The organism is Salinibacterium sp. CAN_S4 (assembly GCF_015752305.1).
Taxonomy (GTDB): Bacteria; Actinomycetota; Actinomycetes; order Actinomycetales; family Microbacteriaceae; genus Rhodoglobus.
On record NZ_JADOVB010000003.1, the window covers coordinates 114,774 to 230,116 of the forward strand.

Here is a 115,343-nt window from a genome sequence, read left to right on the forward strand (position 1 = left end):
CCCACCGCTCACGGCACTTTCCGCTTCCGCGCGTATCGCGACAGGATGACCGGGGCCGACCACCTCGCTGTGATCAGCGATGTCGCCGGCGGTGGCACTCCCCCCGACGGCACGCTCATCCGCGTGCACTCGGAGTGCCTGACGGGTGAGGTCTTCCACTCGGGCAAATGCGAATGCGGACCCCAACTGGACGCGGCCCTCGACATGATCCACGACCAGGGCGGCATCGTCATCTACATGAGAGGCCACGAGGGGCGCGGAATCGGGCTCATCAACAAGTTGAAGGCCTACCGGCTGCAGGAAGACGGGCTCGACACCCTCGACGCGAACCTCGCCCTCGGCTTCCCCGCGGACGGTCGCGACTACAGCGCGGCCGTCGCCATCCTCGACGACCTCGGAATCTCGAGGGTCAGGGCAGTCACCAATAACCCCGAGAAGCTGCGCCAGCTCGAAGAGCGCGGCATCACCATCGTCGAGCGCGTGCCGCTCGTTGTCGGTGTCGGCGAGTTCAACGAGGCTTACCTCGAGGCCAAACGTGACCGCATGGGCCACGTCATCCCCACCAACGATGTGCTCGACTCGGTGCTCGCCACCGCGACAGCACGAAAGGCAGAACAATCATGAGCGGCGAAGGACATCCCGTACTCGACACCGACGGCACAGGGCTGAAGGTCACCATCGTCTCGGGCCTGTGGCATCACGGCATCGCCGATGGACTGCTCGCTGGTGCCCGCCGCGTGCTGCTCGCCTCCGGGGCCGAGGTCACCGAGATCCAGGTGCCCGGCAGTTTCGAGCTCCCGGTGGCCTCGAAAGTGGCGCTGGATGCCGGCGCGGATGCCGTCGTGGCACTCGGCGTCATCGTGCGCGGCGGGACCCCGCACTTCGAGTACGTGAGCGCCGCCGCGACGGATGGACTCACGCGGGTCGCCATCGACACGGGTAAGCCCGTGGGCTTCGGCGTGCTCACCCTGGACGACGAACAGCAGGGACTCGACAGGGCAGGACTCCCCGGCTCGAAGGAAGACAAGGGTGCTGAGGCCGCGGAGGCGGCTCTCGCCACCGCGATCATCCTGCGGGGCATCCGAAACTCGAAGTAATTCACTGCCGCCGCGTCGATGTGCTGACGGGCAGTAGACGGACTAGTACTCTGGCGCAGTGACCGTGCCCAAGCCAGTTTCGACGCCCGCAGCATTCGCCCCGTTCGCCGAACCGAAACGGAAGGTGACGGGCGGATGGATCGCGCTGTTCGCCACGGCCTGGCTCGGGATCTGGATGGCGCAGCTCACCCCGGTGCAGCTGCTGCTGCCCACCCAGATCGACGGACTCGTGGGCAGCGCGTCCGGCACGGACAGTGCATCCGGTATTGAGAGCGTCGTCGCGTTCGGCGTGATCTCCGGCATCGCCGGGGCATTCGCGCTCATCGTGTATCCGCTGACAGGCGCACTCTCTGACCGCACCACCTCGCGCTTCGGCCGGCGCCGACCGTGGATGCTCGCGGGCACGCTGGTCTTCGCCATCGCGCTGTTCCTGCTGGGCCTGCAGTCCACCCTCGTCGGCATCGGGATCTTCTGGTCGCTGACGATCATCGGATTCTGCATGGTGTCAGCCGGCATCACCGCCACCATCTCTGACCAGGTGCCCGTCGACCAGCGCGGCTACGTCTCAGGCTGGGTGTCTGCCCCCCAGGCGATGGGAACCGTGCTGGGGCTCGCGCTCGTGCTCGGCCTCACGCTCGGAGTGCTCGTCGGCTACACGCTCGTCGCCGTATTGCTCATCCTGCTCGTGGCACCGTTCCTGTTCTTCGTCCCCGACGAGGTGCTCCCCAGGGTGCTGCGGCCTCCGTTCAGCCTTCTCGCGCTGATCAAGGGATTCTGGATCAACCCCGTCGCGCACCCCGACTTCGGCTGGACACTGCTCGGGCGCATCCTCGTCAATATCGGTAATGCCCTCGGCACCACCCTGCTGCTCTACTTCCTGATCTACGGGCTCGACCGCCCGGAGACTGCTCAGGATGACCTGCTGCTGCTGACCGTCATCTACCTGGTCTTCTTCATCGCGGCCGCGTTGCTGCTCGGAAAACTCAGCGACAGGATCGGGCGTCGCAAGCCGTTCGTCTACCTCGCCGCGTACCTGCAGGCGCTGGCAGCGCTGCTGCTCGCATTCATCCCCGACTTCACGATCGCGCAGGTCGGCGCAGGCCTCCTCGGCCTCGGATACGGCTGCTACATGGCCGTCGACCAGGCGCTCGCCACCCAGGTGCTGCCGAACACCCACAGCCGCGGCAAAGACCTCGGGATCATGAACATCGCGACCACCGTGCCGCAGGCCGTGGCTCCGCTGCTCGGAGCGTTCGTCGTCGCCGCGCTCGGTGGCTACACCGGATTGTTCGTCTGCTCGGCGATCGCGGCCGTGCTCGGCGGACTCGCCGTCATCCCGATCAAGAGTGTGAAGTAGCGCCGGCCCACCTAATCCAGGAACAACGTTAGTCCAGGAACAGCGCACGCAGGCGCCTGGTGGTGAAGAACAGCCCGACGGCGATCATCACCACGAAGTACAGCAGGTGCAGCAGCATCACCGGAGCCAGGGCACCCGTCGTGAGGCCGCGCACCAGCTCGACGCCGTGCCACAGCGGCAGCAGCTGCACGACGAACTGGATGGGCTGCGGATAGACCGACAGCGGGTAGAACGTCGCCGACAGCAGGAACATCGGCAGCAGCACGAACGGGATCCAGTCCATCTGCTGGAAGGTCTTGAGGTAGCTCGTGACTCCCATCCCGAGACTCGCGAATCCGAACGCGATCACGACCAGCGCCGGCAGGGCAAGGATGGCCGACCACGACAGGTTCAGCCCGAGCACCTGCATCACCAGCAGGAACGCGAGCCCGTACGCCGCCCCGCGCAGCAGCGCGAGGGAGATCTCGCCGAGTGCGACATCGAGCGGCCCGAGCCGGGTGGCGAGCATTCCCTCGTAGAGCTTGCCGAAATTCATTTTGAAGAACACGTTCCAGGTGGAGTCGTAGATCGCACCGTTCATCGCCGACACGGCGAGCAGTGCCGGGGCGATATATGCCGCGTAGGGAATCTGGTTTCCGAGCGGGTCTGTCACGTTCTGGATGTAGCTGCCGAGCCCGAGCCCGAGCGCCAGCAGGTAGAAGATCGGCTCGAACACTCCCGTGAGCACGATGATCCAGTTCGTGCTGCGGGTCGCGAGCAGCCCACGACCGAGCACGGCTGTGGCGTTGCCGGAGTAGAGCGCGCGCACGCTGCCGGACCCGCGGACCTTCGCCGCGGCATCCGGTGCGCCGGTATTCTCCTTGAGGGTGCTCACTTGTTCAGCCTCTTCGTCGCCAGGCGCACGGTGAGAGCCCAGCCGCCGAGGGCGAAGGCCAGCAGGTACACGACGTGGACGATCGTGAGCCAGGCCGGTTCCGTCGGACCGTACGAGGCCTGCCTGCCGAGCTCGGAACCATGCCACAGCGGCGAGAGCCATCCGATCCACTGCAGATAGATCGGCAATTGGGTAAGAGGGAAGACCGTGCCGCTGAACAGCGTGAGCGGCAGGATCACGACGCGCTGCAGCACGGCGAACTGGCCTTTGTCTTCGTAGATCGTCGCCGAGAATGCCGCCAGCGGCGAGAAGGCGAGCCCGGTGAGGATGCCGATGGGGATCATCGCGAGACCCCAGGGCGAGGGCACGGCCCCGAACGCCAGCATCACGACGTAGTAGACGACCACGACGATCGCCATCCTGATCATGATGAAGATCGCCGTGCCGTCGATGATCTGCCGGGCGGTCAGCGGGGTCGAGTTCATGCCGGTGAAGATGGGGTTCCACTTGAATCCCATGAGGATGCCGAACAGGTACTCCTCGGTGCCGACCGTCACCGCCGCCGTGGCGAGCAGCGCCGGGGCCACGAACTGCAGGTAGCTCGAGCCACCGGGGCCGACGTTGCCGGTCACGAGGGTCGCGAGCCCGACGCCGAACGCGAAGAGGTACAGGATGGGGGTTCCCAGCGCGGTCGCCACGATGGTGCCGGCGTACGTGCGCATGGCGCGCAGCCTGTGTTCTGCCACGTACCAGGCACCCCAGCGACGGGCCCTGGTGGCAATAATCGCGGTCATTCGATCAGCGTCCGTCCCGTGAGGCGGAGGAAGACGTCTTCGAGGCTCGAGCGCCTCACGAGGCTCGTGATCGGGGTAAGGCCCCGTCGCACGACCTCGGAGAGTGCTCCGTCGCCGTCTTCCGAGTAGATGAGGATGCGGTCGGGCAGCACCTCGAGTCGACCGATGCCCTCGACCTTCTGTGCTGCCTCGGCATTCCGGTCGGAGCCAAACCGCACCTCGAGTACCTCGCGGCTCGAGTGCTCCCGGATCAGCGCCGCCGGGGCGCCCTCGGCCATGATCTGGCCCTTGTCCACGACGACGAGCCTGTCGCACAGCTGCTCGGCCTCATCCATGTAGTGGGTGGTCAGCACGAGCGTCGTCCCCTGTTCCTTGAGCCTGAACAGGCGGTCCCAGAGGATGTGACGGGCCTGAGGGTCGAGACCGGTGGTCGGTTCATCCAGCAACAGAATGCGCGGATCGTTGATCAGCGCCCTCGCGATGGTGAGGCGGCGCTTCATGCCGCCACTCAGGTCGTCGACCTTCGCCTTCGCGCGATCGGCGAGCTGGGCGAAGTCGAGAAGCTCGTCTGCACGCTTCGCGATGACGGCGCGGGACAGCCCGAAGTATCGGCCGTACACGAGCAGGTTGTCTCGCACCCGCAGTTCGGTGTCGAGATTGTCGGCCTGGGGAACGACGCCCAGCTGCGACCGGATCTCGGGGCCGAACTCGTCGGGATCGAATCCGAGAATGCTGAGGTCGCCACTCGTGCGCGTGGAGACAGCCCCGACCATACGCATGGTGGTGGATTTGCCTGCGCCGTTGGGGCCGAGGAGTCCGAACGATTCGCCGGGGGCGACCTCGAACGAGATGCCGTCCACGGCGGTGAACTCCTTGTACTTCTTGGTCAGGGAGGTGGCGGTGATCACGGGAGCCGGCATGAATTTCAGCCTAGCTGAGGCCCGCGACACCGGCACAGGATGCCGGGAGAGAAAATCGAGAAAGTATCAGTGGAGAGCGTGACCAGCCGGGACGAAGTACGCTCGTGGGAGGGCTGGCGCCCGCCACTGTGACGCCGCTCGGAGTATGCGCAGCCACGAGCCGCACGCAAGACTGAAGGAATCATGAGCAACTCCCCTGCACGCTCCCCACGATCACGATTCGGCGCCAAGGACGACGGCGGCCCCCGTGCCACCTTCCGACAGCTGCTGCCGTACCTGGCGGAGCACCGCAGGATCCTCAGCGTCGTCATCGGGCTCAGCATCGTCGGCGCCGGTGCCTCTCTCGCGCAACCGTTGCTCGTTAGCCAGGTCATCACGCGAGTGCAGGCCGGTGACACCCTCGGCACCCTCGTCTGGGTGCTCGTGGGTCTTGTCGTCGCCTCGGCCATCATCAGCGGATTCCAGCACTACCTCCTGCAGCGCACCGGCACCTCCGTCGTGCTCTCGGCGCGGCGCCAGCTCATCCGCCGGATGCTGCGGCTGCCGATCAGCGAATACGATTCCCGCCGCACCGGAGACCTGGTCTCGCGCGTCGGTTCGGACACGACCCTGCTGTACGCCGTCATCACCCAGGGGCTCGTGGATGCGGTCGGCGGGGCACTGGTTTTCGTCGGAGCCCTCATCGCCATGCTCATCATCGACCCACTGCTGCTGGGCCTGACCGTGCTGGTCATCGCCATCTCCGTCGTGACGGTCGTGCTGCTCTCCGGCCGCATCCGCGTCGCCAGCCGAAAGCAGCAGGAGAAGGTCGGCGACCTCGCCGCCGCCGTGGAACGGGCCCTCGGCGCGATCCGCACGGTGCGGGCATCCAACGCCACAGACCGCGAGATCGCCACCATCGAGAAGGATGCGAAGGGCGCCTGGGAGATGGGGATCGCGGTCGCGAAGATCTCCGCTCTCGTCGTGCCCGTGGCCGGGATCGCGCTGCAGGTCTCACTGCTCATGGTGCTCGGCGTCGGCGGGTTCAGGGTGGCCAGCGGAGCGATCACCATCGCGAGCCTCGTGTCGTTCATCCTGTTCCTGTTCATGATGATCATGCCGCTGACCACCGCCTTCGGCGCGATCAATTCGGTCAACCAGGCGCTCGGCGCTCTCGGCCGCATCCAGGAAATCATCGGCCTGCCGACCGAGACCGAGGACGATTCCCGCATCGCGGGCGACGCAGCCTCCACTATCGCGTCGTCGGATGCGATCTCGTTCCACGACGTCGACTTCGAATACGCCGTGCCGCCGGTCGCCCCCTCCGCTGACGGCACACCGCCGGCGGTCGAGGTCAGCGAGCCACGCGCCGTGCTGCGCGGGGTGTCGTTCTCGGCAGTCCGGGGCCAGCGCACGGCCCTGGTCGGCCCGTCCGGTGCCGGCAAGAGCACCATCCTCGCGCTGATCGAACGGTTCTACGACCCTCAGGCCGGCGTCGTCAGGCTCGGCGGGGTCGACATCCGCGCCCTCGACCGTACGGAACTCAGGGCGCAGATCGGATACGTCGAGCAGGACGCGCCCGTGCTCGCTGGAACTCTTGCGGAGAACCTTCGCATCGGAGCCCCGGATGCCACGGACCAGCAGTGTGTCGATGTGCTGCGCTCGGTGAACCTGACCGAAGTGCTCGAGCGCAACGAATTGGGTCTGCAAGCGCCAGTCGGAGAAGACGGGATCATGCTCTCGGGCGGCGAGCGTCAGCGACTCGCCATCGCTCGGGCGCTGCTCGCGGCCGCACCCATCCTGCTGCTCGACGAGTCGACATCGTCTCTCGACGGGCTGAACGAGCAACTGCTGCGTGAAGCCATCGACGCTGTCGCCGAGAATCGCACCCTCATCGTCATAGCGCACCGCCTGTCGACCGTCGTCGACTCAGACCAGATCGTGGTGCTCGATCACGGCAGGGTGGTCGGCATCGGAACTCACTCGGAACTCGTGGCGACGACCCCGCTCTACAAGCAGCTCGCCAAGCACCAGCTTCTCGTCTGATCGACGGGTGCGGCGGCGAAGCTGCAGGTGTACCGTTCAGGCATGAACGCTGGGACGAAGGACGACCCGTGGCAGCTGGTGACCGCGCCGGGGAGCTCGACCTACTCGATGTTCGTCGAGGGTGATGAGCTCGTGTGCCAGGTCGGATCCACGACTCTGAAGTATCACGCTCGGGCCATCGACGACCTTGCAGCCTGGCTCAGGGAGCAGGGCGACTGGGTGGCTCTCGGGGCAGCCGACGAGAGTAAGGCGGCCCCTGAGAGCTCTGTCGAGGCGTGGGGCAGGTCGGAGTCGAATCCGGTCGGCGGCTGGTACGGACTGCGCAAGGGGTATCGGGGTCGGTTCGGGATGTACCTTCCACCGCTGCTCGAGAGCCTCGGGCTGGTCGAACTGACGCACGACGCCCGCAACAACAGGGTGCGCGCGATCTAAGCGATGGGCCTATTGGGCGATCGCATACATCGCGACGGCAGCCGTCGCCGCGACGTTCAGGGAATCGATGCCGTGCGCCATCGGGATCCTCACCACCGTATCTGCGGCGTCCAGGGCCTCGGGCGTGAGCCCTTCCCCCTCCGCCCCGAGCACCAGTGCGACCCGCTCCGGCGCTGCCGCCGCGAACTCGCGCAGGGATACGGCATCCGGAGAAAGCGCGAGGGCGGCGATGTGGAAACCGGAAAGCTGCTGTCTCGCTTCGGCCCACGAGCCGATCCTCGACCATGGCACCTGCAGCACAGTGCCCATCGAGACCCTGATCGCACGCCGATAGAACGGATCCGAACAGCGGGCCGTGACCAGCACGGCGTCTGCGCCGATGCCGGCAACAGACCGGAAGATGGCACCGACATTGGTGGGATCGGCGACGTTCTCGAGGATGACCACCCGCCGCGCCGCGGCCAGCACCTCCTCGACCTCCCGAAGCGCCGGCCTGTGCATCGACGCGATGAGCCCGCGGTGCAGCAGATAGCCCGTGAGCTGCTCCAGCACGTGCGGTGGGCCGGAGAATACCGGCACGTCGGGGCCTACCAGGGCGACCGCTTCCTCGACGGTGTTACCGAGTGCGAGCACCGACCGCGGACGGTGCCCTGCCCGAAGGGCGCGCTCGAGCACGAGCGCAGACTCGGCGATATAGAGCCCGTGCTCCGTGCCCTGTGCCTTCTTCAACGCCACGTCGGTCTGGTGGGAGTAGTCGCTGAGCCTCGGGTCTGAGAGATCCGTGATCGGGATGACGGGCACTGTTCAGTCCACGGGGTGGGTGTCGAACAGGATGACCGTGCGCCCCTGCTGGTCGAAGCCCTGGGCGGCCGCGGCGATCGCGCCACCGGGTTGTTCGAACCTCAGCCAGTACCGCACTCCGGTGATGTCCGCGCCCTCGACAGCCGGCACCAGATCCGGCTGGTTGCCGTCGAGTTCCCCGTATTCGGTCGACAGGGTGAAGAGCGCACCGTCGGGAATGGTCACCTCTGCACGGAACTCGGGAGACTGCTCAGACTCGCGCGAGAATCCACTCACCACCTCGGCACCCTCGGGCAGGTCCACCCCGCTCAGGGCCGTCACGCTGCCGAGGGAGAGCTCGGTGCATGGCGCCCAGGTGATGCGGCACAGCCCGGCTTCGGTCTGGGCGAAACCACCGACAACGATCGTGCCCACAGCCACGATGGCGCCGAGAGCGAGCCCCGCCAGAACCAGCGACACACCCAGCCTCAGTCCCTGCCCCCGTTCACGGACGGGCTCGACGTCCCTGGCTTCCGCGAGCGGCTCGAATTCCGGCTCGTTGTCGTCCAGCTCATTGTCGTCAGCCATCGAGACTCGAGGTGGTGACCGTGGCACCAGCCGCGGCGAGTCGGTCGAGGGCAGCAACACTCGACTCCGGTGCCACCCCGGCCACGAGGTCCGTGAGCACCCTGACGGTGAATCCGGCTCCGAGCGCGTCTGTGGCCGATGCGAGAACGCAGTAGTCCGTGGCGATGCCGGCGACGTCGATCGTGGTCACCCCGAGTCGCGACAGCGCATCCTGAACTGACTCCCCCGAGCCGGTGGTGCCTTCGAAGATCGAATAGGCCGGGATTCCCTGGCCTTTGTGCACATGGATGACGCCGGGGCCGAGATCGAGCGCGGCGTGGTACTCAGCACCGGGAGTTCCCGCGATGCAGTGCACGGGCCACGAGTCGACGAAGTCGGGTGACCCACTGAAATGTCCGCCGTTGTCGTTATCGCCGTCGTGCCAGTCACGGGAGGCGAAGATGTGATCGTACGATCCAGGATGCTCCGCCAGCAGCCGCGAGATCCCCGCTGCCACGGCACCCCCGCCTGCCACGCCGAGTGCCCCACCCTCGGTGAAGTCGTTCTGCACATCGATGATGAAAAGTGCCGAGCTCACAGTTCGCACTCCAGGTCAGTTATTGCTCAGGTTGTTGCCGCAGGCGTACACCGCGGCGACGAGGGTGTCGAGTGATTCGCGGGTATCGAAGGTGATGGCGTCGCCGAGACCGTAGAAGGCGAAGGTGAGCACGGCAGCATCCGCAGCCGTCACCGATCCCGCCAGGGACCGCTCGTGAAAGATCCAGCCGGATTTCGCGTGCGTCGCCGATCCGGCAGCGGCGTTGTCTCCCGTGAAACGTTCAGCGAGGTCGCCTGAGGCGCCGCCGATCGGCAAGCCGTCGAACACCACGTCCAGGCCGTTGTCGCCGTTCCTGATCTTGGCCATCAACTGCGCCATGAAGACGGGGGGAACCGCGTTGTACGCACTCACGCCCGATCCGTCTGTGATGGTGAGCACCTCGGTTCCGGTCATCCCGAGCCCGGATAGCGCGGAGCGCATGAGTTCCTGGAGTGATGCGGACGAACCACCGAGGCCCTGCTTCACGGAGCTGGCTCGCGCCAGCATCTCGGCGAGAGCGTTGTCACTCGTCATCAGCATCTGGCTCACGAGGGTGGAGACGGGCTGCGAGGTCACTTCGGCGAGCACTGCGGACCCAGTGGCCTTGCCCGGGGCGAAGGTCACACCCGTGAGGCCAGCGGCCGCGGTGAAAGCCTGGCCCGCGCGCACGATCGGATCTTCGCCTCTGGGGCTGATGAGCTGTGTGGGGTCGGCCCGGTCGCCATCGACCATCAGTGCCGTGATGAACGGCTGGTAACCCGCGGTCCGCTCCGAGGTCGGCCATGACGGGTTCCAGTTATCCGTGGGGTCCCAGAGCATGGAATCCAGGATGATACTCGTGATGGGCACCCCCGGATGGGCCGCCGTGTACTTCTCCATCGCCGCTTTCGCCAGATCCGCGATGAGCGGCGCGCCCGTGTAGACGCTGTCGGGCGAGGTCGACAGCGTCGCATCCCCGCCCCCCACCAGCACGATGGTTCCCGGTGCCGTGCCGTCGACGACCTTCGTCGACAGGGTCGCATCCGGTCCCAGCGTCGCCACCGCGGTTGCCGCCGTCAGCAACTGCAACGCGCCAGCGGGGCTCTGGGGCGAGGCTCCCGATCGGTCGAACAGTGTCGCTCCCGTGGCGGCATCGACAACCGATGCTGCGAGGGTTCCGAGCAGCGGATCAGCCGCGGCAGCGCCCACCGAACACGTACGAAGACTCACCGCCGGCAGTGCGGAATCGGGCTGGACCCTGCCCGGTTTTTCCGTGGATGTGCTCGTCGGGACGGCCACGACAGCGTTACTCGCGGGTGCGGCGGACACCCCGAGGAATACTGCCCCTGTGCCGAGCAACACGAACACGAGCGCAAGCGCGGTAATCAACCAGGCCATCGGATGTTTGGCAATCACTGCCCGGATGCCGCCGCCCGACTTTCCCTGGGGTGTCCGCGCCTCACTCATCGGTCAATGATACCGAGAGCAGGGCTGTGACCCCGGCGGGCTCAGCAGGTTGTCCAGCGCGCCGCAGCCCTGACGAAGGAGACGGGCTCGTCGATGCCGCCGTGGCTCATCGCGAATGCGATGCACGCTCCAACGATGCTGGACCCCGGGCGGTACAGCGAAGCCCGGTGAGAGGTCGAGTTCCACCACTTCTGCGCCACCGTCGCGCCGGTGTTACCCGAGCCGCCTGCGAGGTTGCCGTCACACCCTGTACTCGGAACGCCGTCGATCCGTACAGAGCCGACGTGGCCCCACGCATCCATCGGGTCGGGACTGGGTGATTCGGCCATCCAGAACAGTCGCGCTTCCATGCACGAGTCGTAACGGAAGTTGCTGTAGGAGATCGGCTCGAGGCAGTTCGCCATCCTGATCGCGTTGTACTGGGAAGCGAATGACACCAGGTCGGCCGAGGTGGTTCCCTGGACACCGCCAGCGGACGTCACACCGGGGGCCGATCCGACGACGCCACCTGCGGAGGCAGGGCAGCCGGGAAGTTGTGGTGCTCCTGCACCTCCGGTGTTCACGGCCCCGCTCCCCGCGATCACCGGTACGGACTTCGGCACGGGTTTCTGAGCAAGTCGCTCCCAGCCCTGGCTGACAACGCCCATGGATGCCGCCGTGCTCTCGAGGACAGGTTCGGGGGCGACCCTGGTGGTCGTGGCGATCTCAATCCGAGGTGCAGCAGCGATCGAGGCCGCTACCGGGACGGGCACGGTCGCGAGCGGTGGGGCAGTCGTGCCGGCATCAGCGACCACCGATGTACTGAGCACCGGGCCCGCCCCGCCGCCGATGGTCAGCGCGAGAACCAGACCGGTCGTGAAGACCGTCGACAGGACAGCAGATCTTTTCATGGTGTGTACCCCCGTACCACAGCGGCACAATCCCCCAATAGCGTGTGCCCGCGGGTACAAGCTATTGGTACTACGGGGCCACCCGCAAGCAGTGAGGGACAGGATCAACCAGTCGACCCCACAACTGGGGGTGTTTCGTTGCGGAATGTCCCATGAATGGGGGACATACTCCGCTACCGGGTTGAGTTGCGGAGCCGCCTAAGAGAATCGAACTCTTGACCTTCTCATTACGAGTGAGATGCTCTACCGACTGAGCTAAGGCGGCGGGCCCGGGTTACCCGAGGCACAGCATGAAAGCCTAGCCGAGATTCGGTGCCATCATGACACTCAGCCCCGCGACGGGGAAAAGAGGGTCTTCAGCTCGCCGAACGACTCAGTCAGGCGCTCGGTCAGCTTCGACGGCGATTCGCCCAGCGCCCAGCTGGTCCAGGCGTGACGCATGGTGGCAAACGACACGAGAGTAATAAGCCTGGCCCGCTCGCCGAGTCGATGTGGATCAGCAGCGAGGTTTGGCTCGTCCACGGAAAGCCTGCGTGCGATCACCGCCGCAACCTCCTCCTCGAACACACGCATCGTGGCCATCCTCATGGCGAAAAGGTGGGGATACTGCTTCAGCAATGCGTGCCGGCGATGAAAGATCTCGACATCATTGCTCGAGGCCTCCCCCGCGCTGATGAGCAGGGTCGTGATGTCCTCGAGCAGGCTGCCCGCACTGCCACCCGTGACGAAACGCTCCACCTGCTCGCCGGACGGCAGCTCGGGGGGATTGCCCATGAGCGCCTCCTCTTTCGAGGCGAAATAGTTGAAGAAGGTGCGAGGAGAGATATCCGCGATCCGGCTGACCTCGTCGACCGTCACTCCCTCGAGCCCGCGCTCGGCCACAAGATCCAGCACGGCGAGCTGGATCGACCGCCTGGTCGCGAGCCGTTTGCGTTCGCGCAGGCCGGGTGCGGTGGGATCCATCGTCATGCTGTCATTCTTGCACATCGTGCAATTTTGCAGTGATCAAAGGCGGCCCGGACGGCTCACCACACACGGAATGTCAGCACAGAGGGTCGGCTGCTGGCACAGTTCCGTTGATCAGGTACTCGTCCACCGCGTCATTCACGCAATCGTTGGATTTGTTGTATGCCGTGTGACCCTCACCGTCGTACGTGACCAGGTGGCCGTTCTCGAGAGTCTCCGCGACAGTCTGTGCCCACGTGTACGGGGTTGCCGGGTCATTCGTGGTTCCCACGACAAGGATGTCCGCCGAACCTTCAGCGACGATCGGAGCGCGGCCACGTTTCGCCGGGACCGGCCAGTTCGGGCATCCTGTGCCACCCCACGACATCTGGGGGCCGAGGACCGGCGCGAGCTCCGTCAACTCCGCTGCCTCCGCTCGCATCTGCGCAACGTTCCCGTCACCTCGAGCGTCCAGGCAATTGATGCCGATGAACGCCTCCGTCTGGTTCTCGGCATAGTTGCCGTCGACATCGCGGCCGTTGTAGGTGTCCGCGAGCTGGAAGGCGTAATTCGCATCACCCTCGAAGACACTCGTGAACAGCTCGCGCAGCGAGACCCAGCTGTCGGGGTTGTACAGGGGCAGGATGATCGCGGTGAACATCGCGCTGCTGCCCAGTTCCCGGCCGTCGTCGCTGGCCAGCGGGCTCGCGTCGAGGCTGTCGAGCAGCGCGCGAATCGTGGTCATCGAGGCATCCACCGAACCGGGAAACGGGCAATCCTCGACCGAACCGCAGTCTTCGAGGAACGCTCTCAGCGCACTCTCGAAGCCCTGAGCCTGGGTGGCTGTGCCCTCGAAATCGTCGGACGCCGGATCGACTGCCCCATCCAGCACGAGCCTGCCCGTCTTATCCGGGTAGAGGTCGGCATAGACCTGCCCGAGCAGGGTGCCGTAGGAATACCCGAGGTAGTGGAGCGTGGTGTCGCCCAGGATCGCGCGCAGCATGTCGAGGTCGCGGGCGGCACTGATCGTATCCACGTTGCCGAGCAGCGGCCCCGTCAGTTCGAGGCACCGCTCGCCAAACTGTTTCGTCGATGCGTTGGCGGCAGCGATCCAGTCGTCCGAGCCCGGAGTGCCGGGCAGGATGTCGTACAGGTACGCGTCGAGTTCGGCGGGGTCCGTGTAGCAGGTGACGGGCGTGGAGCGGTTCACACCGCGGGGGTCGAAGCCGACGATGTCGAAACTCGACTGCAGCCGCTCGTCTGTCGCAAAGTCGACGCTGTCTTTGACGAAGTCGACTCCGGAGCCACCGGGCCCACCCGGGTTCACCAGCAGCGAGCCGATGCGGGCAGAGGATGTCGCGGGCTGGCGCACGAGTGCGAGTTCGATGGATTCGCCACCGGGGACTGCCCAGTCGAGCGGGGCCGTCGCCGTCGAACACTGCATTCCGCCGTCGCAGTTCGACCATTCCAGGATCTGGGAGTAGAACGGGGAAAGCTCCGCCGCAACGTCCTCACCCGTCGGCGCGGATGTCGTGTTCGCCTCGGGCGGCATGAACCACGAGACGCACCCGCTGAGGGGCACCAGCACCGCCATGGCAATCGCGACAGCGGCGACGCTGCGACGTTTCACCTCCGGCCTCCGCGGATAGCGGTGATCAGCATCGCCTCGAGAGCCAGCGCCGGGGGCACATTGCTCTCGATGCGTTCGCGGGCTGTGGCGATGGCATCCATGGTCGCCAGCGTATCGACGGCAGTGCAGCCCTCCCCCGCGACCCTGAGCCTGTCGAGGATTCTCAGGTTGATCGGCTCCCCCGGTACACCGAGCTGCAGCAGCAGGATGTCGCGGTACAGCGTCAGCAGGTCGACCATGATCCGGTCGATACCGTCCCTGAGGCTCCTGGTGGCGCGTCTCTTCTGGTCGTCGTCGAGATTTCTCAGCTGGCTTCGAAGCGCCGGGGGGATGGTGCCTCCCGGCTCGATCCCGAGGGATCGCATGGCCGAATTACGTTCTTCCGTATCGCGCTGCTCGGTGATCGCCACCGCATCGGACTTCGCCAACTCGAGCAGTGACGCGGCAGCCATCACGGCACCGGACACCGAGCGGATGCCCAGCGCGATGTCGAGGGTGCGTTCACGGCGCTCCCGCGCGTCGGCATTCGTCGCCAGACGGTGGGCCATGCCGATGTGCGACTGGGCTTCGCGGGCCGCGCGGGTGGCGGTCGCGGCATCCACACCATCACGGCGTTCGAGCAGCGCGGCGACTTCAGCGATGTCCGGCACCCGTAACCGCACCGTGCGCACCCGCGAACGGATCGTCGGGATGAGGTCGGCCTCGCTGGGAGCGCACAGGATCCACACCGTGCGCGGCGGAGGTTCTTCGAGCGCTTTGAGCAACACATTCGACGTGCGTTCCGCCATGCGATCGGCGTCCTCGATGACCATCACGCGGTATCGACCGACCGACGGCGAAAATTGCGAGGTCGCGACGAGCGCGCGTACCTCCTCGATGGCGATGATCACCCGCTCCGTGCTCAGCACGGCAAGATCAGGATGGGTGCGGGCGGCCACCTGCCGGGCTGCTGCCGCATCCCCGTCCGGGTCACCCGGGCTCAGGAGGGCGGTCGCGAACGCATACGCGAGGTTGGATCGGCCAGAACCCGGAGGGCCCGTGATAAGCCAGGAGTGGGTCATGGACGAGTCGCCGGATCCGCCGATCGCCGACGCCGCGGCAGCAGCCTCCACGATCGCGATCGCTTCGGGTTGACCTGTCAACTCGTCCCAGACTGCCATAGGCCCAGCCTAAGCGCTGCGCCCGACAGCACGCTGCGACCAACGCTGTGACCAATGCTGTGGCCGTGCTGTGGCTGCGCCGCGGGGCGGGTGACGGGTCACTATGCGAGCAGCGACTCGACCCTGGCGCGGATCGCGGCGGCGATCGATTCGACGCTGTCGCGGGCATCCAGCACCAGGAAGCGCCCGGGCTCTGCGGCGGCCAGCTGGAGATACCCGGCGCGTACCCGGCCGTGGAAGTCGATGGCTTCGGCCTCGAGGCGGTCGTAGCGCGTTCGCGAATCGGCGAGCCGGTCTTTGCCCGCGTCTTCGTGAAGGTCGAGCAGCACCGTGAGATTCGGAAGCAGGCCCTCGGCCGCCCACAGCGAGATGTCCCGCACGTCGTCACCGCCGAGCACTCGACCGGCGCCCTGGTAGGCGACGGACGAGTCGAGGTAGCGATCCTGCACAACGACGTCGCCACGCTCGAGGGCGGGGCGGACTTTCGTGGCGATGTTGTGGGCACGGTCGGCCGCGTAGATGAGCGCTTCGGCCCTGGGAGCGATCTCGCCTCGACGGTGGAGCACGATCTCTCTCAGCTCGAGACCGAGATCGGTTCCCCCGGGCTCGCGCGAGACGACGACAGTGCGACCCGAGCCTTCCAGCCATTCCACGAGGATGGCGGACTGGGTGGATTTACCCGACCCGTCGCCCCCCTCGAGGGTGATGAACAACCCCGCCACTAGTCGACGGAGACGGGTGCAGCAGCTGGCGTCGTGGCCGCTGCTGCGCTCGAGGCGGTCTTTCGCGCGGCGGGTTTACGCACGGCAGGTTTGCGCACAGCAGGCTTGCGCACCACGGGTGGCGTGGGTGCAGCATCAGCTGTCGTCGACGCCGCCGATGCTGCGGGCTTCTTCGCGGCGGGCTTTTTGGCAGCGGGCTTCCTGGCAGCGGGCTTCTTCACTGCCGGTTTCTTTGATGCTGGCTTCTTTGCTGCCGGCTTGCGCGCGGCGGGCTTCTTGGCCGGCCCCTTGGCGCGCTTATCCGCGAGCAGCTGCACGGCGCGATCGAAATCGATGTCGTCGATGTTCTCGCCGCGCGGGATTGTCGCGTTGGTCGTGCCGTCCGTGACGTAGGCCCCGAAACGGCCATCCTTGATCTTGATCGGCTTCTCGCTGACCGGGTCAGCCTCGAATTCCTTGAGGGCGCTGGATGCCGCCCGCCCGCCGTATTTCGGCTGGGCGAACAGTTCGAGCGCGCCGGCCAGGTCGATCTCGAAGATCTGGTCTTCACTCGTGAGTGACCGTGTGTCCGTGCCCTTCTTCAGGTAGGCACCGAAGCGACCATTCTGCGAGAGGATCTCGGCGCCGGTCTCGGGGTCGAGCCCGACAACCCGGGGCAGCGACAGCAGCGCGAGGGCCGTGTCGAGGTCGACTGTCGCGAGATCCATCGACTTAAAGATGGATGCCGTTCGCGGCTTGACGACGGCGACCTTCTTGGCCTTCTTCTCCTTGAGTTCGCCCGTCTTCTTATCGAGCACATATTCGGGTTCGACGGGAGCCGGCTCCGGCTCGAGTTCGGTCACGTACGGGCCGAAGCGACCGTCTTTGGCGACGATCTCTTTGCCGTTCTCCGGGTTCAGACCGATCACGCGGTCGCCGACGACGGGAGCGTCGATCAGTTCGCGCGCCTTCTCGGCGGTCAGCTCATCCGGAGCCAGTTCCTGCGGGATGTTGACGCGACGCGGCGTCTCGGGATCGTCACCGGGGGCTTCGAGGTACGGGCCGTACTTGCCGATGCGCAGGGTGACGTCATCCGCGATCCTGATCGAGTTGATCTCTCGCGCGTCGATCTCGCCCATGTTGTCGATCACGGTGCGGAGTCCGCGGTGCTTCTCGCTGCCGAAGTAGAAGCCCGTGAGCCACTCGACCCGATCGGCCTCGCCACCGGCGATGCGGTCGAGGTCGTCTTCCATGCCCGCAGTGAAGTCGTACTGGACCAGGTCGGAGAAGTACTCCTCGAGCAACCGCACGACAGAGAACGCGATCCAGTTCGGCACAAGGGCCTGGCCGCGAGGGGTGACGTACCCGCGGTCGATGATCGTCGAGATGATGGATGCGTACGTCGACGGGCGCCCGATACCGAGCTCTTCGAGCGTCTTGACGAGGCTCGCCTCCGTGTAGCGGGGCGGTGCTGACGTCTCGTGCCCTTTGGCCTCGACCTCGACCAGCGACAGCGACTGCCCCTCGGTCAGCGGTGGGAGCTTCGCCTCGGTCGGCTCGGCGGTTTCATTGCGGACCTCGTCACGGCTCTCCTCGTAGGCGTGCATGAAGCCGCGGAAGGTGATGATCGTGCCGGTCGCGACGAACTCGGCGATGGAACCTGCCGGCGTGGGGCCCGCACCGATGGTGATGGATGCGGTCGAGCCTTTCGCATCCGCCATCTGGGATGCGACGGTGCGCTTCCAGATCAGGTCGTACAGCTTGAAGTCGTTGCCTCGAAGGCTCGACGCTACCTCGCTCGGCGTGCGGAACGTGTCACCCGATGGGCGGATCGCCTCGTGAGCCTCCTGCGCGTTCTTGCTCTTGCCGGAGTAGAGGCGCGGCTTATCGGGCACCGTCTCGGCTCCGTAGAGGCTTCGTGCCTGGTTGCGGGCCGCGTCGATCGCCTGCTGCGAGAGCGTCGGCGAGTCGGTTCGCATGTAGGTGATGTAGCCGTTCTCGTAGAGCGACTGCGCCACACTCATCGTCTGGCGTGCCGAGAACCTGAGCTTGCGCCCGGCCTCCTGCTGCAGCGTCGACGTGGTGAACGGGGCCGCTGGCCGGCGCGTATACGGCTTCGACTCGACGGAGTTGACGGTGATGGTGGTGCTCGGGTCGCGTAGAGCTTTCGCGAGGGAGTGTGCCGACGCCTCATCGACGACGGTGGCGTCACCTTTGAGATTTCCCTTGTCGTCGAAATCCCGACCTGCCGCTATGCGCTTGCCATCCAGACGCACGAGCCGTGATTCGAACTGCTGCGTCGAGGTCGTCGGAGTGAACTGCGCGATGAGATCCCAGTAGCCAGCGGTGACGAACGCGAGGCGCTCGCGTTCGCGGTCGACGACGAGCCGGGTCGCTGCGGACTGCACCCGTCCCGCAGAGAGCCCGGGGCCGACCTTGCGCCAGAGCACCGGCGAGATCTCGAAACCATAGAGTCGGTCGAGGATGCGGCGGGTCTCCTGGGCATCGACGAGCGCCGTATCGAGCGCGCGTGGGTTGTCGATAGCGTGCTTGATCGCCTCCTTGGTGATCTCGTGGAAGACCATGCGATGCACGGGAACCTTCGGCTTGAGCTCCTGCAGCAGGTGCCATGCGATGGCTTCACCTTCGCGGTCCTCATCAGTCGCGAGGTAGAGCTCGTCGGCGCTCTTGAGCGCTCTCTTCAGGTCGGCGACGGTCTTCTTCTTCGCGTCGGACACGACGTAGTAGGGCTCGAAGCCGTTTTCGACGTCGACGGAGAACTTGCCGAGCGTGCCTTTCTTGAGTTCGGGCGGCAGGTTCTTCGGCTCGATCAGGTCGCGGATATGGCCAACCGAAGACTGCACCTCGTAGCCATCGCCGAGGTACTGGGCGATCGTCTTTGCCTTGGTGGGCGACTCGACGATGACGAGTTTCTTCGTGCCGGGCACGGTACTCCTTGGGTTGGGACGAACGGGATGGCGTGAATGCCCCCTGTCAGCGACACCATACACACACAAACCGCACTCTCACCTAATCCACAGGTGAGTCACCGGGGCCCGCCGTCGCCGCCGCAGTGACCGACACGCCCAGCATCATCCGAGCCGCGACGACCGTCACGATCAGCCCGTCAACGTCGCACGAGACGATGGATGCCCCATTCGCCGCGGCCACTCGCTCCGCCACTTCACACGGCATGCCTGGCACGATACCGACGGCGGTGTCAGCGCCAGCGAGGGCCGCCGCGTCTGCCGCGCCAGCGACGGACTGCCGGGTCGCGAGCCCCATGTAGAGAGGGAGAAGCATCACGAAGAGTGCGGTGATCGCCCCGAGGATCGCGACGGTGAGGATCGAGCCCGAACCGTTGTCACTCACTGTGCGCCACATGTCACAACCCGCCCGTCACGGTCCGCTTGTCAGAGTTCCACCGCCAAAGCCCGCCGGTCACAGTCCGCCCGTCACAGCCCGCCGCCAAGGGCACAGCTCGATGCGGAAAGAGTGAAGCCAGCAATAGTGCCCGTCGCCACCCTCGGCTGGTCCGACAGCGTCACACAGTCGATGTCGCCGTCCGAGCGCTCAGTGACTGTCGCTCCCGGCGCGAGTCGCGAGGCAGTGACGGCTGCTGAGTCGCCGCGGGCGAGTGACCGCGCTGCGGCGGCCGCGGCATCCTGCAATCGCACTTGCTGCCCGGCGACCTGCACTCCCGCCAGGCAGAAGGCGAGCACGAGGATGACCGCCGGCATCGTCACGGCAAACTCCGCCGTGATGCTGCCGTCGTCGTGCCCGGCCCCACCCCCGCCTGCAGCGCTGCCGATCATCCCGGGATCGACAGCGCCGTGCGGATGATGTCCGTCAGCAGCCCGCGCACCTCATCCGAGCGCATGATGACCACCAGCAGCCCGGCGAAGCCGACCGCCGCCATCGTGGCGATCGCATACTCGGCGGTCGCGGCACCCTCTTCTTTTCGCAGCAGCTTCCGAGCCGCGGCTACACTTCCTGACATCGTGCATCCTGTTCTGGCCGAGCACATCCAGTCTCATGGGATGCCGCGCGCTGCGGCATTCTCCGCGTCAATCGGTGCGGAAGAAGCGGAGGCAGAGCGTGGGGAAGACGAGTGACTATTTCGTGGCTGCGCCGTAGCTGACGTACTTCCACGAACGCGGCGTGATGCGGTTGAATACCCGGTCATCGACGGCGGCGAGCGCCAGTCGCTTCGACTCGCTCGTGCCGAACATCGCGAGGAACCCCGAAGACCGAACCTCAGCGGTCGAGAATCCGGCGAGCAACTCCGTCATGTGGGCGAAAGTCGGATAGCGCCAGGACGTTCCGCGAATCCGGTATGCGATGGAACGCGCCAGCCGGTGAAACACCGTGCCGCGGATATTCTCGGCGAAGAGGAGGGTTCCGCCGGGCTTGAGTGATTTGAGGATCTGGGTCATTGCCTGGGTCTGAAGGGACCCGACACCGCCGAGCACCGACTTGAAGATGACGACGTCGAAGTGGTTCTCGAAGGGAACATCTGTGACGTCGATATCGCGATACTCGATATTCTCCGACACCCCGTATTTCTGGTGCAGAGGCTCAGCCATAGCCTGCGTGTTGGTGAGGTTCGAGCAGACGACGTTGTGCCCTTTGAGCGCGAGCCAGAGAGACGGCCCACCCGGCCCTGCGCCGATCTCCAGGCAGGTGAGCGGTGAATCACCCTGCGGAAGGGACTCCTCCCACAGGTCGACCGCCACGGCCCAGGTACGCACATCCCAGACCAATACATCTTTCAACAGGGTGTCGTGTTCGCCGGGTGTCGCCTCCATGATCCAGCCAGAGTATCGTGCCGACCTGCCGTCAGAACGAACCGACTGTCGACGTGATGACGGCGACCAGGAGCGGCAACACCCCCAGCACCATGAATGCCGGCAGGATGCACAACCCGAGCGGCAGCATCAGGCGCACCCCGAGCGCCGCTGCACTCTCCTGCGCTCTCGCGGTGGCGACCCTGCGGAGTTCCTCGGCCTCACTCGTGAGGAGGTCGGCGGCCGGCACCCCCGCACTCCGTGACAACTCGAGCACCTCATCGACGCCGACGACGGCAGGAAGAGAGAACCGCACGACCGCCTCATCCACGATGGACCTGGCGTGATCGAGCGCGTTACCGCCGCTCACGGCAATCGCCATGAGATCACAGCTGATGCCGGGCGCTGGGTCTTTCGGGCGCGCTGCCACCACCATGGCTGCGTTCCATCTCCACGCGGTTGCCATCAGAGCCGCACCCACAGCAAGGCAGACCCAGCCGACCGGTGTGCCGAACAGCACAGCGAGAGTATTGAAACCCAGCGCCATCCCGAACAACACCCCCACGACGGGCAGGGCCAGCACCATCCTGGCCGTGGCGGCCGGCGCCGCGAGCGCCACCGAAGCGTCTCGCTGGGTCTGGGCGAGGTCACGCAAGGACTGGGCATACCGTCTCAGGCACGGAGCGAGCGGAGCTCCGGCCCGCGTCGCGACCGTCCAGGCGGCTGCCAATCCACGCCAGGCTGCACCCTCGACCGGGTCGAGCGCCTCGACCTCTGCCAGCACCGTGTCGGCCACTGGTGCTGACGGGGACGCCGCAACCCGCGCTGCCACGACCGACCCGGTGGATGTCGCCACATGCTGCCAGGCCGATCCAGGGGTCACCCCCGCAGCCAGCAGCACCGAGAGTCGTTGCGTCACCGCGGCGACCTCAGCGAGAGGCTCCGTGCGTGACGGGACCGTGCGGCCGCGGGCTCTCACGGCGACTCCACCACGAGAAGTCGACCCCGATCATCCAGCGCGAAACTGCCGACCCGCTCGAGTCGGCGCACGCCGTGCCGCCGCTCGAGATGCAGCACGGCGCCTATGGCGCTCACGGCCTGTCGCGCGATCGCCGTCGGACCGAGGCCGGCGAGAGCTCCGAGGGCCTCAAGCCTCGCCGGCACGTCGGCCAGGGAGTTCGCGTGAAGAGTTCCCCCTCCCCCATCGTGACCGGTGTTCAGCGCCCCGAGAAGTTCGCGGATCTCGGCGCCGCGACATTCGCCGAGCACGAGCCTGTCCGGGCGCATCCGCAATGCTTCCCGGAGCAACCTCGCCAGGCCCAGGCCGCCCGCACCCTCGAGATTCGCCTGTCGCGCTTCGAGGGACAGGAAATGAGGATGCTGCACCCGCAGTTCGCTGACATCTTCGATCGCGATGATCCGTTCGGTCGCGGCCGCCTCCCCCAGGATCGCTGACAACAGCGTCGTCTTGCCGCTGCCGCCCGCGCCGGTGATGAGGATATTCTGCCGAGTGGCCACGAGCTGGCGGACGACTGCTGACGCGACGTCGTCGAAGAATCCCGCGCTCTCGAGGTCGCCCAGCGAAAGCGGTTGCTGATGCGGGATACGAATGGAGAGCAGCGTCCCCTGGGGCGATATCGGCGGAAGAACGGCATGCACGCGGATTCCATCGTGGATGCGGGTGTCCACACACGGGTTCGACTCATCGATGTGTCTCCCGCCGAGGGCTACAAGCCTGACGGCGAACTCACGTAACTCCGCCTCGATGAAACCCATCGCCGGTTGCCGTTCGAGACCCGCACCCCGATCGACCCAGACCTCCCGGCCGCCGTTGACGAAGATGTCGGTGACGCCCGGGTCGGCGAACAGCGACCGAAGCGGCCCGAAATCCGCGCTGCCGACCCGACGGACAGCGGGAAGGGGTGTGCCGGGATCAGGCCCTCCGGGACGCCGGACGACAAAGGGCACAGGGTCCGGTTCGAACGACATGGCAGCACGGTAGCCCCCATCCCGACCCGAACCGACGTGCGGAATGAGAACTGTGGGCACGGCCTGCACAGTCACACTGTGGACAGGACGAGCGCCTCGGTCGCTCGAAACACCGTTAAAAAGAGGGGCGGCGCCTATTGGGGGGAACAGGCGCCGCCACGGCAGCGCGGGATTGGGGGGAATCACGTGCGCTGCCAGTCAAATGTGACTTTGACTGAGTCATTGTATCGCACGGGGGCGAAGGCGCAATGAGAGTTTGGGTAGTATCGGAGAGTTCGCTTTGTACACACACTTCGCGGTTCCTGGCAGGCCGCGTGATCGACGAGGATCTCATGTCCACAAATTCGATTGACAGCCTGCTGCACGAATCACGCCGGTTCCCGCCGACCGATGAATTCGCGGCATCAGCCATTGCCAGCCCGACCATCTACGACGACGCCAAGGGCGATCGGGTGGCGTTCTGGGCCGACCAGGCCCGCGACATCCTGCACTGGCATAAGCCTTTCACCGAGACTCTCGACTGGTCGAATGCGCCAGTCGCGCGGTGGTTCGGTGATGGGGAGCTCAACGTCGCCTACAACTGCCTCGACCGCCACGTGATCGCCGGAAACGGCGACAGGGTGGCCATCCACTGGGAAGGCGAGCCTGGCGACAGCCGGAGCTATACCTATTCCGAGTTGACGGCCGAGGTGAAGCGCGCGGCCAACGCCATCGCCGCTCTCGGCATCGGGCAGGGCGACAGGGTCGCCGTCTACATGCCGGTCATCCCCGAAGCGGTCATCGCAATGCTCGCCATTGCGAGGCTCGGAGCCGTGCATTCTGTCGTGTTCGGTGGATTCAGTTCGGAGAGCCTCCGCAGCCGCATCGACGACGCAAGCGCGAAACTGGTGATCACCGCCGACGGTGGCTGGCGCAAGGGGAAGGTGTTCCCCCTCAAGGCTGCGGTCGACGGAGCACTCGAGAACGGGACATCCACCGTCACCAATGTGCTGGTCGTCAAGCGTGGCGACAACGACGTCGAGTGGACAGAGGGTCGCGACCTCTGGTGGCACGACGAACTGGCCAAGGCAGACCCCGAGCACGAGGCGCAGGGGTTCGAGGCGGAGAATCCGCTGTTCGTGCTCTATACCTCCGGAACCACGGGCAAGCCGAAGGGCATCCTGCACACGAGCGGGGGCTACCTGACCCAGGTCGCCTTCACTCATAAGAATGTCTTCGATCTTCACCCCGAGACCGACGTCTACTGGTGCACCGCCGATGTGGGCTGGATCACCGGCCACAGCTATGTCGTCTACGGTCCGCTCGCTAACGGCGCGACCCAGGTCATGTACGAGGGAACGCCGGACACTCCCCACTCTGGCCGGTGGTGGGAGCTCATCGAAAAGTACAGGGTGTCGATCTTCTACACGGCACCGACGGCGATCCGCTCCTTCATGAAGATCGGGCGTCAGGTTCCGCAGGGCTTCGACCTCAGCTCGATCAGGGTGCTCGGCTCAGTGGGCGAACCCATCAACCCCGAGGCGTGGATCTGGTACCGGGATGTGATCGGCGCCGGCACCGCGCCCATCGTCGACACGTGGTGGCAGACGGAGACCGGCGGCATCATGATCTCCGCGTTGCCCGGACTCACGACGCTCAAGCCCGGATCGGCACAGGTACCGGTGCCCGGTGTGAAGATCGACATCCTCGGTGAAGACGGCACTCGAGTCGATCCGCCGCAGGGCGGTCTGCTCGTGGTGTCGGAACCCTGGCCGGCCATGCTGCGCGGCATCTGGGGCGATCCTGAGCGCTTCAAGGAGACCTACTGGTCGCGATTCTCGACGCCAGCCGCCGATGGCGTGGATGCCGAGTGGAAGTACTTCGCCGGTGACGGTGCGCACGTCGACTCCGATGGCGACATCGTGCTGCTCGGTCGCGTCGACGACGTGATGAACGTGTCGGGTCACCGTCTGTCCACACAGGAAATCGAGTCTGCGCTGGTCTCGCACCACATGGTCGCCGAGGCCGCTGTGGTCGGAGCCGCGGATGAGGCGACCGGACAGGCCGTCGTGGCCTTCGTCATTCTGAAGTCGAACCAGGCCGTCGCGATGACGGTGGATGAGGCATCCGCCCTGCTACGGACTCATGTGTCGCAGCAGATCGGGGCGATCGCCCGTCCCCGCCAGGTGTTCATCGTCTCTGAGCTGCCCAAGACGCGCTCAGGCAAGATCATGCGCAGGCTGCTTCAGGATGTCGCTGAGGGCCGCGAGATCGGCGATACGACGACGCTCGCAGACACCTCGGTGATGCAGATCATCTCCGACAGGCTGAAGTAAGGCACACCACCGCCGAGTGTTCCGCTTCTGCCGCCGTGAGCAGGTTGCTGGCAGCGGAAGCGGAACACTCGAGGGTTCGGCGAGCTACATTCTTTCGGCGAGCAGCCTCTCGGCCGTGTCGAGGTCGCTGAACGGCACTCGCTGGTCGCCGATGATCTGGTACGGCTCGTGGCCTTTGCCCTGGAGCAGCACGACGTCGTCTGGGCCCGCTGCATCGATCGCATAGGCGATCGCGGTCGCGCGGTCACGGATCTCGACAACGCGCTCGGGATGCTCGAAGCCCGCCCGGATGTCGTCGAGGATGTGGTCGCCGTCCTCGAAGTGCACGTCATCATCCGTGACGATGACGAGGTCGGAACCGGCCTCCACGATGCGCGCCATCTCGGGCCGCTTGCCGGGATCGCGGTCACCTGTCGCGCCGAAGACTGTGACCAGCCGGGAGTGACCGGAGTCCCGCAGCGCGGTGACGGCCTGCTGCACGGCATCCGGAGTGTGCCCAGCATCCACCACCACGAGCGGCAGCGACGGGGACGGCTGGATGCGCGTCATCCTGCCGACCACGGGGGTGAGTGGTCCGAGGAGTTCGGCGACGCGCGCGGCGGGGACACCCTGGGCGTGCAGCACGCCGGCCACCGTGAGCAGGTTGTCGACATTGAAGCGGCCGATGAGTGAGCTCGCGACTGCATGTCTCGTGCCGTCGATCCTGAGATCGAAGCGCAGGCCCTGCGTGGTGAGTTCGACGTTGTCGGCCGAGACCGTCGCGTCGGCGTGCCCGTGAGAGCTCAGGCCGATGCGGCGGATTCCTTCCCCGAGAGTGGTGAAGTGCTCGAGCCCGAACGCGTCGTCGAGGTTGACGACGGCAGCGGTGATCCCGGGCAGGGTGAAGATCTTCGCCTTCTGCCGCGCGTACTCCTCCATCGTGCCGTGGTAGTCCAGGTGGTCCCTGGTGAAGTTGGTGAAAGCGACGATGTCGAATTCGACGGCGTCCACCCTGCCCTGCTCGAGGGCGTGCGAACTGACCTCCATCGCGACATCCTTGACGCCTCTCGCGACGAAGTCCGCGAGGAACTGGTGCACGGTCGACACCTGGGGTGTGGTCATGCCCATGTTGATCCGCGGGTCGCCCGTGACGCCGGCACCGAGGGTCCCGATCGTCGCCGATGCTGTGCCGAGCGCGTTCCACGCCTGGGTGAGAAGGTGCGCGGTCGAGGTCTTTCCATTGGTTCCGGTGATTCCGACCATCGTCATCGCCCGGGATGGATGCCCCGCAAAGTCGTCGGCCATACGCCCGAGTACTGCCTTCAGCCCGGCCACGCCGTACACGTGCTCCGGCAGCTCGCCCGCGAGCTCCGTGCCGTCCAGGAGCTCCGTGCCGTCGAGAAGCTCCGTGGCATCCACGAGCACCGCCGCGGCACCGCGGTCGAGGGCATCCTGCACCCATGGAAGGGCGGGCGCCCCTGGTCGTCCCAGCGCGATGAAGACGTCACCCGGTTCAAGGGCTCTGCTGTCCTGCACGAGCCGACGCCCGCGGACCACGATGCCGGTGAGAGCGTCGTCATAGCGGCCGAGGTCGAGGTCGTGCGGTGTCGCACTGGCGCCGGCCTGGCCGTCTGACCAGACCTCCATCATGCGAACCCCATCATGCGAACTCGAACAGGAACTCGATCTCCACGGGAGCATCGAGCGGGAGCACGGCGACCCCGACAGCGCTGCGGGCATGGATCCCCGCGTCACCGAAGATCTCGCCGAGCAGTTCAGAAGCGCCGTTGATAACACCGGGTTGGCCCGTGAACGACGGGTCTGAGGCGACGAAACCGACGACTTTCACGACGCGGGTGATGCGGTCGAGAGAGCCGAGCACGTTCTTCGCGGCGGCGAGCCCATTGAGCACGCAGGTGCGGGCGAGATCCTTCGCGGTGTCTGCGTCCACGTCGGCGCCGACCTTGCCGGTGAATGCCAGCTTTCCCTCGACGGAAGGCAGCTGTCCCGAGGTGTAGACGAGGTTTCCGACGATCACGGCGGGAACATAGGCCGCAACGGGTTTCGCCACGGACGGGATCGAGATACCGAGTTCGGCGAGGCGGTCATCCAGTGCTGACATCAGGAATCTTCTTTCTGTCTCTTCAAATAGGCGACGAGTCCACCTTCGGGACCGGTCACCACCTGGACCAGTTCCCACCCCTCAGATCCCCAGTTATTGAGGATCGCGGAGGTGTTGTGGATGATGAGCGGCGTAGTGAGGTACTCCCACTTGGGCATTTGTCGGCTTCCGTTCAGCTTGGAATACGGGATCGTCCCGTACCCTGAGTCTATGTCTGCCCAAAAACCCCCCCGTAGAGGCGTCATCTCCGGCATTGCCGGACTCCTCGGTTTCAGCCTTCTTTCCGGAGTCCTGGTGACCGTCATGGTGGCCCCTGCGATCGCGGTTACCGGCGTGACAGCGTCGAGCACCATCGGCGTGTTCGACAGCCTGCCCGAGTACATCAACATCGGCCAGCAGGCCCAGCGCAACGAGATCTGGGCCACGTTCACCGGTGAGGGCAACGTCAACGGCCACGCACTGATCGCCACGATCTACGACCAGAACCGCGAGGAAGTCAACTACGACCAGATCTCGAAGTTCGCCCTGGACGCCACGGTCGACGGCGAGGACGCGCGCTTCTTCGAGCACGGCGGAGTGGATGTCTCGTCGGTGGTTCGTGCCGCGCTCGCCAACCTGCGTTCCGGCGAGGTGGAGAGTGGGGCATCCACCCTCTCTATGCAGCTGGTCAAGAACATCGCCACCCAGGAAGCCGAGAATCTTCCCACCCAGGAAGAGCGTGACGCCGCCTACGAAAAGGCCAAGCAGGAGTCTTTCGACCGCAAGTTGAAAGAGATGAAGCAGGCGATCGGCCTCGAGAAGAAGTACACGAAGAAGGAAATCCTCACCGCGTACCTCAACATCGCGAACTTCGGCAATGCGACCTACGGCATCCAGGCCGCAGCCCAGCGGTATTTCAGCGTCAATGCTAGCGACCTGAACCTCGCCCAGGCGGCGAGCCTCGTGGCAATCGTGCAGTACCCGAACCAGCGCAACCTCGGTGATCCCGCGAACTACGAATCCAACACCGAACGCCGCAACTACATCATCAATGCCATGTTCGGTGCCGGGAACATCACCGCCGCCGAGCGTGATGAAGCCATCGCGACCCCGGTGGACGACACCACCCTCAGGCTCCAGCCCGCCAAGAACGGATGCATCGCAGCAAACGACTACGCGAAGTTCTTCTGTGACTACGTCGTCAAGAGTGTCGGCGACTTCGCCTTCCTGGGCGGTAACGAAACGGAGCGCAGCGCAAACTGGAAGCGTGGCGGATACAAGCTCTATACGACCCTCGATATGGACGTGCAGATTCCCGCGCAGGTAGCGACCTGGACATACGCGCCCAACACCGAGACCGAGTTCGCCCTCGGAAGCGCGACCTCGACCGTGCAGCCCGGCACCGGTCGCGTGCTGGTCATGACCCAGAACAAACTCTTCGACGACACCGCAGAAGGCATCGGCTCTGTCGGCACAGCGGTCAACTTCAACACGAGCTACCAATACGGCGGATCGTCAGGATTCCAGCCGGGCTCGACCTATAAGGTCTTCACCCTCCTCGACTGGCTCAAGGCCGGCAAGGGAGTCGAAGAGCGAGTGAGCGGAAATCCGAACCGTCAGGAGCCGTTCAGCTCGTACACGGCCTGCGGATCCAAACTCAGCGGCGGCACGTTCTCGTTCAAGAACAACGCCGGTGAAGCCGGTTCGTACACCGTCCGCAGCGGAACGGTGAACTCGGTGAACGGCGCCTTCTTCTCCATGGCGAAGCAACTCGACCTGTGTGATATCCGCGATGTCGCCGCCAGTCTCGGCGTGGAGCGGGCCGACGGAGATCCTCTGGAAACCAACCCGACCTCGATCATCGGCACGAACACCGTCACACCCCTCAGCATGGCCGCGTCGTACGCCGCCATTGCCGCGAACGGCCTCTACTGCAAGCCGATCATTGTCGACAGCGTGACCATGCCTGATGGCTCGTCGGCCGCCGGGCAGAGCCCCGACTGCCGCCAGGCCATCGCACCGAACGTCGCCGATACCGCGATCGACGTGCTCAAGGGCGTCATGGTGACCGGCAACCAGGTGTACTCGAACCCGGATGACGGTATCCCGATCTTCGGCAAGACGGGCACCACCGACAGCGCGAACCACACCTGGATGGCGACCGGCACCTCGACGGCGGGAACCGTCGTCTGGGTCGGAAACATCATCGGGGACTACGACATCCTCGATTCCGGATACGCCGGGGTTGCCGGCATCCGGTTGAGGCACTACATCATGGAACCGACCGTAGCGTCGCTCAACGCCAAGTACGGCGGAGCGGACTGGCCAGCTCCCGATCCAGAGCTGATGACCGGCGGTGGCCAGAGCGTGCCAGACGTCACCGGACTCACTGCGGGTGCAGCTGAGACCATTCTCGAGGGCCTCGGATTCTCCTATGCCGACGGCGGAGCCGTCGACTCGTCCCTCGAAGCCGGTCGGGTAGTGAGCACGGATCCTCCCATTGGATCGATCTCCTCCAAGGGCACGACCATCACCGTGTACACGAGTAAGGGGAACCAGATCCCCTTCCCGGATGTGGTCGCCGACGGAAAGTCCAACGACTTCAACCAGGCGAGAACTCTCGTCCAGGCCGCGGGCTACCCGACTGTGGTGCAGACCTGTATCGTGCTCGCCCCGTCATCGGGACCGGGGCCCGTGCTTCCGACCGACCCGCGCGTAGGAAAAGTACAGGCCAGTAATCCTGCCCCCGGCGCTCCCACTGTGCCGGGTGCGACGGTGACGCTGGGCATCGGCAAGATCACCTGCTAGTGAGTTCATCCTCAGCACGGATCGTTGCCGCAGCGCTGGGTGCTGCGGCAACGGCGGGTGCCGCGGCGTTCGCGTGGGGTTCACTCGTCGAGCGCAATCGCTTCACCATCCGCCACGAGACTGTCGCCGTGCTCGAGCCCGGCGCCAGACCGCTCACGGTGCTGCATGTGGCCGACCTGCACATGGCGCCGTGGCAGTCGGCGAAGCAGGAGTGGGTGCGCTCGCTCGCGCTTCTCGAACCCGACCTCATCGTCAACACCGGTGACAATCTCGGTCACCCGGACGGAATCGACGGCGTGATCGAAGCACTGGCGCCTTTCGCCGGAGTTCCCGGGGTTTTCGTCAACGGATCCAACGACTACTTCGGCCCGCAGGCCAAGAACCCCTTTTCCTATTTCGGAGGACCGTCGTCCAGGCCGTCCCGCGCCGCCACGCTCGATACCGACCGCCTCGAAGCGTTCTTCGAGGACGACCTGGGATGGCTGTCACTCAACAACACCGCACGGGCGATCGAGATGCGCGGGTCGAGACTCGAATTCTTCGGCACCAACGACGCCCACCGCGGATGGGACAGGCTCGATAAACTGCCCGGCGTCATCGAGGAGATGCGCGAGAACGTGGGCTGGAACGACGACAGGTCAGGGCCAGAGGCGATCTCGATCGGTGTTACCCATGCCCCGTACCGGCGGGTGCTCGATTCTTTCGTCAACTACGGGGCCGAAATGATCTTCGCCGGGCACACCCACGGCGGCCAGGTCCGCATCCCCGGGCAACCCGCGCTCGTGACCAATTGCGACATTCCCCGTGACCAGGCGCAGGGCCTGAGCCTGTGGCATCACGCCCGCCACGCGGCCTATCTGAACGTGAGTGCCGGCATCGGGACATCCATCTACGCCCCCGTACGGTTCGCCTGCCCGCCCGAAGCGGTGGTTGTGACTTTGACGGCTCGAGATTTCAGCTATTCTTGAGGAGTTCGCGCTTCGGCGTGAATGATCGGGGTGTGGCGCAGCTTGGTAGCGCGCTTCGTTCGGGACGAAGAGGTCGTGGGTTCAAATCCCGCTACCCCGACACATTCCGGCCCACGGCCGGACAAAGAATCGCCCTCCTTTGGGAGGGCGATTCTTTGTTAAGTGCTGAAGATAGGCCCGCGCCTCAGGCGAAGTCAGGATCAGGTGCGCTTCCGTAGCTGAATTCGGCCCTGGGCCGCCAGCCGTTGTTGAGCACCCCGCCGCTCTCCTGGAGGTAGCAGGCCCCGCACAGCGACTCGTAGGTGACGTCGACACCGTCGATCGCCACCTGGTCGCCGTCGAAGATGTAGCGATCCCCCACCCGCCTGGCGTTGAAGACCGCCTTGCGACCACAACGGCAGATCGTCTTCAACTCTTCGAGGGAATGCGCGATCTCGAGCAGCCTGCGACTTCCGGGAAACGCGACGGTCTGGAAGTCGGTGCGGATGCCGTAGGCCAGCACAGGCACGCTCTCGAGGATCGCGATCCTCAGGAGGTCGTCGACCTGCCCCTCGGTGAGAAACTGTGCTTCATCGACGAGCAGGCAACTCACCGTCGACCCCGTGGAGGCGAGCACCTCGGCGCGCTGCGCGAGGAACTTCTCCAGTATGTCTTCGTCGGGAGCGATGGTGAAGTCGACCGGTCGAGTGACTCCGAGCCTCGACACGATCGCGGAGTCGCCCTTGGTATCGACCTGGGGTTTGGCGAGCAGCACATGGTGCCCGCGCTCTTCGTAATTGAATGCCGCCTGCAGTAACGCCGTGCTCTTACCGCTGTTCATCGCGCCGTAGCGGAAATATAGCTTGCTCATGATCCTTCTCTGCTCAGCGCAGGAAACCATCCTCGGCTGCCCGCCTGATGAGTTCGGTCTTCTTACTCGCCGGGCGATCCACCTTCGAATACTTTTCGCGTACACGTCGAAGATACGTCTTAGCCGTCTCATATTGCACATTCATGCGCTCGGCCACCTCGGGAGTGCTGAGCCCGGAGGCGTACAGCGTGAACGCCTGCGCCTCCCCCGCACTCAGCTTCGGGCGCACGCGCGCCGTGGCTCCCGTCGGCCGCGGACGCCAGTCGCGCTTGTCGGGGTCGGGCGCAACACCCATCACCGCGCGGGCGGTATCCATCACCTCACGCATCGGGAGTGTCTTCGAAAGGAAGGCGACAGCGCCTGCCGCGAGGGCCCGCTCACGCGCCTCAGGGGTATCGAGACTCGACAGCACTATGACTTTTGCTCCAGCGGCACGACACGTGCGCACTCGTGCTTCGATCGACACCGGTTCTTTGAGCTGGAAGTCGAGGAACACGAGGTCGGTCGGGAAGCTGCTGCTGTGCACGAGCTGGAGCCAGGTGCTGGCGCTCAGCACCAGGTCGAAGTCCGGAGCGTTCGCGCCGATCCAGCTCCCGAGACTGTCGAGGAGCAACTCGTGGTCATCGAGCACGGCGAGTCGTACTCGCGTCGGCGTGTGCTCGTCCGCGTCGCGCGCCGCAGAATCTGGGACTGTCATCGGGTGTTCCTCGGGGGTTCGGTGCATAGCGAGGCACGACGAATCCGCTGGGTGAAGGCGGCTCACCGTGCCCCACAACGGTGAATTACTCAATGATGGCACGGAGCGACCGGGCCCGACAGCCCACAATCGGGGTACACGGGCTGGGGGACGCGCTGGGGGACAGACGGTGACGGTATCGCGGTGTCAGAACTGTGCCCTGTGACGGAGCGTGTGTCAGAAGAGTGTTGCCTGCACCAGTGAGGGCGGTAGTTCCTCAGCGATCAGGGTACGTTCCCTGGAGGACCGCGGAAGCGAGGTCGCCGGGTCGATCGACCGTCGCTCCAGAGAATGCCTCCGGATGATCGGCCGGATCTTGTCGGCCAGCCACCGCCGATACTCCTTCGGTGCATACGCGCTTCTCGAGTACATGCTCGAATACGTCCCGACGAGCTCAGGATGATTCGACTCGAGCCACTGCATAAACCACTGCCTGGCCCCCTGCCTGAGGTGGAGCGCCGAATACATCACCGAGGTCGCCCCGGCCGCTGAGAGCTGCTCCAGGGCTCGTTCGAGGTGATCGCGGGAGTCGGTGAGGTACGGCAGGATCGGCATCATGAACACCGTGCAGTCGAGCCCGCTCTCCCGCACGGCGCGCACGGTGTCGAGCCGGCCTCGCGTTGCTGGCGCGCCGGGCTCCACAGACTTCTGAAGCTCGTCGTCGTGCACCGCGATCGTCATCGCGATATCGACGACGACATGCTTATTGGCCTCCGCCAGCAGCGGAAGGTCTCGACGCAACAGCGTGCCCTTCGTCAAAATACTGAACGGAGTGCCACTGTCGGCGAGCGTCGCGATGATGCCCGGCATCAGCCGGTAGCGACCCTCGGCCCGCTGGTAAGGATCTGTATTCGTCCCCAGCGCCACGGGCTCGTGCTTCCAGCTCGCCCGCGACAATTCCCTGGCGAGGATCTCGGCGACATTCGTCTTGACGATGATCTCCCGGTCGAAGTCGTTCCCCGCATCGAGATCCAGGTTGGTGTGTGTATTGCGGGCGAAGCAGAACGTACAGGCATGGGAACAGCCGCGGTACGGGTTGATCGTCCAGCTGAACGGCATCTCACTCGATGCCGGCACCTTGTTCAGGGCGGATTTCGCGAGCACCTCATGGAATCGCATGCCGGCGAACTCGGGGGTGGACACCGTGCGCACCAGGTTCGACAGCCTCGCCATCCCCGGCAGCGCGTCCGGCTGCTCGGAATCCAAGCCCTGCCCGCTCCACCTCATCCAGACATTCGAACATGTGTTCGAATATCTGTCAACCCTCAGGCCGTGATGTGGAGCACGCGAGCCGTGCGCGCGATGGTGTCGTGCGCGAGCTCCGGCTGGTCAGCAAGCGACTGGCCGTAGGTCGGGACCATGCGCTCGAGCTCGGGTCGCCAGGCATCCATGCGGTCGGGGAAGCACTTTTCGACGAGTCCGAGCATGATGGGGACGGCAGTGGATGCCCCGGGTGACGCTCCGAGGAGACCCGCGATGCTGCCATCGGAGGCCGCGACGACCTCGGTGCCGAACTGCAACACACCGATCTTCTTTTTGTCCTTCTTCATCACCTGCACGCGCTGGCCGGCCGTGATGGTGTACCAGTCTTCGGGCTTCGCGTCGGGGTAGAACTCCTGCAGTTCGCTGAACTTCGTGGACTTCGATGCGGCGAGCTGGCCGACGAGGTACTTCACGAGGCTGAGATTCTGCACTCCGGCAGCCACCATGGGAACGACGTTGTGCCAGCGCAGCGACGCGAACAGGTCCAGGATCGAGCCGGTCTTCAGGAACTTGGGGCTGGCACCGGCATACGGTCCGAACATCAGGCTGCCCGTGCCATCCACGACTCGCAGGTCGAGGTGGGGAACCGACATGGGCGGCGAGCCCGTGGCGGCCTTACCGTAGACCTTTGCTGTGTGCCTGGCGACCAGTTCCGGGTTGTCGGTGCGGAGGAACTCGCCGCTGACGGGGAACCCTCCGAATCCGCGGATCTCTTTGATGCCGGACTTCTGCAGGAGGTTCAGTGCGTAACCGCCGGCGCCCACGAACACGAAACGGGCGTTCAGCGGCTTGATCGGCGTTCCACCGATATCCCGGCGCATCCTGAGTTGCCAGAGGTTGTCCCTGGTGCGCTTGAGGCCGGTGACGACCACGCCGGTGTTGAGCTTGGCGCCGCCGTCGACGAGATTCTGCGTGAGCAGGTGGGTGAGAGAACCGAAGTCGACGTCGGTGCCTGAGGCGATGTGCGTCGCCGCGATCGGCTGCGACTTGCTGCGGCCCGGGATCATCAGGGGCGCCCAGGAGCGGATGACCTTCGCATCTTCGCTGTACTCCATGCCCTGGAAGAGCGGGTGGTCCTTGAGCGCGTCGTATCGAGCGCGCAGGTATTCGACGTTCTTCTCGCCCCACACGAAGCTCATGTGCGGGGTCGCGTTGATGAACTCTGTGGGCTCGGGCAGCGCGCCGCTCTCCACGAGGAACGACCAGAACTGGCGCGAGACCTGGAACTGTTCGTTGACCTTCACGGCACTGGCGATGTCGATGGAGCCGTCGGCGCGCTGCGGGGTGTAGTTGAGCTCACACAGCGCGGAGTGGCCGGTTCCCGCGTTGTTCCACGGGTTCGTGCTCTCGAGCGCGAGCTCGTCGAGCCGCTCGAAGATCTGGATCTCCCAGTCGGGCTCGAGCTGCTGGAGAAGGGCACCGAGGGTGGCACTCATGATGCCCCCGCCGATGAGGGCGACGTCGACGGGTTTGCTCACCCCTCCAGTTTAGCGCCGCTCAGAGGCCCAGCTTCGCGAGTTCGGCATTCATCCGCTCGGCAATTGCGGCGTAGCCGTCGTCGTTCGGATGAAGTCCGTCGTCGGCCATCCACTCTGGATGATTCTCGATCCAGCGGGACGCGCCCCGGATGTAGTCGGCCCCGATTGCCGCCGCGGCATCCTCCACCCATCCGTTGATGACCTCGACCGACCGCGGCCGCTCATCCGTATACCAGAAGGGCTCGACGACAATGAATCGCGCGTCGGGCAACGCATCGTTCAGCCTCGTCAGATCGTCGGTGATCTGCACTTCGATCTCGGCGGCTTTCGAGTCGAAACTGAAATTGTCGTTGAGTCCCATCGTGACGAAGACGATGTCCGGGTTGTCGTCGATGACCTGGCTCGGCTCGTCACCGTCTCCGAAGATAGATCGGTTGTTGATGAAGCCCAGTCCGTTCACGCTCGGGTTGAATTCGCTCCACCCGCGGTCGTCGCAGATGACGGTCGACCAGCGCAGGTCTGCATCACTCGCGCCGGTGCCGAGAGTGTACGAGTCCCCGTAGAACGCGACCCTCGTGGCGTTCGGATCACGCGGCTCCGACACCGGGTCAGGCAGCGACGGCGAACACGCGACCAGCGCCACCGCCGATCCGACAGCGAGCACGGCTGAGATGATCGCGACAAGCACGGTGTTTCGGTTACCCATACCTGCTATTCGACACCAACGGGCTTGGGGTTGGGAAGCGTCCTCAAACGCAGTGATGGGCGGAAGCCGCAGCCTCCGCCCATCACGTCTGTTCTGCCTGCTTCTAGGAGGCTGCGTCCTCTAGAAGATCACCCAAAGGAGCTTCGTCGAACTGGTCGAACCGGCCACGGCGGCGTCACCCGCATAAGCAACGGTCACCGTGTGGACGCCACGCGACAGCTTCGGCAGCGTGTAGCTGACTGTGCCATCTGCGGCGAGGGTGAGCGGCCTGGTCGTGGTGCGACCATCGATCGTGATCCTGACCGTGCCGCTGGCGGCTGCCGGGGCCGCGGACTTTACCGCGACCTTCGCGGTCGAGGTCTGCCAGGAGAAGTAGACCTGGCGGCTCAGCGACAGCGACGTGGTCGAGGTGTACCGCACGGTCACCGCCTCCGAGGTCGCCGTTCCCGGGGGGAGGCCTTCAGCAGTCGCAGTGACGACGACCGTCAGCTGCTTGCCCTGGTCTGCCGCCGTGACCGTGTACTTCGCTCTCGTGGCGCCAGCGATATCCACGCCGTTGGACTGCCACTGGTACGCAAAGGTCAGATCCTCGGTGTCCCACTCCCCGGAAGTCGCCGTGAGCTTCTTGCCCACGTCGGCCTTGCCGGAGATGACCGGTGCGACGAGGTTGAGCGGGGCATCCGGCGCCGGAGCCTCACCCGTCGTAACCGCCACCGCCGTGTAGCGACCGGTGTCTGCGTAGTTCACGAGCGCGAGATACTTCGACAGCGGCGCGAGGTCGGCCCATGACGCGGTGTACGTCACGGCAACTCCCTGCACGCCAGGCAGCACGGCCGGTGTCAGGGACAGAGGCGCTCCGCCGGGAACGACCGAGGTGACAGTCACATCCCAGGCCGTGCCGTCGGCTGCGGCGAACACATCCACCAGCACCTGGTAGGTCGCTGCCTCGGGAGCGACCAGGTCGACCCGCTCGTCGGCCGAGCCGGTCGCCGACTGCCAACCCGCTACAGGTTCGCCCGCGGCATCCAGCTGGTAGACCACGAGGTCGAGGTCGGTGGTGTCGTCAATCGCATCGAGGTCGAAACGCGCGAACTCCGCGCCCTCCGGCACATCGACGGTGTATTCGGCGCTGTCACCGGTTCCGCCGAATCCCGAGTGCTCGGTCTGGGTGCCGGTGGGATCAGGAAGCAGGGTTCCCAGCGAGAGACCGGAGGCCGTCAGCGGGATGTCCCCGTTGCCACCCGGGGTGACCGTGACGTCCACAGACCCCGTGACTCCGGTGCCCTCGGCCGAATCCGGCGCGACGATGGTGACCGGACGGACCGCGATGGGGCTACGAACGGTGGTGTCACCCGACGACCACGTCAGCGAACCCGTCGCGAACTCATCGAGTGCGGCATCCGTGCGCGACAGCGTGATCGTGTAGCTCGCGCTCTCGCCCGCCGCTCCGAAGGTGAGGGTCGACGGTTCGACCACGGCATCGACGCCGGCAAGGCCATCGACGCTCGCCGTGAAGGTGCCGGCCTGGGTCGCCGTCACCGTTCGCGTCACTGCCTCAGGAGCCGTCAGGGTGCCGACGGAGATCGAGGCGAGGTTCAGGTTGCTCGGATCCACCGGTTCGACCCCGGCGTCGTAGCCGAGCGCCTGGAGGTAGGCCAGCCAGTCTCCCGTGCCGTTCAGGTACAGCAGGCCGGGTTCGAAGAACCGGGTCGGATCCGCCTGTCCAGCGCCCTGCGTGAACGGATCGGTGACGGCAGCGCCCTCCGCGTCCACCGTGTCCCCCGCCGTCGTCATCATGGCGGACTTGATCTCTGCCGGGGTCGCGTTAGGACGCTCACCGAGGTACAGGGCGGCGAGCCCAGCGATGTGGGGCGCGGCCATCGAGGTTCCGCTGAGGAACTCGAAGGTCGGGTCCACCGACTCGGCATTGGGGCCGGCGGCGAGGATCGAGACGCCGGGAGCCGAGATATCCGGCTTCAGGAGGTCACTGCCATCGGCGAGCACCGGTCCACGCGACGAGAAGCCGGCGACCTGCGGAGCCGGAGGTGTCGACCCTGTCTGGTTTCCGGTCGTGAACGTGACGGTCGCGCCTTCGGTCGCCGCGTACGCGACCACCTGGTCGCGATAGAGGGAATCGAGATGCACTGTCGGCACACTGTGGAAGTCGGTGTCGATGGAGCCGGGCGTGCGGTTGACGAGCAGCATTCCGATGCCCCCCACGCGCGCGACCTCGGCAGACTTTGCCACCCGGTCGTAGACACCACGCTCACAGAGCACGATGGATCCCTCGGGAACAGCCGTCAGCGAGTCGGGGCCACAGAGATTTGCGTCAGTCACCCCGGGGGCGGCGAATGCCGTGGAGTTCACGAGGGCGCCGGTCAACGGCGTGGCCTCGGGGTCGAAATCGACGGTGATGGATGCCCCGGCAAATGCCGTGCCGTCGCCGAGGGTCGCCGTGGCTTCGTATGAGGGGATCGTCGATGCTGCGACCGTCGTGATCCACGGGCTCGCGTTGTCGAGGGTGGACGCGCCGGGGCCGTCGTTGCCGGCTGACGCCGCGACGAACACTCCTGCTGCGGCCGCGCCGAGGAACGCCTCATCCGTCGGGGAGAAGGTCGTCTGCGCGGCTCCGCCGCCGATGGAGTAGTTGATGACGTCGACGCCATCGACTACCGCCTGGTCGATCGCGGCGAGGAGGTCGGTCGTGGTGCAACCGTCGTCGGTCTGGACGGTGGGATCGGGTCCTGACCAGCACACCTTGTACACGGCGATCTTGGCGGCTGGTGCCACACCGGTGATGGTGCCGAAGTCGATGCCACCGACGCTGGCCGGTGTTGCGACATTGCCGGCAGCGGTGCTCGCCGTGTGCGAACCGTGACCATCGCCATCACGGGGCGAGACGAATTCCCCCGAGCCCGTCGTCGCGTCGCCGAGGCGATCCGCGCCGAATCCATCGAGGAAGTAGCGGGCGCCGATGACCTTCGTGCTGCAGTCGTCGGCAGTGAACTGCTCACCGGTCTGGCAGACTCCGCGGAACGTGCTTCCGTCGGCCTTCTCGAACACCGTGGCGTCGCCATCGAGGTACGGTGCAGGCGAGACCGATCCGGCGAGCGGGTCACCCGCGAACGCCGGGTTCTCCGCAGCGATACCGGTGTCGAGCACACCGACAACGACTCCGTCACCGGCCTGGTCGGCACCACCGATCGACTCCCACACGCCATCGGGGCCGTCGAGTCCGAGGAAAGTCGTCGACGGAACAGCGGTGATGCGCTTCATCTCGTCGGGCGTCACGGCGACGACGTTCTTGTCCGCGATCAACTGCGCCGCCTGTGCCGTGGTCAGGTCTGCCGAAAACCCGTTGAGCGCCGCCGTGTACGACGAATCGATGGTGACGCCGGCATCCGCCGCCACAGTCTCCTGCTTCTCGGTGAGGTAATCGGTGTAGCTCAGCGCCGGCGCACGTCGCGCGTTCAGCTGGTCGCCCTCGTCAGGCGAGGTCGCCGGATATCCGGGGATGCTTCCGTCATACGTCGCGACAGCACTGTCGGCGAGGGTGACGATGTAGCGTCCGGGTTCGAAACTCGTTTGACCGAGCCCGCCCGGTGCTGCGCTGGCAACGGCAGCAGTGCCGACGACGAGGCCAGCCGCGACCAGCGAGGCAGTGGCGAGCGCCGCTACCGCCGATCTGATGGAGGGACGAGCAGTAGCACGTTCGACACGAATTCTCACAGGAGTCCTTAAGGCGAAAAGGGTTGATACCGGAGGCGGTCGGGTCCGCTCTTGTCACCCTAGCCAAAAATCACCCCCGAAAAGGGGTAGAACGCAAGTTTTTTCGCTTCTTTTCGGGATTACCGTTTTCAGGGAAACTCACAGCCGATACGACATGCTTGTAGAAACAACTCATGACGACGAGGACAGACATGCGATCACTTCACGACCACAAGCCGACCATCGCCGTTCTTGCCGGCCTCACCCTCGTCGGGGCTCTGGCCGGGTGCAGCAGCACGACAACCGGATCCGAATCGAACGGATCGGATTCGAACAGCGACTCCGATGTCGCGGTGCCGAGCGGAGCGACCTACGCCGACGGAACGTACACCGAGAGCGGCAGCTACCAGTCCCCCAATGGCACCGAGACCGTGGATGTGACGATCACCCTCGGCGACGGAATCGTCACCGATGTCGAGGTGGTCGGCCAGGGCGAGAGCCGCGATTCCCAGCGCTACCAGGGCGAATTCATCGACGGGATCGCCGCAGAGGTCGTCGGAAAAGACATCGACACGCTCACGGTCAGTAAGGTAGCCGGATCGTCCCTGACGAGCGGCGGATTCAACTCCGCCGTCGACGCGATCAAGGCAGACGCAGCGTCCTGACGTGAGGTTCGACGCGATCGGCACGGGCTGGCAGATCGACACGGCGGAGCCGATCTCGCAGGGCCTCGCCACGCGCATCCACGCCCGCATCGACGAATTCGATCGCACATACTCCCGCTTCCGCGACGATTCGCTCGTGTCGACTATCGCGCGCTCGCCCGGCACCTTCGGGTTTCCGGATGATGCGGCCGCCCTCTTCGACACCTACCGCCGCCTGTACGCCGCCACCGACGGGCGCATGTCACCGCTCGTCGGGCGGGCCATGGACGATCTCGGCTACGACCGGACTTATTCGCTGAGGCCCACCGGACGGGTGCGGGCTGCCCCGAACTGGGACGAGGCGTTCGCGTGGGACGGGCGCGCCCTGACCACCCTGCGGCCGGTGTCGATCGATGTCGGCGCGGTCGGTAAGGGATACCTCGTCGACCTCGTGCTCGAGCTGCTGGCGGAGGCCGGCCACACCGAGGCGATCGTGGACGCGAGCGGCGACATCCGGCACCGTGGCGCCGAGCCGATCAGGGTGGCGCTCGAGCATCCGAGAGACCCTAGCAAAGCCATCGGGATCGCGAACATTGGCAACGGCTCGATCTGTGCCTCGGCGTCCAACAGGCGAGCCTGGGGCGACGGGCTGCATCATGTCGTCGACGCGACGACGGGGCTGCCGACCCGGGAGGTCATCGCGACCTGGGCGATCACGCCCCTCGCGCTGGAGGCCGACGGACTGGCCACTGCTCTGTTCTTCACGGATCCGGAGCGGCTCGAAGCCGAATTCTCCTTCGACTGGGTGAGGATGTTGACTGACGGACGGGTGGAACGATCAACGGGACTCGACGGGGAGATATTCACATGAGACGACTGCTCGACCGGGTCACCGGCGCTATCCCGATGTACAAGCTCGTCGTGATCGGCCTCGCAGCGATCACGGCGCTGGCTTTCGTGCTGTCTTTCGCCGGGCAGCTCTCCCGGAGCCCGCTGGAGCTGGTCGCCTCCCTGCTCGTCGCGATCGCGGCCACGAGCGGGTCGGGGTGGATCGCGGCACGGCTGGCGAAACGGCAACCGCACCCCGAGTCATCCATCATCACCGGTCTGTTGATCTTCATGATCATGGAGCCGACCATCGAGCCTGTCGCTCTCGGCGGAATAGCGCTCTCGGGAGTCGTCGCGAGCGCCTCCAAGTACCTCATCGCGGTGCGCGGTCGCCACGTCTTCAACCCCGCCGCCACCGGAACATTCATCATCGGCATCGCCGGGATAGCGTTCCCCGTGTGGTGGATCGGCACGCCCTACCTGCAGCCGGTGATCATCATCGGCGCGCTGCTCGTGCTCTACCGCACGCAGCGACTGGCGATGGGAGTGGTGTTCGCCGGGCTCGCCGGAGTCATCAGTGTCTCTGCATCGCTGCTCGGCGGCAGCAGCCTGGAGGCCGCACTCGGCTTCGCCTTCCTGTCGTCAGCGCTGTTCTTCTTCGCCGGGTTCATGCTGAGCGAGCCTCTTACACTGCCGCCGCGCCTGTGGCAGCAGCTCGTCGTCGCGGGAATCGCCGCGCTCGTGTTCGCGGTGCCGTTCAACTCCGGCCTGACGAATAAGTACCTGCTGGCGCTGCTGGCCGCGAACCTCGTCGCCTTCGCCTTCGGCCAGCGCCGCGGCATCCGGCTGAGTTTCGTCGGCAAGCAGCAGGTCGGACCGTCCACGTTCGAACTCGCCTTCCAGCCGGCTCGGCCAGTGCGTTTCTCCCCCGGCCAGTACATGGAGCTGACGATCCCGCACCGCAGGGCGGACTTCCGCGGCACCCGGCGCTACTTCAGCATCTCCTCGGCCCCGAGCGACGACGGGCCGATCACGTTCGCCATCACCGTGCCGTCGAAATCTTCGAGCTTCAAGCAGGCGCTGCTCGACCTGGAGCCCGGCGCGATCGTGCACGGCACCGGCGTCGGCGGTGATTTCTTCCTGCCGAAGGACGTCTCCCAGCCGCTGCTGCTCGTTGCGGGAGGCATCGGCATCACCCCGTTCGCCAGCCAGCTGGCCCATGCCACGGCGCGCGGGGAGAAGCGCGACGTGGTGGTGGCATACGCGACGAGTTCGACGGGGGATCTGCCGTACGCAGCAATGCTCGAGCGCTCCGGCGCGAGGGTCGTGCTGTACTCCCCCGAGGCGCCCGCCACGATGCCGCCAGGCTGGCAGTACGGGGGAAGCGGGCGCGTGACCGGGGAGCGCCTGGCCAACGCCATCCCGGATCTGGCCCTTCGTCGCGCTTACGTCTCTGGCCCGCCCGCGCTCGTCACCGACCTGCGTTCGGCGCTGCGCTCCCAGGGCGCGAAGAAAGTGCACTCCGACTACTTCTCGGGCTACTAGCTCGCCGGGGCCAACCTTCCCGCGAGTGTTCCGCCTCTGTGGCCTGACCGCGGGGCGAGGTGGCGGAAGCGGAACACTCGACCGCCGTCGGTAGCCGGTTCTACCATGGGCTGCATGGCCGCCATCGCTGATCGACCGCTGCTGCAGTTCGACGATCCCGCCGCGTGGGAATCCTGGCTTATCGACAACCGGGAGCACGGCGGCATTCGCCTCACCCTTCGCAAGAAGGGCACGACACTGCCGGGAATCACCTACGCCGAGGCCCTCGATGTCGCCCTGTGCCATGGCTGGATCGACGGCCAGGCCGGCTCCATCGGTGCCGACTTCTACTCGGTGGGCTTCTCGCAACGCCGCGCCCGCAGCCCCTGGTCGCAGATCAACCAGGCCCATGTTGAGAGACTGATCGCCGAAGGCAGGATGCGCCCGGCCGGTCACGCAGAGATCGATCGCGCGAAAGAGGATGGCCGGTGGGAGGCCGCATACCGGCAGAAGGGAGCCGGAGTGCCCGCAGACCTGCAGGCCGCGCTCGACGCCAGCCCCGCGGCATCCACGATGTTCGCCGCGCTGACCGCGCAGAACCGGTGGGCGATCCTGTTCCGGCTGGGCTCACTCAAGCGCGAATCGACCCGCCAGTCGAGGATCACCGGTTATGTGGAGATGCTGGCGCGGGGCGAAACGATCTACCCGCAAAAGCCGAAAGGCCCCCAGGCCGAAGCCTGAGGGCCGTTCATCGAGCAGTTACGCCAGGCGCGAGGCCAGGTTCTTGTCGAGCGTGTCGAGGAACTCCTCGGTCGTTTCCCACTTCTGGTCAGGTCCGACGAGAGCCGCGAGGTCCTTCGTCATGTGACCGGCCTCGACACTCTTGATGACGACGTCTTCGAGGGTGTCCGCGAACTCGGCGAGCGCCGGGTTTCCGTCGAGCTTGGCGCGGTGGGCGAGTCCACGGGTCCACGCGTAGATCGACGCGATCGGGTTCGTGGATGTCGGCTTTCCGGCCTGGTGCTGGCGGTAGTGACGGGTGACCGTGCCGTGCGCGGCCTCAGCCTCGACGACCGACCCATCCGGAACCGACAGCACAGAGGTCATGAGCCCGAGTGATCCGAAGCCCTGGGCCACGGTGTCTGACTGCACGTCACCGTCGTAGTTCTTGCAGGCCCAGACGTAACCGCCCTCCCACTTCATGGCAGAAGCGACCATGTCGTCGATCAGGCGGTGCTCGTAGGTGAGGTTTGCAGCGTCGAACTGCTCCTTGAACTCGGCGACGAAGATCTCTTCGAAGATGTCTTTGAAGCGACCGTCATAGGCCTTCAGGATGGTGTTCTTCGTGGAGAGGTACACCGGGTAGTTGCGGGTGAGACCGTAGTTGAGCGAGGCGCGCGCGAAGTCGCGGATCGACTCGTCGAGGTTGTACTGCACCTGTGCGACGCCGTCGCCCGGGGAGTGGTACACCTCGAACTTCTGGGCCTCTGAACCATCGTCGGGGGTGAACTCGACGGTGAGCTTGCCCTTGCCGGCGAAGCGGAAGTCGGTGGCCTTGTACTGGTCACCGAAGGCGTGGCGACCGATAATGATCGGCTTGTTCCAGCCGGGAACCAGTCGCGGGATGTTCGAGATGATGATCGGCTCGCGGAAGATGACGCCACCGAGGATGTTGCGGATGGTGCCGTTCGGGCTCTTCCACATCTTCTTGAGGCCGAATTCCTCGACGCGCGCCTCATCGGGCGTGATGGTCGCGCACTTGACGCCGACTCCGTGCTTCTGGATGGCGTGGGCTGCATCGATGGTGACCTGGTCGTCGGTCGCGTCGCGGTGCTCGATGCCGAGGTCGTAGTACTCGAGGTTGATGTCGAGGTACGGGTGGATGAGCGTGTCTTTGATCTTCTGCCAGATGATGCGAGTCATCTCATCGCCATCCAGCTCGACGACCGTGCCTTCTACCTTGATCTTTGACAAGCGAAACTCCTTAGTCTTTTGGGCCGTGTTCAGCATACTCGTTCGCAGAAGTATCTCGATATCGAGATACTTCTCGGGAGCGCTGTGGCACTGGACGGGCTCGGGGGATAGCCTGTGTGCATGGGTGAGCTGAGACTGGAAGAACTTTCTGCCAAGACCATCGTCGCGGCGAACAACCTGTCGTTGCGTCGCGGCCAGGAGCAGTTCGTCACTCCGCCGTCGTATGCGATAGCCGATGCGTATCTCAGCCCCGTGACATCGTGGCCCCGCGTCGTGCTCAATTCCGACGACGAGGTCGTCGGGTTCATTCGCGGAAATTTCGACCCTGAATCCACCCAGGAGGAGTTCCGCAGCTGCATCTGGCGCGTGACAGTAGCCGCGAGCGAGCAGGGCACCGGCGTGGGTCGTTTCGCCGTCGTCGCCCTGGCCGAAGAAGCGAAGAATCGCGGCTTCGATCGTGTGACCGCGGTCTGGGAGCCCGGGGACGACGGGCCAGAGCAGTTCTTCCTGCGCGTGGGCTTTACTATCAGCGGCGAGACCCAGTACGGCGAAAACATCGGCGTACTCGGCCTGTAGTGGCCACTCCCGCGGACGACTTCATCGGCCGTGCGCTCGACGTCGTCGAGTCGATTCCTCCCGGCTCGGTCATGACCTATGGCGACGTGGCTGCCGCGATCGGATCTCGAGCCGCGAGGGCCATCGGCCAAATCATGTCGCACTACGGATCGGATGTCCCGTGGTGGCGGGTGGTGCGCGCGAGCGGTCATCCGGCCATCCATCACGAACAGCGGGCACTCGAGCACTACCGCGCGGAGGCCACCCCGCTCAGGTGGTCGCGCGACGGAGTGTTCCGCGTGGATCTGGCTGCCGCGCGCTACACGCCGTAAGCGCAGCGCCTCCGCACCCTGCCGTTCCGCGGCCCCGCCCGTCCGCACTGCGTATTCTTCCGAAACGACGGAGTTCTGCCCGGCCAGTCCAGCTCGCTACTGGGGACAGAAGTCACGGCATCCACTCTTCTCCGTCATTTCGGAAGGGAAGACGGGATGTTCACAGATCGGTGCTCGCCGCTCGCGAGATGCGGGAGGGCAGCAAGGCTCGGCGCATGGGATCGATCTACCACGACGTGTGGCGGCGCGGCGGTATCGCTCGCACCTGGGAACTGCTGCGGGACGGACACACCTCGCACCACTTGACGGCGGCGGTGCGTCGTGGCGAGGTCGTGCGCGCACGCCAGGGGCACTACGCCTGCCCCGAGCTGGACGCGCAAGAGCTCCACGCGGTCAGAGTCGGGGGTCGGCTCACCGGCCTGGCAGGTGCCCGCCGCCACGGGATCTGGACGCCCACCCGGATCCCGCTCGACGTGACGGTCGCCCCGGATGCCCGTGCCCTCCGTAGCCCGGTAGACATGTCGGTGCGGCTGTCGCAGCTCCGCCGCCACCGCTTACGCGTCCACTGGACCGACCGCGCAGCGCCTGGAACACGATCCCTCATCGGCGCCCTCGGCTGCGTTCTGGATATCGCACGCACCCAGCCCGCCGTCATCGCGTTCGCAGCGGTCGAGTCGGCGATCGCGCTCGGGAAGGTCTCGAACCGCGGTTGGGCGCGAGCCGCACGAGCATTGCCCCGTGCGACGCAGCTGAAACTCAGGACGGTGAATGGCCTCAGCGGCAGTGGCGGAGAGTCCATCGCGAAATTCGGATTCGTTGAAGCCGGCATCTCTTTCGCCCAACAGGTTCAGATCACCGCAGACATCCGCGTCGATTTCGTGCTCGGCAATCGACTCGTCGTCGAGATCGATGGCGCCGAGTTCCACGCGACACGGGATGGCTTCGAGGAGGATCATCGGCGGGACGCAGTGCTTCGCGCGCTCGGATTCCGCGTGCTGCGGTTCAGCTACTGGCAGGTGAGCGAACGGTGGCCCGAAGTCATGGCGGCGGTGGAGGCGGCCATGAGCAGTGGTGACCACCTGGCATGACGGGGCGCCCGGGCTGTGGCATCCACTCTCCTGCTTCCGAAACGACGGAGATTGCGACGGATGTGGCTGGCCGACCCCCGCAACGACGGGAGTACCCACGGCCATCTCCGGGGTTTCGGAAGGGTCGGGAGGCCGGAAGGGTCGGGAGCCGGGAGGGCGGGAAGGGTCGGGAGCCGGGAAGCCGGAACGGCCGGGAGGGCCGGGGGTCGGGAGCCGGGAGGGCGGGAGGCCGGGTGGGTGCGGAGCGCAGAAAAAGAACTGCCGTGAGCGCTCAGCCGGCGGCGGCGGCATCCAGGTCGGCGATAACGATCCTGCTCATCTGCATCATCGCCGCCATTACCCTGCTCGCTTTCTGCGGATCGGCATCGCTGAGGTACCGCGGAAGCGCGGTCGGGATGATCTGCCACGACAGCCCGAAACGGTCTTTCAGCCAGCCGCAGCGCGACTCGGTACCGCCATCGGCGACGAGAGCGTGCCAGAGCCGGTCGACCTCCGCCTGGGTCTCGACGGAGACGAAGAACGAGACTGCCTCGGTGAACGCGAAGTGCGGCCCGCCGTTCAGGGCGATGAACCGCTGGCCGGCGAGCTCGAACTCGGCGTTCATGAGTGTGCCGGCCAGCGGCGTGCCGTCCGGGTAGCGAGCCAGGTTGATGGTCTTCGCGTCGTCGAACAGCGACGAGTACAAACCGATCGCCTCTTCGGCGTTGTTGTCGAACCAGAGGTAGGGCGTGATGGTCGTCATGGCCTCAGGTCTACACCAGGGATTCCCTCCAGGCGGCATGGAGTTGCGCGAAGCGCCCCGTGCCCGCAATCAGCTCGCGCGGGGTGCCGTCTTCGACGATGATGCCGTGCTCCATGACGAGCACCCGATCCGCGATCGCGACAGTCGACAACCGGTGGGCGATGATGATCGCCGTGCGGTCGGCGAGGAGCGTCTGGAGCCCTTCCTGCACGAGCCGCTCCGACGGGATGTCGAGCGATGCCGTCGCTTCGTCGAGGATCAGCACGACGGGATCCGCGATGAACGCCCGCGCGAACGAGAGCAACTGCCGTTGGCCGGCAGACACCCGTCCGCCGCGCTTGTTCACGTCGGTGTCGTAACCGCCGGGCAGCGACTCGATGAACTCGTGCGCCCCGACCGCCTTCGCGGCGCGCACGATCTCCTCGCGCGTGGCATCCGGCTTTCCGAGCGCGATGTTGTCGGCGACGGTGCCCGAGAACAGGTACGCCTCCTGGGTGACCATCACGATCGCCCGGCGCAGGTCTTTCGGATGCAACTGGCGCAGGTCGATCCCGTCGAGCGAGATGGTGCCGTGCGACGGGTCGTAGAAGCGCGAGATCAACTTCGCGAGTGTCGATTTGCCCGCGCCCGTCGAACCCACGAGCGCGATAGTCTGACCCGCTGGCAGCTCCAGGTCGAATCGGGGCAGGATGACCCTGTCCGACTTGTACGCGAACTCGACATCGTCGAAACTCACCCGCCCGTGTGCCTGCAGCAGGTCGATCGGGGCGGTCGGGTCAGGCACGCTCGGCAGCTCCTCGAGCACACCCGAGATCTTCTCGAGCGCGGCGGCAGCCGATTGGTACGAGTTGTAGAACATCGCCATCTCCTGCGCAGGAGCAAAGAATTGCCGCGCGTAGAGCAGCGTTGCCAGCAGCACACCGATCGCGAGCCCGCCCCCGGCGACCCGCAGGCCACCGACGAGCAGGATGACCGCGAGCGTCACATTCCCGATCAGCACGAGCCCTGGATCGAAGATCCCGAAAAGCTGGATGACGCGGCTGTTGCTGACGCGATAGTTCTCGACGAGCCCGCCGAACTCCGCCTCGTTGCGCTTCTCTTTGCGGAAGGCCTTCACGGCTCGGATGCCCGTCATGGTCTCCACGAACTGCACGATCAGCTGCGCCGAGGCCGTCCTGGTCTCGCGGAACGACTTCTGCGAGCGCTTCTGGAACCACCTCGTGAGGAACGCGAGCGGCACGAGTGAACCGAAGAGCACGAGCCCGCTCACCCAGTCGAGCGAGAACATCGCGATCGCAATGAACAACATGTACAGCGCGCCCTGCACGAGCTGGTTGATGCCGGAATCCAGCAACTCCCTGATCGCATCGAGGTCGCTCGTCTGGCGCGCGATGATGCGACCGGAGGTGTAGCTCTCGTGGAATTCGAGCGACAGCCGCTGGGTGTGCAGGAACACGCGCTTGCGCAGGTCGAACAGGATCGCCTGGCTGATGCGTGCCGTGAGCACGGTGTACCACGCGATCAGGGTCGCACCCACGACACCGCTGATCAGGTAGGCCGCGACGGCGAACGCGAGCGGCACCCAGTCCCGATCCACGAGGGCGGGAAGGCCCCGGTCGATGCCGAACGCGATGAGCGCGGGGCCTGCTACCTGCGCCGCCGTGCTGACGATCACCACGGCCATGGTCAGGATGACGCGAGCCTTCAGCGGGCGCACCAGCGAGCCGAGCAACCGCAGCGAGCGCTGCCTGATCTGTTTGCTCTCTGCCTTGCTGAAGTCGCTGCGCTCTTCGCCTTCGACGCCGATGACGCTCATGAGCCCACCTCTTCTCTTTCACGCTGTTCTTCGTCTTCGAGACTGGAGATCACGAAGCGATAGTGTTCGCTCGATTCCAGGAGCTCCGAGTGCGTTCCGACCGCCGTGACGCGGCCATCCTGCAGCAGCGCGACCCTGTCGGAGAGCATGACGGTGGATGGCCGGTGGGCCACGATGAGTGCGGTCGTCGAGGCCAGCACCCTTCTGAGTGCCGCCTCTACGAGAGCCTCCGTGTCGACGTCGAGCGCGGACAGCGGGTCGTCGAGCACGAGCACCGACGGTTTGGCTGCGACGGCTCTCGCGAGTGCGAGCCGCTGCCGCTGCCCGCCGGAGAGACTGAGCCCTTCCTCGCCCACCCGGGTCTCGATGCCATCGGGCAGGTCGTGCACGAACGCTGCCTGCGCGATCTCGATGGCCTCGGCGAGATCTGCTTCTGAGCCATCCGGTCGACCGAGAAGCACGTTGTCGCGCACGCTCGCCGAGAACAGGGTGGCATCCTCGAACGCCATGGCGACGAGCGAGCGCAGCTCCGTGAGCCTGAGCTCACGCACATCCACGCCGTCGACGGTGATCGAACCACCCGTCACGTCGTAGAGTCGCGTCGTGAGGGCGGTGATCGTGGACTTGCCGGAGCCGGTGAGCCCGACGAGAGCCATGGTCTCCCCCGGCTCGATGGCGAGATCGACTCCGTTGACGAGATCGGGGATGTGCTCGGGCGAATCCTGGTACCTGAAGTGCACGTCGTGGAACACGAGCCTGCCTTTCGGGTCAGCCACGGTCAGCGGTGCGACCGGATCGACGATGCTGTTCTCGGAGTCGATGACCTCGAAGAACCTGTCGGTCGCGGTGCGGGTGTCGAAGGTCATCGACAGCAGGAAGCCGATCGACTCCACCGGGAAGCGCAGCACGGTGGCTGTGGCGAAGAACGCGACGAGGTCGCCGACGCTGATCTGGCCGTTGACCGCGAGCCACACCCCTCCGAGCAGACACAGGGCGAACGTGACATCCGGAACCAGCAGCAACCACAGCCAGATGCCGGCAATGGCGCGTGCCTTCTCGATCTCGGTGCCGCGGAGCTCCTCGGCCTGGTTCGCGAAGTTGTTGAGCGCGTGCTTGCCCCGGCCGAATGCTTTGAGCACACGGATGCCGTGCACCGACTCCTCGACCGTCGTCGCGAGGTCGCCGGCCTGGTCCTGGCTGCGGCGTGCGACTGTCGAGTACTTGTTCTCGAACACGAAGCCGTAGATCCAGAGCGGGATCGAGCACACCATGAACAGCACGCCGAGCACCCACGAGATGTTCACCAGGAACGCGAAACCCACGATGATGGTGAGCACGTTGACGACGAGCAGCACGAGACCGAACGAGATCCAGCGCCGGATGAGGTTCAGGTCGCTGACCGCTCTCGAGAGCAACTGCCCGCTCGGCCAGCGGTCGTGGAAGCTCACCGGGAGCACCTGGAGCTTCTCGTAGAGCGCGTTGCGCATGCGCGCCTCGATGTGCGTGCCAGGGGTGAGCACGAACATGCGCCTGAGGAAGACCATCGCGGCTTCGACAATGCCGAGACCGAGAACGATCGCGAAGGCGGGGTAGATCTGCTGTGCGTCGCCCGACTTCAACGGGCCGTCGACGAGGCCGCGCAGTACCTGCGGGATCAGCAGCGCTACGACTGCGGCAGCAAGCGCCGCGACCATGCCGAGGTAGATGCGCGGCAGTGCCGGCTTCATATACGGGTAGAGACGCCGGATCGAGGCGAAGGTGCTGACCGGCTGGGGAGCCCCCGGAGGGGTCGAGATTTCAGGCATGAGCGTCCCTTATGGGGATGGGCGACACGGCGCCCCGAATGATGACGTTGGGATGATCGGACAGGCCCTGGTGGGGTGTCCGACCCGGAGAAGGCTGAAAGGTCGTACTAGGCGGCGTGAAGCGGTCGTGGGGTGCTGGCGCCGAAAGCAGATGAGCCAGCGGGTGCGCCCAGGATCGCGAAGCCGCGCGTCGAATCGATACCTGTGTTGTGCATGGAGCCCTCCCGGATACGTATGGTCAGCTCCGGGACTCGCTGGGCGGGCCCGGGCAGCCCTCCAGAATATGCCCACAGATCATCCCCGCGCAATACCCGATCACAACTCACGATCGGGATAGAGCTGGATCCGGACAGGGCGTGGATCAGCCCACTCGCACCGAGAGACACGTGACGCAGCCCTCGAGCTTCTCGAATTCGCTGACATCGACGGCGACCACGGTGTATCCGAGGTCCTCGACGAGAGCTATGGATTTCGGGACTGACGTCGCCATGAGCACGGTGTCGTGAGAGAGCACGACCACGGCGGCGCCGGGCTCCGGCATCGCGAGGAACCGGTCAAAGACCCGCGGGTCATCCACGTGCTCGGGGAATCCGACGACAGTGCCGTCGGGCAGAGCCGTCACCGCGCTCTTGAGGTGCAACACCTTCGTGACGGGGACGGCGACCACCGTGTATCCGAGCGCCGTCGCGATCGAGCGGAACTGGCGGATGCCGTCGGCATTCGTGCGCCCTCCGCGACCGACGTAGATCGTGGCATCCACCACCAGCACGTCACCGCCGTCGAGCGTCCCGGGTTCGACGATCTCGCGCACCGTGAGGCCGGCTCTGCGCGCGATGGGGGCCACCGCGTCGGTCTCACCGCGGCGGGACTCGGCGCCGGGGCGCGTGATGATCGCGGTTCCCCCGAGCACGACGACGGCATCCTCGATGAAAACCGAGTCGGGGTGCTCGTCGGCGACGGGCAATTCGACGGTCTCGAAACCGGCCTTCGTGAGGGCCTCGACGTAGTCGTCCCACTGGGTGTCGGCGAGGGTCGCATCCAGCTCGGTGCGCACGATGTGGGTGATCTCACCATCGGAGAGAGTCGACGCAGGCTGGCGGATGAACGCGATGCGGTTCGATCGGCGGGTGACGATCGCTGTCCAGGCCCAGCGGCCCGCTGTCGCGGCGACCAAACCGGCCACGATGAAGTACAGCAGGTTCGAGCCCAGGAGGCTCCCCGCTACGAAACCGACGGCGTCGGGGGTGAGCGGCCCACCCAGCGACACCGCGTAGAGCGTGCCGAGGAATGTTGCGATCACTCCGGCGATGAGCCCTGCGGCGAAGGCGACCAACCGGATCCGGTTCGCGCCCAGCAGCGCCGCGACCGAGTAGAGCACGAACAGCAGGATGCTGGCCGGTACGAAATAGTCACTGATCGGCACGATGTTCGCCGCCGCCGCACCGTTGGACACGAAGAAGACGAGCACCGTGAGAATGTGCGTGAGTGCAGCGACCACGAATCCCGAGATCACCGCCGCCGCGACTCGACGACCGATGGGCAGGGGGCGATTCAGGGCGCTGAGGTGCATGCGCACAACATACCGATGATCGCCTTTGCGGTTGCTGGGAGCGCTCGTCGGCCTACGCGGTCTAGTGGAAGAAGTGCCGCTCACCCGTGAAGTACATCGCGATGCCTGCAGCGTTCGCAGCCGCGATCACTTCTTCGTCGCGGATAGACCCTCCGGGCTGCACGACAGCGCGCACCCCGGCGTCGAGCAGGATCTCCAGCCCGTCGGCGAAGGGGAAGAACGCGTCGCTCGCGGCGACCGAACCCGAGGCACGGTCTCCCGCCCGTGTGACGGCGAGCTGGCAGGAATCGACCCGGTTGACCTGGCCCATGCCCACGCCCACCGATGCGCCGTCCTGGGCGAGCAGGATGGCGTTGGACTTCACAGCCCGCACGGCCCGCCACGCGAACTCGAGATCTGCGCGGGTAGTCGCGTCGACCTCTGTGCCCGCTACGAGAGTCCAGCCATCCGAGCTGAAATCGGCGTAGGTATCCGGCGACTGCACGAGTGCGCCTCCGGAAATCTGGCGGAACTCCTGCTCGGAGCGGCCGAAGCCCTCCGGCAGTTGCAGCAGACGGAGGTTCTTCTTCGACTGCAGCACCTCGAGAGCGTCAGCGTCGAATCCCGGCGCCACGACGACCTCGGTGAAGATGTCCCTGATCGACTGGGCCGCTTCGAGAGTGATGGATCGGTTGGACGCGATCACACCGCCGAACGCCGAAACCGGGTCGCAGGCATGCGCCCGTGCGTGGGCGGATGCCACGGCATCCCCCGCCCCACGCGACACCGCGATGCCGCAGGGGTTGGCGTGCTTGATGATGGCGACGGCCGGTTCGTCGAAGTCGTAGGCCGCGCGCACGGCGGCGTCGGCATCCACGTAGTTGTTATACGACATGTCTTTGCCATGCAGCTGGGTGGACTGCGCGATTCCGCGGCCACCATCCTCCACGAAAAGTGCCGCCGACTGGTGGGAGTTCTCCCCGTAGCGCAACGTGTTCTTGAGGTGGACCTCGAACGTCAGGGTGTCGGCGAAGGTCGACTCCTCCGATGCGGCTCTCTCGGCAGCGATCCCGACGTTCGCTGCGAAGTAAGCGGCGACGGCCGTGTCATATGCCGCAGTGTGCATAAACGCCTCGCCCGCGAGTCGCTGGCGCTGCGCAAGGGTGGTTCCCCCGAGCGTGAGTGCCTTCTCGACCTGCTGGTAGCTCGCCGGGCTGGTGACGATCGCGACATTCGCGTGGTTCTTGGCAGAGGCGCGAACGAGGGCTGGGCCCCCGATATCGATCTGCTCGATGACATCGTCGACGGCAGCGCCGGTGGCTACGGTCTCGACGAAAGGATAGAGATTGGAGACGACGAGCTGGAACGCCGCGATGCCGAGCTCGCCGAGCTCTCGTTCATGCGATTCGAGCCGCAGGTCGGCGAGGATTCCGGCGTGGATGGCGGGGTGCAGCGTGCGAACACGGCCATCGAGCGACTCCGGGAATCCTGTGACCTCGGCCACCTCGGTCACGGCGAGACCGGCGGCGGCGATGGTCTTCGCCGTGGAACCTGTCGACACGATCTCGACCCCGGCGGCGACGAGCGCCGTCGCGAGCTCGACGAGGCCGGTCTTGTCGCTGACTGAGATCAACGCCCGCTGGATCTGGATGACGTCGCGCTGGCGGTAGTCGGATTCGTTACGGATTGTTGCACTCATTCTGTCTTCTCCTCGGTCGCAAGCTCTCTCGGCGCTGGGGTCGCAGGCCGCTTCGCGACCGTCATAGCTCCACCGCGGTCATGAGAGCTCCTTCAGGTCGATGTGCGAGTTGGCGATGTCGAGCACGGCCTGGATCAGCAGCCGGCGTTCGACGGGTTTGATTCGTTCGTGCAGGCTCGACTCCGTGTCGCCGGGGAGCACGGGAACGCGCTCCTGCGAGATGATCGGCCCGCTGTCCACCCCGTTGTCGACGACGATGACGCTCGCGCCGGTCTCGCTGACTCCCGCGGCGAGCGCATCCCGCACTCCGTGTGCACCGGGGAACTCGGGCAGATAGGCGGGGTGGGTGTTGACCAGGTTCGGCGACAGTGCGGCGATGACGCGAGGCGGCAGCAACTTCATGAAGCCGCTGAGGATTACGAGGTCGGGCTGCCAGACCTCGATTTGCTCGAGCATGGCATCACCCCACTCGTCACGATCGGCGAAATTCGACATCGCAACGGAGAAGGTCGGCACGCCGAAGCGCTCGGCGTGATCGAATCCGTCAGCGGGACGGTCGGCGCCGACGGCAAGAACCCGAGCGGGAAATTCGGCGTCTTCAGCAGCCTCGAGCAGCGCGAGAAGGTTAGACCCGCCTCCCGAAATCAGGACCACGAGTGATAACACCCCGCAATTCTAGCGCTCGGCCTCCCCGACCTTGACGGCGCTGCGCTTGAGACTCGCGAACAGCCCGGCCATCGCAGCGAGCCCGAGTTCGAGGGCGGCCCAGCCGCCGACGGCGAGCGGATCCGGACCGACATCCTGCAGTCGACCCGGGCCTGCAGCGCCGGTGGACGCCCAGGCCAGAAGCCCGAGGACGACGCCGCCGACCAGGCCGATGCCGACCGCCACGAGCGCGAGTTGCCCACGACCGAGCTTCTTGCGGGCCCCTGGCCCGAGGATCGCCCCCACGAGGAATCCCGCGACGACGGGAACGAGCAGGCCGACGAATCCGAAGGCAAGGGCTTCGGGGGGCAACGCCCCGAGCACGGGGATGGCGGGGACGGGCCCCAGCTGGGTGGCCAGCGGGCTGACCGCCGATCCTGTGCCGAGCGCGAAGCCGGGCCCGACGAGCCAGCTCGCGGTGTAGATGACGAGGTTCGGCAGCAGCGCGAGCTGCGCGAGAGTGATCGTGACGCCGCCGAGCACCTCGGTGTGGAGCCCTTCGTAGAGCGTGATGATCCGCGCGTATGACAGCAGGATTGCCGCCGCAGTGAGCACCGCCGCGAGGGTCACCACGCTGGCTGCCGCTGCGGCACCTCCACGCAGGGCTGTCACCACGATGGCACGCACTGAGGCAGGCCAGTCGTTGATCCAGTCGCGGATGGAGCTGCCACGGTCATCCTGCAGATTGCGGGTTCGACGCACCCCGATCGCCATGCCCACAGCGAAGACGAGAGTCGGCAGCAGGGTTCCCTGCACGAGCGACGGTGTGGCATCGGGGTGCAGCGCGGTGAACGTCACCGCGAACGAAGCGAGAGCGAACGTTGCGAGCGACACGAGTTCGCCGAGGATCCTGTGTCGCGTTTCGGCCACACGCCGGCCGGCCCGGATGCCGAGCAGCACGGTCAGCAGCGCAAAGCCCAGCAGCGCGATCGTTAGTGTGAACGGCTCACCAGCGGCAGGCAGTCCCAATTGCGCCGCTGTCACGGGATCGAGCGTCATCGCGATGTCGACGCCGTGACCGAGCAGCCAGGTGTCGACCGATACCCGCCAGAACACGGCCCAGTCGATGGCGAGCCCGAACTGGATGCCCCACAGCAGCGTCAGGGGAACCAGCGGTATCGCCACACCAATAGCGACCACGAGGATCGCCTCGAACGCGGCGAACAGGGCAGTGAGCTGGCGATTCATGACCTTGGCGACACTACCCGTGACGGGGCGAAGCTCCCGCGCGGCCTACCGGTCAGGCTCCGATTCGCGTGTCAGGCAACTCTCCGAATCCGTCGACTGCCATGGCGCCTAGTGCTTCCACAGCCTCGGCGGCCTGCGGGCCGGTGCCCGAGATCCGGATGACGTCGCCCGTGTTCGCGCCCAGCGACAGGATGCCGATGAGGCTGTTCGCCGCGACGGGACCCTTGCCCGTGGTCGCGTTGGCGATGGTCAGCGTCGCCTCGAACGCCGCCATGGCCTTGACTATCGCTGCCGCAGGGCGGGAGTGCAGGCCATCGGGATTGACGAGGGTGACGTCGATGCCGCTGTTTTCGATTACGGCCTCGACAGGTTTGACGTGCACGGCCGCAGGCTGCCTATCCAGCTGCCCCCGCTTGGCATCCATCGCGGCGCGCGACTCCCCGTCCACCTCGTCGAGGCTCGCGCCGGCAGCCGCGAGCACGACCGCGGCGACGATGCCTTCCACGAACGGAGCATCACTGAGCCGCACCTCCTCCGTCGTCGCCATGAACTCGAGAGCCATCGTCGCGCTCAACACCGCCGATCCGAGGTCCATGAACACGAGAACCCCCTCGGCCGACGCCACCTCGTCGATCGCGTCGGCGACCCTCGTGGCATCCGTTCCGATGATCCCGTCGCCGGCACCCGCGGCGATCGCGATCGGCGGCGGGGATTCCCCCACCATCTCGAGCGCGAGATCCACCGCGGATCGGGCCAGCGCCGGGCTGTGCGAGACGACGACGATCCCGATCACGACTACCGTCCCAGCGTGTCGGCGAGAGCCTCGAAGAGCAGCGCGGTCGAGGTCGCTCCCGGATCGAGGTGACCGGCGCTGCGCTCGCCGAGGTAGCTCGCCCTGCCCTTCCGGGCCACGAGCGGCTCCGTCGCATCCCGTCCCGCCGTGGCGGCATCGAAGGCGGCGGATGCCGCGGCGGCACAGTCGGCGCCGGCATCGAGGCTCGCATCCAGCGCGTCCAGCGCCGGCGCCATGGCATCGACCATCGTCTTGTCCCCGGCTTCGGCCTTGCCCCTCGCCAGGACTCCGCCGAGCCCGGCTCGCAGTGCGGCGGACAGCGCGGCACCATCGAGAGAGGTGACCGGCCCCGCGGTCACCCCCATCCGGAGAAAGAAGGTGCCGTAGAGCGGCCCGCTCGCTCCGCCGACGGAGGTCACGAGCGTCATCCCGACGGACTTGAACAGGCCATCGATGGAGGTCGCTGGAGCTCCCTCAGCCTGTAAGGCTCCGATCTTCTCCATCACCGCGTTCATGCCGCGGCTCATGTTCGAACCGTGGTCGGCATCGCCGATGGCCGAGTCCAGGTCGGTCAGGTAACCCTGCTGTTCCGTCACGAGGTCTCGGAACCGCGAGAGCCAGCCCACGAGTTGGTCGAGAGACACAGCGCCAGTCGTCATGCGCTCAGACTCCCCAGCGCAGTCCGGACGTGTTGACCGGGGCATCCCAGAGCTTCAACAGTTCGTCGTCGACTTTGAGCAGGGTTACAGAGCAGCCCGCCATGTCGAGGCTCGTGATGTAGTTGCCCACGAGGTTGCGTGCGACCGAGATGCCAGCCTTCTCGAGCAGTTTCGCCACCTCGCCGTACATGAGATACAGCTCGATGAGGGGCGTGCCGCCCATGCCGTTGAGCATCGCGATCACGGGCCCGCCGGTGAAATCGAGGTCGGCCAGAATCGGCTCGACGAGCTGCTGGGCGACGGATGACGCGCCAGCGAGCGGGACGCGGTGTCGACCAGGCTCGCCGTGGATGCCCACGCCGATCTCCATCATGTCGTCCGGAATCTCGAACGTGGGCTTTCCGGCCGCGGGCACCGTGCAGCTCGTCAGGGCCATGCCCATCGAGCGACCCGACTGATTCACGCGGTTCGCCAGCGCTGTGATGGAGGCGAGATCGCGACCCTCTTCGGCTGCGGCGCCGACGATCTTCTCCAGGAACACCGTGGTTCCGACACCACGGCGGCCAGCGGTCCAGGTGGAGTCCTCCACGGCGACGTCGTCGTTGACCACGACCGAGGCGACCGCAACGCCGGTCTCTGCCTCCGCCATCTCGGCCGCCATCTCGAAGTTCATCACGTCGCCCGTGTAGTTCTTCACGATGTGGAGCACCCCTGCGCCGGAATCCGCCACCTTCGTGGCCTCCTGCATCTGGTCGGGGGTCGGAGAGGTGAAGACCTCGCCGGCACAGGCGGCATCGAGCATCCCGAAGCCCACAAAGCCTCCGTGCAGCGGCTCGTGACCAGCCCCGCCACCGGAGATGAGCGCGACCTTGCCCGCTTTCGTGGGAGTTCCGCGGTAGATGATGCGGTTGGTGTGGTCGACCTTCAGTTCAGGATGCGCGGCCTCGATGCCGACGAGCGCGTCAGCCAGGACTGTCTCGGGTGCGTTAATGAGCTTTTTCATGACTGGGCCTTCTCTTCGTTGAGTACGGGTGTCGTGCCTGTTTTCGTGACGCTACCCCCGGATCAGGGCGCCGACAACCCCTGCACGCGGTTCTGGGATTACGTGCACCGCCAGGCCGTGTGCGGGCAGGGATTCCCGCCACCACGTTGCACCAGAAATCGCGCCAACCTCGTCATATGTCTTCTGGACTATGTTCCGAGTGCTCATATGACGCAGTTCGCGACCCCACCGCGACGGCGAGCGTCAGCACATCGGGTCGGCGGCCGGCACTGTTCCGTTCACGAGGTAGTCGTCCACGACGTCGTCGATGCACGGCACACCCTGGTTGTAGATCGTGTGCCCCTCCCCCTCGTAGGAGATGAGCACGCCGCTCGACAGCTGCTCGGCGAGCGACACTGCCGACGCATACGGCGTCGCCGGGTCGTTGGTCGTGCCGATCACGAGGATGGGGGCCGCGCCGTCCGCGGTGAAGGACGTGGGGAGGTCGGCGCGCGGAACCGGCCAGTTCGAGCAGGCGGTGTCGAGCACGGCGAAGTCGTCGTAGGTGGCGTACTTGCCGAGGATGGGGGCCGCAGCGTCGATCTCCGCGATGCGCTCGAGGGTGGTCGCGGGGTCATTCACGAAATCACCGTCGACGCAGGTCGCCGCCACGTAGACCTCGTAGGAGTTGCTCTGATAGCTGCCGTCGTCGTTGCGCGAGTTGTAGCTGTCAGCGCTCGTGAACGTGGGCCCGGGGTCGCCGTCCGCGAGGGACGCGAACATCGCGGTCAGGTCGGGCCAGTAGCTCTCCGAGTACAGGTTGGAGAGGATGCCCGTGGCCAGGGTCGCAGAGTCGAGCACCCGACCGTCGGCATTGGTGAAGCCCTGGGCGTCGATGTTGTCGAGCGCCGAGCGGGCCTGGGCGGCCGCGTCATCCACCGATCCCCGGAAGAAGCAGTCCGGGCCGCTGAGGCAGTCCGCGAGGTAGGCCCTGAACGCGCTGTCGAAGCCGGCCATCTGGAACTTGAGGCTCTCGAAGTCGCTCACCAGCGGATCAACGGCGCCGTCGAGAACGAGTCGCCCCACCTTGTCGGGGAAGAGCTCGGCGTAGACCGTGCCGAAGTAGGTGCCGTAGGAGTAGCCGAGGTAGTTCAGCTTGTCGTCGCCGAGCACCTCGCGCAACATGTCCATGTCCTTGGCGTTGCTGGCGGTGTCGACGTTGCCGAGAAGCTCACCGGTGTTTTCCTCGCACGCGGCAGCGAACGACTGCTCTTCGGTGGCGAGCTCATCGATCCAGCCCTGGGTGTCATAGGCGCTGTCGTACGTGCCGTACAGGGTCTCATCGGTCTGCTTCGGATCGGTGTAGCAGACGACCTGGGTCGATTGCCCGACGCCGCGGGGGTCCCAGCCGACGATGTCGAAGTTCTCAGCGACCGCTGCGGTGGCGGATGACTCGCCGCTGTAGAACACGTAGTCCCACCCCGAACCACCGGGGCCGCCCGGGTTCAGCAGGAGCGAACCCTGTGCGGTGCCGGTCGCAGGATGCTTCACGAGCGCAAGATCGATCGCCCCATCGGATGGAGCGTCCCAGTCGATCGGCGCCTTCGCGGTGGCGCACTCCAGCCCCTCCCCGCACTCCGTCCAGACCAGGGACTGGCCATAGAAGCCCTCGGTGTCCGTGGGTGTCGGCCCCTGAGTCTCAGAGGGAACGGGTGCGGGCGACAGGAAAGTGCAGCCGGACAGCACGAGCGCCAGCGAACCGACGATCGCGAGAGTGGAAAGACGACGGTTCACACACAACTCCTCAGGACGTGCGTCAAGCATAAGGGCCGCCCGACCCAGGCACGGAGCTCGGATGCGCCGGAAAGTGTGCGGAACTGCGCGACCCCCGCATGGGGGTAGAACTTTTTGTCCTGCAAACGCTTGCAGTTCCAGAACCAGTCGAGTACCGTCGCTCACGTTGGTCTCTGCGCGGGGTAGCGCACCACAGTACGGGAGTCAAAGATGACACAGCCGCACCGCGCTTTTCGCGCGCTCGCCACGATCTCTGCGGTGGCTATCGCCGCCGCGGGCCTGCTCGTCGCACCTCTGCCTGCGGACGCAGCAGACCCGACCGTCGCCCTCGTCGGCAGCCTCCAGTCTGAACTGGGGTGCACCGCCGACTGGGATCCCGCCTGCGCCGACACGGAACTCGTACCAACCGGCACCGCCGGGGTGTGGTCGGCAGAATTCACCATTCCCGCCGGATCCTTCGAGTACAAGATCGCGCTCGACGACTCCTGGGATGAGACCTATGGGCTTGACGGTGGCGCGGACAACATCCCGCTCACGGTCGCCGGCGACAGCAGCATCCGGTTCACCTTCGACCTGGCGAAGAAGCGCGTCGGCCTCGAAGCTCTCGGCCTCTCAGGCGCCTACGACGACGAGGATGCCGCCCTGGTCGCCGATCCGATCCGCCAGGCCGGCAGCGACGAGCAGTTCTACTTCGTCATGACCGATCGCTTCAAAGACGGGGATCCCGCCAACAACACGGCAGACCTCGGAAGCGACCCCCTCGACTCGGGATACGACCCCACCCGGAAGGGCTTCTACAACGGCGGTGACCTCGCGGGGCTGCGTTCCCAGCTCGACTACATCGAGGGCCTCGGTACGAGCGCCATCTGGCTGACGCCGTCGTTCCTCAATAATCCCGTGCAGGGAACGGGCGAGAACGCGTCGGCCGGATACCACGGCTACTGGATCACCGATTTCACCCAGATCGACCCGCACCTCGGCACCAACGCTGAACTGTCCGAGCTCATCGACGACGCTCACGCTCGCGGCATGAAGGTCTACTTCGACATCATCACCAACCACACCGCCGACATCATCGACAACGTCGACAAGACCTACGACTACGTGGACAAGTCGACCGAGCCGTACCTGACGGCGAGCGGGGAGCCGTTCGACCCGGCGACGGTCGCAGGCAGTGCGGACTTCCCCGAACTGGATGCCGCGACATCCTTCCCGTACACACCGGTGATCACCGCTGAGAACGCGGATCGCAAAGTGCCGGCATGGCTCAACGATCCGACGCTTTATCACAACCGTGGTGACTCGACCTTCGAGGGCGAGAGCGTGCTCGACGGCGACTTCTCAGGCCTCGACGACCTCATGACGGAGAACCCGAAGGTCGTCGACGGATTCATCGACGTCTACAAGAACTGGGTAGATTTCGGCATCGACGGGTTCCGCATCGATACCGTCAAGCACGTGAACCTCGAGTTCTGGCAGAAGTGGTCGACAGAGGTGATCGACTACGCCGAATCGAAGGGAAACCCCGACTTCTTCATGTTCGGGGAGGTCTATGACGCCAACGCAGCCAACACCTCTCCCTACGTGCGCAAGACCGACATCAACTCGGTTCTCGACTTCTCGTTCCAGTCGCAGGCAACGAGCTTCGCCGCCGGCAACAGCGCGAAGGGGCTCAGCGGCCTGTTCGCGAGCGACGATCTCTACACGACGCCGGACTCCAACGCCTATGCGCTGCCGACCTTCCTCGGCAATCACGACATGGGCCGGATCGGTTACTTCCTGAAGAACACCGACGCGCCCCTGGCCCGTGACGAACTGGCCCACGAACTCATGTATCTCACGCGCGGCCAGCCCGTCGTCTACTACGGCGACGAGCAGGGATTCGCCGGTGCCGGGGCAGGCAACGACCAGAGTGCGCGGCAGTCCCTCTTCGCGAGCCAGGTCGACGAGTACACGACCCAGCCGCTCATCACCGGTGAGACCGCCGGATCCGTCGACCGTTTCGGCACGGACACCCCGCTCTACACCCACATCGCGGCGCTGTCGGCTCTTCGCAAGGCGCACCCCGCGCTCGCGCAGGGTGCGCAGCTCGAGCGCTATGCCGATTCGGGAGCCGGCGTGTACGCATTCAGCCGCGTGGATCGCACCGAAAAGGTCGAGCACCTCGTCGCGCTGAACAACTCGAACGCGGCACAGACCGTCACGTTCACCACTCTGACCGCAGGTGCAGACTATTCGGTGCTCTACGGAGACGCCGGTGCCGCCACCTCGGCGAACGCCGCCGGAGAGGTCACCATCACGGTTCCGGCCCTCGCCTCGATCGTGCTTCTCGCCGACCGGACGGTGACGGCTCCGGATGCGGCAACGGCGATCACGATCGATGTTCCCGCAGCGGGCGCCGGCCTCAGCGGCGTGACGCCGGTGAGCGCCGATGTCGCGGACGCAACGTGGCAGGAGTCGAGCTTCGCCTGGCGTGTTCTCGGCTCGACGGACTGGACCGCCCTCGGCACGGCTGAAGACACGAGTCCACGGGTGTTCCACGACACGGCCGGTCTCGCCGCAGGAACACTGGTCGAGTACCGCGCGATCTCGGTGGACGCCGCGGGGCAGCGGGCCGCGGCATCCACGTTCGCCTCGATCGGGAATGCGGTGAATCTCGCCGAGACGGTCGATCCCGAGCCTGATATCGCCCTGGTGACCGTGCCGGGCAGCCATAACTCCGAGATGGGATGTGCTGGTGACTGGCAGCCGGGTTGCGAGGCCGCGAAGCTCACGAAACGTGCCGACGGCATCTATTCGGGCACCTTCGACATCCCGGCCGGCGACTACGAGTACAAGGTCGCGATCAATGGCACATGGGACATCAACTACGGCGCGGGCGGGGTGGCACAGGGCACGAATGTCGCATACACCGCTCCCGGTGGACCTGTCGCCTTCTACTTCGACCCCCGCACGAAGTTCTTCCAAAACTCAGCACAGGGCGACCTGATCGTGGCTCCCGGGTCATTCCAGTCCGAATCAGGATGCCCGGGCGACTGGCAGCCCGATTGCCTGGCGACCTGGATGCAGGATGCGGATGGCGACGGCGTCTTCACCTTCTCGACCTCCACCCTGCCGACCGGATCCTATGAAGGAAAGGTCGCGCACAACCTCGACTGGGCAGAGAACTACGGCGCTGGCGGAGTCCTTGATGGCCCCAACATCCCGTTCTCTGCCGAGGAAGGCACGTCCACACTGTTCAGCTACACGCTGGCGACCCACGTGCTCACGATCGAGACCGCTGACCCGCCGCTCGCCGGCACGGGGCAGCAGCGGGCACACTGGGTCTCTGAAAGGACGCTGGCCTGGCCTCGTGATCTCCTGCCGACGAACGGCGACCCGAAAGACCAGCGCTTCGCGCTCTACTCCTCGGCCACGGCCGGGCTCACCAGCGCAGACGGGACGGTGACCGGCGGCGACGTGGTCGAGCTCGAATACGACCCGGCCGGCCTCAGCGACGCCGAGAAGGCGCTGTTCCCGGCTCTCGCCGACTCCGTCGCGCTTCGGCCTGTCGGAGTGGATCGCGCCGCGGTCGAACGGCTACTCACCACCCAGTTGCTGCTGGCCCAGTTCGCGCCGGATGACGCACTCACCGCCCTGAGCGGCGTGCAGCTTCCCGGCGTGCTCGACGACTTGTTCGCCGAAGCAGCATCCGGGCGCACTCTCGGCACGTCGTGGTCGAAATCGACGCCGACGATGGCGATCTGGGCACCCACTGCGCAAAAGGTCGATGCGCTCGTCTGGACCGGCGGCGATGACGCGGATCCGACTCGGGTTGCGCTGTCGAGGCAGGACGATGGCGCCTGGACCGCCACCGGCAAGAAGGCCTGGGCTGGCTCGTCATACGCTTTCGAGGTCACGGTCTTCGCACCGACGACGGGCGCGATCGAGGTCAACCTGGTCACTGATCCATACTCCGTGGCGCTCACCGTGAACTCTGAGCGTTCGGTGCTCGTCGACCTGGCGAATAAGCGGTACCGGCCGAAGGAGTGGGAGAAGACTCCGGCTCCCGCGATCGAGAATCCGGTAGACCGCTCCATTTACGAACTGCACGTGCGCGACTTCTCGCTCTCCGATGAGACTGTTCCCGAGAACCTGCGCGGCACGTACGGCGCATTCGACGTAGACAGCGCAGGAACCCGGCACCTCGCTCAACTGGCGGATGCCGGACTCAACACCGTGCACCTGCTCCCGACCTTCGACATCGCCACGATCGAAGAAGACAGGGCCGCCCAGGCGACTCCCGATTGCGACCTGGCATCGTTCGGGCCCGCCTCCATCGAACAGCAGGCATGCATCCAGGCCGTTGCCGACACCGACGGCTTCAACTGGGGATACGACCCGTATCACTTCTCGGTTCCCGAGGGCTCGTACGCCGTCGATCCCCGGGGCGGAGCTCGCATCGCCGAGTTCCGCAGCATGGTCGGCGCTCTTCACGAGACGGGCCTGCAGGTCGTGCTCGACGAGGTGTTCAACCACACCGCGCAAAGCGGGCAGGGCGAGAAGTCGGTGCTCGACAAGGTGGTGCCGGGGTACTACCAGCGCCTCAACGCCAGCGGCGGGGTCGAGACATCCACATGCTGCCAGAATGTCGCCACCGAACACGACATGGCCGAGAAACTGATGGTCGACTCGGTGGTGCTGTGGGCGCGGCAGTACAAGGTCGACGGCTTCAGGTTCGACCTCATGGGTCACCACTCGAAGGCGAACATGATCGCGGTGCGCGAGGCCCTCGATGCCCTGACCGTGAAGAAGGACGGGGTCGACGGCTCGGCCGTCTACCTCTACGGCGAAGGGTGGAACTTCGGTGAGGTGGCCGACAACGCGCTCTTCGAGCAGGCGACACAGGGCCAGCTCGACGGCACCGGCATCGGCACGTTCAACGACCGTCTCCGCGATGGCGTGCATGGTGGCAGCCCCGTCGACGGCGGCACCATCCAGCAGCAGGGGTTCGGCACAGGGCTCGGGACGGACCCGAACGCTGCCCCCATCAACGGGACTCCCGACGAGGCGCTCGAGCGCCTGGCGCAGCAGACCGACCTCGTGCGCCTCGGTCTCACCGGCAACCTGAGCGACTTCAGCTTCGTGGCCTCGGACGGAACGCTCAAGCGAGGTGACCAGTTCGACTACAACGGCCAGCCAGCCGGTTACGCGAGCCAGCCAGCGGAGAACCTCAACTACGTGGATGCCCACGACAACGAGACCCTCTTCGACCTGCTCGCGCTCAAGCTCCCGGCCGACACCCCCATGTCAGACAGGGTGCGGATGAACACGCTGTCGCTGGCGACCGCGACCCTGTCACAGTCGCCGTCGCTGTGGCACGCTGGCACCGACCTGTTGCGGTCGAAGTCGCTCGACCGCAACAGCTACAACTCCGGCGACTGGTTCAACCGGATCGACTGGACGGGCCAGTCGAACAACTTCGGGGTCGGGCTCCCGACGGCGGCCGACAACGAGGATAAATGGCCGATCATGATCCCGCTGCTCGAAGACCCCGCGCTGAGCCCGGCACCGGCGGACATCGCCGCTAGCACGGCAGCGGCCCAGGATCTGCTGCGACTCAAGCAGTCGACCACGTTGTTCAGGCTCGGAGACGCCGCCACCATCGGGGAGAAGCTCGCGTTCCCCGGTAGCGGCCCCGACGCCGCCCCGGGTGTCATCACGATGACCGTGGACGACACCCTGGGAGCGGACGTCGACGAGGAGCTCGACGGACTCATCGTGGTCTTCAATGCGTCACCGGATGCCACGACCCAGGTCATCGGAGGGCTCGCCGGCCGCGACTTCGGTCTCAGCGACATCCAGTCCCATGGTCTCGACGAGACAGTGAAGCAGACCACCTGGGACGCGGCGACAGGTACCGTCACGGTGCCGGCGCGCACTGTCGCGGTGCTCACGGAAGCTGAACAGCCGGTGCCACTGGCCAGCAGCATCCGCGGCTCGGCGAACCAGTTCTTCGCGAGCACGACCACGCGAGTGAAGTACACAGCGGTGGTGACGGCGGGCGAGGCAGATCCGACCGGATCCGTCGAGGTACTGGATCGCGGAGTCGTCATAGCGACGGGCACTCTCGAGAACGGTGATGATGGCCGGATTCGCATCACGCTTCCGGCGCTCTCGCGTGGACTGCACTGGCTGACGGCACGCTACGCCGGGACCGATCTCATCCTGCCGTCGAAGACCAGCGGATTCTCGCCCGTCCTCGTCTGGTAACAGGAACGGGTCGGGTAACAGGAACGAGTCTGGTAGAGCGAACGAGTCTGGTAGAACGAACGGGATGGCCCACCGAAGTGGACCATCCCGTTCGATACAGCAGTTGCTTAACAGCAGGTGTCTTACAGCGCTGCGAGCACCTCGCGCAGCAGGGTAGCGGTCTCGCTCGGCGTCTTGCCGACCTTGACTCCGGCGGCCTCGAGGGCCTCCTTCTTGCCCTGTGCGGTTCCGGCACCGGCGGAGACGATCGCGCCGGCGTGGCCCATCGTCTTTCCCTCTGGCGCGGTGAAGCCTGCGACGTATGCCACGACCGGCTTGGTCAGGTTCGCCTTGATGTAGTCGGCTGCACGCTCCTCAGCGTCGCCTCCGATCTCACCGATCATGACGATCGCCCTGGTCTCGGGGTCGGCCTCGAACGCCTCGAGAGCGTCGATGTGGGTGGTACCCACGATGGGGTCACCACCGATACCGATGGCGGTCGAGAAGCCGAGATCCCGCAGTTCATACATCATCTGGTAGGTCAGGGTGCCCGACTTGGAGACGAGCCCGACCGGCCCCTTGCCGGTGATGGTGGCCGGGGTGATGCCGACGAGCGACTCTCCCGGGGTGATGATGCCGGGGCAATTGGGCCCGATGATGCGGGTCTTGCCGCCCTTGCTCTTGGCGAGCGCCCAGAACTCGGCCGAGTCCTGCACCGGGATTCCCTCGGTGATGACGACGACGAGCGGGATCTCGGCCTCGATGGCCTCGACGACGGCATCCTTCGCGAAAGCCGGCGGAACGAAGACGATCGAGACGTCGGCTGACGTGGCATCCATCGCCTCGGTGACGGTGCCGAACACGGGCAGCTCCACGCCACCATCGTGCGAGACGGTCGTTCCGGCCTTGCGCGCGTTGACGCCACCGACGACCTGCGTGCCCGCCTTCAGCATGAGTGCAGTGTGCTTGGTGCCCTCGCCGCCGGTGATGCCCTGGACGATGACCTTGGAATCCTTGTTGAGGAAGATTGACATTGTTCCGTTGCCCTTACTTCGAAGCCAGCTCGGCGGCCTTGTCGGCGCCTTCGTCCATGGTGTCCGCCAGGGTGACCAGCGGGTTGCCTGCTGCGGTCAGGATGGCGCGGCCTTCCTCGACCTTGTTGCCGTCGAGTCGCACGACCAGCGGCTTGGTGGCGGTGTCGCCGAGAACCTTCAGCGCACCCACGATGCCGTTCGCGACCGCGTCACAGGCGGTGATGCCGCCGAAGACGTTCACGAACACGCTCTTCACCTGCGGGTCACCGAGGATGACGTCGAGGCCAGCGGCCATGACCTCAGCGGATGCCCCGCCGCCGATGTCGAGGAAGTTGGCGGGTCGAACGCCGCCGTGCTTCTCCCCCGCATAGCTGACCACGTCGAGGGTCGACATCACGAGCCCGGCACCGTTTCCGATGATGCCGACCTCGCCGTCGAGCTTGACGTAGTTGAGGCCGGCAGCCTTCGCCTTGGCCTCGAGGGGATCCGCAGCCGCGGCATCCTCGAGCGCCTCGTGGTTGGCGTGACGGAACTCGGCGTTCTCGTCGAGCGTGACCTTGCCGTCGAGGGCCAGGATCTGGCCGTCTTCGGTGAGCACGAGCGGGTTGACCTCGACGAGCGTCGCGTCCTCACCCTTGTAGACGTCGTAGAGCTTGACGAGCACCGGCGCGACTTTGTCGGCCAGCTCGGCGTCGAAGCCACCCGCGAGCGCGATCTCCGTCGCCTTGGCGAGGTCGATGCCGTCGAGCGGGTTGACCTCGATCTTCGCGAGAGCGTCAGGACGCTCGACCGCGAGTTCCTCGATCTCCATTCCACCCTCGACGCTGCACAGCGAGAGGTATGAACGGTTCGCCCTGTCGAGCAGGATCGAGAAGTAGAACTCCGAGGCGATACGTGCTCCGGCAGCGACCATGACACGGTTGACGGTCAGGCCCTTGATCTCGAGGCCGAGAATGGCCTCGGCCGCGGTGGCGGCATCCTCAGGATTGTGCACGACCTTGACGCCGCCGGCCTTGCCGCGACCTCCGGCCTTGACCTGCGCCTTGACGACGACGGTGCCACCGATTTTCTCGGCCGCCGCTCTCGCCTCAGCCGGTGTGTCGGCAATGATGCCGGCAAGTACAGGCACTCCATAGGATTCGAAAAGGTCCCGAGCCTGGTACTCGAAAAGATCCACGTAACTCTCGCAATCGCGCGTCGGTTTCAGTTGAAAGGCACGAGCTCTCTGCCGAACTAACTCGACATCAAGACACTTTGGCCAATCACCAGACTACCCACTCTGCCGGGCCGCCGCGTTCGCGGGGCCCTTCAAGCGGGCTTAAGTTCTGCGGAACTTTCGGTACTGCACATCGCCAGGCACGCTGCGCCGCGCCGCGCCCCTGCCGCGCCGCGTCCCTGCCTCGCCACCTCTCCCCCTCGCCACCTCGCCGAGTCCCCGCCACCTCTTCACCTCTCCACCTCTCCGAGTCCCCGCCACCTCTCCACCTCGCCGAGTGTTCCGCTTCTGTCGCTCTGGTCGCCCCGACACCCACTCAAGCGGAACACTCGGCGCAGGTGAGCGACCGGGAGGAGCCCGACCGGAGACCCGGCACGGGAGAATGGACTCATGCCAGCACCCCGGTCGTCACCGCTGCGGATAGCGGATGTCTCGGCTGAGGCCCTGCTGCTGGCCGGCGGTGGCAGGGCCATCCTGTTGCAGCTCGCGAACCCCGGCGTCGGGCACGGCGTGGCCGCACACAGCGACTTCGCGAACCGACCGCTCGATCGCCTGCACGGCACCCTCACCTATCTCTATGTGCTCGTCTACGGCACTCCCGCCGAAGCCGCGAGAGTCGCACGCGAGGTGGGCGCCGCCCACGCACCTGTGCGCTCACAACCTGGCGACCCCGTGCCCTACGACGCGCGCGACGACCAGCTCCAGCTCTGGGTGGCCGCCACCCTCTACGACACGGCGATGCGCGTGCGTGAACTCGTCTACGGCCCACTGTCTGAGAGTGACGCCGAGTCGCTGCTCGCTGACTACTCGGTGATCGCGACCGCGCTCGGGGTTCCGCGGGCGGTGTGGCCCGAGAATCCTGCCGCGTTCGCGCGCTACTGGGCCGACGCAGAAGCCGCACTCCGGGTGGATGACGTCGCCCGCGGCGTGGCAGTCGAGCTGCTTCATCCGTCGACAGCACCGTGGTGGATGCGCGCCGCCATGCCCACCGTGAGGCTCGTGACCGCGGGGCTACTCACCCCCGCCCTCCGGGACGCGTTCGGCCTCGACGTCGATGAGCGCAGGTACGCGCGGCTCGTGAGATTCACGAGAGCCGTATATCCGCGACTCCCGCGGTGGATCCGTCACGCTCCGAGTCGGCGATACCTCGCGGCGTTCCGGAAGCGAGCCGCGTTCCGGAAGCGAGCGGAGTAGCCGAGATGTCGGGCGGGTCACCGTTCGGGGGCATGCAGCCTGAGGAAGAATCGGTCGACATGCCCTGACCGGTGCCGCCGCGTGCCGAGCGAGACGAGCACGGTGGTGAGCGTCGCGAGCGGAACGATCCACGCCGCGGGCTGGGCCAGGGCCGCCTCGAGGACGGGATCGCTCACCGAACCGAACGCGGTCACGATGAGCGCGAGAGCGACGGACCCACTGCCCGTGAGCATCCCGGCGATGGCCCCTCGCGCCGTCAGCCCCCGCCACCACACCCCGAGCAGCAGCACCGGGGAAAGGCTCGACGCGGCGACCAGGAACACCAGGCCGACGCTCGAGGTCAACCCGTTCGGCACTGTCACGAACGTGAGCAGCAACGGCACGACGACGCTCGCCAGGGCCGAGATCCTGAACGCACGCACCCCACCGCCCAGCACCTCCTGGCTAACGACGCCTGCGATGGAGACGACGAGTCCGGATGCCGTAGCAATGAACGCCGCAAACGCGCCAGCGATGATGAGCGCGGTCAGCAGCTGTCCGCCGACGCCGGGGATGAGCCGTGACGGCAGCAACAGCACCACCGAGTCGGCGGTGGCAGGGCTCGCGAGGTCGCCAGCAAACCGGCGGGCGATGAGCCCCATTGTGGTCGAGACCATGTAGAACACGCTGATCATCACGATGACGATGACTGTGGTGCTCCGCGCTGATCCTCCGGTCGGGCTCGTATAGAAACGAACGAGCACATGCGGCAGCCCCATCGTGCCGAGCAGCAGGGCCAGCAGCAGCGACACCGTGCCGTAGACGTTCTGGTTCGCGGGTCCGGCCTCGACGGGAAAGACGAGGGCGGGGTCAATGCTGATCCCGGAGTCGGAGGTGACGATGAGCAGGAACATGACGGGCACCGCGAGTGCCGTCAGTTTGAGCCAGTAGTGGAAGGCCTGCACGAAGGTGATCGATCGCATCCCGCCCGCCGCGACGATGACGGCGACGAGCACCGCGACGCCCACCGCTCCGACCCACGGCGGCAGCCCGAGCACGACGTTGATCGCCAGGGCGGCGCCGTGGAACTGCGGAACTATGTACAGCCAGGCAATGAGCACCACGAGCACGCTCGTGAGTCTGCGGACGCCAGCCGAGTCGAGTCTCGCATCGAAGAAATCAGGAATCGTGCGGGCCCCACTGCGGCGAAGCGGTGCGGCCACGAACAGCAACAGGGCGAGATAGCCTGCGCTGTAACCGATCGGGAACCAGAACGCGCTGCTGCCCGAGAGCAGGATCAGGCCAGCCAGACCGAGGAAGGTGGCGGCCGAGAGGTACTCGCCGCTGATGGCCGAGGCGTTCCACCACGGTCGCACCGTCCGTGACGCGACCAGGAAATCATCGGTGGTGCGGGAGATCCGCAGGCCGAAGAATCCGATCACGACCGTCGCGAGCACGACGAAAGCTATCGCCCCCACCGACAGCACGGGATTCACCGGCGCGACTCCAGCGAGCGATACCGCTGCTCGTTCCTGCGCGACGCTCGCACATACACGAGGGCGAACACCACCACGAGCGGGTACATCCCATAGGCCTGCAATGCCCACGACCATGGCACACCGAAGACCGACTCCGACTGAAGGGCGGGAATGGTGGCGATGGCGACGGATGCCGCGGCAAGGGCCATGACGAAGCCGATCGCGAGCGTGGTGGCCAGCCTGAGCTGCGCACGGATGAGCGTCCCGAGATAGACAGCCGAGGCATCCGGAATGCCAGGATCGACGGCAGGACCGACAGGCTGATCCGCGGATGCCCGCCGGGGCGCGGTGACCCGCCTGCGTGGCAGCGCAGAGGGCTCTGCTGGCGGGTCGACCGTCACGCGCGCCCGCCCCTGGCCTCGAAGGCGTCGCGGACAGCGGGAAGAAGTCGCCTGCTCACGGGCAGGTCGACTCCGCCCACGGTCACCACCGGGTTCGAGCCCACGCGCACGCTCGAAATCGAGTCGAGGGCGACGAGAAACGACCGGTGGATCCTCAGGAAACCCGAGCCAGCCCATTGTTCACCGAGTTCGGTGATCGTGATGCGCACGATGTAGCTGTCGTCCTCCGTGTGCAGGCGCGCGTAGTCTCCCTGCGCCTGCACGTAACGGACATCGCTGCGCCGGATGCGGCGAATCGTGGCTCCCCTGATCACGGTGATGACCTGGTCGTCCTGCGGCGACGGCCTGCCCGGCGCCAGCGCAGCTTCGATGCGGGAGACTGCACGCTCGAGGCGCTTTTGGCGCACCGGCTTGAGCAGGAAGTCTGTGGCGTCGAGGTCGAACGCATCCACTGCCGTCTCCTCGTCCGCCGTCACGAAGACGATCAGTGGCGGCGAGGCGAACAGGTTGGTGGCCCGCGCCAGGTCGAAGCCAGACAGTCCGGGCATGTGGATGTCGAGCAACGCCGCATCCACTTTCTCGCTTGTGAGAATTCCGAGCGCCTCCGCGCCGGTGTTGGCGCGTCGGATCAGGGCGATACGCGGATCCTGACGCAGGAGGAATTCGAGGGCATCGAGCGCCGGACCCTCGTCATCGGCGATGAGCACGTCGATCATGCCGTCGGCCCCGTCACGAGATCTGCGGAGAGTTCGGCGTCGTGCATCGGCTGGGATCTCGGAACACTCATCCTGATGAGGGTTCCTGCTCCGATGTTGGTCTCGATCACCAGCCCGTATTCCTCGCCATACATCCGGCGAAGCCTCGTGTCGACGTTGCGCAGACCCACGTGATCGTCTTCGTCGGGTCGACCCGCCCGGCCCGCCAGGTGCGATTCGAGCCAGTCGGGGTCGATGCCCACACCGTTGTCTTCGACGACGATCTGCACGTCAGCACCGATCTCCTCGGCGCTGATCGTGATGCGGCCGCCCCGCTCCCTGGCCTCCAGACCGTGCCGCACCGAGTTCTCCACCAGCGGTTGGACTGACAGGAACGGGATCACAGCCGAGAGCGTCTCCGGCGCGATCCGCAACGTGACGTCCAGCCTGTCGCCGAATCGGGCGCGCTCCAGCACGAGGTACGAGTGGATGCTCCGCAGCTCTTCGGCGACAGTCGTGAAGTCCCCGGCACGCCGGAACGAGTACCTCGTGAAGTCGGCGAACTCGATGACGAGCTCCCTGGCCGTCGGTGGATCGGTGATGATGAACGACGCGATCGCGTTGAGGGCGTTGTAGATGAAGTGCGGGCTGATCTGCGACCGCAGCGACCGCAACTCGGCTTCGGCGAGCGCGGTGCGGGATGCCTCGAGATCGCCGAGTCGCAACTGGGCCGTGACCCACCCCGCGACTTCTCCCGTCGCCCTCACCATGGGCGCGTGGCGGGATCCGGCGAACGCGATCACCACCCCTGCCACAGCGCCGTCGATGATGATCGGTGCAGCGATCGCCCAGGGGGTCGCCACCCGCGCTTCGACAGGAACCTGCAGCACCCTGGTGCGGGCGCCGTCGAACGGTTCCGCGACGATGGACGCCACGAACTCCCGCAACGACTCGCCCGGACCGTCGATCGCGACCGCGCCCCTCGCATCGGCGATGGCCAGAATGTCGCAGGCCAGCAGCGTGCGCAGATGCCGGGCGGCACGCACGGCACCCTCGTTGGCCAGCCCGCCCCGCAGGTTCTCCGCGGCCCTGGATGCGAGATGCAGGGTGCGGTAGGTCGCCTGCTCGCCGTCGCTCCCCAGCTCGCGCGAGCCGCGAGCGAATCTGACAGCCACGACGACCAGGAGAGTCAGGATGGCACCGACCATCGCCCCCGCGATCGCGGCGATCAGCGTCGATGTGCCCATGGGTGAAGCCTAGCCACCAGTCAGCTCAGCAGCACCGGGCCCCCGGGGTGGACTCTTGCTCCCGGTATCGCTGCACCCAGAACTCGCGTTCCGCCTGCGGCGGCTGTCCCGGATGTTCCACCGCCAGGTGCGCGACGTAGACGTCATAGGCACGGTCACCCATGAGCGACGTCACGTACCAGCGGATGCTGCGGGCACCCCGGCCGGCCCAGCCCGCAAGGGCTGGCACCCTGCCGGTCGCCGTGCGGCCCCTCATTTCAGTGCCAGCCACCTCAGTGCCAGCCACCTCAGTGCCCACCGCGGACGGTCGCGCGCTGGGAGGCGGGAAGTGCATCCCACTGCTTCTGGATCTCTTTCTCCTCCGGCGTGGAGGTCAGTCCGCTCGGCGCGAAGACGCGGGACTCCACCCTCGGGTCTTCGGAGCTGGGGCCACCGCCGGAGCGGTACGACCTGACCGTCGCGACGATCGCCGTCGCGATCACGATGATCGCGAGGGTGACGAAGATGATCGAGAGCGTGCCCTGGATGAAGGTATTGCGCACCACGGCCTCCATCGCCTCGACGGTCTGAGCACTACCGAAACTGGTCTCACCCGCCGCAAGGGCGTCGCGGAAGGCCACATGGTTGGCCCAGTAGCCGACCGCGGTCACCGGTGAGAAGATCTTCAGGAACGAGGCCGAGATGGTGATGACGGCCACGAACGCGAGCGGGACGGCGACCACCCACAACCACCTGAAGTTGTTGTTCTTGGCGATGATCGCCAGGCAGACGGCAAGCGCGATCGCCGCGAGCAGCTGGTTGGCGATGCCGAACAGCGGGAACAGCGTGTTGATGCCACCGAGAGGATCGGTGACGCCCATGAGCAGGATCGCACCCCAGCCGGCGACCATGATCGCCGTCGAGATGAAGACACCGGGTCGCCATGACGTGTTCTTGAAGGCGGGGACGATGTTGCCGATCGTGTCCTGCAGCTGGAAGCGCGAGACGCGGGTTCCGGCATCCACCGCCGTCAGGATGAAGAGCGCCTCGAACATGATGGCGAAGTGATACCAGAACGACATCATCCCGGTTCCGCCGATGAGTTGGTGCATGACGTTGGCGAGGCCGAGCGCGAGTGTCGGCGCCCCGCCGGTGCGGGAGACGATGGATGCCTCACCCACATCGTTCGCGGTCTGGGTCAGCTGATCCGGGGTCAGGTTGACGCCCGTGAGCCCGAGCGAATTGACCCACGCGACAGCACCCTCGACCGTGCCGCCGGTGGCCGCGGCCGATGAGTTCATGGCGTAGTAGATGCCCTGGTCGAGCGTGACTGCGGCGACGAGAGCCATGATGGCCACCATCGACTCCATGAGCATGCCGCCGTAGCCGATGAATCGCGACTGGCGTTCCTTCTGCAGCAGCTTCGGTGTCGTTCCGGAGGCGATGAGGGCGTGGAATCCGGAAAGCGCACCACAGGCGATCGTCACGAACAGGAACGGGAAGAGTGTTCCCGGCACGACCGGCCCCGTCTCACCGCCCGCGAACGTGCTGAAGGCGGGGACCGAGATCTCGGGCCGCACGATGACGATCGCGGCAGCCAGCAGCCCGATCACGCCGATCTTCATGAAGGTCGAGAGGTAGTCGCGCGGGGCGAGCAGCAGCCATACGGGAAGAACCGCGGCGATGAAGCCGTAGATGATGAGCGCCCACGCGAGGGTGGTGCGATCGAGCGTGAAGATCGCGACACCCCAGTCGGTTTCGCCGACCCAGCCGCCGCCGATGATGGCGAGCATGAGCAGCACGAATCCGATGATCGAGATCTCGGTGATGCGACCCGGGCGGAAGAAGCGCAGGTACACGCCCATGAAGAGCGCGATCGGGATGGTCATGCCGACGCTGAACACGCCCCACGGGCTCTCGGCCAGGGCGTTGACGACCACGAGCGCGAGAATCGCGATGATGATGATCATGATGAGCAGCGAGGCGACGATGGCGGCGGTGCCACCGACCTTGCCGAGCTCATCTCGCGCCATCTGGCCCAGTGAACGACCGCCGCGGCGGGTGGAGAAGAAAAGCACGAGATAGTCCTGCACCGCACCGGCGAAGATCACGCCGACGATGATCCAGATCGTCCCCGGCAGGAATCCCATCTGCACGGCGAGCACGGGGCCGACGAGGGGGCCCGCGCCAGCGATGGCCGCGAAGTGATGGCCGAAAAGCACCCTGCGATCGGTCTGGACGAAGTCCTTGCCGTCCGCATTGTATTCCGCCGGCGTCGCCCTGGTGTCATCGGGCTTGGTGATGAACTTCTGGATGACCTTGGAGTAGAAGCGATACGCGATCAGGTACGAGCAGAGCGCCGCGAACACGAACCAGATGGCGTTGACCGTCTCGCCCCGGACTATCGCGAGCATCGTCCACGACACCCCGCCGAGAAGAGCGATCGCCGCCCACAGGGCGATCTTCGGCGGTGTCCAGGATTTCTTCGTCGACGGCGACTGGTCGACGGAACGCGGAGGCGGCGAATCCAGAGACGGATCACCTCCCGGCTTCGGGGAACGGGCGGTGGGGGCCTTCGACATGATGATCTCCTGGGGGTCGCGACACTGCGTCCCCCGAGGATAAAAGGGGGCTGGGAGTTCAGACCCCGGGAGGCGATCGGAGGTGGTCTCGTTGCGACGAACGGTGGCTCGGATACGACGGGCTGCAGCGGGCGAGGCGAGGGAGCACTCAGTCGCGGGAGAACTCAGCCGCGGAAGAACTCAGACGCGGAAGACGACGGCCCCGGTCGCGATATCGGCCGAGACCAGGGTCGCCCGGATCGACTGACCCGCCGCCACTGTTCCCTCGACCCTGGCCGTCACCACGGGGTCGGTGAGCTGGATGACCCCTGCCGCCGCCCGCCCATCGCCGATCTTCACCGAGATGACGACAGAGTCGAAGACCTCTCCGACCCGGTCGACGAGGAGTGCTGCTTCGATCGCGTCCAGCGATTGCCGGTCGACGGCGGAGGCAACACCATCGGATTTCCCCATCAGCTTGGGGAGGGTCGGCAACGCCTCGCGAACCCATTCGGGAACCGCTCGACCCGCGACCAGCGCCTCGCAGGTGACGAGCACGAAGCGGTCGACGAGTCGACGCAGCGGAGCTGTGGTGTGGGCGTAGGGCGCGGCCACCGCGGCCTGGAGTCGCTCGGCGGGCGCCTCACCGTCGAAGGCCGTGTACCCCGCGCCGCGGAACAGTGATCCTGCAGCATTGATGGCGGCGAGGCCCTTCGGGTTCGCGCTGTCGAGCCCACGAAGGTACTCGCCGTAGGGCTGTTCGGCTGGCCACGGACATCCGATCGCCGCCACCCTGTTCCTGAAATCGTCGAGAGTCTCGGCATCGGGCGAAGGCATGGTCCGCAGGATGCCCGTGCCACCCTCGATCATGATTGCCGCCGCCGCCATACCGGTCATGAGCGAGACCTGCGCGTTCCAGCCTTCCACCGGCAACGGGCTGCGCCGCACCAGCAGATACCGTCCATCGGCGAACGAGATCTCCTCGTCGGGGAGGTTGAGACTCGCGCCGCCCCGCTCACGCTCGAGCGCGAGTCGCCCGAGCCCGACGGCTTTCAGCAGCGCGAGGGATTCCGGCGCGGATCCGTCGTCGATGGATGCCTGCGCTTCGGCATAGGAGAGCTGCCGCCGCGACCGCACTCGAGCCCTGTGCAGCGTCGTCGCCGTGACCCTGGTCGCGGCATCCAGCTCGAATCTCCACACGAAAGCACTGCGGATCTCGCCAGCCAACAGTGACGCGGCCCCCTCGCTGATCACCGTGGGGTGCAGGGGGATGCGGCCGTCGGGTGCGTAGATCGTCTGGCCGCGGCGGCGCGACTCGGCGTCGACCGCTCCGCCGGGCGGCACGAACAACGGCACATCCGCAATGGCGTAGCTCACGACGAACCCGTCGGCACTGCGCGCGATGTGCACGGCCTGGTCGAGGTCGGTGGCACCATCCGGATCGATGGTGACGAACTCGATCGCCGTCAGGTCGTCGGCTGGCAGCATCACAGCGGCGACTGTCGGGGCAGCCTCGGCGTCGACCTCAGCGGGAAAGCCCTCGGAGAGCTCGAGGTCGTCGCGGATCTTCTGCAGCGTCGACGCGAGCAGGTCCATCTGCCCGGTGAGCGCCACCGACGGCACGACTATGTGCTCGCGGGCGTGCTGGTGCTGCGTCACAGCTTCTCGATCGGGGCGATCTTGATCAGCAGCCGTTTGCGGCCCGCGGTGTCGAACTGCACCTCGGCAACGCGCTTGGTGCCCTCGCCGGTCACGGCGTTCACCGTGCCCTCGCCGAAATCGGTGTGCCGGATGCGGTCGCCAGCGTCGAGCGTCATGTCGCCGTTGTCGCGCACGAGCCCGGTCACGGCGCTCGTCCATTCCGACTTCACCCGTGGCGGTGCCGGCGGCAGCTCGTCGCGGGAATAGCCGGATCGCATCGCGGGGCCGCGCGCGTTCAGCGCCCGGCCGCCCGGGCGGAACCCGCCGGCTCCGCCGGACTGCTTCCACTCGATGAGGTCGGCCGGAATCTCCTGCAGGTAGCGGCTCGGCATGGCCACATTCACCTCGCCGAAGCTCGCACGGGAGGTGGCGAGCGAGATGTACAGCCGCTTGCGCGCGCGGGTGATGCCCACGTAGAAGAGTCGCCGCTCCTCCTGCAGCCCGCCGGGTTCGTTGGCCGACATCCGGTGCGGCAGCAGGTCTTCCTCGACACCGGTGAGGAAGACGGCGTCGTATTCGAGCCCCTTCGCGGTGTGCAGCGTCATGATCGAGACCGATCCGTCTTCGTCGTCGATCTCGTCGGCCGCGGCGAAGAGCGCCACGCCGGTGAGGAAATCGATGAGCGAGCCCTCGGGGTTGACCGTCCTGAACTCCTTGGTCTGCGAGACCAGTTCTTCCAGGTTCTCGGCGCGCGCCTCATCCTGCGCATCTCCGCTGGTCTTGAGCGCCTTGTGATAGCCGGTGCGGTTCAGGATGTCCGTCAGGATGTCATGCGGAGCTGCCGTTGTGGCGACCCTCCCGGCGTCGTCGAGGATCTCGCCGAGTTCGACGATCGCCGCCGTCACCTTGGGGCCGAGGCCGAGCTGGCCGGCATCCGCGAGCACCTCGCGCAGTGGGGTGCCGATGCGGTTCGCGTGCGCCTGCATCGCGGCCTCGGTGGCGGGGCCGATGCCGCGCTTCGGCACGTTCATGATGCGGCGCAGGGCGAGGTCGTCGTCGGGGTTGGCGACCTGGATCAGGTAGGCCATCGCATCCTTGATCTCGGCGCGCTCGTAGAACTTGGTGCCGCCCGGGATGCGATACGGGATTGCGGATCGGATGAAGATCTCTTCGAGCGGTCGGGTCTGCGAATTGGTGCGCACGAAGATGGCGACGTCGTTGAGGCTGCCACCGGCCGCGCGCAACGATTCGATCTCGTCCGCCACGAACTGGGCCTCGTCGTGGCCCGAATATCCGGTGAACCCGGTGATCTTCTCGCCAGCACCCACCACCGTGAACAGGTTCTTCGCCTTACGGTCGAAGTTGTTCGAGATGACGGCATTCGCCGCATCGAGGATGTTTTGGGTCGAGCGGTAGTTCTGCTCGAGCAGAATCACCTTCGAGTTCGGGAAGTCCCGCTCGAACTCGGTGATGTTGCGGATGTCGGCCCCGCGGAACGCGTAGATCGACTGGTCGCTGTCGCCGACGACCGTGAGCGATGCCCCGGGGATGCCGCCACTGGGGTCGAGCTGCATCCGGGTGTCTGTCGGAACATTCTGTGGCGCGACCGCGCGCACGAACTCCCTGATGAGCGCGTACTGGGCGTGGTTCGTGTCCTGGTACTCGTCGACGAGCACGTGCCTGAACCGGCGCTGGTAGAGCGCCGCGACATCCGGAAAAGCACGGAACAGGTAGACGGTCTCGGCGATGATGTCGTCGAAGTCGAGCGCGTTCGCCCGACGCAGCGCCGAGGTGTACCGCTTGAAGATCTCGACGAAGCCCGCCTCTTTGGGGTCGTCCATGTTGACGCTGCGGGCGAAGGCGTCGATGTCGGTCAGCTCGTTCTTGAGCTTCGAGATGCGGCTCGACACCCCACCCGGAGTGAAACCGACGGTGTCAGCGCCCAGTTCCTTGATGATCCGCTTGAGCAGTGCACGCTGGTCCGCGGTGTCGTAGATGGTGAAGCTCTGCTTCATGCCCATGGATTCCGCCTGCCGGCGGAGGATGCGCGTGCACGCCGAGTGGAACGTCGAGATCCACATGCCCTCGGCCGCATCACCGACGAGCGATTTCACACGCTCCCGCATCTCGGCGGCGGCCTTATTCGTGAAGGTGATCGCGAGAATCTGGCTCGGCCACGCCTCCCTGGTCTGCAGCAGTCCGGCGATGCGCCGCGTGAGCACGCTCGTCTTGCCCGAGCCCGCGCCCGCGACGATGAGCAGCGACTGGCCGCGGTAGGTCACGGCCTCGCCCTGTTGGGGATTGAGGCCCGCCAGCAGGGCTGGATCGATTCCGCCGGCTGTCGCGCGGCCGGGCTGCTCGAACGAGTCAAGAAGGTAAGTCATCGCCCGCAATTCTAGGCGGGACGGCCGACCCCGGTGGCGGGCTCAGTCTGCGAGCGCCTCGAGCACGAGGTCCGGCTGGTCCGCGAAGACGCCATCCACGCCGGTGTCGAGGATGCGCCTGAACTCCCCGAGCCAATCGCCCCACGCGGCGGGCTCGACCCCGCGGCGGTAGTCGCTGTGCAGGAACCTGTTCTCGGCTCGCAGCGTCCACGTGAACACGTCGAGCCCAGCGGTGTGCGCAGCCTCGACGAACAAGCTGCCCGAGTCGGTGACGAGCAACTTCTTCTCGACGCTCACCCCATCCACCTCCTCGGCCAGCCTGGCCAGTCCGGCGGTCGTGAGGTGGTCGGCATACGTTCGCGCCGAGGCCCCGTCGCGCGCGAGCAGGTCGGCGGGAACTCCGGCCGCTTCGGCCAGGAACACGGATCGGCCAGGCACTCCCCTGCCGCGGATCCGGCCGAGCACCGACTGTTCGAAACTCTCGACCACGAGGTTGCCATCGGTGGCCCAGCCGGCGATCTCGGCGGCGAACAGCTCATCCATCGGCAGGCCGATCGAGGCGAAATAGCTGGCGTGCTTGATCTCGGCGACCATGATGGCGGCCCGCTCCTGCGCGTCGATGATCCCGAAGAGGTCGGTCAGCCTGAGGATCGGGAACTGCCCATCGAAGCCCGCACTGTCGCTCCGGATGCCCGGCAGTCGCTCTTTCGCACGCAGCGAGCCGAGCTCCGCCCATGTGAAGTCCTCGGTGAACCAGCCGGTCTGCGTGACGCCGTCCACGGTCTTCGTGGTGCGGCGCTCGGCGAACTCGGGGTGCTCCGCGACATCCGTCGTGCCGGAGATCTCGTTCTCGTGGCGGACGACGAGCACCCCGTCTTTCGTCGGCACGACATCGGGTTCGATGGCGTCGGCGCCGAGCTCGAAAGCGAGCTCGTACGCCGCTCGCGAATGTTCGGGTCGGTAGCCACTTGCTCCGCGGTGGGCGATCACGAGGGGCGTGCGTTCCGGGCTCACACTATAAGGGTAGGCCCCGAGTAACATTCGGTTATGCCAGCCTGCGTCTCGTGTTCCACCGAGCTCGACCCGCTGTGGAAGTTCTGCGTCACGTGCGGCGCTCCCGTCGCCAGAGCCACCGAACTGCGCGGGGAACCTATCCCCGGGGCCATTCGACCTGAACACACGGTGAGCGCTTCGCCCTCCCGCACGATACCTCCCGGCGCACTCATCGTCATCGTCCTGGCCGTCGTCGGTGTCATCGGCGTGATCTTCGCCGCTGCCGCGGTGCTCCGCTGATCATGGCCGCCCCCTCCTGGCGCGAGCCCACCTCGACCCTCTCTCTGCGCTGGGGCACCTACCGGGGCCGGTACCTCGCCGGGCTCCTGCTCATCGTCGGCGGTGCCGTGCAGCTCCAGGGCTCGAACACGTGGACCCTTCCCCTGCTGCTGATCGGCACCACCGCCCACATCGTCGGCTGGTCGATCATGCCGGCACGCGGCTGGCGCAGGATGCTCGTGATCGTGCCAGCGACGGCGCAGATCTGGCTGCTGCTGACGGGGCCCGGCTCAGTCTGGATGTTCGTCATCCCGTACCTGTGCTGGATGCTCGTGAGGCACAGGCCCGCCCGGAGCTATGTGACTGTGCTTCTGCCGCTGGCGAACGGGATCGTCATCCCCCAGTTCTTCATGGAGTACTCCGGCATGCCGGTGGCGCTGGTCGTCTCGCTGTCGGTATTCGTGGGAGCAGCGTGGCTTGCGCGGCTGATCGCTGTGAGCGCACAGCCGCGCACAACAACACCCAGCGTTTTTTCGGCACCCGTCCGCTAAAATCAGTCCTAACGATGGCCGAAAGGCCGAAGGAGACGACCACCAATGGCCTTGTCCAATCCCGCATTCAGCGCGAAGTCTTTCGCGAGCCCGGCAACTGCCGCCGGCAGGATGAACACCACAGTGCAGCCGGGGCTCAGCGCTGAGCAGCTCCAGGAAATCTACAACCGACCGGCAGGCGGCGGTTCAGACACCGAGCGCATGACCTATGAGAACACCATTCTCAAGACCGTCATCACCCTCGCCTTCGTCGTCGCCGGAGCGGCCATCGGATTCGTGGTGCCCGCCCTGGCCATTCCGTTCGCCATCATCGGCTTCGTGCTCGCGCTGGTCAACATCTTCAAGAAGGAGCCGTCACCGGCTCTCGTCATCGCGTACGCCGTCGCCCAGGGAATCTTCGTCGGTGGCCTGTCGCGCATCGTCGAGGCAAACGCTCCCGGCATCATCTTCCAGGCGCTCATTGCGACCGGCATCGTCTTCGGAGTGACCCTCGCGCTGTTCGCGAGCGGCAAGGTGCGCGCGTCGAAGCGGGCCACGAAGATCTTCATGATCGCGGGCATCTCGTACGCCGCGCTCTCCCTGGTCAACCTCGTGACCCAGCTGACCGGGCTCAACGACAACCCGTGGGGCATCAACGGCACGTCGATCCCCGGTACCGACATCCCGTTCGGCCTGATCATCGGACCGATCGCGATCCTCATGGGTGCGTACTCGCTCGTGCTCGACTTCACCGCGGTGAAGCAGGGCGTGGATGGTGGAGCTCCCAGCCGCTGGGGCTGGAAGGCCGCCTTCGGCATCACGCTGACGATCATCTGGCTCTACGTCGAGATCCTTCGCCTGATCTCGATCCTGCGGGGCAGCAACTAGCTCCGGATTCGCGAATGGCCGCCCTTCGGGGCGGCCATTCGTCGTTAACCCCACTCCCGTGTCCGTAACTCCTGCAATGCGGCGGACCACAGGCGGCGATCGGCTCACTTCCGCGGCGCGGGCACTGCTGCGCCCACGGATTGCAGGAGTTATGAACACGCGGCGGGCGCGCCGCATGAGCTCCCGTCACTCGCGCGAAACTCCAGTTTCCGCGCGCAGAATCCGGCCGTGCGTCATAACTGGAGTTTCGGGGCGCCCCGGCGACATCAACCCGGCAGGGAGGCTAGACGCCCGGGCGCGCCGCTGCCTTGGCTAGCGCGCGGCTACTCCCACTCGATGGTCCCCGGGGGCTTCGACGTGACGTCGAGCACCACTCGGTTCACCCCGGGCACCTCGTTGGTGATCCGGTTGGAGATCTTCGCGAGCACGTCGTAGGGAAGCCGCGTCCAGTCCGCCGTCATCGCGTCTTCGGATGACACGGGCCTCAGCACGATCGGGTGGCCGTAGGTGCGGCCATCGCCCTGCACGCCCACGCTGCGAACGTCGGCGAGCAGCACGACCGGGCACTGCCAGATCTCGTTGTCGAGGCCGGCCGCACTCAGTTCGAACCTGGCGATCGCATCCGCCGAACGGAGCAGCTCGAGTCGCTCACGGGTAACCTCGCCCACGATGCGGATCCCGAGGCCTGGCCCCGGAAAGGGCTGGCGACCGACGATGACCTCCGGCAGGCCGAGTTCACGCCCGATGGCGCGCACCTCGTCCTTGAAGAGGGTGCGCAGCGGTTCGACGAGCGAGAACTTCAGGTCTTCCGGGAGCCCACCGACGTTGTGGTGGCTCTTGATGTTGGCCGTTCCGGTGCCCCCGCCAGACTCGACCACGTCGGGGTAGAGCGTTCCCTGCACGAGGAAGTCGATGGAGGCGCCGTCGCCCTGCGCTTCGAGCACGAGGGCTTCGGCCGCGTTCTCGAACGACCTGATGAATTCGCGCCCGATGATCTTGCGCTTCGTCTCGGGGTCGGTCACTCCGGCGAGCGCGTCGAGGAACTGGTCGACGGCATCCACCGTGACGAGGCGCACTCCGGTGGAGGCGACATAGTCTTCCTCGACCTGGCGGCGTTCATCCTGTCGCAGCAACCCGTGGTCGACGAAGATGCAGACGAGCTGGTCGCCGACGGCCTTGTGCACGATCGCAGCGGCGACCGCGGAGTCGACTCCGCCGGACAGCCCGCAGATCACGCGCGAGGTGCCGACCTGCTCGCGGATGCGGGCGACCTGCTCGTCGATGACGTTCGCGCTGTTCCAGTCGGCGGGGATGCCGGCAGCGGTGTGCAGGAAGTTCTCGAGCACGCGCTGGCCGAACTCCGAGTGCTTGACCTCAGGATGCCACTGGACGCCGTACAGGCGACGCTCATCGCTCGCGAATGCCGCTACCGGCGTCGACGCGCTCGAGGCCAGCACGTCGAATCCCTCCGGCGCTCTGGACACGGAGTCGCCATGGCTCATCCACGTCGTCTGGAGGCTCGGCTGGTCGCCGAGTAGTGTGCTCGTGCCGGGGGTGAGCGTGACATCCGTCGCGCCGTATTCACGCAGGCCCGTGTTCGCCACCTCGCCGCCCAGCTGCTGGGCCATCACCTGGAACCCGTAGCAGATGCCGAGCACGGGAACGCCGAGGCCGAGAATAGCGGGGTCGAGGGTGGGAGACCCTGCGTCGTAGACGCTCGAGGGGCCGCCGCTCAGCACGATGCCGACCGGGTTCTTCTCGGCGACCTCGGCAGCGGTGATCGTGTGCGGCACGATCTCGCTATAGACGCTGGCCTCACGCACCCGACGCGCGATCAGTTGCGCATACTGCGCCCCGAAGTCGACGACGAGGACGGGTCGCGCCTCGGTGGAGGAGGATTCTGTCATGCTGCGACCTTTTCCTGGGTCTCGAGGGTGGCGATCGCGGCCATGGCATCTTTCGGCACGCGACGCTCGAAGTAGAACGAGAGGAAGGGGATGACCCCGCCGAGAGCGATCAGCAGGAACTTCGTGAATGACCAGCGGATAAGCCGCCACATCACGAAATCGGCACCGAGATACAGCACGTAGAACCAGCCGTGGGCGATCAGGATCAGGGTCGACAGGTTGATGCCGTCGATGAGGTCCTTCGGCGTGAGTGCGAGGAATCCGTAGGGGCCGAGCAGCTCGATGTCGACACCGAAGCCGTACCTGAACACCATCATGAGAAGCAGCAACAGCAGGAACGTGCCCGTGATGTACGACGACACCTTGTAGATGGAGACTGTGCGTCGGATTCTGGAGACGTCTTCTGGCCGGGGACCGATGGGCATTGCCCTATTCTACCGGCGGTGCGTGGGGGGTTGCTGCGAGCTCGGCATCGCGCAAAGCCTCACCCTCGGCCTCCCAGGTGTCACGCACGAGGCGATACCAGAGGAAGATCGCGAAGCCAGCGAAAACGACCCACTCGATCGCATAGAACACGTTCAACAGGTTGAGCGAGACCTCGCTCAGCGGCGCCGGCGAGTCGATTCTGACGAGACCGGATGCCGCGGCATCCGTCACCAGGTAACCGCCGTGGACGCCCGCCGGCTGCTGCGCCCAGAGGTTCACGAGTTCGGACACCGCGAGCGCACTGCGCTGGCCCGCCTCGAAGTCCGATTCCTGCGGGGACTCGCTGGGCAGGTATCGGCCGGTGAGAACGCCGTCGGGGGCGGACTGTTCCAGCCCTGCGACGGCGCTCTCGGCCTCGTCGGCGGTGGCCGACCAGCCGAGAGCCACGGCGAGGCTCGCGCCGTCGGGCGTGATGCCGTGCCCCACCACCCAGAATCCTGGCGCTGCGTTGACGTCGTTGAAGCGGTCACTCAGCACGACGTAGTCGCCGGCTACGAACGTCGCCTCAGCGGTCACGAGCTGCCCGGTCGCCAGCGCCGGCACGGGTTGCTGCGGCGTACTCACGGCGTCGAGGGCGACGATGTTCTCGGTCTGCTCGTCCGGCGCTGCACCGCTCTCGAAGCTCCTCGAGAGCTGCCACTGGCCGAGCGCGGCGAATCCTCCGGCAATCGCAAGCGCGAGCACGAGCGCGCCGATCCATCGTGGCCGCCGTGCGATCTGCCACATCGTGGCCTGGGTCTGCATCAATATTCCGGATCTCGTGTGCGTTCGAACTGTTGGTCTGACTGCTGGCTGGCCTGCTCGGCCTGAGGATCGGCCGACACCGGGTCACTGTCGCTGACCCCGTCTCTCTCGGCGACGCTGTCGTCGTCCCGCGACTCCGGGACGTCTTTGCCCGACATGGCCGCCTCGACGAGGGCTATGTCTTCTGCGCGCATCCTGTCCCGAACGGGCTGCGCCGTCTTCGCGCTCGTCGAGCGGAACACCACCCGCCCGATCTTTTCGGAGTTGACGGCGAGCACGGGGCCGACGATCGCCATGGAGAGGACGTAGAGTCCCGCGAACGGAGTCAGCCGGGGATCGAGCCCCGCCGCCGTGGCGAGAGTGGCGAGGATCAGCGCGAACTCGCCCCGGTTCTGCAGCATCGCACTCGCATTGAGCCCTTCGGCCTGGGTGAGCTTGTTCTGCCACGCGATCAGCTGGCCGCCGAGCGTGTTCACGATGAGGGTCAAGACGACGGCGACACCGACCGGAACCAGCACCTCGCCGAACGTCGACACATCGAGGGCGAGCCCGAAGTTGAGGAAGAAGAACGCGCCGAACACGTCTCTCAGCGGCAGCGCGAGCGCTTCGATCCTCGATCGGAATCGGGTCGCCCCCAGCACGAGCCCGATGAGGAAGGCGCCGATCGCATCGGACACCCCGAGAAGCTCACCGATACCGCCGAATGCCACGGCAAGCCCGAAGAACAGGATCGTGAACAGCTCGTCGTCTTTCGTGTTCACGAGCCTCGAGACGATGCGGCCACCCCAGCGCGCGAGGGCGAACATCACGATCAGGAAGGTGAACGAGATCGCGAGTTGCAGTGCGATCGCGCCGAGGTCGGACTCGCCACCGAGGATGACGCCGACGATGGCGAGGTAGACCGCGACGAAGACGTCCTCCAGCACCATGATGCCGAGGATCGTCGGCGTCTCCCTGTTCGCGAGCCTTCTGAGCTCGATGAGCAACTTGGTGATGATGGCGCTGGATGACGTTGCCGTCATTCCCGCGATGATCAGCGCCTCCCTGGTGCCCCAGCCGATCCACATCCCGAGGGCGAACCCGACCCCGAGGTTGATCGCGATCCGGGTTCCGCCCGACAGCAGGAGGGCGCCGGCGTTTCCGTAGAACTCGTCCTGGTCGAACTCGAGACCCAGGCTGAACAGCAGCAGGATGAGGCCGAACACGGCGACGAGTTCCACGTCGGCCGATTCGAAGCTCAGCGGGAAGAAATGCGAATTCGGGCTCGCGATGAGCCCCACGAGCATGTAGATCGGGATCGCCGGCAGCCCGATGCGCTTGCCGACACGGCCGAGGACGTACGCAATGACAAAGAGAATGCCCAGGACGAGAAGGTCTTCTCCTACGTGCACGGGCTATCCCCCGGCGGCGGGGTCAGCTGGAGCTTTGTGGACCTCGCCGGTGCGGTAGAAGCTGAACGCTTTGGCTACCTTCTCGGGTGAGCCTGCCACGACGAGGGTGTCCCCGGGGAACACGGTGAAGTCATCTGCGGGGGCGGGGTTGGCGGACTCGCCTCGGACCACCGCAACGACGGTCAGACCGACGACTCCGCGACTCGCGAGATTGCCCAGCTTCTGGCCGGCGATGTGGTCTTCGTAGTCCACAGTGAACCAGTCGATGGTGAGGCCGGGGATGGCGTCGAGCTTCGAGAGCGATTCGGTGATCCTCGTGCCGCCGAGCAGTTCGGCGAGGGTATGAGCCTCGTCCTCGTCGAGTCGCAGCGACACTTTGGTCGTGTCAGAACCGCCATCGTCGTCGGAGAAACTGATGAGGTCGCTGTGGCCCGACCGGTGAGTGATCACGCCCACTTTTCCGCCGTCATCCGTCACGAAGGTGTGCAATACACCGACGCCGGGGAGCTTTACACGACGAACGTCAACCATGGTCCTAGTCTATGTCGGCGGTGTATGACCGAAACTGTGCGTCAGATGTCGCGGGCTTCGAGCCTCACGCGATCGGCTGAGGCGTCATCCGGCTCCAACTGGCTCGCGATCTCGGCGGCCACCCGCTCGAGGTAGTGGTCGATCTCGCTCTGGGTGCGCTCGGCATCCCAGCCGAGAGCGCCGGCCATCAGGGCGGCAGCGACGGGAGCGGCAGAAATGCCCCTATCCCAGGCTTCGATGGAGATCCTCGTGCGTCGCGCCAGCACATCGTCGAGGTGCAGCGCGCCCTCGTGTGTGGCCGCATAGACGACCTCGGCACCGATGTAGTCGTCGGCGCCGGGGAGCGGCTCCACCAGCTCCGGTCGCTCGCGGATCAGGTCGAGCAACTCGTCGGTCATCACGCCGTAGCGATTGAGCAGGTGCTCGATGCGTACCCTGTGCACGCCGAATGCTCGCGCCATCTTGCTGCGCTTGTTCCAGGCGGCCTGGTAGCCCTCGGCGCCGAGCAGGGCGACGTCTGCCGTGATGCTCTTGGAAATCGTGCCGTCCAGGGCGGCGACCGCCTCGTCGATCGCATCCATCGCCATGATGCGATAGGTCGTCCACTTGCCTCCGGCCACCACCACGAGCCCGGGGACGGCGTGGGCGACGATGTGCTCCCTCGAGAGTTTCGACGTCTGGTCCGACTCGCCGGCGAGCAGCGGACGGAGGCCGGCGAACACGCCCTCGACGTCGTCGCGGGTGAGCGGCACCGCGAGCACCTTATTCACGTGGTCGAGGATGTAGTCGATGTCGGCGGAGGTAGCGGCCGGATGCGCCTTGTCGAGATCCCAGTCGGTGTCGGTCGTGCCGACCAGCCAGTGTCTGCCCCACGGAATGACGAACAGCACGCTCTTCTCCGTGCGCAGCAGCAAACCGAGGTTCGAGTGGATGCGGTCTCGCGGAATCACGAGGTGCACGCCCTTCGAGGCCCTCACCTTGAATTGCCCGCGCGCTCCGACCATCGCCTGGGTGTCGTCGGTCCAGACGCCGGTGGCATTGACCACCTGCCGCGCCCTGATCTCGAAGTGTTCGCCGGTCTCGAGGTCATGCGCGTTGACCCCCACCACGCGCTCACCCACTTTGATGAACCCCTCGACACGCACGCGGCTGGCGACGTGGGCACCATAGAAACTCGCGGTGCGCGCGAGGTTCGCGACGTACCTCGCATCGTCGACCTGCGCGTCGTAGTAGGTGAGCCCACCGACGAAGGCGTCGCTCGCAAGGCTCGGCATTGCGCGCAGCATCTGGCGCTTGGTCAGGTGGCGGTGATGGGGCACTCCGGGCGGGCGACCACCCGAATAACTGAACAGGTCGTACAGCAGCATCCCTGCGCCGATGTAGATGCGCTCGAACACCGGCTTGGTGAGCGGGTAGAGAAAACGCACGGGCTTCACGAGGTGGGGCGCGATGCGCTGCAACAACAGGCCACGCTCGATGAGCGCCTCCCGCACGAGCCTGAAGTCCAGTTGCTCCAGGTACCGGATGCCGCCATGCACCAGTTTCGACGAACGGCTCGAGGTGCCGGAGGCCCAGTCCCGCGCCTCGACCATCCCGACCCGCAAGCCGCGGGTCGCGGCATCCAGCGCGGAACCGGTGCCGACGATCCCACCGCCGATCACCAGGATGTCGAGCTCTTTGGACTTGAGCGCCTCGAGTGCCGCAGCGCGCTCCGCCGGGCCGAGCTTTGACGAACGAGTGACAGACGGTGTGGCCATGGTTACCCCGCGTTGTAGGGCGCGACGACGACTTCGACGCGCTGGAACTCTTTCAGGTCTGAATATCCGGTCGTCGCCATCGAGCGACGAAGGGCCCCCATGAGGTTCACCCGGCCATCGGCGACGCTCGACGGGCCGTAGAGGATCTCCTTCAGCGGAGCGAGTGATCCCACCTCGACGCGATTGCCGCGCGGAAGCTCAGAATGGTGAGCCTCTGCGCCCCAGTGCCAACCGCCACCGGGTGCGTCGGTCGCGCGTGCCAGAGTGCTGCCGAGCATCACCGCGTCTGCGCCGACGGAGATCGCCTTCACGATGTCTCCGCTCGTGCCAAGACCGCCATCGGCAATCACGTGGACGTAGCGTCCGCCTGACTCATCCATGTAGTCACGCCTCGCGCCGGCGACATCGGCTACCGCCGTCGCCATGGGAGCGTGGATGCCCAGGCTCGCGCGCGTCGTCGACGCAGCTCCCCCGCCAAAGCCCACGAGCACGCCGGCAGCGCCGGTACGCATCAGGTGCAGTGCCGCGGTGTACGTCGCTGCGCCACCGACGATCACGGGAACGTCGAGTTCGTAGATGAACTCCTTGAGGTTGAGCGGCTCGACGGCTTTCGACACGTGCTCGGCGCTCACGGTCGTGCCACGGATCACGAAGAGGTCGACGCCGGCGTCGACGACGGTCTGGTACAGCTCTTTCGTGCGCTGCGGGCTCAGGGCCCCGGCAACGGGAACTCCGGCGGCGCGGATCTCAGCGAGCCTCGCGGTCACGAGTTCCGGCTTGATCGGCTCCGAGTAGATCTGCTGCATACGCTTCGTGGCGGTGGCAGCGTCGAGTCCACGGATCTCGGCCAGCAGCGGTTCAGGATCTTCGTATCGCGTCCAGACGCCCTCGAGGTCGAGCACTCCGAGACCGCCGAGCTTTCCCATTGCGATCGCCGTGCTCGGGCTCACCACGGAGTCCATCGGGGCGGCGAGCACGGGAATGTCGAACGTGTACGCGTCGATCGTCCAGCTGATCGAGACATCCTGCGGATCGCGCGTGCGCCGGGACGGCACTATCGCTATGTCGTCGAAGGCGTACACACGGCGGGCACGCTTGGCGCGGCCGATTTCGATGTCACTCACCCGTCAAGTCTAGGCACCACCACGACCGGGACGCATCGCATGCGGCAAGCTGGACGCATGAAGCCCGTGACAGCAGACCCGATCGAGCTGCTGCGCCAGCGTTCCAGCGAGAAGTGGACGGCGTATCCGGCGGATGTTCTTCCCCTGTTCGTCGCGGAGATGGACTACCCACTGGCGCCCGTCATCGCGGAGTCGCTGATGGCGAGGATCGCGGCATCCGACACCGGATATGTCGGTTCGCCCGGCGCCCTGCCTGCCGCGTTCGCGGGTTTCGCCGAACGCACCTGGGGGTGGACGGTCGACCCGGAGCGGGTGCGGACCACGACGGATGTCAGCGTCGCCATCGTCGAGACACTGCGCCAGGCGATCAGCCCGGGCGACAGTGTCGTGATCACTCCTCCCATCTACCCGCCGTTCTTCGACCTGGTGCCGGAGGCCGGCGGAGTCGTGGCGGAGGTTCCCCTTCTCGACGATGGAAGCACCTGGAGCCTCGACCTCGCGGGGCTCGAGCGCGCCTTCGCGGCCGGGGCCACGGCGATGCTGCTGTGTAACCCGCACAATCCCCTGGGACTGGTGCACTCCCGGGATAGCCTCGAGGCCCTGGCCGTGCTCGCCGAGGACCATAAAGTCACGGTGATCAGCGACGAGATCCACGGGCCCCTGGTGCATCCGGGAGTGCACTTCACGCCGTATCTCAGCGTGTCAGACGCCGCGCGCAAGCGAGGAATCACCGTCACCTCAGCGAGCAAGGGCTGGAACCTCGCCGGGCTCAAGTGCGCCATCATGGTCGCCGGCGGCAAGCGGGGCATGCGTGTGCTCGACCGCATGCCCTACGAGGTCGCCTTCCGTACGAGCCTCTTCGGACTGCACGCCAGCATCACCGCGTTCGAACACGGCGGGGAGTGGCTCGAGGGCGCGCTCGCCGCGATCACGGGGAACCGCGAACTACTGTCCAGCCTCCTCGAGGAGTTTCTGCCCGATGTCAGGTACCGGATGCCGGACGCGAGCTATCTCGCCTGGCTCGACTTCACAGCGATGGAGCTCGGCGACGATCCGAGCATCCGGATCCTCGAAGAAGCTCGGGTCGCACTCAATGCCGGACCGACGTTCGGAACCGAGGGTCGCGGCCATGCGAGGCTGAACCTCGCGTGCAGCCCCGAGGTGCTCGCTGAGGCCATCAATCGGATGGCGCTCGCGCTCTGAGCCCGACTAACCGTGACTGACTAGCCGCGGTACTGACTAGCCGCGATAGTTGGGAGCTTCGACCACCATCTGGATGTCGTGCGGGTGCGATTCCTTGAGCCCTGCCGCCGTGATCCTCACGAACTTGCCTTTCATGCGCAATTCCTCGATCGTCCTCGCGCCGGTGTAGAACATCGACTGGCGAAGCCCCCCGAGCAGCTGGTAGACCACGGATGACACGGGGCCGCGGTACGGCACCTGGCCTTCGATGCCCTCGGCGATGAGCTGCTCGTCAGACGGCACATCCGACTGGAAGTAGCGGTCGCGAGAGTACGAGGTCTTCTTGCCACGGGTCTGGAGCGCACCGAGCGAGCCCATGCCGCGGTAGCTCTTGAACTGCTTGCCGTTGACGAACATGAGATCGCCGGGGCTCTCGTCTGTTCCGGCGAGAAGAGAGCCGAGCATCACGGTCTCGGCACCGGCGACGAGCGCCTTGGCGATATCGCCCGAATACTGGAGGCCGCCGTCGGCAATCACGGGGATGTTGAACTCTCGGGCCGCGAGGGACGCTTCGTAGACGGCGGTCACCTGCGGCACGCCGACTCCTGCCACCACGCGCGTAGTGCAGATGGAGCCCGGCCCGACCCCGACCTTGACGGCGTCGGCGCCGGCTTCGATGAGCGACTTGGCGCCCGATCGGGTCGCGACGTTTCCACCGATGATGTCGATGGCGTCGAAAGCGCTGTCACCCTTGAGCCTGCGGATGATGTCGAGCACGCCGGCGGAGTCACCGTTCGCGGTGTCGACCACGATCACGTCGACACCGGCGTCGCGCAACTGCCCCGCGCGGTCCCATGAGTCGCCGAAGAACCCGATGGCGGCGCCGACGCGGAGCCTGCCCTCGTCATCCTTCGTCGCGTTGGGATATTTTTCGGTCTTCTCGAAGTCCTTGACCGTGATGAGCCCGGTCAGCCTGCCGCGGTCATCGATGAGCGGCAGCTTCTCGATCTTGTGCTGAGCGAAGATCGCGACCGCCGAGTCGGGGTCGATTCCCATCGGCGCGGTGATGAGAGGGGAACGGGTCATCACGTCACGCACGAGAGTCGTCGACTTCTCGAAGGGCGACACGAAGCGCATGTCGCGGTTCGTGATGATGCCGACGAGAGTTCCGTCTGACTCGATCACGGGAAGACCCGAGACGCGGAACTGTCCACACAGCGCGTCCACCTCGGCGACCGTGGCATCCGGAGTCGTTGTGACCGGGTTGGTGATCATGCCGGATTCGCTGCGCTTGACCTTGTCGACGTACGCCGCCTGGTCCTCGATCGACAGGTTCCGGTGCAGGATGCCGATGCCACCGTTTCGCGCCATCGCGATCGCCATGCGCGATTCGGTCACGCTGTCCATCGCCGCTGACAGCAGGGGCGAGGCAACAGTGATCCGGCGGGTCAGGCGCGAACTGGTGTCTGCCTCGCTCGGGATAACATCGGTGTGCCCCGGCAGCAGCATGACGTCGTCGTATGTCAGGCCGATGAATCCGAAGGGGTCAGGCTGGTCCATGAGTTCCTCTTACTTAGGAGCAATTGAGACCGGGATGCTGCACTGAATTCCGGTATCCAATATTAACCCGTTAGACCTCCGGGTATTCCACACCGCATAATAGCCAGACCGCTTTGTGCCCTGAACGAAACATCAAGGACACAATTGCGCAGTATCGTCATCGAAGACGGTGCGCCAGCACCCGCAGAGCACAGTTTCGGCTGGTGCCGTCAGGAGGTCTTGTGACTACAGTTCGAATCCGTCATGCGCGAAAGACCCGACGCATCGGCATCGTGGCTCTCGCCGCCACAGTCGCGACCCTCGCGCTGACGATGCTCTCAGGCCCCGCATCGGCCGACGAGATCAACCTCGACCAGTACGACTTCAAGGTCAGCGGAAACGTCAAGTTGAACAGCGAGCCACTCGAAGATGTGGCCCTGACCGTCGCCGGCAGCGGATACACCGTCGACATCGTCACGGACGTCGAAGGCCGCTGGGCCGTCGGAGTGCCGGAGAGGGGCGACTACACGGTCACTCTCGACGAGTCCACTCTGCCCACCGACATCGCCGTGATCGACGAAGCCGACGACTCGCCCAACGTCAAAGAGGTGACGATCGGCCAGAGCGGCAGTTCGGTCATGAACTTCTTCATCGGCCGCGGTGAGCGCAACCAGACCAGCTTCGTCGACCAGTTCGTCGAGCGCATCGTCAACGGTCTCAACTTCGGTCTCATGCTGGGGCTGGCCGCGATCGGGCTCTCGCTGGTCTACGGCACCACGGGCATCTCGAACTTCGCACACGGTGAGATGGTGACCTTCGGGGCCATCATCACCCTTGTCTTCTCCGGAGTGTTAGGCCTGCCCATCTGGGCCGGCATTCCCATCGCCATCCTCCTGAGCGCGGCATTCGGCTACGTGATGGATGTCGGGCTGTGGAGACCCCTGCGAAAACGCGGGGTCGGTGTCGTGCAGCTGATGATCGTGAGCATCGGCCTGTCGCTCGCGCTGCGCTACATCTTCCAGTACTTCATCGGCGGAGGAACCGAGCAGCTCCCCGGGTCGGATTCGCCCCAGGTCGACCTGTTCGGAGCCGTGTCACTCAGCGTCGTCGACATGGTGAGCATGGGCATCAGCGTCGTCGTCATCATCGCGGTGGCGTGGTGGCTGCTGAACACCCGCATCGGCAAGGCGACCAGGGCGGTCTCCGACAACCCGTCGCTGGCTGCCGCATCCGGAATCGACGTCGACCAGGTCGTCAGGATCGTGTGGATCGTCGCTGCGGGCCTCGCGGGGCTCTCGGGAATCCTGTGGGCATACTTCCGCCCGGGAATCCGCTGGGACATGGGAGCGCAGATCCTGCTGCTCATCTTCGCCGCGGTCACGCTCGGTGGGCTCGGAACGGCATTCGGTGCGCTCATCGGCTCCATCGTCATCGGCTTGCTGGTCGAGGTGTCCAGCCTCTGGATTCCCGCCGACCTCAAATACGTCGGGGCTCTCGTGGTCCTGATCGTCATCCTGTTGTTCCGCCCGCAGGGAATCCTCGGCAGGCGAGAGAGAGTGGGCTAGTCCATGGACCTTCTACAGATCCTGTCGAACACTGTTTCGTCGATACTCGGCCCGGCAACGATCGCCTACGCTCTCGCAGCTGTCGGCCTCGCCGTGCACTTCGGCTACACAGGCCTTCTCAACTTCGGTATCGCGGCCTACATGGCCATCGGTGCCTACGGTTACGCCATCTCGGTGCTCACGTTCGGCCTGCCCTGGTGGGGCGGGGTGCTCGTCGGCATCGTCGGCTCTGTCATCTTCTCGCTCATCCTCGGAATACCGACCCTGCGCTTGAGGGGTGACTACCTCGCCATCGTGACCATCGCGGCGGCGGAGGTGATCCGCCTGCTGTTCCTGACGAATGCCTTCGACGCCATTACGGGTTCGGCCGACGGCCTCAGCGGGTACCACGACAGCTTCAGGGCGGCGAACCCGCTGCCGGATGGCACATACGGGTTCGGTCCGTTCACCTACAACGCGACGGGCTGGTGGGTCCGCATCATCGGCGTGCTCATCCTCGCCATCGCCGTGCTCATCGTGTGGACCGTGATGCGCAGCCCCTGGGGTCGCGTCATCAAGGGCATCCGTGAAGACGAGGATGCGGTTCGTGCGCTCGGTAAGAACGTGTTCGCTTATAAGCTGCAGGCCCTCGTGCTCGGTGGTATTTTCGGGGCCTTAGGTGGAATCGTGTACGCGCTCCCGTCGTCGGTGAACCCCGGCGTCTACGTCACATCCCTCACCTTCTTCGTCTATACCGCGCTGCTGCTCGGTGGTGCCGCCACGGTCTTCGGCCCGGTACTCGGCGCCGTGCTCTTCTGGGTGGTGCAGACCTTCCTGAGCAACCTGCTGCCCGCGCTGGTCGTCAGCGGCGTGCTGCCGTTCATGTCGACCTCGCAGTCGCAGACGCTCAGGTTCATCCTCGTCGGGGTCGCGTTGATGTTATTGGTGATCTTCAAACCCCAGGGCCTCCTGGGAAACAAGAAGGAGCTGACCTTTGTCAAACAGTGACACGCCTATCAACGAGGCTCCGGTCCAGCGCGAGAAGGCGACGAACCTGCACAAGGGCGACATCGCCCCGGGTGTGGCCAAGGTCGATCCGATCGTCATCGCCGACGGCATCCGTCGCACATTCGGTGGCCTCACCGCCGTCGATGTCGACCACATCGAGATCCCCCGCAACGCCATCACGGCCCTCATCGGCCCCAACGGCGCTGGCAAGACGACCCTGTTCAACCTGCTGACCGGATTCGATAAGCCCGACAGCGGCAGCTGGACCTTCGAGGGCAATTCCCTCGCGGGCATGCCGGCGTTCAAGGTCGCGCGACTCGGCCAGGTCCGCACGTTCCAGCTCACCAAGGCGCTTGGACTTCTCACCGTTCTCGAGAACATGAAGCTCGGCGCCAAGGACCAGCGCGGCGAGAAATTCTTCTCGAGCCTGTTCCCCGGGCTGTGGCGCAAGCAGGAAGAGGCCATCGAGCAGCGCGCCATGACGCTGCTGCAGAAGTTCAAGCTCGATGCGAAGAGCGAAGACTTCGCGGCGAGCCTCTCCGGCGGCCAGCGCAAGCTGCTCGAGATGGCTCGCGCACTCATGAGCCAGCCGACCCTGGTGATGCTCGACGAGCCCATGGCCGGGGTCAACCCGGCGCTGACCCAGTCGCTGCTCGACCACATCCTCGACCTGAAGGATGAGGGCATGACCGTGCTCTTCGTCGAGCACGACATGCACATGGTGCGCCACATCGCCGACTGGGTCATCGTCATGGCCGAGGGACGGGTCGTTGCCGAAGGGCCGCCGGACCAGGTCATGAAGAACCAGGCCGTGATCGATGCGTACCTCGGTGCCCACCAGGACGTCGACCTCGGTGTCGTGACAGGTCGTATCGCTGGAGAGATTCCGGCGGAGGCGCAGGATCTCGCGGCAGAGGTTGCCGCCCTCGACAGCGCCATCAACGACAGCACTCCACAGAGCAACCCGGAGAAGACCTCATGAGCGACACCGCCACCAAGACCGCCGTCGTCAAGGTCACCAATCTGACTGCGGGATACCTTCCCGGCGTCAACATCCTCAACGGCACGAACCTCGTCGCCGAGCAGGGTGAGCTCATCGGCATCATCGGTCCCAACGGCGCCGGCAAGTCGACGCTGCTGAAGGCCATCTTCGGGCAGGTGAAGATCCGGGACGGCAGCATCCTGCTCAACGGTGACGACATCACGGGCTTGAAGGCGAACAAGCTCGTCGCCCGAGGCGTCGGCTTCGTGCCCCAGAACAACAACGTGTTCCCCAGCCTCACCATCGAAGAGAACCTCCAGATGGGGCTCTACCAGAACCCGAAGATCTATGCGGAGCGCCTGCAGTTCGTCACCGGGATCTTCGCCGAACTCGGAAAGCGACTCAAGCAGCGAGCCGGGTCCCTGTCGGGCGGAGAGCGCCAGATGGTGGCGATGTCCAGGGCCCTCATGATGGATCCGCATGTGCTGCTGCTCGACGAGCCGTCCGCAGGACTCTCCCCGGCGCGCCAGGACGAGGCGTTCCTGCGCGTCTCAGAGATCAATAAGGCCGGCGTGACGACCATCATGGTCGAGCAGAACGCCAGGCGCTGCCTCCAGATCTGCGACAGGGGCTACGTGCTCGACCAGGGTCGCGACGCTTACACCGGCACGGGTCGCGAACTGCTCAACGACCCCAAGGTCATCGGCCTGTACCTCGGTACTCTCGGTACCTGATTCCTCTCTCACGACAGACCCCGCTCCTGCGGCAGGAGCGGGGTCTTTCGCTGTCCGGGTTCTGCACGCCCCTGCGGCGGCCTGCGGCGGCCTGCGGCGGCCTGCGGCGGCCTGTCGCACCCCGGGACGGGTCGACCATGGACGCTGCCGCTCACCATGCCGCGAACGGGGAGCCGACGGCATCCTGACGCCCTGACAGCACGCGTGCTGGCAACGGCACTGGCCGAGCACGCAAAAGGGCCCCGACCGAAGCCGGGGCCCTTCGCGTCGGTCAGCTGGATTCAGCTGACGTTAGTGTTAGTTGAACGCGGTGTAGTTGTTGTCTTCACCGTACTGGTAGATGCCGATGGTGGCTTCGGTGGGGTCTCCCACGTCGTTGAACGTGATCGGGCCCGAGATGCCGTCGTAGTCGACAGTGCCGCCATCGTTGATGATGGCCGCGCAGTCGGCGAACGTGGTGCACTTCTCGCCGTCACCCGAACCACCGGAGACCTCCTGGAGCTTCGCTGCGATCTCGGCTGAGTCGGTCGACCCTGCTGCCATCGATGCGAGAGCCAGCAGGATCACCGAGTCGTACGACTCAGCCGCGTAGCTGAAGTCTTCGAGGTCGGTGTTGCCTTCGCTGACCCAGAAGTCGTTCAGCGCGCCGGTGAAGTCGGCGATGGTGTCGACGCTGAGGCCGGGAAGCGTGCCCTTGGCGCCGGTGAGGGTGCCAGCCGGGAACGTGTCCGCGAAGTTCTTCAGGTTACCGTCGACGAAGTAGAGCTGGTCAGCGGGGTATCCGCTGAGGCCCGGAATCATCGTGGAGACTTCCTCGAACGTGATCAGTGCGATCGCGTCGGGGTCGGCAGCAAGAACTTCGCTGATCTGCGCGTCGAACGTGGTGTCACCGGTGTTGTAGGTGGTCTCTGCGACTACCTCTCCACCAGCGGCTTCGAAGGCTTCCTTGGTGAAGCTGGCGAGACCGGTTCCGTATGAGTCGTTCAGCACGATCATGCCGAGCGTCTCTGCTCCGGACTCTGCGATCAGGTTTCCGAGAACCTCACCCTGGAGCACGTCCGACGGGGCGGTGCGGAAGTAGAGTCCGTTGTCGTCGTAGTCGGTGAACGCCGCCGAGGTGTTTGCCGGCGAGAACTGGATGACGCCGGCGCCAGTGACCTGGTCGATGAACTGCAGCGAGACACCGGATGATGCCGCACCGAGGATGGCCTTGACGTCTTCACCCAGGAGGCGGGGGATCTCGGTCTCGTATGCCTTGTTGTCGGTGTCGCCCGAGTCACCCTGCACGAGTTCGATCTGGATGCCCAGGTCGGCTGCGTTGATCTCGGAGACCGCGTACTCGCCACCGGCGATTTCGGGCGGGCCGAGGAAGGCGAGGTTACCCGTGACCGGGAGAGCCGTACCGAGCTTCAGCGAAAGGTCTTGCGCTGGACCGCTGCTGCTTCCACCCTCTTCTGCGGGTGCTGCACAGCCGCTCAAGACGATTGCACTGACACCGACGATGGCGATGCCACCGATCAGGGACTTAAGTGACCGCGAGCGTGGGGCCTTGGCCTTCGCGAATACGCTCATGTTGCTCCTTGCGTGTTGTATTAGCCGGGAATGTGAAAGTCACGACAAACGTGACCATTCAGCAAAGTTAGGCGTAGCGGGGTCCGCGCACAATACAAGGGTGTTACAGACGTGTAACACGGCACGATCGTTATATTCCGTGATCTTGACAGGAGAGAGTGGATGTCGACTGTCGGAACATCTGTCATCAATCGATTCGCGTAAGGCCGTTGTCCGCACCATAGGCGAAGAGGCCGATCACCGCGTCGCTGGGATCGCCGTTCTGGTCGAAGGTGATCCTGCCGGACGGCCCGTCATAGTCCACGGTATTTCCTTCGAGGATGACCCGCGCGGCCTGCTCGAAGGTCGTGGCCTTCTCTCCGCCTCCGCTGCCTCCTGACACCTCCTGGAGTTCCGCGGCGATGGCGACTCCCGAGGTATCGTTCGCGGCCAGCGCGGCCAGCGCCGCGAGGACGACGGCATCATAGGACTCGGCCGCATAGCGGAACTCGGTGAGAGCCGGGTTGATCTCGAGCAGGCGGTCCGTGAAATCCGTCATCGTGGAGAGATCGAGCCCCGGTCGTGTCGCCGTCGCACCGGCCAGGCTACCGGCCGCGATCTCCGCACTCTGGTCGCTGATGGGCAGCCCCACGAAGTACAGCTCCTCACCGGTGAATCCGGCTGCCGCGAGGTCCGGCACCGCGAGCTTCGCGAGGGTCGGCGTGAGCACGGCAACCGCTGCAGGCGAACCCGCGACCACCTCGGCCACCTCGGCCGAGAGGGTCGTGGATGCCGCATCGAACGCGACTCTCGACACCACGGTCCCCCCTTCGCGCTCGAACGCGTCGGCAAGCGCTTCAGGTAGCCCGGGTTCGCAATATCCGCTCTGGTACACGATCCCCAGGGACTGCGCTCCTGACCTGGCAATCTGCTCCCCCAGCGCCGCGCCCTCCCTGGCGCAGGATGGAGCTGTGCGCCAGTAGAGGTTGTCATCGGCGTAGCGACTGAAATCCAGGGAGACATTCCCCGGCGAAATCTGGACGACCCCGGCGTTCACGATCTGGTCGATGACCTTCTTGGATACACCGTCGGAAAGCGCCCCGATGATGACCGAGACGCCGCTGTCGATCAGCGTCGTTGTGGATGCCGTGGCGACATCTGCCGTGGCATCACCGGCATCCTGGCTCGACGTGGTGATGGTGAGCCCGACGTCGGCGTCGTTGATCTCCTGGACGGCGAGATCGACTCCAGCCTGTGCCGCGGGGCCGAACGCGGCCAGGGAGCCCGTCTGCGGCAGCAGGGCGCCGATAGACAGCGTCAGGGCGGGCCGCGGGAGTGGAGTCGCTGTGGGCTCAGCGGGAGCGCTGGTGCATCCGGACAGCACGACGGCGACGACAGCGGCCACGCCGACGATGGCGGTCCTGACGTGACGAGTGGAAGGGAACGTGGGCATGGTATTTTTCATCAGAGTTTCTGGCCCGACTCGTGATCACACGACGTGACCCCGTGACACGCCACACTCGGGTTGGTGTTGAGCGGCCCGGCCATCGTAGCCGATGTCATCTGCGGTTCTCTGGGCGAGCTCCGCGCCGTTGCCGTCTGGCAGCAATGAACATGTCGATGGTGAGGATGGCGAGCGCCAGCCACACGATCCCGAAGCCGAGCCAGCGCTCCGGTGGCATGTCTTCCTTGAGCACCACGACACCGACGAGGAGCTGCAGGATCGGTGCGATGTACTGCACGAGCCCCATGTAGGTGAGCGGGAGTCGTCTGGATGCCGCGGCGAACAGGATGAGCGGAACCGCGGTGGCCACACCGAGCGACAGGATGAGCGCCGTGTGACCGGTGCCCTCCGTCGCGATCGTCAGCCCACCGGCCGCGCCGATGACGACGAGTGCGACGGCCGCGGCGGGAGCGAGAACGGCAGTCTCGATCGTCAATCCGCTGATCGCATCGGCTTGGGGACCCACTCGCTTCTTCACGAGTCCATACACACCGAAACTGAAGGCGAGCGTGAGGGCGATCCAGGGAAAAGCACCATAGCCGATCGCCAGCACCAGGACAGCGATCGCGCTGACGCCGATCGCCACCCATTGCAGCGGACGCAAGCGCTCGCGAAGCACGATCACGCCGAGCAGCACTGTGACGATGGGGTTCGTGAAGTAGCCCAGCGATGCTTCCACCACGTGACCCGTGACGCTCGCGTACACGTACACGACCCAGTTCACGAGGATGAATACCCCCGCAACCGACAGCGTCACGAGTGTGGACCGATCGCGGAGGATGGCGAGCAACCGGGGCCAGCCGCGGGTGACCGAGATCAGGAGCGCACAGAAGATGAGGGAGAGCACGATGCGCCACGCGACGATCTCGATGGGGCCTGCGGGCTGCAGCGACACGAACAGTACGGGGAGGAATCCCCACAGCACATAGGACGCCAGGGCGAACGCGAGCCCAGGCCGCGACACCCGGTCGACGGCGGTGGGGGTCGTGGGCACTGATCCAGCCTACGGCTGACGCACCACGCACAAGACCCCGTGGCAGAACCACGGGGCCTTTATGGCAGGAACCCGTGAGAACGGGGCCTGAGGAGTCGAAACTAGCGGACGACGACCGCGAGCACGTCGCGAGCCGACAGCACGAGGAGGTCTTCTCCGCCGTACTTCACTTCGGTTCCACCGTACTTGGAGTAGATGACCTTGTCACCGACTGCGATGTCGAGGGGAACGCGGTTGCCGTTGTCGTCGATGCGGCCGGGGCCCACTGCGACGACCTCGCCCTCCTGGGGCTTCTCCTTCGCGGTGTCAGGGATGACAAGACCCGACGCTGTGGTCGTTTCTGCCTCTACCTGCTTGATGACGATTCGATCTTCGAGCGGCTTGATGGACACCGACACGGTTGACCTCTGCTTTCCTGAAAACTTGGGTTGGCACACTCCCTGTGAGAGTGCCAACACAACTATAGAGCTTCGTTGGCACTCGATCAACGTGAGTGCCAGATCAATCCGGCCCGTATCGTGTCGACTCCGCAACCACGGGTACCGTGAGGGAATGGATCAGGCCGAGCTCAGAGAACTCTTCTCCACAGAGGGGCTCAGGCTGCTCGACTCCCTGCCGCCCTTCGACTCGACTGCCGACGTGGTCCGCTCGGTATCCGACCTGCGCAAAGCCGGTCATGACGCTGCGCTGGTGGCCGCCGTGCTCAACCAGGCAAAACTACGCCATCGTGCAACCGCGAAATTCGGGTCGTTCGCTGAGCGGATGCTGTTCACCGAGGCCGGTCTCGAACAGGCCACGCGCCTCGGTGTCGCGGCCCACCACGCCGGACGCTTCGCCGATGCCGGCGTGAAATGGGTGGCGGATCTCGGGTGCGGCATCGGGGCGGATGCCCTCGCCATCGCCGCACTCGAGCTCGAGGTGACCGCGGTCGAACGCGACGAGGTCACGGCAGCCATTGCGGCGTACAACCTGGCGCCATGGTCGAATGCCCGCGTGGAACACTCCTCCGCCGAAGACGTCGATCTCGCCGGAGTCGACGGCATCTACCTCGACCCCGCCCGTCGCGACGGCGCGCGTCGACTGCGCGATCCCGGTGACTGGTCGCCATCCCTCGACTTCGCCTTCGGCCTCGCCGAACTGTATCCGACCGGAATCAAGCTCGGCCCCGGCATCGACCGTGAGCTCATTCCCGACGACGCGGAAGCGCAGTGGATCTCGGTGGACCGCGACGTGGTCGAGCTCGGACTCTGGTTCGGGTCCCTCGCCCGACCGGGCATCCGGCGCTCGGCGCTCGTCATCAGCGGCACGGGAACCGCGGAGCTGACCGCGGCCGCCGACAGCGAGGACGCGGAGACCGGCGCGCTCGGCGGATTCGTCTACGAGCCCGATGGTGCGGTCATCCGGGCCCGACTGATCGGCGATCTGGCGCGAACCCTGGGCGGCAGGATGCTCGAGCCTTCCATCGCCTATGTGACGTCGGACGAGGCCCGGCACACGCCCTTCGCTTCGTGCTTTCGCGTGATCGAGGAGTTTCCGCTCGACAAACGCACGCTCAAGCGCGAGATCGCCGCGCGTGGCATCGGGACTCTCGAGATTAAGAAGCGCGGAGTCGACATCGATCCCGCCGCATTCAGGACCGCGCTCGCGCCGAAGGGCGAGGCGAGCGGCACCCTCATACTCACTAGGGTGGGCGCGCAGCGACGGGCGCTGCTCGTCGACAGGGTGACCTTCTAGAAGGTGGAACCCGACATTCCGAGCACAAAGAAGAACAGCAAGCCGATGCCCGCAAAGAGCGAAATACCCACGCCCACATAGCCCGTGATGAGGGCGGTCACCCAGAGGCCCTTGGCCCACGGTTCCCGCTTCTGCGCGATGTGGCCCAGGATCACTCCCGCGAGCGCCGGCAGGAATCCGAAGCCGACGAAAGAGCCGAGCACGCCCACGATTCCGGCGATCATGCCGATGATGCTGAGGGTCTGGGTGGGGCCTGCGGCGACGGGGGCGTACGGGTTCGGCTGGCCGGTGGGCTGCGACGCGTACGGCTGCGACGCGTACGGCTGCGACGCGTACGGCTGCGACGCGTATGGCTGCGACGCGTATGGCTGCGGCTCCGCAGACGCGGCATACGGCGGGACAGCTGACGGAGCGGCATAGGGATCGGGGCGCGCGGCGGCCGGAGCCGGTGCCTCGGGGGCTGGCGTGGCGACCGGAGGAAGTGGCGCAGGCGGGGCGACGGGCGCCGCCGAGGTCGGCGGGGCGACACGAGGGGCAGGCTCCACCGGCGCGGGTGGCGCAGCGTCAGCCGATGCCGGAACCGGGATCGGCGGAATGTCGTTGTCGGGGGTCTTGTCAGCCATGCGTACTCCAGTCGATCCGAGGGTCACCACGACGATGGAACCTCACACCCCAGTGCAAGGCTCTCCTCGTGATCAGTAGTTGTAGCCGCCGTACGATCCGACGAGCATCAGGGGGATGATGACGGAGAACGCGACCAGCAGGATGGTCAGCGCGCCCACGACGAAACCGACGACGATTCCGCCGATCGCGAGCCCGCGGCCGCCTTCACCCGAGGTCTTGATCTGGTTCAGGGCGATGAATCCGACGATGATTCCCGCAAGCGGAATCACGAATCCACCGATCAACGCGATGATCGCCAGCACGTTCGTCTTGGGTCCGGCGGGCTGAGCGCCATACGGCTGCTGCGGCTGGGGGGTCGAGTACGGGGTGGGTTCGGTCATGAGCGGTCTCCTTAGGAAAGTCGGTGCCGTATCGGCGTTGCCCATCGTGGCAGCGTCCCGCTGGCATGTCAACGCGACCGCGCGGGCAGCCGCGAGGCCGATTGCGCGGCTACGCCTGGATCGTCGTGACGGGAAGCGTGGAATCCGCCCCGAAGTCGAGCGTCGAGGGCGCGTGCCCTGCCATGATCAGTTGCGCCCCGAGTGCAGCGATCATCGCGCCGTTGTCCGTACACAGCGACAGTGGCGGAATGCGCAGCCGGATGCCCGCGGCGGCGCAGCGCTCGGCCGCGAGCTCCCGCACCCTCGCGTTGGCGACCACCCCGCCACCGAGCAGGAGTCTCGGCACGCCGAGGTCGGTGCACGCGGCCACGGCCTTCGTGAGCAGTACGTCGACGACCGCCTCACGGAAGCTCGCTGCCACGTCGGCGACGGGAACCTCGGAGCCGGCATCCTGCTCCCGTTCGACCCAGCGCGCCACCGCCGTCTTGAGCCCGGAGAAGGAGAAGTCGTAGCGGTGCTTTTCCATGTCTTTGGGCTGGCTCAGGCCCCTCGGGAACCTGATCGCCTTCGGGTCTCCCCCCACGGCGACCCTGTCGATGTGGGGCCCACCGGGGTATGGCAGTCCGAGAAGTCGTGCGACCTTGTCGAACGCTTCGCCGGCGGCATCGTCGATGGTCTCCCCGAGCAGCTCCACGTCGGAGACGAGGTCCCTCACGAGCAGAAGCGAGGTGTGCCCACCGGAGACGAGCAGGGCGATCGTCGGGTAGTCGAGCGGCTCGCCATCTCCAGCAAGTCCTGTGCTGATGAGGTCTGCTCCGACATGGCCGACGAGGTGGTTCACCGCGTACAGCGGCTTGTCGAGCGCGACAGCGAGCGCCTTGGCTGCTCCCACCCCGACCATGAGTGCCCCGGCCAGCCCGGGTCCGCTGGTCACCGCGATCGCGTCGAGCTCGGCGAGCGTGACATCCGCCTCCGCCAGCGCCTGCTCGATGGCAGGAACCATCGCTTCGAGGTGGGCACGCGCCGCCACCTCGGGCACCACCCCGCCGTAGCGGGCGTGCTCATCCATCGATGACGAGATCACATTGGCGAGAAGTTCTGTACCGCGCACGATGCCGATACCGGTCTCGTCGCAGCTCGATTCGATGCCGAGGACCAATGGCTGTCTCATGCCACCCTCACTTCGGGCTCAGGGATGGCCAGGCGCATGATGATCGCGTCGACGCCGTCCGGCTGGTAGTACTTCGGCCGTATCGCGATCTGCTCGAAGCCGAGCGACAGGTACAGCGACTGCGCCGAGGGGTTGTCGTCGCGCACCTCGAGGAAGATCTCCCTCGCGCCCCGCGTTCGTGCCTCGGAGATCAGGTGCAGCATCAGCACCCGACCGAGACCGTTGCGGCGGGCGGACCCCGACACGGCGATCGTCTGGATGTCGGCCTGCGGCTCCCGCAGAGGCGCGCGCAACCCCGCGTATGCGTCGATCTGCGTCGGTGCATCCGGCGGGAAGGCAACGACGTAGTAGCCGTGCCGATCCCCGATCTCGGCGCGCATGATCGCCGACGACCACGCGTCGGTCGTGAAGACCGTGGTCTCGATGTCCATGATGGCGTCGAGGTCGTCGACCGTGGCGCGTCTCAACTGCCAGGTCATGAGGTGACCCGCTTCGGGCCGCTGGACATCGTGACATCGGGCGAGCGCAGGTAGAGCGCGCCGGGGTGGCCGTCGAATGCATCGTCGAAGGCGCGGCCGTTCGCGAACATCGTCTCCGCGAGCATCCCCAGCGCCCCAGCCGAGACCGTGCCGGCCTCGAGCAGCCGATACCCCGCGAATCCGTCCACGCTGGTCTCGAGCTCGCCCACCCGGGTGAGTTTCGGCCCGGTCGTACGGATCGGCAGGCCGGCGGCATCCGAGCCGGAATAGGTCGACCAGTAGACCTCGCGTCGCCGCGCGTCCGTCGCCACGAGTGTGGGCCCCGTGCATCCGAAGGCGATGGCATCGTGGCTCACGGCCGGGATGATCGGCTTTCCGGCACCGAGTGCAAACGCGCGCGCTGCGGCGATCCCCACCCTGAGCCCCGTGAACGGACCCGGCCCCATGCCCGCGACCACCCCGGAGAGCTGGGCGACCTCGATCCCCGCCTCGGCGATACTGCGCGCAATCAGGGTGCCGATCACCTCGGCATGGCGTCGCGTGTCGTCGGACGAGTGCTCGGCGAGGATGCCGCCATCGCGGTCCACCACGGCGACGCTGGTTCCGGCGGAGGTATCAATCGCGAGCAGCATCGAGCCATCCCAGTTGCGCCCAGCGCGGTCCATGGCCGGTGATGCGAACCTGTCTGGGCTCCACCTCGGCCTCCATGTCTCCGCCGTGCGGGCGGTCGATGTCGAGCTCCAGCCATGAGTCGACGACACCGTCGAGCATGCCGGAGCCCCATTCCACGACGACGATGGATGCCGCGAAATCGATGTCGAGGTCATCCAGCTCCACGGCGCTGCCGAGCCGGTAGGCATCCACGTGGACGAGGGGTGCACCGCCCTCGCGAGGGTGAGTGCGGGCGAGCACGAAGGTGGGGCTGGTGACGGCTCCCCTGACGCCGAGAGCCTCACCGATCCCTCGGGTGAGGGTGGTTTTGCCCGCGCCGAGTTCACCGTTGAGCAGCACGAGATCTCCGGCTTCTAGCCGGCCCGCGAGGGTTGCACCCAGTTGTCCCATCGACTCCGGCGTCTCGATCACGAGCGACACGCCACTCACGAGAGATACCGCCGAACGACGCGTGCACCGATGCGGGTGACGATCTCGTAGTTGATGGTGCCGGATGCCGCGGCCCAGTCATCCGCGGAGGGCACGCCCGTCGCGGGGTCCCCGAAGAAGATCGCGCGATCCCCCAGTGCGACGGCGTCATCGCCCACGTCGACGACCACCTGGTCCATGGCGACCCGGCCTGCCACGGTGTAGGCCTGGCCGTTGATGCTGATCGGACCGGTGCCTGAGCCATGGCGGGGAATGCCGTCGCCGTACCCGAGCGGCACCAGGGCCAGGGTCGTGTCTTTCGCTGCGACGAACTCGTGGCCGTACGACACTCCCGTGCCGGCCGTGACGCGCTTGACGGAGACGACGGCGCCACTGAGCTGCATCGCCGGCGTCAGCGTCGGTGCACCTGGCAGGTGCTTACTGAATGGCGACAGCCCGTAGGCCGCGATCCCCAGCCGCACCATATCGAACCGCGAACCCGGGGTCGCGATGGCGGCTCCGCTCGCCGCGATGTGGGCGATCTGGATGCGCAACCCGGCGGCCGCAGCGGCGGCGAGAGCGACCTCGAATGACGCGACCTGCAGCGCGTCATCCACTCCAGCGAGGTGGCTGAAGAGCCCGCGGATGCTGACGCGTCCAGCGCGCTCGTGAGTGGCGGCCGCAGCGAAGAACGCCTCCCACTCCCCCGGCGCCGCACCATTGCGGCCCAGTCCGGTATCGACCTTGAGATGCACCAGGGCGACTCCGGATGCCGCGGCCACCCGATCGAGCTGCTGCAGGTAGCTCACCCCGAGATCGACCCGCGCCGCTACGGCCGCACTGAAATCCTGCTCCGGATCGTGCAGCCACGCGAGCACGGGAGCTTCGATGCCTGAGGCCCGCAGTTCGAGCGCTTCGTCGATGTCGACGACACCGAGCCAGTCCGCACCACCGTCGAGAGCGGCTCGCGCGGCGTGCACGGCGCCGTGACCGTATCCGTTGGCTTTGACGACCACCATCGATGTCATGTTGCCGACGGACGACCTGAGGGTCTCGACGTTGCGCGACACGGCGCCGAGGTCGATGAGTGCTTCGCGCATCACGGAGTCGACTCGACTATCACGTAGGCGATGGCCATCCCGGCATCGTGGCTCATGGACAGGTGGATCGCCGTGATGCCCTTCGCGTCGGCGATCGCCTGCGTGGCGGAGCCCAGGACGAGTCCGGGATTCCCGAGCTCGTCGCTGACGACCCGCATGTCGTGCCAGGTCACTCCCGTGGAGTCACCGAGCGCCTTGATGAAGGCTTCTTTGGCGGCGAATCGACCGGCCAGCGAGCGCAACGGCATGGGCTTGCCGTCCTTGTTTCGTTCGCTCTCGGCGAACAACCGTGTCAACAGTGCCGGGGTGCGCTTCAGCCCGTGCTCGAAGCGCGCGATGTCGACGAGGTCGACGCCGATCCCGGATATCACGTGGTCAGCTCCCCGCAGCTCTCGGTTCTGGTGTCATTCGACGGTGACGGACTTGGCGAGGTTGCGAGGCTGGTCGACGTCGAGCCCCTTTGCCGCGGCCAGTTCCATCCCGAAGATGTGCAGGGGAACGACAGCCAGGAACGGCTCGAACAGCGAACCTGCCAGCGGGATGGGAATGACCTCATCCGCGAACGGCAGCACTGCAGCATCACCCTTCTCGGCGATGGCGATCACCCTGGCGCCGCGAGCACGGATCTCCTGGATGTTCGAGACGACCTTGGGATGAAGCGACTGCGGGTCACGCGGACTGGGGACGACCACGATCACCACCTGGCCGGGCTCGATGAGGGCGATCGGCCCGTGTTTCAGTTCACCAGCGGCGAATCCTTCTGCATGGATGTAGGCGAGCTCCTTGAGCTTGAGTGCGCCCTCGAGCGCCACCGGGTAGCCCACGTTGCGACCGAGGAACAGCACGGACTGGGTATCCGTCATCCAGCCCGCCAGCTGGCCGATCTCGGCCTGCGAGACGCTCAGCACCTCGGCGATCTTCTCCGGCACGGCCTGCAGTTCGAGCACGCTCTCGCGGATCTGCTCGTCAGTCTGTGTTCCCCGCACCCTCCCGAGGTGCAGGCCGACGAGGTACAGCGCGGTCACCTGCGCCAGGAAGGCCTTGGTGGATGCGACGGCGACCTCGGGCCCGGCGTGCGTGTACACGACGGCGTGCGACTCCCGCGGGATCGTGGCGCCCTGAGTATTGCAGATCGACAGCACTCGTGCTCCTGCCTTCGTGGCATGCTGCACGGCCATGAGGGTGTCCATCGTCTCGCCGGACTGGCTGATCGAGATGACGAGGGTTCGCTCGGTGATGATCGGATTACGGTAGCGGAACTCGTGCGAGAGCTCGACATCCACGGGGATCCGCGACCATTCCTCGATGGCGTACTTGCCCAGCATTCCCGCATAGGCGGCCGTGCCACAGGCCACGATGACGATGCGATCGACACCGGCGAGGGCTTCATCGCCGATCGGATCCAGTTCCTTCAGCGAGACGAGTCCTTCGTGCACACGGCCGAGGATCGTGTTCGCGACGGCCTCGGGCTCCTCGCTGATCTCCTTGGCCATGAAGCTCGACCAGCCGCCCTTCTCGGATGCTGACGCGTCCCAGGCGATATCGAACTCGTCGGCCTCCACAGCGTTGCCGTCGAAATCAGTGATCTCGACAGACTCTGGGCGGATAGTGACCATCTGGTCCTGTCCGATCGCCACGGCCCTCCGGGTGAATTCGACGAAGGCCGCGACATCCGATCCCAGGAAGTTCTCTCCGTCACCCAAGCCGATCACCAGCGGTGAGTTGCGGCGAGCACCGACGACGACACCCGGCTCGTTCTCGTGCATGACCAGAAGCGTGAAGGCTCCCTCCAGCCTGGCGACGATGTTGCGCAGGGCGAGCGTGAGGTCGCCGACCACGTCGTACTCGCGACCGACCAAGAGGGCTGCGACCTCGGTATCGGTCTCACTGGTGAACGTCGCTCCCGTGGCTTCGAGCTCGGCTTTGAGCTCGGCGAAGTTCTCGATGATGCCGTTGTGGATCAGGGCCAGTTTTCCGTCGGCAGAGAGGTGGGGATGTGCGTTGCGGTCGGTGGGCCCGCCATGGGTCGCCCACCGGGTGTGCCCGATGCCGGTCATGCCGTTCGCGAGGGGCTCGTCTTCGAGATTGTCGAGGAGTATCTGGAGCTTCCCCGCGCGCTTCCGGCTCCCGATGTGACCCGACTCATCGATGACCGCGATGCCCGCCGAATCGTAGCCCCGGTACTCCAGTCTCTTCAGCCCGCCGAGCAACACCTCGATGCTCTTGCTGTCGCCACTGGACTTGTTCCCCACGTAACCCACGATTCCGCACATGTTCACCGATTTTAGTTGCCTCAGACCCCCTTCGCCGCACAGGTAGGATTTAGCCGATGTCTGAGCCCGTCAGCAACAACGGCCACGTCTCGCCGTTTATCGAGCTGGGTCGTGCCGATTGGGCTGCCCTCGCCCCCACGATGACTACTCCGCTGAGCCGGACCGAGATCGTCGGGCTCCGCGGGCTCGGCGACGAACTCGATCTCGTCGAGGTCGAGGAAGTGTACGTGCCGCTCAGCCGACTCCTGAGCCTGTACGCGGAGGGCTCGCAAAAGCTCCACACCGCGACATCCGCCTTCCTGGGCCAGAAAGCCGCCCGCACTCCGTTCGTCATCGGCATTGCCGGCTCCGTCGCCGTGGGCAAGTCGACGATCGCGAGGCTGCTTCGCGAGTTGCTGGCACGCTGGGACGACACCCCGCGGGTCGAGCTCGTCACGACCGATGGTTTTCTCTTTCCCAACGCCGAGCTGGAACGTCGCGGTCTCATGGAGCGCAAGGGATTCCCGGAGTCATACGACCGCAGGGCCCTGCTGCGATTCGTCAGCAAGATCAAGAGCGGGGCACCCGTCGTGCGTGCACCCTTCTACTCGCACCTCGCCTACGACATCGTGCCCGACGCCGAGATCGTCGTGAACGCACCTGACGTGCTCATCATCGAGGGCCTCAACGTGCTGCAGCCAGCGGCGGCGGGCCGCAGTCTCGCCGTCAGCGATCTCTTCGACTTCTCGATCTATGTGGATGCCCGTTCGAGCGACATCGCCCGCTGGTACGAAGAGCGGTTCCTCCGCCTGCAGCAGGGAGCGTTCTCCAACCCGAAGTCGTACTTCCATCGGTTCGCCGAACTGAGTGAGGATGAGGCCCGCGCGCGTGCCCATCGCATCTGGGCAAGCATCAACGCACCGAACCTCGAGAAGAACATCCTGCCGACACGGCCTCGCGCATCGCTCGTGCTGCGAAAGGGCTCGAACCACGCCGTTTCCAGCGTTCTGCTTCGAAAAACCTAGAGGGCGAGCTGCTCGCGCACGACGACCGCAAGGCCCTCGGCGATCTTCTCGGCCACGTCCTGGTGTTCGGCCTCGACCATGACACGCACCATGGGCTCTGTACCGGACGGCCTCAGCAGCACACGCCCTGAGTCACCCAGCTCCGCCTCAGCGGCGGCAACGGCCTCCGCGATGACCAGGTCTGATCTCAGCGCGTGGTGGTCGACGCCCCGAACGTTGATGAGTACCTGCGGGTACACCGTCATGGCTGACGCCAACTGGGCGATGGTCTTGCCCGTCCTGGCCATCTCGGCGGCGAGATGGAGCCCGGTGAGGATGCCGTCCCCCGTCGTCGCGAACTTCGTCATGATGACGTGCCCGGACTGCTCACCGCCGAGGGAGAGGGATTCTGCGGCAAGTGCCTCGAGCACGTACCGATCCCCGACTGCCGTTTCGACCATCCTGATGTCGTTCGCCGCCATCGCGCGACGCAGTCCCAGGTTGCTCATGACCGTCGCCACCAGCGCGCGGTCGTTGAGTACGCCCCGCTCTGCCATCGACAGCGCGAGGATCGCCATGATCTGGTCACCGTCGATGGTTTTGCCCTCAGCGTCGACCGCGAGGCATCGATCTGCGTCACCGTCGTGGGCGATTCCGAGGTCGGCCCCGTGGGACACCACGGCAGCGGACAGCGGGCCGAGATACGTGGATCCGACACCGTCGTTGATGTTGATCCCATCCGGATCTGCACCGATGACTGTCACCTTCGCGCCGGCATCCGTGAAGACCTGCGGCGAAACGCCGGCCGCTGCGCCGTGAGCGCAGTCGAGCACGACGTGGATGCCGTCGAGCCTGTGGGGAAGCGTCGAAAGCAGGTGGACGAGGTAACGATCTTCCGCGTCCGAGAAGCGACGGATACGCCCTACGTCGGCACCCTTGGGTGCCAGCTTCGGCTGGTCGAGCATCGCTTCGATGCGGTCTTCGACCTCATCCGGCAGCTTCGTGCCTCCGGCGGCGAAGAACTTGATCCCGTTGTCGGGAGCGGGGTTGTGAGAGGCCGAGACCATGACCCCGAGGTCGGCCTTGAAGTCGGCGACGAGGTACGCCAGCGCCGGGGTCGGCACGACACCAGCGTCGTACACATCCACGCCGGAACTTGCGAGACCGGCAGCAACGGCCGCTGCAATGAATTCTCCCGAGACCCTGGGGTCACGGGCAATCACGGCGACGGGGCGACGCCCCGATGCACGACGACCGTCGGCCACCCTGCCCTTGCCCAGGACGACGGCAGCCGCCTGGGCAAGGTTCAGAGCAAGATCGACGGTAAGTGCGTCATTCGCGAGACCGCGAACGCCATCCGTACCAAAGAGCCTTGGCATACCTGATGGTTGTCGAGGCGCTTTAGCGCTTCGAGAACTGAGGAGCCTTACGGGCCTTCTTGAGTCCGGCCTTCTTGCGTTCCTTGACACGAGCGTCGCGGCTGAGGAATCCAGCCTTCTTCAGGGCCGCACGGTTGTTCTCTTCATCGATCTGGTTGAGCGAGCGTGCGATGCCGAGGCGCAGTGCACCGGCCTGGCCGGAGGGGCCACCGCCGGTGATCTTCGCGATGACGTCGTAGCTGCCGAGCAGGTCGAGGATCTTGAACGGGTCGTTGATGAGCTGCTGGTGCAGCTTGTTCGGGAAGTACTCTGCGAGCTCGCGACCGTTGACGGTGATGGTTCCGGCACCGGGGATGAGGCGCACGCGGGCGATGGCCTGCTTGCGACGACCCACGGCTGCGCCGGGAACGGTCAGGACTGCGCGGGGAGCCTTGGGGGCGTCCTCAGCGGGAGTCTCGGTCGAGTATCCGCCTGCTGGCGTCTCGGTGGTGTAGCTCTCGGGTGCTGACTCGGCGACGGAGTCTTCGATCTTGGCCAATTTATATGTCCTTAGTTCTGTGCGTGAGAAGCGCGGGCGCTACTGGGCGACCTGGGAAAGGGTGTACGGCGTGGGCTGCTGAGCCGCGTGAGGGTGCTCGGCGCCTGCGTAGACCTTGAGCTTCGTGAGCTGTGCGCGACCGATCGAGTTCTTCGGGAGCATTCCACGGACGGCCTTCTCGACCGCGCGGGTCGGGTGCTTCGCGACCATCTCGGAGTACGTCGTCACGGTCAGTCCGCCCGGGTAACCCGAGTGGCTGAAGTAGTTCTTGTTGGCGAGCTTCGAGCCGGTGAGAGCTACCTTCTCCGCATTGATGACGATGACGAAGTCACCCATATCCATGTGGGGAGCGAAGGTCGCCTTGTGCTTGCCGCGGAGCAGAACTGCCACGTGGGTCGCGAGACGGCCGAGAACGATGTCGGTTGCGTCGATGATGACCCAGTCGCGCTGGACGTCTTCGGGCTTGGGTGAAAATGTACGCGTCACGATAGTGCTGCTTTCATTGATCGATTGAGGTGTTCGTGAATCCCACTCCGTGGCCTGTTCCTCGACGATGTCTCGGAACGCAGCCGCGTGTTTTACAACACTGGAGGGCTCATGATCGGATGCCAGGCACGGGGCGCAGACACCAAGGGTCGAGTCTAGGCGCTCGACACGCCTCCGGTCAAACCGCCATCGACGCTGCGTCGTGCCCGGGTCTGCGCGGCACGCAGGCCGACCTCATCATCGTCAGGATATCCGACCTCGACGAGGGTGAGGCCGGCTGCGGGCATCACCTTGAATTCGCTCGTGCGGCGGGCGTCGTTCCGGATGCCCACCAGTCTTTCTCCGTCGAGCTTCGACTCCCCCACAGACACGACAGAGCCCACCAGGGCTCGCACCATGCTGTGGCAGAACGCGTCGGCCTGGAGCTGCGCGATGAGGACCCCGCTGTCGTCGCGGTGCCAGCGGAAATCCTGCAGCTCGCGGATTGTCGTCGCCCCCTCCCGCGGCCGGCAATACGCGGCCCAGTCGTGCAACCCGAGCAGCTCACGCGCAGCAGCGTTCATCGCGTCGAGGTCGAGTGTCGCCGGGTACCAGACCGTGTGGTGGCGAAGCAGCGGATCACGGCGGGCAGCGGCATCCGCGATCCGATATTCGTATCGGCGGAAGATCGGGGAGAATCTGGCATCGAACCCTTCTGGCGCAAAAGTCACAGCCGAGACATAGACGTCGCTCTTCAGTCCGGCGATACCGTTGAGGCGTTTTGCGAGCGCAGACGTGGGCTGCTGAGATTTTGCTCCCCTGCCGTGCGGCGACGCGAGGTGCGCGAT

Annotated in this window: 103 protein-coding genes and 2 tRNA genes (2 of these 105 cut by a window edge); 28 read left to right on the forward strand and 77 right to left on the reverse strand. The window is 65.8% G+C overall.

The genetic code is table 11. The features are described from left to right. The 3 genes in view from ribA to IWX81_RS09555 are tightly spaced (at most 58 nt apart) and all read left to right on the forward strand, a layout consistent with a single transcriptional unit that may run on beyond the window. Window positions 1-624: the end of a GTP cyclohydrolase II gene (gene ribA / locus IWX81_RS09545; RefSeq protein WP_199281091.1), read on the forward strand. 684 nt of this gene lie to the left of the window's left edge; only the last 624 of its 1,308 coding nucleotides appear in the window; its start codon lies beyond the left edge, outside the window; it ends in the stop codon at window positions 622-624. Beyond that, the gene (ribH, locus tag IWX81_RS09550; protein ID WP_199281092.1) at window positions 621-1,097 is read left to right on the forward strand and encodes a 6,7-dimethyl-8-ribityllumazine synthase; all 477 of its coding nucleotides are present in this window, start codon (window positions 621-623) and stop codon (window positions 1,095-1,097) included. Before ribA ends, ribH begins: the two co-directional genes overlap by 4 nt. Before the next feature lie 58 nt (window positions 1,098-1,155). Next, window positions 1,156-2,454 carry an MFS transporter gene (locus IWX81_RS09555; RefSeq protein WP_334593721.1) on the forward strand — a complete coding sequence of 433 codons (1,299 nt, stop codon included), beginning with the start codon at window positions 1,156-1,158 and terminating at the stop codon, window positions 2,452-2,454. Between the two features lie 28 nt (window positions 2,455-2,482). Here the strand turns inward: IWX81_RS09555 and IWX81_RS09560 are convergent, their stop codons facing one another. Genes IWX81_RS09560 through IWX81_RS09570 form a run of 3 tightly spaced genes read right to left on the reverse strand, consistent with a single transcriptional unit; the run spans window position 2,483 to window position 5,042 of the window. Next, window positions 2,483-3,328: an ABC transporter permease gene (locus IWX81_RS09560; protein ID WP_199281093.1), complete on the reverse strand. Its 846-nt coding sequence runs from the start codon at window positions 3,326-3,328 to the stop codon at window positions 2,483-2,485. Then, window positions 3,325-4,122 carry an ABC transporter permease gene (locus IWX81_RS09565; protein WP_199281094.1) on the reverse strand — a complete coding sequence of 266 codons (798 nt, stop codon included), beginning with the start codon at window positions 4,120-4,122 and terminating at the stop codon, window positions 3,325-3,327. Before IWX81_RS09565 ends, IWX81_RS09560 begins: the two co-directional genes overlap by 4 nt. Continuing rightward, a complete protein-coding gene (locus IWX81_RS09570) occupies window positions 4,119-5,042 on the reverse strand; it encodes an ABC transporter ATP-binding protein (RefSeq protein ID WP_199281095.1) in 924 nt (307 codons plus the stop codon). Before IWX81_RS09570 ends, IWX81_RS09565 begins: the two co-directional genes overlap by 4 nt. 183 nt (window positions 5,043-5,225) lie before the next feature. On the opposite strand from IWX81_RS09570, the gene IWX81_RS09575 reads away from it, so the two are divergent. Further along, a complete protein-coding gene (locus tag IWX81_RS09575; RefSeq protein WP_199281096.1) occupies window positions 5,226-7,067 on the forward strand; it encodes an ABC transporter ATP-binding protein in 1,842 nt (613 codons plus the stop codon). Window positions 7,068-7,109: 42 nt separating this feature from the next. After that, entirely contained in the window at window positions 7,110-7,499 is a 390-nt protein-coding gene (locus tag IWX81_RS09580) for a DUF6855 family protein (protein WP_199281097.1), read from the forward strand. A 9-nt stretch (window positions 7,500-7,508) separates the two neighbouring features. Here the strand turns inward: IWX81_RS09580 and IWX81_RS09585 are convergent, their stop codons facing one another. From IWX81_RS09585 to IWX81_RS09665, 17 genes are all read right to left on the reverse strand, one after another. Then, window positions 7,509-8,300 carry a TrmH family RNA methyltransferase gene (locus IWX81_RS09585; RefSeq protein ID WP_199281098.1) on the reverse strand — a complete coding sequence of 264 codons (792 nt, stop codon included), beginning with the start codon at window positions 8,298-8,300 and terminating at the stop codon, window positions 7,509-7,511. Between the two features lie 3 nt (window positions 8,301-8,303). After that, window positions 8,304-8,867: a hypothetical protein gene (locus IWX81_RS09590; protein WP_199281099.1), complete on the reverse strand. Its 564-nt coding sequence runs from the start codon at window positions 8,865-8,867 to the stop codon at window positions 8,304-8,306. Continuing rightward, window positions 8,860-9,444 carry an isochorismatase family protein gene (locus IWX81_RS09595; RefSeq protein ID WP_199281100.1) on the reverse strand — a complete coding sequence of 195 codons (585 nt, stop codon included), beginning with the start codon at window positions 9,442-9,444 and terminating at the stop codon, window positions 8,860-8,862. Before IWX81_RS09595 ends, IWX81_RS09590 begins: the two co-directional genes overlap by 8 nt. A gap of 15 nt (window positions 9,445-9,459) precedes the next feature. After that, the gene (locus IWX81_RS09600; protein WP_199281101.1) at window positions 9,460-10,890 is read right to left on the reverse strand and encodes a D-alanyl-D-alanine carboxypeptidase/D-alanyl-D-alanine-endopeptidase; all 1,431 of its coding nucleotides are present in this window, start codon (window positions 10,888-10,890) and stop codon (window positions 9,460-9,462) included. 41 nt (window positions 10,891-10,931) lie between these two features. Beyond that, complete coding sequence (locus IWX81_RS09605; protein ID WP_199281102.1) at window positions 10,932-11,780, reverse strand: hypothetical protein; 849 nt, start codon at window positions 11,778-11,780, stop codon at window positions 10,932-10,934. A 192-nt stretch (window positions 11,781-11,972) separates the two neighbouring features. Next, window positions 11,973-12,045, reverse strand: a tRNA-Thr gene (locus tag IWX81_RS09610). Between the two features lie 62 nt (window positions 12,046-12,107). Further along, entirely contained in the window at window positions 12,108-12,749 is a 642-nt protein-coding gene (locus tag IWX81_RS09615; protein ID WP_334593727.1) for a TetR/AcrR family transcriptional regulator, read from the reverse strand. Window positions 12,750-12,822: 73 nt separating this feature from the next. Continuing rightward, window positions 12,823-14,355: an alpha/beta hydrolase gene (locus tag IWX81_RS09620; RefSeq protein WP_334593729.1), complete on the reverse strand. Its 1,533-nt coding sequence runs from the start codon at window positions 14,353-14,355 to the stop codon at window positions 12,823-12,825. Then, the gene (locus tag IWX81_RS09625) at window positions 14,352-15,515 is read right to left on the reverse strand and encodes a DNA polymerase III subunit delta' (protein ID WP_199281104.1); all 1,164 of its coding nucleotides are present in this window, start codon (window positions 15,513-15,515) and stop codon (window positions 14,352-14,354) included. The genes IWX81_RS09620 and IWX81_RS09625 overlap by 4 nt, the downstream gene beginning before the upstream one ends. A 101-nt stretch (window positions 15,516-15,616) precedes the next feature. Further along, complete coding sequence (gene tmk, locus IWX81_RS09630) at window positions 15,617-16,237, reverse strand: dTMP kinase (protein ID WP_199281105.1); 621 nt, start codon at window positions 16,235-16,237, stop codon at window positions 15,617-15,619. Then, a complete protein-coding gene (gene topA, locus IWX81_RS09635) occupies window positions 16,237-19,164 on the reverse strand; it encodes a type I DNA topoisomerase (RefSeq protein ID WP_199281106.1) in 2,928 nt (975 codons plus the stop codon). Before topA ends, tmk begins: the two co-directional genes overlap by 1 nt. A gap of 82 nt (window positions 19,165-19,246) precedes the next feature. Continuing rightward, window positions 19,247-19,600, reverse strand: coding sequence for an Rv3654c family TadE-like protein (locus IWX81_RS09640; protein ID WP_199281107.1), 354 nt, complete (start codon window positions 19,598-19,600; stop codon window positions 19,247-19,249). Window positions 19,601-19,671: 71 nt separating this feature from the next. Beyond that, complete coding sequence (locus tag IWX81_RS09645; protein WP_199281108.1) at window positions 19,672-20,031, reverse strand: TadE family type IV pilus minor pilin; 360 nt, start codon at window positions 20,029-20,031, stop codon at window positions 19,672-19,674. After that, window positions 20,028-20,216, reverse strand: a complete 189-nt coding sequence (locus IWX81_RS09650; RefSeq protein ID WP_334593734.1) for a DUF4244 domain-containing protein — start codon at window positions 20,214-20,216, stop codon at window positions 20,028-20,030. Before IWX81_RS09650 ends, IWX81_RS09645 begins: the two co-directional genes overlap by 4 nt. A gap of 115 nt (window positions 20,217-20,331) precedes the next feature. After that, window positions 20,332-21,024 (reverse strand): class I SAM-dependent methyltransferase, encoded by a 693-nt coding sequence (locus IWX81_RS09655; protein WP_199281110.1) that lies wholly within the window; start codon window positions 21,022-21,024, stop codon window positions 20,332-20,334. A 31-nt stretch (window positions 21,025-21,055) separates the two neighbouring features. Continuing rightward, window positions 21,056-21,982 carry a type II secretion system F family protein gene (locus tag IWX81_RS09660; protein ID WP_199281111.1) on the reverse strand — a complete coding sequence of 309 codons (927 nt, stop codon included), beginning with the start codon at window positions 21,980-21,982 and terminating at the stop codon, window positions 21,056-21,058. Further along, the gene (locus tag IWX81_RS09665) at window positions 21,979-22,992 is read right to left on the reverse strand and encodes a TadA family conjugal transfer-associated ATPase (protein WP_199281112.1); all 1,014 of its coding nucleotides are present in this window, start codon (window positions 22,990-22,992) and stop codon (window positions 21,979-21,981) included. Before IWX81_RS09665 ends, IWX81_RS09660 begins: the two co-directional genes overlap by 4 nt. Window positions 22,993-23,324: 332 nt before the next feature. On the opposite strand from IWX81_RS09665, the gene acs reads away from it, so the two are divergent. After that, a complete protein-coding gene (gene acs / locus IWX81_RS09670) occupies window positions 23,325-25,307 on the forward strand; it encodes an acetate--CoA ligase (protein ID WP_199281113.1) in 1,983 nt (660 codons plus the stop codon). Window positions 25,308-25,391: 84 nt separating this feature from the next. Here the strand turns inward: acs and IWX81_RS09675 are convergent, their stop codons facing one another. The 3 genes from IWX81_RS09675 to IWX81_RS09685 are packed head-to-tail and all read right to left on the reverse strand — an operon-like array spanning window position 25,392 to window position 27,566. After that, window positions 25,392-26,936 (reverse strand): UDP-N-acetylmuramoyl-L-alanyl-D-glutamate--2,6-diaminopimelate ligase, encoded by a 1,545-nt coding sequence (locus tag IWX81_RS09675; protein ID WP_199281114.1) that lies wholly within the window; start codon window positions 26,934-26,936, stop codon window positions 25,392-25,394. A 10-nt stretch (window positions 26,937-26,946) separates the two neighbouring features. Continuing rightward, entirely contained in the window at window positions 26,947-27,408 is a 462-nt protein-coding gene (locus IWX81_RS09680; RefSeq protein ID WP_199281115.1) for a RidA family protein, read from the reverse strand. Then, window positions 27,408-27,566, reverse strand: a complete 159-nt coding sequence (locus IWX81_RS09685) for a DUF4177 domain-containing protein (protein ID WP_199281116.1) — start codon at window positions 27,564-27,566, stop codon at window positions 27,408-27,410. Before IWX81_RS09685 ends, IWX81_RS09680 begins: the two co-directional genes overlap by 1 nt. Window positions 27,567-27,618: 52 nt before the next feature. Here IWX81_RS09685 and IWX81_RS09690 point away from each other — a divergent pair, with 52 nt between their 5' ends. The 3 genes from IWX81_RS09690 to IWX81_RS09700 all read left to right on the forward strand — a co-directional run bounded on the left by IWX81_RS09690 (window position 27,619) and on the right by IWX81_RS09700 (window position 31,263). Continuing rightward, on the forward strand, window positions 27,619-30,195 hold the full coding sequence (locus IWX81_RS09690; protein ID WP_199281117.1) for a transglycosylase domain-containing protein: 2,577 nt from the start codon (window positions 27,619-27,621) through the stop codon (window positions 30,193-30,195). Continuing rightward, window positions 30,195-31,163: a metallophosphoesterase gene (locus tag IWX81_RS09695; protein ID WP_199281118.1), complete on the forward strand. Its 969-nt coding sequence runs from the start codon at window positions 30,195-30,197 to the stop codon at window positions 31,161-31,163. The genes IWX81_RS09690 and IWX81_RS09695 overlap by 1 nt, the downstream gene beginning before the upstream one ends. A gap of 26 nt (window positions 31,164-31,189) precedes the next feature. Beyond that, window positions 31,190-31,263: transfer RNA gene (locus IWX81_RS09700), tRNA-Pro, on the forward strand. Between the two features lie 84 nt (window positions 31,264-31,347). Here IWX81_RS09700 and IWX81_RS09705 read toward each other — a convergent pair. From IWX81_RS09705 to IWX81_RS09730, 6 genes are all read right to left on the reverse strand, one after another. Next, the gene (locus IWX81_RS09705) at window positions 31,348-32,013 is read right to left on the reverse strand and encodes a thymidine kinase (protein ID WP_199281119.1); all 666 of its coding nucleotides are present in this window, start codon (window positions 32,011-32,013) and stop codon (window positions 31,348-31,350) included. 13 nt (window positions 32,014-32,026) lie between these two features. Continuing rightward, the gene (locus IWX81_RS09710; protein WP_199281120.1) at window positions 32,027-32,710 is read right to left on the reverse strand and encodes a DNA-binding response regulator; all 684 of its coding nucleotides are present in this window, start codon (window positions 32,708-32,710) and stop codon (window positions 32,027-32,029) included. Window positions 32,711-32,926: 216 nt separating this feature from the next. Beyond that, entirely contained in the window at window positions 32,927-33,976 is a 1,050-nt protein-coding gene (locus IWX81_RS09715) for an Rv2578c family radical SAM protein (RefSeq protein WP_199281121.1), read from the reverse strand. Window positions 33,977-34,014: 38 nt separating this feature from the next. Beyond that, complete coding sequence (locus IWX81_RS09720; protein ID WP_199281122.1) at window positions 34,015-35,490, reverse strand: malate:quinone oxidoreductase; 1,476 nt, start codon at window positions 35,488-35,490, stop codon at window positions 34,015-34,017. 19 nt (window positions 35,491-35,509) lie between these two features. Next, entirely contained in the window at window positions 35,510-36,196 is a 687-nt protein-coding gene (locus tag IWX81_RS09725; protein ID WP_199281123.1) for an SGNH/GDSL hydrolase family protein, read from the reverse strand. Between the two features lie 120 nt (window positions 36,197-36,316). Next, window positions 36,317-39,925, reverse strand: a complete 3,609-nt coding sequence (locus tag IWX81_RS09730; protein WP_334593742.1) for a S8 family serine peptidase — start codon at window positions 39,923-39,925, stop codon at window positions 36,317-36,319. 173 nt (window positions 39,926-40,098) lie between these two features. Here IWX81_RS09730 and IWX81_RS09735 point away from each other — a divergent pair, with 173 nt between their 5' ends. The 4 genes from IWX81_RS09735 (at window position 40,099) to IWX81_RS09750 (ending at window position 43,641) form a co-directional block, all read left to right on the forward strand. Continuing rightward, window positions 40,099-40,569 carry an FMN-binding protein gene (locus tag IWX81_RS09735; RefSeq protein ID WP_334593744.1) on the forward strand — a complete coding sequence of 157 codons (471 nt, stop codon included), beginning with the start codon at window positions 40,099-40,101 and terminating at the stop codon, window positions 40,567-40,569. Between the two features lies 1 nt (window position 40,570). After that, window positions 40,571-41,419: an FAD:protein FMN transferase gene (locus tag IWX81_RS09740; RefSeq protein WP_199281124.1), complete on the forward strand. Its 849-nt coding sequence runs from the start codon at window positions 40,571-40,573 to the stop codon at window positions 41,417-41,419. Continuing rightward, window positions 41,416-42,921: an FAD-dependent oxidoreductase gene (locus IWX81_RS09745; protein WP_199281125.1), complete on the forward strand. Its 1,506-nt coding sequence runs from the start codon at window positions 41,416-41,418 to the stop codon at window positions 42,919-42,921. Before IWX81_RS09740 ends, IWX81_RS09745 begins: the two co-directional genes overlap by 4 nt. A 114-nt stretch (window positions 42,922-43,035) precedes the next feature. Then, a complete protein-coding gene (locus tag IWX81_RS09750; protein WP_199281126.1) occupies window positions 43,036-43,641 on the forward strand; it encodes a YdeI/OmpD-associated family protein in 606 nt (201 codons plus the stop codon). A gap of 18 nt (window positions 43,642-43,659) precedes the next feature. Here IWX81_RS09750 and IWX81_RS09755 read toward each other — a convergent pair whose 3' ends face one another. Next, on the reverse strand, window positions 43,660-44,874 hold the full coding sequence (locus tag IWX81_RS09755; protein WP_199281127.1) for an NADP-dependent isocitrate dehydrogenase: 1,215 nt from the start codon (window positions 44,872-44,874) through the stop codon (window positions 43,660-43,662). A 120-nt stretch (window positions 44,875-44,994) separates the two neighbouring features. On the opposite strand from IWX81_RS09755, the gene IWX81_RS09760 reads away from it, so the two are divergent. The 3 genes from IWX81_RS09760 (at window position 44,995) to IWX81_RS09770 (ending at window position 46,849) form a co-directional block, all read left to right on the forward strand. Continuing rightward, the gene (locus IWX81_RS09760) at window positions 44,995-45,450 is read left to right on the forward strand and encodes a GNAT family N-acetyltransferase (protein WP_199281128.1); all 456 of its coding nucleotides are present in this window, start codon (window positions 44,995-44,997) and stop codon (window positions 45,448-45,450) included. Next, window positions 45,450-45,761 (forward strand): MGMT family protein, encoded by a 312-nt coding sequence (locus IWX81_RS09765; RefSeq protein WP_334593748.1) that lies wholly within the window; start codon window positions 45,450-45,452, stop codon window positions 45,759-45,761. Before IWX81_RS09760 ends, IWX81_RS09765 begins: the two co-directional genes overlap by 1 nt. A gap of 215 nt (window positions 45,762-45,976) precedes the next feature. After that, a complete protein-coding gene (locus tag IWX81_RS09770; protein WP_199281129.1) occupies window positions 45,977-46,849 on the forward strand; it encodes an endonuclease domain-containing protein in 873 nt (290 codons plus the stop codon). 271 nt (window positions 46,850-47,120) lie between these two features. Here IWX81_RS09770 and IWX81_RS09775 read toward each other — a convergent pair whose 3' ends face one another. The 11 genes from IWX81_RS09775 to IWX81_RS09825 all read right to left on the reverse strand — a co-directional run bounded on the left by IWX81_RS09775 (window position 47,121) and on the right by IWX81_RS09825 (window position 60,581). Next, entirely contained in the window at window positions 47,121-47,591 is a 471-nt protein-coding gene (locus tag IWX81_RS09775; RefSeq protein ID WP_199281130.1) for a VOC family protein, read from the reverse strand. A gap of 10 nt (window positions 47,592-47,601) precedes the next feature. Further along, window positions 47,602-49,407 (reverse strand): ABC transporter ATP-binding protein, encoded by a 1,806-nt coding sequence (locus IWX81_RS09780; protein WP_199281131.1) that lies wholly within the window; start codon window positions 49,405-49,407, stop codon window positions 47,602-47,604. Further along, window positions 49,404-51,212 (reverse strand): ABC transporter ATP-binding protein, encoded by a 1,809-nt coding sequence (locus tag IWX81_RS09785; RefSeq protein WP_334593751.1) that lies wholly within the window; start codon window positions 51,210-51,212, stop codon window positions 49,404-49,406. The genes IWX81_RS09780 and IWX81_RS09785 overlap by 4 nt, the downstream gene beginning before the upstream one ends. 361 nt (window positions 51,213-51,573) lie before the next feature. Then, the gene (gene ddaH / locus IWX81_RS09790) at window positions 51,574-52,782 is read right to left on the reverse strand and encodes a dimethylargininase (protein ID WP_199281132.1); all 1,209 of its coding nucleotides are present in this window, start codon (window positions 52,780-52,782) and stop codon (window positions 51,574-51,576) included. Window positions 52,783-52,843: 61 nt separating this feature from the next. Further along, the gene (gene purH / locus IWX81_RS09795; RefSeq protein WP_199281133.1) at window positions 52,844-54,460 is read right to left on the reverse strand and encodes a bifunctional phosphoribosylaminoimidazolecarboxamide formyltransferase/IMP cyclohydrolase; all 1,617 of its coding nucleotides are present in this window, start codon (window positions 54,458-54,460) and stop codon (window positions 52,844-52,846) included. A gap of 78 nt (window positions 54,461-54,538) precedes the next feature. Next, the gene (purN, locus tag IWX81_RS09800) at window positions 54,539-55,126 is read right to left on the reverse strand and encodes a phosphoribosylglycinamide formyltransferase (RefSeq protein WP_199281134.1); all 588 of its coding nucleotides are present in this window, start codon (window positions 55,124-55,126) and stop codon (window positions 54,539-54,541) included. Window positions 55,127-55,135: 9 nt separating this feature from the next. After that, on the reverse strand, window positions 55,136-56,353 hold the full coding sequence (locus tag IWX81_RS09805) for a cell division protein PerM (protein ID WP_199281135.1): 1,218 nt from the start codon (window positions 56,351-56,353) through the stop codon (window positions 55,136-55,138). A gap of 52 nt (window positions 56,354-56,405) precedes the next feature. Beyond that, the gene (gene dhaM, locus IWX81_RS09810) at window positions 56,406-57,146 is read right to left on the reverse strand and encodes a dihydroxyacetone kinase phosphoryl donor subunit DhaM (protein ID WP_199281136.1); all 741 of its coding nucleotides are present in this window, start codon (window positions 57,144-57,146) and stop codon (window positions 56,406-56,408) included. 2 nt (window positions 57,147-57,148) lie between these two features. Continuing rightward, a complete protein-coding gene (dhaL, locus tag IWX81_RS09815) occupies window positions 57,149-57,805 on the reverse strand; it encodes a dihydroxyacetone kinase subunit DhaL (protein ID WP_199281137.1) in 657 nt (218 codons plus the stop codon). Window positions 57,806-57,809: 4 nt separating this feature from the next. After that, window positions 57,810-58,808, reverse strand: coding sequence for a dihydroxyacetone kinase subunit DhaK (dhaK, locus tag IWX81_RS09820; RefSeq protein ID WP_199281138.1), 999 nt, complete (start codon window positions 58,806-58,808; stop codon window positions 57,810-57,812). A 243-nt stretch (window positions 58,809-59,051) separates the two neighbouring features. Next, window positions 59,052-60,581, reverse strand: a complete 1,530-nt coding sequence (locus IWX81_RS09825; RefSeq protein ID WP_199281139.1) for an alpha/beta hydrolase — start codon at window positions 60,579-60,581, stop codon at window positions 59,052-59,054. A gap of 210 nt (window positions 60,582-60,791) precedes the next feature. On the opposite strand from IWX81_RS09825, the gene pulA reads away from it, so the two are divergent. Continuing rightward, window positions 60,792-66,833 (forward strand): pullulanase-type alpha-1,6-glucosidase, encoded by a 6,042-nt coding sequence (gene pulA / locus IWX81_RS09830; RefSeq protein ID WP_199281140.1) that lies wholly within the window; start codon window positions 60,792-60,794, stop codon window positions 66,831-66,833. A 122-nt stretch (window positions 66,834-66,955) separates the two neighbouring features. Here the strand turns inward: pulA and sucD are convergent, their stop codons facing one another. Further along, on the reverse strand, window positions 66,956-67,846 hold the full coding sequence (gene sucD / locus IWX81_RS09835) for a succinate--CoA ligase subunit alpha (protein ID WP_199281141.1): 891 nt from the start codon (window positions 67,844-67,846) through the stop codon (window positions 66,956-66,958). A gap of 13 nt (window positions 67,847-67,859) precedes the next feature. After that, window positions 67,860-69,023, reverse strand: a complete 1,164-nt coding sequence (sucC, locus tag IWX81_RS09840) for an ADP-forming succinate--CoA ligase subunit beta (protein ID WP_199281142.1) — start codon at window positions 69,021-69,023, stop codon at window positions 67,860-67,862. Between the two features lie 429 nt (window positions 69,024-69,452). Here sucC and IWX81_RS09845 point away from each other — a divergent pair, with 429 nt between their 5' ends. Further along, on the forward strand, window positions 69,453-70,256 hold the full coding sequence (locus IWX81_RS09845; protein WP_199281143.1) for an oxygenase MpaB family protein: 804 nt from the start codon (window positions 69,453-69,455) through the stop codon (window positions 70,254-70,256). Window positions 70,257-70,273: 17 nt separating this feature from the next. Here the strand turns inward: IWX81_RS09845 and IWX81_RS09850 are convergent, their stop codons facing one another. The 9 genes from IWX81_RS09850 to IWX81_RS09890 form a co-directional block, all read right to left on the reverse strand. After that, on the reverse strand, window positions 70,274-71,731 hold the full coding sequence (locus tag IWX81_RS09850; protein ID WP_199281144.1) for a sodium/solute symporter: 1,458 nt from the start codon (window positions 71,729-71,731) through the stop codon (window positions 70,274-70,276). Continuing rightward, window positions 71,728-72,114, reverse strand: a complete 387-nt coding sequence (locus IWX81_RS09855; RefSeq protein WP_334593759.1) for a heavy metal transporter — start codon at window positions 72,112-72,114, stop codon at window positions 71,728-71,730. The genes IWX81_RS09850 and IWX81_RS09855 overlap by 4 nt, the downstream gene beginning before the upstream one ends. Continuing rightward, on the reverse strand, window positions 72,111-72,830 hold the full coding sequence (locus IWX81_RS09860; RefSeq protein WP_199281145.1) for a LytR/AlgR family response regulator transcription factor: 720 nt from the start codon (window positions 72,828-72,830) through the stop codon (window positions 72,111-72,113). Before IWX81_RS09860 ends, IWX81_RS09855 begins: the two co-directional genes overlap by 4 nt. Beyond that, window positions 72,827-74,056 (reverse strand): sensor histidine kinase, encoded by a 1,230-nt coding sequence (locus IWX81_RS09865; RefSeq protein WP_199281146.1) that lies wholly within the window; start codon window positions 74,054-74,056, stop codon window positions 72,827-72,829. The genes IWX81_RS09860 and IWX81_RS09865 overlap by 4 nt, the downstream gene beginning before the upstream one ends. A gap of 25 nt (window positions 74,057-74,081) precedes the next feature. Further along, window positions 74,082-74,327 (reverse strand): YbdD/YjiX family protein, encoded by a 246-nt coding sequence (locus IWX81_RS09870; protein WP_334593762.1) that lies wholly within the window; start codon window positions 74,325-74,327, stop codon window positions 74,082-74,084. A gap of 16 nt (window positions 74,328-74,343) precedes the next feature. Beyond that, complete coding sequence (locus IWX81_RS09875; protein ID WP_199281147.1) at window positions 74,344-76,617, reverse strand: carbon starvation CstA family protein; 2,274 nt, start codon at window positions 76,615-76,617, stop codon at window positions 74,344-74,346. A 180-nt stretch (window positions 76,618-76,797) separates the two neighbouring features. Next, complete coding sequence (locus IWX81_RS09880; protein ID WP_334593764.1) at window positions 76,798-78,255, reverse strand: RNB domain-containing ribonuclease; 1,458 nt, start codon at window positions 78,253-78,255, stop codon at window positions 76,798-76,800. Next, a complete protein-coding gene (locus IWX81_RS09885) occupies window positions 78,252-80,621 on the reverse strand; it encodes an ATP-dependent helicase (RefSeq protein WP_199281148.1) in 2,370 nt (789 codons plus the stop codon). Before IWX81_RS09885 ends, IWX81_RS09880 begins: the two co-directional genes overlap by 4 nt. A gap of 42 nt (window positions 80,622-80,663) precedes the next feature. After that, window positions 80,664-81,635 (reverse strand): glycerophosphodiester phosphodiesterase family protein, encoded by a 972-nt coding sequence (locus tag IWX81_RS09890; RefSeq protein WP_442977673.1) that lies wholly within the window; start codon window positions 81,633-81,635, stop codon window positions 80,664-80,666. A gap of 33 nt (window positions 81,636-81,668) precedes the next feature. Here IWX81_RS09890 and IWX81_RS09895 point away from each other — a divergent pair, with 33 nt between their 5' ends. The 3 genes from IWX81_RS09895 to IWX81_RS09905 are packed head-to-tail and all read left to right on the forward strand — an operon-like array spanning window position 81,669 to window position 83,311. After that, window positions 81,669-81,914 carry a hypothetical protein gene (locus IWX81_RS09895; RefSeq protein WP_199281150.1) on the forward strand — a complete coding sequence of 82 codons (246 nt, stop codon included), beginning with the start codon at window positions 81,669-81,671 and terminating at the stop codon, window positions 81,912-81,914. A 2-nt stretch (window positions 81,915-81,916) separates the two neighbouring features. After that, window positions 81,917-82,444 carry a hypothetical protein gene (locus IWX81_RS09900; RefSeq protein ID WP_199281151.1) on the forward strand — a complete coding sequence of 176 codons (528 nt, stop codon included), beginning with the start codon at window positions 81,917-81,919 and terminating at the stop codon, window positions 82,442-82,444. A gap of 45 nt (window positions 82,445-82,489) precedes the next feature. Next, the gene (locus tag IWX81_RS09905) at window positions 82,490-83,311 is read left to right on the forward strand and encodes a Bax inhibitor-1/YccA family protein (protein ID WP_199281152.1); all 822 of its coding nucleotides are present in this window, start codon (window positions 82,490-82,492) and stop codon (window positions 83,309-83,311) included. 323 nt (window positions 83,312-83,634) lie between these two features. Here the strand turns inward: IWX81_RS09905 and guaA are convergent, their stop codons facing one another. The 7 genes from guaA to IWX81_RS09940 are packed head-to-tail and all read right to left on the reverse strand — an operon-like array spanning window position 83,635 to window position 91,251. Next, window positions 83,635-85,218, reverse strand: coding sequence for a glutamine-hydrolyzing GMP synthase (guaA, locus tag IWX81_RS09910; protein ID WP_199281153.1), 1,584 nt, complete (start codon window positions 85,216-85,218; stop codon window positions 83,635-83,637). Beyond that, window positions 85,215-85,643 carry a DUF3817 domain-containing protein gene (locus IWX81_RS09915; RefSeq protein WP_199281154.1) on the reverse strand — a complete coding sequence of 143 codons (429 nt, stop codon included), beginning with the start codon at window positions 85,641-85,643 and terminating at the stop codon, window positions 85,215-85,217. The genes guaA and IWX81_RS09915 overlap by 4 nt, the downstream gene beginning before the upstream one ends. A gap of 4 nt (window positions 85,644-85,647) precedes the next feature. Continuing rightward, window positions 85,648-86,448: an SURF1 family protein gene (locus tag IWX81_RS09920; protein ID WP_334593768.1), complete on the reverse strand. Its 801-nt coding sequence runs from the start codon at window positions 86,446-86,448 to the stop codon at window positions 85,648-85,650. Continuing rightward, window positions 86,448-87,839 (reverse strand): cation:proton antiporter, encoded by a 1,392-nt coding sequence (locus IWX81_RS09925; RefSeq protein ID WP_199281155.1) that lies wholly within the window; start codon window positions 87,837-87,839, stop codon window positions 86,448-86,450. The genes IWX81_RS09920 and IWX81_RS09925 overlap by 1 nt, the downstream gene beginning before the upstream one ends. Window positions 87,840-87,842: 3 nt before the next feature. Next, a complete protein-coding gene (locus IWX81_RS09930; RefSeq protein ID WP_199281156.1) occupies window positions 87,843-88,370 on the reverse strand; it encodes a cation:proton antiporter regulatory subunit in 528 nt (175 codons plus the stop codon). A gap of 41 nt (window positions 88,371-88,411) precedes the next feature. Continuing rightward, window positions 88,412-90,127, reverse strand: coding sequence for a glycerol-3-phosphate dehydrogenase/oxidase (locus IWX81_RS09935; protein ID WP_199281157.1), 1,716 nt, complete (start codon window positions 90,125-90,127; stop codon window positions 88,412-88,414). Window positions 90,128-90,129: 2 nt separating this feature from the next. Further along, entirely contained in the window at window positions 90,130-91,251 is a 1,122-nt protein-coding gene (locus IWX81_RS09940) for a GuaB3 family IMP dehydrogenase-related protein (protein WP_199281158.1), read from the reverse strand. Window positions 91,252-91,308: 57 nt separating this feature from the next. On the opposite strand from IWX81_RS09940, the gene IWX81_RS09945 reads away from it, so the two are divergent. Beyond that, window positions 91,309-92,454 carry a MalY/PatB family protein gene (locus IWX81_RS09945; protein WP_199281159.1) on the forward strand — a complete coding sequence of 382 codons (1,146 nt, stop codon included), beginning with the start codon at window positions 91,309-91,311 and terminating at the stop codon, window positions 92,452-92,454. A gap of 36 nt (window positions 92,455-92,490) precedes the next feature. Here the strand turns inward: IWX81_RS09945 and guaB are convergent, their stop codons facing one another. Next, the gene (gene guaB / locus IWX81_RS09950) at window positions 92,491-93,993 is read right to left on the reverse strand and encodes an IMP dehydrogenase (protein WP_199281160.1); all 1,503 of its coding nucleotides are present in this window, start codon (window positions 93,991-93,993) and stop codon (window positions 92,491-92,493) included. 221 nt (window positions 93,994-94,214) lie between these two features. On the opposite strand from guaB, the gene IWX81_RS09955 reads away from it, so the two are divergent. The 4 genes from IWX81_RS09955 to IWX81_RS09970 are packed head-to-tail and all read left to right on the forward strand — an operon-like array spanning window position 94,215 to window position 98,240. After that, on the forward strand, window positions 94,215-95,537 hold the full coding sequence (locus IWX81_RS09955) for a branched-chain amino acid ABC transporter permease (RefSeq protein ID WP_442977677.1): 1,323 nt from the start codon (window positions 94,215-94,217) through the stop codon (window positions 95,535-95,537). Between the two features lie 3 nt (window positions 95,538-95,540). Continuing rightward, entirely contained in the window at window positions 95,541-96,524 is a 984-nt protein-coding gene (locus tag IWX81_RS09960) for a branched-chain amino acid ABC transporter permease (RefSeq protein WP_199281161.1), read from the forward strand. Window positions 96,525-96,531: 7 nt separating this feature from the next. Next, window positions 96,532-97,506 (forward strand): ABC transporter ATP-binding protein, encoded by a 975-nt coding sequence (locus tag IWX81_RS09965; protein ID WP_334593890.1) that lies wholly within the window; start codon window positions 96,532-96,534, stop codon window positions 97,504-97,506. Next, on the forward strand, window positions 97,503-98,240 hold the full coding sequence (locus IWX81_RS09970; RefSeq protein ID WP_199281163.1) for an ABC transporter ATP-binding protein: 738 nt from the start codon (window positions 97,503-97,505) through the stop codon (window positions 98,238-98,240). The genes IWX81_RS09965 and IWX81_RS09970 overlap by 4 nt, the downstream gene beginning before the upstream one ends. Before the next feature lie 297 nt (window positions 98,241-98,537). On the opposite strand, the gene IWX81_RS09975 is transcribed toward IWX81_RS09970, so the two are convergent. From IWX81_RS09975 to groES, 4 genes are all read right to left on the reverse strand, one after another. After that, window positions 98,538-99,812, reverse strand: coding sequence for an ABC transporter substrate-binding protein (locus tag IWX81_RS09975; protein WP_199281164.1), 1,275 nt, complete (start codon window positions 99,810-99,812; stop codon window positions 98,538-98,540). A gap of 187 nt (window positions 99,813-99,999) precedes the next feature. Beyond that, complete coding sequence (locus IWX81_RS09980; protein WP_334593773.1) at window positions 100,000-101,244, reverse strand: ABC transporter substrate-binding protein; 1,245 nt, start codon at window positions 101,242-101,244, stop codon at window positions 100,000-100,002. Between the two features lie 106 nt (window positions 101,245-101,350). Further along, window positions 101,351-102,289: an EamA family transporter RarD gene (gene rarD, locus IWX81_RS09985; protein ID WP_199281166.1), complete on the reverse strand. Its 939-nt coding sequence runs from the start codon at window positions 102,287-102,289 to the stop codon at window positions 101,351-101,353. 101 nt (window positions 102,290-102,390) lie between these two features. Beyond that, a complete protein-coding gene (groES, locus tag IWX81_RS09990) occupies window positions 102,391-102,687 on the reverse strand; it encodes a co-chaperone GroES (protein WP_131416385.1) in 297 nt (98 codons plus the stop codon). A 154-nt stretch (window positions 102,688-102,841) separates the two neighbouring features. On the opposite strand from groES, the gene IWX81_RS09995 reads away from it, so the two are divergent. After that, window positions 102,842-104,023: a THUMP-like domain-containing protein gene (locus IWX81_RS09995; RefSeq protein WP_199281167.1), complete on the forward strand. Its 1,182-nt coding sequence runs from the start codon at window positions 102,842-102,844 to the stop codon at window positions 104,021-104,023. On the opposite strand, the gene IWX81_RS10000 is transcribed toward IWX81_RS09995, so the two are convergent. The 9 genes from IWX81_RS10000 to glmS all read right to left on the reverse strand — a co-directional run bounded on the left by IWX81_RS10000 (window position 104,020) and on the right by glmS (window position 111,130). After that, window positions 104,020-104,646 carry a DUF4190 domain-containing protein gene (locus tag IWX81_RS10000; protein ID WP_199281168.1) on the reverse strand — a complete coding sequence of 209 codons (627 nt, stop codon included), beginning with the start codon at window positions 104,644-104,646 and terminating at the stop codon, window positions 104,020-104,022. The genes IWX81_RS09995 and IWX81_RS10000 overlap by 4 nt on opposite strands. 72 nt (window positions 104,647-104,718) lie before the next feature. After that, window positions 104,719-105,027, reverse strand: coding sequence for a DUF4190 domain-containing protein (locus IWX81_RS10005; protein WP_199281169.1), 309 nt, complete (start codon window positions 105,025-105,027; stop codon window positions 104,719-104,721). 109 nt (window positions 105,028-105,136) lie between these two features. Then, window positions 105,137-106,198, reverse strand: coding sequence for a tRNA (adenosine(37)-N6)-threonylcarbamoyltransferase complex transferase subunit TsaD (gene tsaD / locus IWX81_RS10010; protein WP_199281170.1), 1,062 nt, complete (start codon window positions 106,196-106,198; stop codon window positions 105,137-105,139). Beyond that, the gene (gene rimI / locus IWX81_RS10015; protein WP_199281171.1) at window positions 106,195-106,677 is read right to left on the reverse strand and encodes a ribosomal protein S18-alanine N-acetyltransferase; all 483 of its coding nucleotides are present in this window, start codon (window positions 106,675-106,677) and stop codon (window positions 106,195-106,197) included. Before rimI ends, tsaD begins: the two co-directional genes overlap by 4 nt. Continuing rightward, window positions 106,674-107,309 (reverse strand): tRNA (adenosine(37)-N6)-threonylcarbamoyltransferase complex dimerization subunit type 1 TsaB, encoded by a 636-nt coding sequence (tsaB, locus tag IWX81_RS10020; protein ID WP_199281172.1) that lies wholly within the window; start codon window positions 107,307-107,309, stop codon window positions 106,674-106,676. Before tsaB ends, rimI begins: the two co-directional genes overlap by 4 nt. Then, window positions 107,293-107,739 carry a tRNA (adenosine(37)-N6)-threonylcarbamoyltransferase complex ATPase subunit type 1 TsaE gene (gene tsaE, locus IWX81_RS10025; RefSeq protein ID WP_199281297.1) on the reverse strand — a complete coding sequence of 149 codons (447 nt, stop codon included), beginning with the start codon at window positions 107,737-107,739 and terminating at the stop codon, window positions 107,293-107,295. The genes tsaB and tsaE overlap by 17 nt, the downstream gene beginning before the upstream one ends. 35 nt (window positions 107,740-107,774) lie before the next feature. Beyond that, on the reverse strand, window positions 107,775-108,857 hold the full coding sequence (gene alr / locus IWX81_RS10030) for an alanine racemase (protein WP_199281298.1): 1,083 nt from the start codon (window positions 108,855-108,857) through the stop codon (window positions 107,775-107,777). Next, window positions 108,857-109,228, reverse strand: coding sequence for a holo-ACP synthase (locus IWX81_RS10035; RefSeq protein ID WP_199281173.1), 372 nt, complete (start codon window positions 109,226-109,228; stop codon window positions 108,857-108,859). The genes alr and IWX81_RS10035 overlap by 1 nt, the downstream gene beginning before the upstream one ends. Before the next feature lie 33 nt (window positions 109,229-109,261). Continuing rightward, the gene (glmS, locus tag IWX81_RS10040) at window positions 109,262-111,130 is read right to left on the reverse strand and encodes a glutamine--fructose-6-phosphate transaminase (isomerizing) (RefSeq protein ID WP_199281174.1); all 1,869 of its coding nucleotides are present in this window, start codon (window positions 111,128-111,130) and stop codon (window positions 109,262-109,264) included. Between the two features lie 56 nt (window positions 111,131-111,186). Between glmS and coaA the strand changes: the two genes are divergently transcribed. After that, entirely contained in the window at window positions 111,187-112,134 is a 948-nt protein-coding gene (gene coaA, locus IWX81_RS10045; protein WP_199281175.1) for a type I pantothenate kinase, read from the forward strand. Here the strand turns inward: coaA and glmM are convergent. From glmM to truA, 4 genes are all read right to left on the reverse strand, one after another. After that, window positions 112,131-113,492 carry a phosphoglucosamine mutase gene (glmM, locus tag IWX81_RS10050; protein WP_199281176.1) on the reverse strand — a complete coding sequence of 454 codons (1,362 nt, stop codon included), beginning with the start codon at window positions 113,490-113,492 and terminating at the stop codon, window positions 112,131-112,133. The two genes, coaA and glmM, sit on opposite strands and share 4 nt — an antisense overlap. A 22-nt stretch (window positions 113,493-113,514) precedes the next feature. Continuing rightward, a complete protein-coding gene (rpsI, locus tag IWX81_RS10055) occupies window positions 113,515-114,030 on the reverse strand; it encodes a 30S ribosomal protein S9 (protein WP_097060188.1) in 516 nt (171 codons plus the stop codon). Between the two features lie 39 nt (window positions 114,031-114,069). Beyond that, window positions 114,070-114,516: a 50S ribosomal protein L13 gene (rplM, locus tag IWX81_RS10060; RefSeq protein WP_199281177.1), complete on the reverse strand. Its 447-nt coding sequence runs from the start codon at window positions 114,514-114,516 to the stop codon at window positions 114,070-114,072. Between the two features lie 155 nt (window positions 114,517-114,671). Continuing rightward, window positions 114,672-115,343: the 3' portion of a tRNA pseudouridine(38-40) synthase TruA gene (truA, locus tag IWX81_RS10065; RefSeq protein ID WP_199281178.1), read on the reverse strand. The gene runs 249 nt beyond the window's last position; only the last 672 of its 921 coding nucleotides appear in the window; the start codon falls outside the window, past its right edge — the gene reads right to left on this strand; its stop codon occupies window positions 114,672-114,674.

Excerpts from the sequence above, each read along its gene's own strand:
- ribH (WP_199281092.1), top strand. The coding sequence starts at position 621 with ATGAGCGGCGAAGGACATCCCGTACTCGACACCGACGGCACAGGGCTG.
- IWX81_RS09565 (WP_199281094.1), bottom strand. The coding sequence starts at position 4,122 with ATGACCGCGATTATTGCCACCAGGGCCCGTCGCTGGGGTGCCTGGTAC.
- IWX81_RS09570 (WP_199281095.1), bottom strand. The coding sequence starts at position 5,042 with ATGCCGGCTCCCGTGATCACCGCCACCTCCCTGACCAAGAAGTACAAG.
- IWX81_RS09575 (WP_199281096.1), top strand. The coding sequence starts at position 5,226 with ATGAGCAACTCCCCTGCACGCTCCCCACGATCACGATTCGGCGCCAAG.
- IWX81_RS09580 (WP_199281097.1), top strand. The coding sequence starts at position 7,110 with ATGAACGCTGGGACGAAGGACGACCCGTGGCAGCTGGTGACCGCGCCG.
- IWX81_RS09590 (WP_199281099.1), bottom strand. The coding sequence starts at position 8,867 with ATGGCTGACGACAATGAGCTGGACGACAACGAGCCGGAATTCGAGCCG.
- IWX81_RS09600 (WP_199281101.1), bottom strand. The coding sequence starts at position 10,890 with ATGAGTGAGGCGCGGACACCCCAGGGAAAGTCGGGCGGCGGCATCCGG.
- IWX81_RS09605 (WP_199281102.1), bottom strand. The coding sequence starts at position 11,780 with ATGAAAAGATCTGCTGTCCTGTCGACGGTCTTCACGACCGGTCTGGTT.
- IWX81_RS09615 (WP_334593727.1), bottom strand. The coding sequence starts at position 12,749 with ATGACGATGGATCCCACCGCACCCGGCCTGCGCGAACGCAAACGGCTC.
- IWX81_RS09625 (WP_199281104.1), bottom strand. The coding sequence starts at position 15,515 with ATGGCAGTCTGGGACGAGTTGACAGGTCAACCCGAAGCGATCGCGATC.
- IWX81_RS09640 (WP_199281107.1), bottom strand. The coding sequence starts at position 19,600 with ATGTGGCGCACAGTGAGTGACAACGGTTCGGGCTCGATCCTCACCGTC.
- IWX81_RS09645 (WP_199281108.1), bottom strand. The coding sequence starts at position 20,031 with ATGATCGGCAGCGCTGCAGGCGGGGGTGGGGCCGGGCACGACGACGGC.
- IWX81_RS09650 (WP_334593734.1), bottom strand. The coding sequence starts at position 20,216 with ATGTCAGGAAGTGTAGCCGCGGCTCGGAAGCTGCTGCGAAAAGAAGAG.
- IWX81_RS09655 (WP_199281110.1), bottom strand. The coding sequence starts at position 21,024 with ATGGAGGCGACACCCGGCGAACACGACACCCTGTTGAAAGATGTATTG.
- IWX81_RS09665 (WP_199281112.1), bottom strand. The coding sequence starts at position 22,992 with ATGTCGTTCGAACCGGACCCTGTGCCCTTTGTCGTCCGGCGTCCCGGA.
- acs (WP_199281113.1), top strand. The coding sequence starts at position 23,325 with ATGTCCACAAATTCGATTGACAGCCTGCTGCACGAATCACGCCGGTTC.
- IWX81_RS09675 (WP_199281114.1), bottom strand. The coding sequence starts at position 26,936 with ATGATGGAGGTCTGGTCAGACGGCCAGGCCGGCGCCAGTGCGACACCG.
- IWX81_RS09680 (WP_199281115.1), bottom strand. The coding sequence starts at position 27,408 with ATGTCAGCACTGGATGACCGCCTCGCCGAACTCGGTATCTCGATCCCG.
- IWX81_RS09685 (WP_199281116.1), bottom strand. The coding sequence starts at position 27,566 with ATGCCCAAGTGGGAGTACCTCACTACGCCGCTCATCATCCACAACACC.
- IWX81_RS09690 (WP_199281117.1), top strand. The coding sequence starts at position 27,619 with ATGTCTGCCCAAAAACCCCCCCGTAGAGGCGTCATCTCCGGCATTGCC.
- IWX81_RS09705 (WP_199281119.1), bottom strand. The coding sequence starts at position 32,013 with ATGAGCAAGCTATATTTCCGCTACGGCGCGATGAACAGCGGTAAGAGC.
- IWX81_RS09710 (WP_199281120.1), bottom strand. The coding sequence starts at position 32,710 with ATGACAGTCCCAGATTCTGCGGCGCGCGACGCGGACGAGCACACGCCG.
- IWX81_RS09715 (WP_199281121.1), bottom strand. The coding sequence starts at position 33,976 with ATGAGGTGGAGCGGGCAGGGCTTGGATTCCGAGCAGCCGGACGCGCTG.
- IWX81_RS09725 (WP_199281123.1), bottom strand. The coding sequence starts at position 36,196 with ATGGGTAACCGAAACACCGTGCTTGTCGCGATCATCTCAGCCGTGCTC.
- IWX81_RS09735 (WP_334593744.1), top strand. The coding sequence starts at position 40,099 with ATGACGACGAGGACAGACATGCGATCACTTCACGACCACAAGCCGACC.
- IWX81_RS09745 (WP_199281125.1), top strand. The coding sequence starts at position 41,416 with ATGAGACGACTGCTCGACCGGGTCACCGGCGCTATCCCGATGTACAAG.
- IWX81_RS09750 (WP_199281126.1), top strand. The coding sequence starts at position 43,036 with ATGGCCGCCATCGCTGATCGACCGCTGCTGCAGTTCGACGATCCCGCC.
- IWX81_RS09760 (WP_199281128.1), top strand. The coding sequence starts at position 44,995 with ATGGGTGAGCTGAGACTGGAAGAACTTTCTGCCAAGACCATCGTCGCG.
- IWX81_RS09770 (WP_199281129.1), top strand. The coding sequence starts at position 45,977 with ATGGGATCGATCTACCACGACGTGTGGCGGCGCGGCGGTATCGCTCGC.
- IWX81_RS09775 (WP_199281130.1), bottom strand. The coding sequence starts at position 47,591 with ATGACGACCATCACGCCCTACCTCTGGTTCGACAACAACGCCGAAGAG.
- IWX81_RS09780 (WP_199281131.1), bottom strand. The coding sequence starts at position 49,407 with ATGAGCGTCATCGGCGTCGAAGGCGAAGAGCGCAGCGACTTCAGCAAG.
- IWX81_RS09785 (WP_334593751.1), bottom strand. The coding sequence starts at position 51,212 with ATGCCTGAAATCTCGACCCCTCCGGGGGCTCCCCAGCCGGTCAGCACC.
- ddaH (WP_199281132.1), bottom strand. The coding sequence starts at position 52,782 with ATGCACCTCAGCGCCCTGAATCGCCCCCTGCCCATCGGTCGTCGAGTC.
- purH (WP_199281133.1), bottom strand. The coding sequence starts at position 54,460 with ATGAGTGCAACAATCCGTAACGAATCCGACTACCGCCAGCGCGACGTC.
- IWX81_RS09805 (WP_199281135.1), bottom strand. The coding sequence starts at position 56,353 with ATGAATCGCCAGCTCACTGCCCTGTTCGCCGCGTTCGAGGCGATCCTC.
- dhaL (WP_199281137.1), bottom strand. The coding sequence starts at position 57,805 with ATGACGACTGGCGCTGTGTCTCTCGACCAACTCGTGGGCTGGCTCTCG.
- dhaK (WP_199281138.1), bottom strand. The coding sequence starts at position 58,808 with ATGAAAAAGCTCATTAACGCACCCGAGACAGTCCTGGCTGACGCGCTC.
- pulA (WP_199281140.1), top strand. The coding sequence starts at position 60,792 with ATGACACAGCCGCACCGCGCTTTTCGCGCGCTCGCCACGATCTCTGCG.
- sucD (WP_199281141.1), bottom strand. The coding sequence starts at position 67,846 with ATGTCAATCTTCCTCAACAAGGATTCCAAGGTCATCGTCCAGGGCATC.
- IWX81_RS09845 (WP_199281143.1), top strand. The coding sequence starts at position 69,453 with ATGCCAGCACCCCGGTCGTCACCGCTGCGGATAGCGGATGTCTCGGCT.
- IWX81_RS09860 (WP_199281145.1), bottom strand. The coding sequence starts at position 72,830 with ATGATCGACGTGCTCATCGCCGATGACGAGGGTCCGGCGCTCGATGCC.
- IWX81_RS09865 (WP_199281146.1), bottom strand. The coding sequence starts at position 74,056 with ATGGGCACATCGACGCTGATCGCCGCGATCGCGGGGGCGATGGTCGGT.
- IWX81_RS09875 (WP_199281147.1), bottom strand. The coding sequence starts at position 76,617 with ATGTCGAAGGCCCCCACCGCCCGTTCCCCGAAGCCGGGAGGTGATCCG.
- IWX81_RS09885 (WP_199281148.1), bottom strand. The coding sequence starts at position 80,621 with ATGACTTACCTTCTTGACTCGTTCGAGCAGCCCGGCCGCGCGACAGCC.
- IWX81_RS09895 (WP_199281150.1), top strand. The coding sequence starts at position 81,669 with ATGCCAGCCTGCGTCTCGTGTTCCACCGAGCTCGACCCGCTGTGGAAG.
- IWX81_RS09900 (WP_199281151.1), top strand. The coding sequence starts at position 81,917 with ATGGCCGCCCCCTCCTGGCGCGAGCCCACCTCGACCCTCTCTCTGCGC.
- IWX81_RS09905 (WP_199281152.1), top strand. The coding sequence starts at position 82,490 with ATGGCCTTGTCCAATCCCGCATTCAGCGCGAAGTCTTTCGCGAGCCCG.
- guaA (WP_199281153.1), bottom strand. The coding sequence starts at position 85,218 with ATGACAGAATCCTCCTCCACCGAGGCGCGACCCGTCCTCGTCGTCGAC.
- IWX81_RS09915 (WP_199281154.1), bottom strand. The coding sequence starts at position 85,643 with ATGCCCATCGGTCCCCGGCCAGAAGACGTCTCCAGAATCCGACGCACA.
- IWX81_RS09920 (WP_334593768.1), bottom strand. The coding sequence starts at position 86,448 with ATGCAGACCCAGGCCACGATGTGGCAGATCGCACGGCGGCCACGATGG.
- IWX81_RS09930 (WP_199281156.1), bottom strand. The coding sequence starts at position 88,370 with ATGGTTGACGTTCGTCGTGTAAAGCTCCCCGGCGTCGGTGTATTGCAC.
- IWX81_RS09935 (WP_199281157.1), bottom strand. The coding sequence starts at position 90,127 with ATGGCCACACCGTCTGTCACTCGTTCGTCAAAGCTCGGCCCGGCGGAG.
- IWX81_RS09945 (WP_199281159.1), top strand. The coding sequence starts at position 91,309 with ATGAAGCCCGTGACAGCAGACCCGATCGAGCTGCTGCGCCAGCGTTCC.
- guaB (WP_199281160.1), bottom strand. The coding sequence starts at position 93,993 with ATGGACCAGCCTGACCCCTTCGGATTCATCGGCCTGACATACGACGAC.
- IWX81_RS09960 (WP_199281161.1), top strand. The coding sequence starts at position 95,541 with ATGGACCTTCTACAGATCCTGTCGAACACTGTTTCGTCGATACTCGGC.
- IWX81_RS09970 (WP_199281163.1), top strand. The coding sequence starts at position 97,503 with ATGAGCGACACCGCCACCAAGACCGCCGTCGTCAAGGTCACCAATCTG.
- IWX81_RS09975 (WP_199281164.1), bottom strand. The coding sequence starts at position 99,812 with ATGAGCGTATTCGCGAAGGCCAAGGCCCCACGCTCGCGGTCACTTAAG.
- IWX81_RS09980 (WP_334593773.1), bottom strand. The coding sequence starts at position 101,244 with ATGCCCACGTTCCCTTCCACTCGTCACGTCAGGACCGCCATCGTCGGC.
- IWX81_RS09995 (WP_199281167.1), top strand. The coding sequence starts at position 102,842 with ATGGATCAGGCCGAGCTCAGAGAACTCTTCTCCACAGAGGGGCTCAGG.
- IWX81_RS10000 (WP_199281168.1), bottom strand. The coding sequence starts at position 104,646 with ATGGCTGACAAGACCCCCGACAACGACATTCCGCCGATCCCGGTTCCG.
- IWX81_RS10005 (WP_199281169.1), bottom strand. The coding sequence starts at position 105,027 with ATGACCGAACCCACCCCGTACTCGACCCCCCAGCCGCAGCAGCCGTAT.
- tsaD (WP_199281170.1), bottom strand. The coding sequence starts at position 106,198 with ATGAGACAGCCATTGGTCCTCGGCATCGAATCGAGCTGCGACGAGACC.
- rimI (WP_199281171.1), bottom strand. The coding sequence starts at position 106,677 with ATGACCTGGCAGTTGAGACGCGCCACGGTCGACGACCTCGACGCCATC.
- tsaB (WP_199281172.1), bottom strand. The coding sequence starts at position 107,309 with ATGCTGCTCGCGATTGATACCTCCGCCGGAACCAGCGTCGCCGTGGTG.
- tsaE (WP_199281297.1), bottom strand. The coding sequence starts at position 107,739 with ATGGGACAACTGGGTGCAACCCTCGCGGGCCGGCTAGAAGCCGGAGAT.
- alr (WP_199281298.1), bottom strand. The coding sequence starts at position 108,857 with ATGCGCGAAGCACTCATCGACCTCGGCGCCGTGTCGCGCAACGTCGAG.
- glmS (WP_199281174.1), bottom strand. The coding sequence starts at position 111,130 with ATGTGCGGAATCGTGGGTTACGTGGGGAACAAGTCCAGTGGCGACAGC.
- coaA (WP_199281175.1), top strand. The coding sequence starts at position 111,187 with ATGTCTGAGCCCGTCAGCAACAACGGCCACGTCTCGCCGTTTATCGAG.
- glmM (WP_199281176.1), bottom strand. The coding sequence starts at position 113,492 with ATGCCAAGGCTCTTTGGTACGGATGGCGTTCGCGGTCTCGCGAATGAC.